Origin of the sequence: Acinetobacter sp. NyZ410, assembly GCF_022828975.1 — a bacterium.
GTDB lineage: Bacteria > Pseudomonadota > Gammaproteobacteria > Pseudomonadales > Moraxellaceae > Acinetobacter > Acinetobacter guillouiae.
The window spans coordinates 2768233-2883575 of sequence record NZ_CP094620.1 but is presented as its reverse complement, the minus strand read 5'-3'; the positions used below and the strand labels follow the sequence as shown (position 1 = coordinate 2883575).

Sequence of the window (115343 nt, the reverse complement as noted above, 5' to 3'; positions counted from 1 at the left end):
TGACCAATTTTGATGTTGATTATATTCAAGCTTGGGTGTGGATGGTGCTGATGGGGATCAGTGTTGAAATCGCGTTATTATCTTCCACAGCAGCTATTATGTCTGCTGTACCTCCACAAAAAGCAACGGCTGCTGGTGCAATCGAAGGCATGGCATATGAGTTAGGTGCAGGTCTTGGGATTGCGATTTTTGGACTATTGCTATCTATATTTTATGCGCATTCGATTATCTTACCTGATCATTTACCGCTGAATATCGCAGCTCAAGCAAGTTCTTCTATTGGTGAGGCATTATTGCTGAGCAAACAATTAGAACCTGCATTGATGCAACAGGTAAAACAAGCTGCTTTTGAAGCGTTTATTCATTCGCATAGTAAAGTCTTGGGTATTTCGGGTCTGATGTTCCTAGTTTTATCTGTATTTGTTTGGCGTGCTTTACCAGCAAAGAAACAGATCGCTGTCTAGAATATTGCACATAATTTAAATTATGCGCTTATTTTTTATATTTGGATTTTACAGTGTGAAAAAATGAGTTTGATGTACCGATTGAAAAACTTTAGCAAGCTCAAATTGTGATTTAATCAACACTGCCACGGCAGTGTTTTTTTTAGTAAATTTGCTAGTGTATATTTTTAAATCTATTTAAGAGATAGATAAACTTTATATTGTACAGGTGTTGTGTTAAAAACAATCAATAATATTTTTGACTTTAATTAAATGATTAAAAAAGAATTATCAATTACAGAGTTATTTGGAGTATTGTCTGTCGTAGCATTAAGTATATCTGTCTTTTCAAATGCTTTTTTCTACTATTCCTTAGATGCAGTGTGGGTAATGTCTATTTTATCGCCTACCTTCTATATTTTTGAAATATTAAAAGTTTTGCTTTTGATGTCTGGAGTTATTGTTTTAGTTATTTTTTTAATGGAAACATTCAAATGGTTAATTAAGAAATCATTCAATTTTAGACAGAAAAAACGCTTTAAACTATCAACAGACCCAGATCAAACGGATAATACTTATCAAGCAATTATTCAACAGGATAATTCATTCCACTTTTGGCAAACCATTTTTGTTATTGCTATTGCTTCAATAATTGTTTTTTTATTAACAACATTTGGCCTTATCAGTATCACTTCAATGTTTTGGAATTGTGTCCTAATTGGGCTTACATTCGGGATATTTACAAATAAAGAAATAAAAAAAGATAATGAAATCAAATTATTTATTCTGATCGTATTTGTTGCTTTAACGACTTGTTTCTCAGCGCAAATAAAGCTGAACAATCTTGAACAATTGCCAATGGCTAAATTAAAAGATGAGAAAAATAGTACGGGTTGGTACATTTTGGATGCAAGCCAAGATAAGCTAATTTTACTTAAACACGATTCAAAAAAGGTGATTAGAATAGCAAAACTCGAAGAAATTGATCGAATTATCTCTAATAAAAAATAACTCTACAGTTCTTCATTCACTAATCAGCAAAAAAACAGTATCCTTAGACCTGTAACTAGGAGCTTCCATGTATCAGGTACTTGCACGTAAATATCGCCCACGTAACTTTAATGAATTGGTCGGACAGAATCACGTTTCACGTGCACTGACCAGTGCTTTAGATCGTGGACGTTTACACCATGCCTATTTATTTACTGGAACACGCGGGGTGGGGAAAACCACGATTGCTCGAATTTTAGCGAAATGTTTAAATTGTGAAACAGGGGTAACTTCTACACCTTGTGAAGTTTGTGCAACCTGTAAGGCGGTAAATGAAGGGCGCTTTATTGACCTTATTGAAATCGATGCGGCATCACGGACAAAAGTTGAAGACACACGTGAGTTGCTGGATAATGTGCCTTATGCACCGACCCAAGGGCGATTTAAGGTATATTTGATCGATGAGGTACATATGCTTTCGACGCATTCATTTAATGCGTTATTGAAAACATTAGAAGAACCGCCTGAACATGTAAAATTTTTATTTGCCACAACAGATCCACAAAAATTACCAATTACGGTGATTTCGCGTTGCTTGCAATTTACATTACGTCCATTGGCTGTAGATGAAATTACCCATCACCTTACAGATATTTTAAATAAAGAAGAAATTTCATCAGAGCAAGATGCGATTTGGCAAATTGCTGAATCTGCCCAAGGTTCATTACGTGATGCATTGTCTTTAACTGACCAAGCAATTGCCTATGGTCAAGGTGCAATTCATCATCAAGATGTCAAAGAAATGCTGGGTTTGATTGATAGAACCATCATTTATGATTTGATCTTGGCAATTCACCAAAACGAAAATGCACGTGTCAGCCAATTATTACTACAATTTAGGCAACAGGCTTTAGATGTTTCATTGGTTTTAGATCAGTTTATTTCGACTTTGCATGAGTTGGCAATGTTGCAATATTTGCCTGATTTAAGTCTAAAATACAGTGCTGAAATTAATCAAAAAATTATGCAGTTATCAAAAATTGTCTCTGCACAAGATTTACAGCTTTATTATCAAATTGCCAGTAAAGGTAGAGCGGAGCTACAACTTGCAGTAACACAAGAGCAAGGCTTTGAAATGACAGTATTGCGTTTACTGGCATTTAGACCGATGCAAAGCAATGAAATTGTAGTCTCTCAAGCTCAACAACCACAAAACAATCAGAATATCGATCAAGTTGTTATTTCACAGCAACCGCAACAAGCACACATTCAGCAAGAGCAAATTCAGCAAGAGCCAGCTCATCAACAGCAGGCTCAGCAAGTGCCTGTTGAAAAAAACAGTGAACAACAAAATGCTACTTTGAATGTGAGTTCACAACCAGAAACTGACGCGCCAGTAGCGGAGACACAGCAAGCGCAGGTTGAGGTCAATTCGCAGCGTGTAGTGAGTGATTTAGATCCAGCTTTTGACCAAGTTGAAGATCAGCAAACTCAACAGCAAAGTGTTGACCATGAACCGAGCAGTGATGACTATTTAGATGACTTTACTGAGGAAGTACAACAAAGCGCTGTGGTTGAAGCAACGGCTCATAATAGTCAAGGTGTTGAAGCGCAGCCGCCAATTGTTCAAGAGAAAATTGACGTAGAAGATGCAGAACCAAGTTTAACCTTGTTTGGTGCTGAGTTGAGTCAACCGAAAAATACCACGTCTCCGTCTAGTCCAAATCAAGATGTATTCTTTTTAGCACCTGAAAATCAGGATCAAAATGTTGAAATTGATTTGGTTGAGCCTATTCATTCTCAAACAGATACTCCAGCTCAAGTTTCTAATATTATCCCTGAAATAGAACGTGGATCTTGTTCTGAGGAACAAACGCCACAACAAATACTTGCCTTAAAATTACAGGTCTTAGAAGGTGAGTGGACAGTTGATAAATGGGAGTATTGGTTTAGAAATAGCTCACTTTCTCCAGCTGTTCAAGAACTTGCACAGCATGGGTTAATGACTGGGGATGTGGATGGTCAATCTATTTTTCAAATTTCACAAAAATATGAAAAATTACTGAACCAAGCACAACATGATCTTGAGGCGAAATTAAAACAGCAATGGCCGAGTACTTTGTTTACGGTGCAATATGGTGAAGTTGAATCGACCACACCTTATATGATGCAAAACGAGCGTAAGCTTCGAGCTTATGATCGTGCCAGTGAAATGCTTCAAAAAGAGCCTTTGGTCAAAAGCTTAATTGAAGCATTGGATGGAAAGTTGGAAAATATTCAGCTTAAAGCCTAATTTTAAAAAACATCTAGATTAAATAACGTTTTAAACAAGCTCAATTTCACTGGAATTGGGCTTGTTTTTATTCCACTGTATTTTGCCGAAATTTAGGCAATATTCACAATCCTTTTCTGCCTGTGCCAAGGTAAATCATTTTAAAATCTCATCAGGTTCTCAATTTATATAAGAATTTTAATTCAAATTATAATGATCAATCTGGCATTTATAGGCGTTGTTATGCTGAAAATCACTTGTTTTAAATATTTTTATGGTTATAATTGCGGCAACTTTAATTAGCGGAGACCCTAAGTGGCAAATTGTTCATCGAGGCGCTGTAGTTTATATACAGCCATTATTCGTATCTGAGCAAGAGTGCACTGCCTTTAGGAGAGCTGTCTTGCAATGAGACAGTTATAATCTGATTTTAAACTACATCCCCATTTTGACGTGAAACAGCTCAATTTTGACTTTAATCAGTTCAATTTTGGCTTGTTTTTGTGCGCACTTAGATTCATACCGCCTCAGCAATGAGGATTACGGATGGTAATCAATCAACTTTGTATGATAGAAACAGTACTGATTACGGGCTGCTTTTTATTACTTATTATTCATAAATCAGCATATGCCGATCCTGTATTAATCACAGATGATGCAAGTGTTGCTGATCTATATACTTGCCATTTTGAAAGTAATATAAACTTTTATAAACATCAGGAGGTTAATTCCAGTTTTTCTCCAGTATGTGGCATTGCCAAAAATTTGGAATTAAGTTTTCAACTGGATGATCATGTTCAAAATAAGAATCGTCATGATGTGATATCAGGTCAATTCAAACGTAATTTGAAAGCAGTGGAGTCAAATAGTTGGGGCGCTGCCGCATCCTTAACAATAAGCCGAAATATGTATGGTGATGACCACACTAGTTGGAAAGTGAATCTCCCCGTAACTTATTTATTACTGGATGATCGGTTATTTTTAAATGGCAATATCTCCTATGAACATCAGGGCAATACTCAGTATGTTTTAGCTGCAATTTCAAGTAATTATTGGATCAATGCTAAAACTTCGCTCAGTGCAGAAATCTTTAATCAAGATCATCAGTCTGTATTTTTTCAAACCGCATTTGGTTATGAGTTGATTCAAGATTTTGTCAGGGTCCAAGTGGCTTATGCAGATCGATTTGACCACCATCATGATCGCTGGTTTGGGCTGGGAGCTGAGTTTCTCACCAATTTTAAGCTCATAAAAAAATCATCTAATTCAATTCCTGTTCAATAGGAAGAAGTCTTTATTGCCAAAAAAGGAGAACATTATGCTTCATAATCTATGGCAACGTTTATTTTCTAATTTCATCAAAAAATATCATATTCAACACTTATTTGAACGTCATCGTTCATTTAAAGAATTACATCAAGCCAGTTATGCCAGTGAAATTAGTAAAAAGCTTTCACAAAGTTTGATCAATGCTTCCTATGTAGCTTCAGACCAATTGCTCAATCATTTAAATACAACAGAGCAAGGCTTGTCAGCAAAGCAGGTTGAACAGCGACAAGAACAATTTGGATTAAATGAGCTTGCGCATGAAAAACCACTGCCGTGGTGGAAGCATCTTTGGTATGCCTATCGTAATCCATTTAATATTTTACTTACCATTTTGGCTTTGGTGGCTTTCTTTACCGACGATATAGAAGGCACAATCATTATTACAACCATGGTTGTACTTTCTACGGTACTGCGCTATTGGCAAGAATTTAAGTCAAATAAAGCAGCCGCTGCATTAAAAGCAATGGTAAGTAATACGGCTACTGTGATTCGTCAAGTTGATTGGGATGATCCAGACCTTGAAACCTTGCAATATGACCTAGATCAAGGATCTCAACAGGTTGAACTTGCGATCCAAGATTTGGTTCCTGGTGACATCATTTTACTATCTGCTGGAGATATGATCCCTGCGGATTGTCGAATTATTTTTGCAAAAGATCTGTTTGTTTCACAAGCGTCGATGACAGGTGAATCTATTCCTGTAGAAAAGTTTGCTGATCAAAAAGATCACACCCTGCAAAATGCATTGGAACTGGAAAATATTGTTTTTATGGGAACCAATATTGTGTCTGGTTCTGCAAAAGCGGTGGTGGTGAATACTGGGACACAAACCTATTTTGGCGCATTGGCACACCGAGTATCCCATGCAGATCGTGCAACGACCTCATTTCAAATGGGGGTAAATAAAGTCAGTTGGTTATTGATTCGATTTATGTTGATCATGGCGCCAGTTGTATTATTTATCAATGGCTTTACCAAAGGCGATTGGAGTGAAGCATTGCTGTTTGCTTTATCTGTAGCTGTGGGTTTAACACCTGAAATGTTACCGATGATCGTGACCTCAACATTGGCCAAAGGTGCAGTATTTTTATCTCGTAAAAAAGTTATCGTTAAACGTTTAGATGCGATTCAAAATTTTGGCGCAATGGATGTTTTATGCACTGATAAAACAGGTACCTTGACTGAAGATAAAATTTGTTTATCACAACATGTCGATGTAAATGGTAAGACATCACAACGTGTACTGGTACAGGCTTACTTAAATAGCTATTACCAAAGAGGGCTGAAAAATTTACTGGATGCTGCAATTTTGGACCATGCAGCACAAGACTTACAGGATCTAAATTTTAAATTTAAAAAGCTTGATGAAGTACCGTTTGATTTTGTGCGTCGACGTATGTCAGTAGTAGTCAGAACCTTACAGGGTAACGCACGTATTATCACTAAAGGTGCGGCAGAGGAAATGCTGAAAGTCTGTTCGCACGTAGAGATAAATGACAAGATTGAGTTATTAACGCCAGCCCATCTTGAGGCGATTCAAGAAAAAATACGTCAATTTAATCTTGAGGGTTTACGTGTTATTGCCATCGCGTATCGAGATTTTAGTGGTAGATCAGATGACTTTTCTGTCGCAGATGAAAGTAATTTGATTTTAACTGGATATCTGACTTTCTTGGATCCTCCTAAAAAATCTGCTGCACCTGCTTTAGCTCAATTGGCAGCGCATGGCGTCAATGTCAAAGTGCTTACCGGTGATAATGAGTTTGTTACGCAAAAGGTCTGCAAAGAACTTGGTCTGGACTGTGAACATGTTCTTTTGGGTGGGCATGTTGAGAACATGACTGATGAAGAACTAAAATTTGCCGTTGAATATACACAGGTATTTGCCAAGTTAAGTCCTGTTCACAAAGAACGTATTGTGATGCAGCTGAAAGAGAATGGACATGTGGTTGGATTCCTAGGCGATGGAATCAATGATGCGGCTGCGATACGCAGTGCTGATATTGGAATTTCGGTTGATACAGCAGTGGATATAGCCAAAGAGTCAGCAGATTTAATTTTACTTGAAAAAAGTTTAATGGTGCTTGAAGAAGGCGTGCTAGAGGGACGACGTACATTTGCCAATATGTTGAAATATATCAAAATGACGGCAAGTTCAAATTTTGGTAATGTTTTTTCGGTATTAGTAGCTAGTGCTTTTATTCCGTTTTTACCAATGCTACCGATTCATTTGCTGGTACAGAACTTACTTTATGATGTATCACAAATCGCCATTCCATTTGACAATGTTGATGATGAGTTGATTGAAAAACCGCAAAGCTGGAAACCAAATGAAATTGGACGTTTTATGATTTTCTTTGGGCCACTCAGTTCGATCTTTGACATTTTGACCTTTGCTCTGATGTGGTTTGTATTTCATGCAAATTCACCAGAACAGCAAACCTTGTTTCAATCCGGTTGGTTTGTCGTAGGATTATTAACACAAACGATTATTGTGCATATGATTCGTACAGAAAAAATACCATTTATTCAAAGTCGTGCGGCAATGCCTTTGATGGTCATGACTTTGGTCATTGTGGCTGCTGGTATTTTCTTACCAATGGGGTCTTTTGCTGAGTACTTAAAATTACAAGCTTTACCATTAACTTATTTCTTATTTTTACCTTTCATCTTGCTTGGCTACATGCTGGTTGTGCAACTGATGAAAAAAATTTACATCCGTCGTTACGGGTGGTAATGGAGAACTCCAATGCAACTCCAATTCATGCAACATCTAGAATTAGCGAATATGCTAGATACCTTGATTAGTTTACTTGGCGCTTTTATTTTAGGGGGGTTGATCGGGTTTGAGCGACAGTATAGGCAGCGTACAGCAGGTTTAAGAACCAATGTATTAGTCGCACTTGGCGCTGCTATATTTGTTGATATTGCCAATAACTTAACAGGTGCTGATGGTTCAGTACGGGTGATTGCTTATGTAGTTTCTGGCATTGGATTTCTTGGCGCAGGGGTAATCATGCGCCAAGAAGGGAATATTCAAGGGCTCAATACTGCTGCAACCTTGTGGTGTTCTGCTGCTGTCGGTGCTGCGGCAGGTTGTGACCGTTTGGTGGAAGCAATATTAGCGACGATATTTATTTTGGCAGCCAATACTTTATTACGTCCTATTGGGCATATTATCGACCGTAAACCTTTAAATGTTGATTCGGAAATGCAACATGAAATTTATGTGGTTTGTCAAAAAGAGCACAGTAAATATGTCATGGATGAGCTGAATAAAGCTTTAAAGCGTTATCATTTTCCAGCCAAAGATTTTGATGTAGAACCGTTTGGTGAACAAGATGTGGAAATTAAGGCGATTTTGATTGCGAATTCCGTTGAGGAAAAAGAAATTCAGCCAATTATTGAAATGTTAAATCAAATGCCTGAAGTGAGTCAGGCTTTTTGGGATCAAAATACCTTGGCTTAAAATGATGTTTATTTTTAGGGTGTCGGAGCTAAATAGTCTTAAGTGTCAATTTTTTAGGCTTAAACTATATAACGTGAGTTCGACTTAACTATATCTTTAACTTATTGAAAAGCAAGGATCTTGACGGAGTCTTGCTGAACTGTCATTCAATTTCAGGATCAGCCTGCGGCTCGCCCTACTTTTGTTTCGGCAAAAGTAGGCAAAACCATTGTCATCCGCAAAACTCGTCGACGACCAGAAACGCATTCAATGAATCGCAGAAACAATACTTTAAGAATGAAGTCCTGCCTCAGACAGTTGCGGATGACGTTTCCGCGTATCATATTTCATCAAAAACTTATATCGAACTCAGGTTGTATAGTCTTGCAAAGCATCTCGCATTTTTTGTGGAATCGGGGTGCTTTTCTTTGTCTCACGTTCGACAAATACATGTACAAATTGACCTTGTGCTGAAGCTTGAGTTTTACCTTGTTTGAAAATAGCCAGATCATAGCTCAGTGATGAATTACCAATTTTTGCAATGGCGACCCCAACCTCAATAATTTCTGGATAGGTGAGTTCTTCGAGAAAATGACATGAAGAATTTACCACCAAGCCAATGATGGGTGAATGGTGTATATCAAAGTCTGTTTTTTGGATCAGGAGCGCATTTGCCGCAGTGTCAAAATAACTATAATAAGTCACATTATTCACATGACCATAAATATCGTTGTCTGCCCAACGTGTTTGGATAGGGAAGATAAAGGAATATTGGGTACGTAATTTTATTTCTGGTTTCATTTGGATTATTCATTCAAATAGATAAAAAATTAACAGCGCTTTTTCGTGATCAATCACCAAGTCAATGCTTTTCAAGATTTTATAAACAAGTAACTTTATAGATGAATTTTGCACTTGTTTACAAGTGTTTTAGTTAAACATTTATAATCAAGTGTATGCAATAAAAAAGCTCATTAAGTCTAACCTAATGAGCTTTTGCAATTTAGAACTGATTCAGTCTAAATTGATTAGAAACGATAACCAAGACCTAAATAAGTCACGATTGGTTTAATCTCAATGCTGCTTTGGCCTGAAATTAAAGTAGTTTGTCCAGCTGGCGTTGTACCATTAACATTTAATTTTGCTTTTGTTGTTAAATGCGCATATGAAACAGAAGCAGTTGCATACCAATTTTTGTTGATATTGAAATCTGCGCCAAGGATTGCAACAGGTGCAAACGCGTCATCAACTTTAACTTTACCTAGTTCTGGATTGTATCGACCAAGTAAAGGATTGGCTTTTAATGCATCATTGATTGCTGAATCAGTCTCAACATTTGAGAAATGAGCATACATCAAGCCTGCACCTACATAAGGACGGATCTTGTTGTTGATTGAACCAAAGTGATAACGACCAGAAAGCGTTGGTGTATAAGCATCTGTTGTTGCAGCTTTATCAAATTTATTTAGATCAACGACAGTAACACCATGAACTTTAATGCTACCTTTACCAGCAAGCTCCATTTCAGGAGGAGCGCCTAAAGTTAATTCAAGCGAAACATTGTCATTGACAAAATAATCAAGCATTAAGCCTGCGGTATCCGCATTTTGTACCTTAAAGCCTGCATCTGGGTTATTGGCTTGTATATTCGCCAATGGACCTAAATAAGGACTATTACCAGTTTTACCATTTACGCCTTGTCCTTTACTTTGAGGCATAACATGTAACCAACCAGCAGAAACACCAAAAGTTTTACCATCTGAAGTTGCTGCGTGAGAAACGTTGCTTAATCCAAATGCTGCTAATGGCAGAATTGCTAATGTAAGTTTTTTCATAGAATCATTTTCCAATACTAGTTGTCTTAATTTTCCGATTAAGATCTGTCGCGATTTTAGAGTAATTATTTTAAAAATTAAATAAAAATTAAATAAAAACTAATTACTAGCTAGTCATAAAATAAACGTTTAATGGGTTAATGGTTTGATAATTAATCATTTTTAAATAAAATCTTTAAAAAAACTTTAAGTTCGATTGATTAAAAAATATAACAAAACGAGGCAATAAGATGGTTTTTTTCATATTTTGAGAATAATCAAGTTTAATTTTAATGCTGTATTTTTACAAGATTATAAATTTTGTTCAAAATTTAGGTCGATTTGATCTGATGCAGGCCGCATATTTCAAACACAAATTATAGGTCATATGATAGATATTTTGATACTTTTAAATAAAACACTCAGCGAGTATGTCTCAATTGTACTCCATGTTTATTCAAGATTATTCATAAATTAAAAAATGATCATGTGGTGTGAGTCATATTGGTATTGAAAGTGCCTTCTCCTACTGGACATAGGTATCTACACAATTAAATCTATTTAAGTTAAATTGGAGAGCATGCTCTCCAATTTAACATTCCACACCTAGATAACCGATTAGTTAAACGCTACGGACGTCTTGTAAAACTTAATATGAATCCACTTGCTTCATTAGCCCCAGCGCTTAAAGATATTGCCTCTACCCAAAAGACTAGCTTTGCTACAACCCAAGCAGTTTGGCGTTTCTTAAATAACGAAAACGTTTCATTTCAACAACTCAATCAGCCTCTTCAAAAACTTGCGTTTGAACAAATCGCTCTATCGAATCACCACTATGCCTTAGTTGCTCATGATTGGTCTCAACTACAATATTTCAAACATAACAACAAGTTAAATAGATTCAAAAGAACACATGCAAGTGACAAAGGCTATGAATTACAAAGCAGTTTATTAATTGATGCTGAAACGGGTTTACCCATTGCACCATTAGATCAAACTTTATGTGATGCTACTGGACGTTATTCAACATTTACTGATGGGCATAAAATAAAAGAAACCCATTTAAACGCACTATGTGAACAAATCGAACATATTGAGTCTTTACCAATAGAAAAGAAACTCGTACATATTATTGATCGTGAAGGAGATTCAATTGCTCATCTTAGATTATTGAATCAACAAGAACATTTATTTCTTATTCGAGGTAAAGAAGGAAATCGTGTTGAATATCAAGGAGAAGATGTTAAGTTAAGGGAAGTGTCAGATCAAATACCAACTACACAAACCCATACAATTCAATATAAAGGGAATTGCGAACAACTCTATGTTGGTGAAACTCAAATCAGTATTACACGTAATGCAAGACCAATGCAGAAAGACGAAACGGGAAAAAGAGTTCCACCACAAAAGGGAAAGTCATTAACCGTTCGACTGATTGTAGTTGAAGTTAAAAATAAGCAAGGAAAATCACTTTCTCGTTGGAGCTTATTAAGTAATGTATCATCAGAAATACCAAGTATAGAATTGGCAACTTGGTATTACTGGCGTTGGAAAATAGAAAACTATTTTAAGTTGTTAAAACAGGCGGGCCATGACATTGAGTCATGGCTACAAACAACTCCGCAAGCGATATTAAGACGACTGTTAATTGCAAGTATGGCATGTGTATTAACTTGGCGAATACAGCGAGAAAATGATGAGAAAAATTCAAGAGTTAGAGTCTTTCTAACACGTCTATCAGGAAGGCAACAAAAAAGAGGAACAAGGGAAAGTGCACCTGCAATTTTGGCTGGTCTGTCAATATTACTGAATACACTACAATTATTATCTGAACATTCGGTGGATGACCTTAAGCTGATTGCTGAAATTGCATTAGAATCTCTACAAAAAGATGTGTAGATACCAATGCCTACTGGAGGAAGGCTAGGATGAGGGCGCTTTTATATTGATTTATGCTTTTAAAAAGGACCTATGAAAGAAGTCTATTTAAAAGTGCATTCAATAAATCAATGCATGATCAATGTTGATAAATTTTAATAAATCGCCTGATAAATTTTTAATGCATCTGCGTGGAGTAGAGGCCTTGGATTATTTTGTAAAAGACGGGTTTGTAGCATTGCATCGGATGCCAATCTATCGAGTTGCTGCTCGTGTACATTTAAATCGCGCAATTTCAAAGTCAAACCACTGTGATCTAAGTGTCTCTGCATATGATCAATAAATAAGTCACATAAGCCTTCTGTACTGCCTTTACTATAAGGATCAAGCCATTGCATTAACTCTGCATAAAGTGCTTTTGCATCAGGCGCATTGAATTTTAACACCTCCAATAAAACTAAAGCATTAGTATGTCCATGTGATAAATGAAAATGACCACCTAAGGGGTATGCTAAAGCGTGTACAGCACCTACAGGAGCGTTGGCAAAAGCCTGCCCTGCAAGCATAGAGCCAACCAGCATATTTTGACGAGCTGCTAAATTTGTACCATCCGCCAAGACCAATTTTAAATTTTTATTTAAAAGTTTAAGGGCTTGTTTAGCAAGCATGTCTGCATAAAAATTCTTTTTAATTTTAGAGGTATAGGCTTCAATGGCATGCACCATCGCATCTATGCCTGTTGCTGCTGTGATATGTGCAGGTAGGCCTGAGGTAAATGTTGCGTCTAGAATTGCCACATCGGCATATAAAATGGGGGAAACGATACCTGTTTTGGTGGTTTCACCTGTAGTGACAATTGAAATGGGGGTGACTTCAGAGCCTGTGCCCGCTGTGGTTGGAATAAGAATTAAAGGAAGGCGAGGGCCTTTGACATTATTGACCCCATAGATTTCCTGAATACTTTGTGATTGCTTTGGATTTGCCAATATCGCGATGAGTTTGGCAACATCCATAGAGCTACCACCACCAAAGCCAATCACCACATCTACTTGATTGTCTTTGGCGAATTGAACTGCCGATAAAACAATCTGCTCTGCTGGGTCTGCCTGTACATCGGCATAAATTTCATAGTCTAAATTGCATTGCGCTAAAATTTTTAATAGCGGCAAATGCAGTGCATGTTGAATCATGCCTGCATCTGTCACGATTAATGCTTTGTGGTATTGATTGCCTAATACTGTGCTGAGTTCTTGGATTGATCCTAAACCTGAAATAATATTGGCTACAGTTTGGAATTGAAAATGACTCATATGTATTATCCTTAATCTATCATCACAAATTAAACATTATTGTTTTAAGGTTCTATAGGATTCGCCTGCTAAATAACTTAACATAAGACTTTATAAAAGAAATGATCATTTGAGGTTGTTATGTCATCCAAAATGCCATACAAAGTTTTATGTGTGTGCTTAGGAAATATTTGTCGTTCACCCACAGCAGAGGTGGTTTTACGACACTATTGTGATGAAAAACGATTAAATGTAGTTGTGGATTCCGCTGGAACGAGCAATTATCATCCAAATAAATCACCCGATAGTCGCAGTCAAAAACATGCAATAAAAAGAGGCTATGATCTTTCTGGATTACGTGCTAGACAATTAAAAATACAAGACTTTTTAGAGTTTGATTTGATTCTTGCCATGGATCATCAGAATTTTGCGGATATCCAGCATGTGTATAACCAAGCCAGCAGCCAATTTGGTCTTGCTCAAATCAAAGCTAAAATTGCTTTAATGAGTGAGCATGATCGTGTTTATCCACAACAGGCGCTTCCAGATCCTTATTATGGTGAAGCTGATGGATTTGAACGTGTACTTGATCAGTGTGAATCAAGCAGTTTGGCTTGGGTACATGTGTTTCAACAACAGTTTTAATGCAAGTGATTGAAATATTTTTAGGAAATAAATTTAAGTTATGAATATTGAATCACAGGTTCAGCTCAAACCCTTTAATACATTGAGTTTGAACTCGATTGCATCACATTATGTCAAAATACAATCTATCGTAGATCTTCAACAAGCGTTGCAGTTTTCTAAAGCACACGATTTAAACGTTTTACTGCTTTCAGGGGGCAGCAATATGATGCTGCCTGAGCATATTCATGCGCTTGTAGTTGCTATAGATATACACGGTATTGAATTTTTAAGTGAAGATGCCGAAAGTAAAACAATCAAAGTGGGTGCAGGGCAAGTTTGGCATGACTTTGTATTATGGACGACAGCGCAACAACTTTATGGTTTACAGAACTTGGCTTTGATTCCGGGCTTAGTCGGCGCATCGCCTGTGCAAAATATTGGCGCGTATGGTGTTGAAGTCGGTGAATTTATTCAATCTGTAGAAGTCTACGATCGTCAATCAGCACAGACACTTTCAATTCAAGCACAAGATTGCCATTTTTCTTATCGACACAGTATTTTTAAAGATGATCCAGATCGTTATGTGATTACCCATGTAATTTTTAAATTACTTAAACATGCTGATTTAAAAGTAAATTATGGGGATTTAAAAGATGCAATGATGGATGATATGAGTGCTGAAAACTTACAAAAGCAAGTGATTCATATTCGTCAAAGTAAACTCCCAGACCCAAAAGAATATCCAAACGTGGGAAGTTTCTTTAAAAATCCGATTATTAAGCAACAAGAGTTTTCACAATTAATTGCAAAATTCCCTAATATTCCACATTATCCTCAAGCAGGGAATCACGTTAAAATTGCAGCGGGTTGGTTGATTGATCAATCAGGTTGGAAAGGTAAACAGCTTAATCAAGTGGGAATGTTTCATAAACAAGCGTTGGTATTGGTGAATTATGCCGATGCAACATTGACAGATGTACGCGCAACATATCAGGCAGTACAAAAAGATGTTTTTGAGAAGTTTGGTGTGCACTTAGAGCCTGAACCTGTGCTTTATAATGAACTAGGGTTAATCGAAAACCATTAAATTGAGTAAATATATGGTCAAACCGCATTGGATGGTCAGATTTCTACGAATAATTGCCATATTATTTGTATTATTCGGCTGTTTGGTCGTTTTTTGGTACACGCCATTTTATTCGACAATGATGGTTAAAATCCTGAATAGCATTGTTCCAGTTGAAGTGAATCAGGTGGCAGCAAAGAGCCAGCAAAATGCTGCACTTTCGGAGGCTGAAAACTTAGAACCTGGTTCTGACTTATGGATTGCTCGACAAGCCTATCTTAAGTTGATGGATGAAGCGATTAAGAGTAAAAATGCTCAGGATTTAATGTTACTTCAGTTACGATATAAAGCCTTGCAGGAAAAAATTGCTGAAGATCAAAAAAATGATGATGAAGAACAAAACAAACCGGTAATTCCATTGGTGTCTGAACATGCTGCATCAGAGGTTGTTGAGAATCAATCGAACGATGTGGTTAAAAACTTATTGGATTTAAATAGTGAAGACAATAAGGCTTTAATGGATGAATATTTAACATTCTTAAAAAAACATAAAATTGATGAAAAATTACTTCAAGAAAATTCACACACATTGGTAAATGAATTGTCAAGTTCACAAGTACAAGAAGATCTTGAAAGTTTGCCTACCAAAACCAGTGAACAACCGAAGCCAATCAGTCAACCTTATGCAATTGTAGTCTTGGGCGGTGGTTTAACTTTAGATAAAAATCAAAAAGACATTATTGTGAATGACTATACCAAACTAAGACTTGAAACAACCTTAGCCTTAGAAGAGAAAGTTAAACTTCCTATTGTGCTGAGTGGTGTAGAAGCACCCTATATGCAAAAATGGTTATCTGAGCGCGGTGTACAAGCAAAACTATTAGAAAATAGAAGCATGAACACCTGTGAAAATACACGCTTCAGCTCATTGCTTTTACAGAAGAAAGGTGGTGCACCTACAGTCTTATTAATTACCGATCGTTACCATATGCCAAGAACGCGTCGTTTATTTGCATTAAATGGGATCGAAACAATTCCTGTCAATGCACCCATGCCAACTCAATTAACAGCATGGCAGCCTAGCAAACAAAATTATGATCATAGTCGTAGAGCCAATTATGAAACTTTAGCAACAATCCGAGATATGTTGTTTGGTTCGAGTGGCTGTAGAGAGGTGCCTTAATGGCAGATATTCCATTTTTAAATCCAACAATTCTAAAGCAACTTGACTTACCTATACCAAGTCGAGATACAACACCACAACTATTAGAAGCCTTAAACTTAAATCGTGAATATATTCCAAATAAAGAAATAAAATCTTATCAACGTCTTTATGGCTTTGATCAACTGGACTGTGTGCAATGGCAAGGTTTTATTGATATGCCGTTGTTTAAACTACACGTGCAAGTATTTAAACCCAATATAGATAAAATAAAAGGCACTGTATGTTTGTTGCATGGCTATTTAGAACATAGTGGTATTTACCAACCAATTGTGAAAGAAATCCTTGAACAAGGGTTTAGTGTGATTACTTATGATTTGCCTGGGCATGGACTGAGTAATGGTTCGCCTGCAAATATTCAAAATTTTGACCATTACCAACAAGTGTTACATGCGGTCTATCAATATGTAAAAAATGCAGAGCAGCTTCCTAAGCCGTGGTTGGGAGTAGGGCAAAGTACAGGTGGTGCAATTTGGATGCATCATTTACTTAAGTATGCACAAAAACGTGAAAATCCAATTGTGGATCGGGTGTTACTGCTTTCACCATTGGTCCGACCTGCAAAAACAGCGTGGTGGCATAATTCTATTGGTCTAGGAATTATTCGCAGAATTAAAAGAGAAGTCCCTCGGCACTTTAAAAGAAATAATCACAATCCTGAGTTTTTAAGATTTGTACGCCTTAAAGACCCGTTACAACCTCGAATGATGGGAATGGATTGGATTTTGGCAATGTCAAAGTGGATGCTGGAAATGGAAGCCTATCCAAAGTGCCGCATTCCGGTTTGGTTGGCACAAGGTGCACAAGACCAAACTGTAGACTGGAAATATAATATTGATTTTGTACGTCGACAATTTAGATTACAGACCTTATTGATTCTTGAAGAAGGCTCGCATCAATTGATTAATGAACGTGCTGATATACGTGCAGCATTAACAGGATTAATTCCTGCGTTTCTACATGCACAATCTTCTGGTGATTATTTTGAATAGATATAGGTTGCTTTTAAGCTGAATTTCTCAAAAATGCCTAAAAAATAGGTGAACTATGCGGTTTTTTGAATATTTAGATTAAAAAATAATCACACGATGCATTTTGTTGAAAATAGGGCTTGCGCTGGTTTAAAATCTGTATAGAATACGCAGCATCCCGACGCGATACAGCAAACGAACTTAGCTTAGAGGGTTAAGTTGTTAAATGTTTATTGCGTCTTATTTATCACTGACGAAGTGATAAATTAATCATTAAGAGAATATGAAGAACAACTTGTGTGGATTTTTACTGATTGATTGATCGAAATATTATCATTGATTGATTGGTTTAAATTACTCGAAGTTTATTTGAGAGAATTTGTCAGTACATTGATGAGCCAGAATTGTGACCTTAAGTCACTAATGATTTTTAACTGAAGAGTTTGATCATGGCTCAGATTGAACGCTGGCGGCAGGCTTAACACATGCAAGTCGAGCGGGGGAGATTGCTTCGGTGATTGACCTAGCGGCGGACGGGTGAGTAATACTTAGGAATCTGCCTATTAATGGGGGACAACATCTCGAAAGGGATGCTAATACCGCATACGCCCTACGGGGGAAAGCAGGGGATCACTTGTGACCTTGCGTTAATAGATGAGCCTAAGTCGGATTAGCTAGTTGGTGGGGTAAAGGCCTACCAAGGCGACGATCTGTAGCGGGTCTGAGAGGATGATCCGCCACACTGGGACTGAGACACGGCCCAGACTCCTACGGGAGGCAGCAGTGGGGAATATTGGACAATGGGGGGAACCCTGATCCAGCCATGCCGCGTGTGTGAAGAAGGCCTTATGGTTGTAAAGCACTTTAAGCGAGGAGGAGGCTCCTGTAGTTAATACCTACAGTGAGTGGACGTTACTCGCAGAATAAGCACCGGCTAACTCTGTGCCAGCAGCCGCGGTAATACAGAGGGTGCGAGCGTTAATCGGATTTACTGGGCGTAAAGCGTGCGTAGGCGGCTTTTTAAGTCGGATGTGAAATCCCCGAGCTTAACTTGGGAATTGCATTCGATACTGGGAAGCTAGAGTATGGGAGAGGATGGTAGAATTCCAGGTGTAGCGGTGAAATGCGTAGAGATCTGGAGGAATACCGATGGCGAAGGCAGCCATCTGGCCTAATACTGACGCTGAGGTACGAAAGCATGGGGAGCAAACAGGATTAGATACCCTGGTAGTCCATGCCGTAAACGATGTCTACTAGCCGTTGGGGCCTTTGAGGCTTTAGTGGCGCAGCTAACGCGATAAGTAGACCGCCTGGGGAGTACGGTCGCAAGACTAAAACTCAAATGAATTGACGGGGGCCCGCACAAGCGGTGGAGCATGTGGTTTAATTCGATGCAACGCGAAGAACCTTACCTGGTCTTGACATAGTAAGAACTTTCCAGAGATGGATTGGTGCCTTCGGGAACTTACATACAGGTGCTGCATGGCTGTCGTCAGCTCGTGTCGTGAGATGTTGGGTTAAGTCCCGCAACGAGCGCAACCCTTTTCCTTATTTGCCAGCACTTCGGGTGGGAACTTTAAGGATACTGCCAGTGACAAACTGGAGGAAGGCGGGGACGACGTCAAGTCATCATGGCCCTTACGACCAGGGCTACACACGTGCTACAATGGTCGGTACAAAGGGTTGCTACCTAGCGATAGGATGCTAATCTCAAAAAGCCGATCGTAGTCCGGATTGGAGTCTGCAACTCGACTCCATGAAGTCGGAATCGCTAGTAATCGCGGATCAGAATGCCGCGGTGAATACGTTCCCGGGCCTTGTACACACCGCCCGTCACACCATGGGAGTTTGTTGCACCAGAAGTAGGTAGTCTAACCGTAAGGAGGACGCTTACCACGGTGTGGCCGATGACTGGGGTGAAGTCGTAACAAGGTAGCCGTAGGGGAACCTGCGGCTGGATCACCTCCTTAACGAAAGATTGACGATTGGTAAGAATCCACAACAAGTTGTTCTTCATTGATGTATCTGAGGGTCTGTAGCTCAGTTGGTTAGAGCACACGCTTGATAAGCGTGGGGTCACAAGTTCAAGTCTTGTCAGACCCACCAAGTCTACTGAACACAGAAGAGCAGATATATTAAGATCTTAAGCTGGGGACTTAGCTTAGTTGGTAGAGCGCCTGCTTTGCACGCAGGAGGTCAACGGTTCGACTCCGTTAGTCTCCACCACTAATTAAAGACTAAGTGATTACAGAACTTAGTAAGCCGATAGCTTATTAAGTTCTGTGATTTATCACAGTTAACTACTCGCTGACGAGGCGGTAGTGAATCATTAACAGAATATATTTGAGTTGAAATAATTGTTTAAACTCGTTTTAGTTGATGTTAGCAAGTAATTGTTAATGTTGAATGAAATGAGCACTAGCGATAAAACTGAATCAAGCGTTTTGGTATATGAATTAAATTGAAGCTGTATGGTGATTAAGTTCACAGGCAACAAATAGAAGTGATTAAGTTCACATTGTTGATCCTCCTTGTAGGGATTAACGACTGTTTGGGGTTGTATAGTCAAGTAATTAAGTGCATGTGGTGGATGCCTTGGCAGTCAGAGGCGATGAAAGACGTAATAGCCTGCGATAAGCTTCGGGGAGGCGGCAAATATCCTGTGATCCGGAGATTTCTGAATGGGGAAACCCACTTACCATAAGGTAGGTATCGCATGATGAATACATAGTCATGCGAGGCGAACGAGGGGAAGTGAAACATCTCAGTACCCTTAGGAAAAGAAATCAATTGAGATTCCCTCAGTAGCGGCGAGCGAACGGGGATCAGCCCATTAAGTTATATGTGTTTTAGCGGAAAGCTCTGGGAAGTGCTACCGTAGAGGGTGATAGTCCCGTACACGAAAGGGCACATATAATGATGACGAGTAGGGCGAGGCACGTGAAACCTTGTCTGAATATGGGGGGACCATCCTCCAAGGCTAAATACTCCTGACTGACCGATAGTGAACCAGTACCGTGAGGGAAAGGCGAAAAGAACCCCTGTGAGGGGAGTGAAATAGATCCTGAAACCGCATGCATACAAGCAGTGGGAGCCAACTTGTTTGGTGACTGCGTACCTTTTGTATAATGGGTCAGCGACTTATATTCAGTAGCAAGGTTAACCGTATAGGGGAGCCGTAGAGAAATCGAGTCTTAATAGGGCGTTTAGTTGCTGGGTATAGACCCGAAACCGGGTGATCTATCCATGAGCAGGTTGAAGGTTGGGTAACACTAACTGGAGGACCGAACCCACTGTCGTTGAAAAGCCAGGGGATGACTTGTGGATAGGGGTGAAAGGCTAATCAAACTCGGTGATAGCTGGTTCTCCCCGAAAGCTATTTAGGTAGCGCCTCGGACGAATACCATAGGGGGTAGAGCACTGTTTCGGCTAGGGGGTCATCCCGACTTACCAAACCGATGCAAACTCCGAATACCTATGAGTACTATCCGGGAGACAGACTGCGGGTGCTAACGTCCGTAGTCAAGAGGAAAACAATCCAGACCGCCAGCTAAGGCCCCCAAATTATAGTTAAGTGGGAAACGATGTGGGAAGGCATAGACAGCTAGGAGGTTGGCTTAGAAGCAGCCACCCTTTAAAGAAAGCGTAATAGCTCACTAGTCGAGTCGGCCTGCGCGGAAGATGTAACGGGGCTAAAACTATATGCCGAAGCTGCGGATGTATACTATGTATACGTGGTAGGGGAGCGTTCTGTAAGCCGATGAAGGTGTATTGAGAAGTATGCTGGAGGTATCAGAAGTGCGAATGCTGACGTGAGTAACGACAAAACGGGTGAAAAACCCGTTCGCTGAAAGACCAAGGGTTCCAGTCCAACGTTAATCGGGGCTGGGTGAGTCGACCCCTAAGGCGAGGCCGAGAGGCGTAGTCGATGGGAAATTGGTTAATATTCCAATACTTCTGTGTAATGCGATGAGAGGACGGAGAAAGTTAAGTCAGCCTGGCGTTGGTTGTCCAGGTGAAAGGCAGTAGGCATGCATCTTAGGCAAATCCGGGGTGCTCTATGCTGAGAGCTGATAGCAAGCTAGTTTACTAGCGAAGTGGCTGATACTATGCTTCCAGGAAAAGTCTCTAAGCTTCAGTTACACAGGAATCGTACCCTAAACCGACACAGGTGGTCAGGTCGAGTAGACCAAAGCGCTTGAGAGAACTCTGCTGAAGGAACTAGGCAAAATGGTACCGTAACTTCGGGAGAAGGTACGCTGCTGACGGTGATAGGACTTGCTCCTTGAGCTATTGGCAGCCACAGAAACCAGGCCCCTGCAACTGTTTATTAAAAACATAGCACTCTGCAAACACGAAAGTGGACGTATAGGGTGTGATGCCTGCCCGGTGCTGGAAGGTTAATTGATGGGGTTAGCGTAAGCGAAGCTCTTGATCGAAGCCCCAGTAAACGGCGGCCGTAACTATAACGGTCCTAAGGTAGCGAAATTCCTTGTCGGGTAAGTTCCGACCTGCACGAATGGCATAATGATGGGGGCGCTGTCTCCAGCAGAGGCTCAGTGAAATCGAAATCGCCGTGAAGATGCGGTGTACCCGCGGCTAGACGGAAAGACCCCGTGAACCTTTACTGCAGCTTGACATTGAACTTTGATCTTACTTGTGTAGGATAGGTGGGAGGCTTTGAAGTAGTGACGCCAGTTGCTATGGAGCCATCCTTGAAATACCACCCTGGTAATATTGAGGTTCTAACTCTGTCCCGTTATCCGGGACGAGGACCATGTCTGGTGGGTAGTTTGACTGGGGCGGTCTCCTCCTAAAGAGTAACGGAGGAGTACGAAGGTGCGCTCAGCGTGGTCGGAAATCACGCGTAGAGTATAAAGGCAAAAGCGCGCTTAACTGCGAGACCCACAAGTCGAGCAGGTACGAAAGTAGGTCTTAGTGATCCGGTGGTTCTGTATGGAAGGGCCATCGCTCAACGGATAAAAGGTACTCTGGGGATAACAGGCTGATACCGCCCAAGAGTTCATATCGACGGCGGTGTTTGGCACCTCGATGTCGGCTCATCTCATCCTGGGGCTGAAGCAGGTCCCAAGGGTATGGCTGTTCGCCATTTAAAGAGGTACGCGAGCTGGGTTTAGAACGTCGTGAGACAGTTCGGTCCCTATCTACCGTGGGCGTTGGAAATTTGAGAGGATCTGCTCCTAGTACGAGAGGACCAGAGTGGACGAACCTCTGGTGTACCGGTTGTGACGCCAGTCGCATCGCCGGGTAGCTATGTTCGGAAGGGATAACCGCTGAAAGCATCTAAGCGGGAAGCCTACCTCAAGATAAGATTTCCCTAGGACTTTATGTCCTCTAAAGAGCCGTTGAAGACTACGACGTTGATAGGTTGGATGTGGAAGTGCGGTGACGCATGAAGCTGACCAATACTAATTGCTCGTGAGGCTTGACTATACAACACCCAAGCAGTTGTATACGAACTTCGAAAGAAGTGAGCATCATTTGATTCATAAAAGATCAAACATACTTGATTTAGTTGTAAAGCTAGTTAAACTATTCAACTCAAATGTTCTGTTAAACTCATTTGGTACGAAGTAAGGCATTTAAATAAGACCCGAACAAGTCCATAACAGTTTGCTGGCGACAATAGCAAGAGTGAACCACCTGATCCCTTCCCGAACTCAGAAGTGAAACCTCTTAGCGCTGATGGTAGTGTGGGGTTACCCATGTGAGAGTAAGTCATCGCCAGCTTTTAAATTTAAAACACCCCGATCTCTAGCGAGAGCGGGGTGTTTTTTTATGCGTGGATAAAAATAATAAATAGTAAGAATAAGATATAAATTTTGCTGTTTCACTTCCTCATCAAAATATAGCAAAGTAGGATAGAGTTAAGACTAACTATAGTTATTGGTTATTTAGGCAGAATAGAAAGAAAAATGACATTTAACGGAAATAGATAAAATGCACTGCTTTAAAACCTATCTATCCTCCAACATATTTCCTTATTTTTATGAAATTTTCTTTCCTTCGTTATAACTTGAAAAATGGAAGCATCAACTGAATAAATTTATGCAATATACAGTGAAATGAATTGAGCTTAAAATCCATTTTTATTTCTGTTAGGTGTTCTTATGCAATGGGTGGTCGCTGAAACATATTCATTCCCTTACGAGGCTCAGATTGCCAAAACGCAATTAGAAGCAGCTGAAATTCCAGCACGTATTGAAAATGAACATACTATTAATATGGATTGGCTCTACTCTAATGCTTTGGGTGGTGTGCGACTGTTAGTTCCTGAAAGCTATGCAGAGGAGGCTAAAGCATTACTTGCCCAAGATTTTAGCCAAGAATTAGAGCAACAGTTTGGAGCAAGTGAAAGTTGCCCTCATTGTGGTAGTCGCGATATACAGCCATATACCGAAGGAAAACGTCCCGCTTATTTGGTTTTTCTATTGCTTGGTTTTCCGCTCTTTTTTTATAAAAATGGAACGAAGTGTAAACAGTGCCAACATTTTTGGCGTTAGTGCTCTATTGGAAAATCGGCAAGATATTTTAAATAAGCAAACTTTAGATCAAATAAATTACTTACTAGAAAATATCGTAAAATTTGATCAATAAAAGCAAAACATCATTCAACAGGATTTTAAAGTTGAAGGGATGGTTAAAGAATATGTGGATTTTCATATTGAAGAATTAGGTGATGATTACTTAGAAAAAATTGGGATTTCTAATCCATCAACTGATTATGGTCAAAATAGATCATCAAGGTCATTTGGACCATCTAAATTGGGAAAGTTGAAATATAGAGCTAAATCTAACATGTTCATATTTTGCTAAAATGAAACAAAGGCTAAGCTTTAAGCTTGATATATTCTGTGTTGAGTTTATATGCTTATTTGTACAAGTATAAGTAATTAATATTTGCTGAAAGCTGAATCGTACAATTTACAAATAATGGATCAACATGGATAGAAATACTCCCATTTATGTTTCTTTAACAGGTACAAATAGCCATCAGATAAAAATTCCTGCTGGGCAAGGAAGCTTCTCAATTGGTCGAATCGGCATGGACAAGAAAAAGTTTGATGTTCTTGTTGAAGAAAATGCTGTAATCAATTGGGATGCTTTTAATACTTTTTATACGCCACATGGTCAACAAAATGTGCATTTGCATCCTTATGGAGATTGGCCAAGATTTTTTTATTATTGGGGAAATGATCAGGGGTTTATTGAATGGTCGAAGAAAAGAGTGATAGAAGATTTTTCTTGGCGACCTACGCAAGCAATTTGTCTAGATTTAAGTCATGCTCAAATTCATAACTTTTCAATCAAAGCAGATCAACATCCAATCACATTAGTTTTAAATCATGCTGATGGTGAGAATAAGAAGGGGTTATATTCGCTTCATTTGGCTGGTCATATTGAGCATTTTGAAATTATTACCACAGCAGCATATCCCCATATGAGAATAGAGCCAACGACATACAAAGATCCAAGGGTATCGGCATACCATCTTCCTGTTATGAAAAATTTAGCGGCAATAACTTCGTTAGATTTAGCTGTTAAACCTTTAGGTCAAGCATTTGATTGTGAAAGCTTATTGCAGTTTCCTAATTTAAAAAATCTAAACTTAACTGGGAATATAACCAATACAGCAAGTCTAAAACAACTTCAGCAACTTGAACGTATTGGAATACGCTATGCTGTAAATTTGGAAGGCTTTCCAGGTTTAAATACATGGGAAAACTTAAGGTCCTTCATTGGATGGAATATTGATGAAAAAACAGGGAAAAGGTTAAATGCTGAATTAAAGCATTTAGTTAAAGAAAAACAATTGGATTATTCTTCGGTGTCTAAACTGAGGAGTTCAATATGGTTTACCACTGAATATGGAATTCCATTTGAAAACTGGGAAAGCAATAATGCAAAAATTGCGATCAAAGCATATAAATCTGCTTTAAAAGAAATCTCCAAGGCGAAGACAAAACAAGATGTGAAAGGGGCAATTATTGAACTTATTGAGATAATTAATACATTGCCCAATATTGAAACTGTTGAAAGAGAAGATACTGGTCTTGCTGTACTGCAACTGGTTGAAGCTTCAACATTCGATATAGATCAACAAACAGTGAATGCTTGGTTTGATGAAATACGAGATTTTTAAAATATTCTGTTGTTAAGTAAAAAACGGCAAGATTTCTTGCCATTTTTTAAATTAGGATTAGAAGCTATATCCCGTAACTTACGATCGCCACGACGATTTTTCTGTCGTTGCAAAATATATTCAGCTTTTAGTTGAATCGATGTGGAAGGAATTGCATATGCAGAGGAATCTATTGAATTATCCGTGCCACACTATTTAATCAATCCACTTCAGTATACCTAAAAAGCGGATTTGGTTGCGCTTGGCGGATAATGCTATGCTAGCAGAGGCTTAAAATCAGGCAGTAAAATAAATGATAAAACAGCAAGAAAGACTGAGTCCATTGCAAGTTGAAAACCTATTTAAAACTTTAGCACAGCGTTTTCAGCAGCATACAGAACGACATGCACAAATGAGCTGGGATTCTGTTCAGAAACAACTTTTGCTTTGTCCTGAAAAGTTATGGGCTTTACAACAAATGGAAATGACTGGCGGTGAGCCTGATGTGGTTGTTTTACCGAACTCAGAAGGTGTGTATTTTTTTGATTGTGCAGTTGAGTCTCCAAAAGGACGGCGTAGTCTGTGTTATGACCGAGAGGCATTACTCAGTCGCAAGGATCATCCTCCTGAAGATACGGTGATCGACTGGGTAAATAAGCATGCCTTAGCACTAATGACTGAACAACAGTATTATGCTCTACAGCAAATATTCAATTTTGACTTAAAAACATCCAGCTGGGTCGAAACTCCAACGATATTACGTCAGCAAGGTGGGGCGATCTTTTGTGATCAGCGTTATGGGCGCACATTTACCTATCATAATGGTGCTGCCTCATATTATGCGAGCCGTGGGTTTCGAACCTATATCAAACTTTAATTGTTAAAAATTGACAGCGTGAAATCCTAAGATTCTGTCGAGCTTGTTTGTATTTTTGGTGTTTATATATAACTGCTGTTATATCCTACATATTGATATTTAAATTAATGATTTTCAGTTTTGGTTTGGGGAGCTGTATGCCTATCCAACCATGACATTCATGTTGCTAAACGAAAGATCTGTCATAGATGATGAAATGATATGTGCGATATTTATAAAGGCGCTAAATTGATATGATGGTTACTCAGCTAATGAATATGTATTTTATAAAATGAGCTTTTGAATTATTGAGTCGAAAAAAAACGGCAAGATCACTTGCCGTTTTTTATTAAAGGGTCGGATTAGAAGTTATATTCCATACCTAAACCAATAACAGTTTTCTTTTTCTCTGGTGTAGATGTAGTTGACCAATCACGCTTTTGTTGACCAACAACACCGTAGAAGCGAGCTTGTTTGTTGATGTTGTAATCAGCGCCAATCCCGTAAAGGTCTTGTTTACGATCATCACGGCCATCTAGTTCTGTCGTTGCAGAAATATATTCAGCTTTTAGCTTAATCGGTGTAGAAGGGATTGCATATGCAGCAGTGATGCCATAAGCATTTTCTTTCAAGCCTTTGAACGATGTTACTGTAGTACCAGAAGTGGTTGCAACAGTATCATCAGACGGTTTAGCAGTTTGCCATAATGCACCAAATACTAAGCCATCAAGACCCGCAGGTTTCAAGTCTACAGAACCTGTAACACGGATTGCGTCAGAGTAGATTGTGTTGCTACCTAATTCAGAGTTATATGCATTATATTTAGATGCAACACCGAAGTTACCTGCAACAGCAGCAGCAAAACCGTAGTCTTTGTTGTCATAAGTAAGTGATGTAGAGATACCATCTCCGAAACTATCACGGCTACCTTTTTGACCTTTAGCATCATTTTTTAAAGCAGATGATTCTTCACCTTGCTGGAACATGATGTTGAAAGCTAAACCAGCCAATAATTTTTTATCAGTTTCAAAACCGATCACGTTTTTTAAACGATCTTCACCAACTAAAATCGCAGTCATATCGAGTTCGTTGTGATCGTTGAAGATATCTTGGTTGTTACCAGCAGCATTTTTGAAATATGAATCAAACTGACCAACTTTTAACGTTGCGATACCGTCTGATTTAATCCCCACGAAACGGTTACGGTTAGTGAAAGCATCGCCATCACCATCAGCACTGATTTGCCATTCTGCCAAGTAAACAGCAGACAATTTATCTGTTAATTTCTCTTCGCCTTTAACACCAATACGAGAAGCGTTAGAGTTTACTTTAGTTACGCTTTCGTCTTTAAAGCCATTCTTATCAATTTGATCTAAAGTTACGTTGAATTTACCATACAATGTTGGCGCTGCTTGAGCTGCGCTTATGCTAAGGGTGGCGATTGCTGCAGCGAGTAGCACTTTTTTCATTGAGATTTCTCCAAAACATGTTCAATGGGTTTGCAGTTACTTTTTTTATTCAGTAAGTGTGGGTTTGTGCACTACTTACTAACTTGCATGCAGTATCTGTAAACTTTGTTACATATCAGTGAAGAAAAAATGACAATTTAATGACGCGAATTTAACATTTGTGTAATTTGAATAAAAAATGAGGCTTGATTAGCCCCATTGATTCTAAAAAGGTTTTTAATTAAGCCAGTGCAGCCTTAATTTTTTCAGCAAACCCTTTAATTTTTTCCTGATCACCCATTTGAATAGCATGACGACCTAATTCATGCACCGAACTCGGAATCAAATGAAAGTGTACATGAGGTACAGTTTGTCCAGCAGCAGCTCCAGAAAGTTGCATCAATACAATACCTTGAGCATCCAAAGCTGTTTCAATTGCTTGTGCTATTTTTTGCACAATCTTGATTGTATAAGCTGCAATTTCAGGATCTAAGTCGAGCAATGTCACAGCTGGCGTCTTCGGAATAATCAGGGTATGCCCATCGGCTTGCGGCATGATATCCATAAATGCAAGCACATGATCATCTTCATAAACTTTAATTGCAGGAAGTTCACCACGTAAAATTCGTGCAAATATATTCTGATCATCATAAGCCATGTTTATTTCCTTGAAGGTGTGAATGTGATTATTTACAGTTCAATTCTTTCTGACGTTCCTTGATAGAGTCAAGTTTTTGCTGCTCTTTTTCAGAAAATTTAGGCTTACTTGTATAACAATTGTCATTATTATATTTTGCTTTTGCTTCAGGATCTTTAAAACAGAACCCTTTTGATGCATAAATGACATTGTAATCATCTTGCAATTTTTTACATTCTTGGGTGTTATCAGCAAAAGCGTGACTAGCGACTAAAATAGATAAACTAGAAAGTGTAGCAATTACATATTTATTCATGATACGACCTCGAAATTGACATATTTACATGTCACTTAATGTGATTATAAGGTTTAGTTGTGATTATTCAATGACGAAAAATTAATCTAATGTAATTTTGCTCCATGATTCATACATTTTTACCGCGGTAGAAAAATCGCTATCAGGCTCTGAAAGACTATTGGCTGCGGTAATTAAGCTTTGTGTTAAACCAAGAATAGGTGCTGATAATCTTGCATCACGAACTAAATCAATGGCAATACCTGTATCTTTTGCCAATAAGGGTAAAGCAAAGGTCAGTGGAAAGCTACGATTGAGGATACGTTGCGGTAGTGCAGTTTCAGTCACACCACTTTTACCACTGGATGCATTGATACAATCAAGCGCTTCATTTAAATCTACCCCATGTGCTTTCAGGGTGGTAAATCCTTCAGCGGCAGCACATAAATGAACCGCCATCATCATATTATTTACAGCTTTTACAGCAAAGCCTGCACCAGAGTCACCAACACGTTTAATTAATTTACCCATCGCTTGCATTGCAGGTAGGGCAATTTGAAACGCTTCTGCCGCACCGCCGACCATAAAGGTCAGTGTTGCATTTTCAGCGCCAATGGTTTGACCACTTACAGGTGCATCCAAGAAGTGAATATTATTTTTGAGAAGATACTCAGACTGTTTACGCGCAGCATCAGGTACACCACTGGTACAATCGACCCAAATCGCGCCATTTTTGATCTTTAAATCTTGGATTAAATCATCGATATCTTGGCTGGTCGGTAAACATGAAAAAATAATATCAGCTTGCACCGCTTGATCGAGTTCGACAGCTTGAGTACCAAACTCAGTTGCATGTTGCTTGGCCTTTGCAAAATTTCGATTCCACACATATACGGTATCAAAATGTTTGGGTAAATGTGCTGCCATACGATAGCCCATTGCGCCTAAACCAATAAATGCAACTGTAGTCTTCATATCTATCTCTTAAATTTTTGTCGATCTTTGTTCTAACCATCTGGACAGTGTAGGCCAAAATTCATCTGCACTTTTTTGACTAGACATTAGCCCTAAATGTCCCCCAGGAATAAGAGTAAACGTGACATCACTACTCTTTGTCAATTCGCTTAAAGGCTTAACTGCATCTGCGGTGACCATTTGATCATTTTTTCCAGCCCCAATCATCAATGAACAGTCGATATTGCGAAGTTCAATTTTGTGGTTACTGAGCTGAATTGCCCCATTTTTCAGTGGATTTTGCAGCCAAACATTAAATAACATGTCTTGATTGACACCACCGGGGTAATCCACCATGTGATTTAAAAAATTTCCAAGGGTAGCGTGTTCATGTAAGAGCTCTTTGTCGTCTAAATTTAGCAACAATTGTTTATGTCCCTCATACCAACCCTTTGGATCTAAAATCTTAAAGCCAATGGCATTGAGTAAACCTGGGGTATGGATCAGTTTTTTCGGTAAACCACCTTTATATAAAGTATCTTTCAGTTTTTGATTCTTTATAATCAGATTATTTATTTTTTGATAAAGTTTACCGATACCGCCCGATGCATAACTGTCAATTGGGCTGGCCAGTATAATTAAGTTTTTAACATAATTGGGTTGACGTAATGCCGTGTAAAGTAATACAAAAATGCCGGCCATGCTCCAGCCATGCAATGAGATTTGCTCACTTTGAGCATGTTCTCGGATTTTATTAATGCATAGCGGCATAGCTTCATCAATAAAATATAAAAAGTTTAAGTTGCGATCTTGATAACTGAGTTTTCCCCAGTCCAATAAATACACATCATAGCCTTGTTCGGTAAAATATTTGATAAGTGAACGATAAGGGTAGAGGTCGTAAATTGCCATATTGATCGACAATGGTGCTGTAAAAACCAAAGGTTCCTTAAATTTTTTTTCAGCAGCTGCGTAGTAACGCACTTTGGTTTGATGATGCTCCGCAATAATTTCATAAGGGGTACTTTGAGATAAAACCAATGACTTACCATTGAAGATACGTGTGGTTAGATTCTTCAATTTGGATTTGCGCTGTTGGAACTTAGCTGATACTTGTGTCATAAGCGGTGATTGTCTCATTTTTATGCAGATTTAAGCGAAGTGTATGTGATAATTTACGATTTTACCTTGACCTTAAATACATAGGGCGCTCAAAATGTTGGCAATATTTTACAAAGGCAGTTTTTGGACTGAGTAGTTGAAATGAGCCAGCACGACGACATTGAATACCAACTTGATACTTTAGCGATTCGTACAGGTCATACACGCAGTTTTGAAGGTGAACATAGTGAGCCAATTTTCCTCACTTCGTCATTTGTGTATGAAAATGCAGCGGAAGCAGCAGCAAAATTCTCTGGTGCTGAACCAGGTAATATTTATTCACGTTTTACCAATCCAACTGTAGCAATGTTTGAAACGCGTTTAGCTGCACTAGAAGGTGGTGAACGCGCTGTGGCAACAAGTTCGGGTATGGCTGCAATCATGGCCGTTGCAATGTCGTTCTTAAAGGCAGGCGATCATGTGATTTGTTCACGTGCTGTTTTTGGTTCTACAGTTTCATTATTTGAAAAATATGTCGCTAAATTTAATGTCGCAGTGACTTTTGTTGATTTAACTGATTTAACTGCTTGGCAAGACGCGGTTCGTCCTGAAACTCGATTACTGTTTGTTGAGTCACCATCAAATCCCTTGGCTGAAGTCGCAGATATTCAAGCATTATCAGATTTAGCACATGCAAATGATGCTTTATTGGCGATTGATAATAGTTTTTGCACACCAATTTTACAGCGTCCATTGCAATTTGGCGCAGATTTAGTGATTTACTCTGCCACCAAATATCTAGATGGACAAGGTCGTGCACTGGGTGGTGCTGTGGTCGGTAGTCACAAATTACTTGAAGAAGTATTTGGTTATGTTCGTACCACTGGCCCATCGATGAGTCCATTCAATGCATGGGTCTTTTTGAAAGGTTTAGAAACCTTAAGACTGCGTATGAAAGCGCATTCTGAAAGTGCACAAAAAATTGCCGAGTGGTTGGTTGCTCATCCAAAAGTGGAAAAGGTTTATTTTGCTGGCTTAACAGATCATGTTGGGCATGAGTTAGCAGCCAAACAACAAACTGGTTTTGGTGGAATCGTTTCTTTTGAAGTAAAAGGTGAGCGAGAAGGTGCTTGGAAAGTTATTGACCATACACAATTTATCTCGATTACAGGTAATTTAGGTGATGCTAAGTCAACAATTACCCATCCAGCAACAACGACTCATGGTAAGCTTTCTCCTGAAGCAAAAGCAGCAGCGGGTATTCGTGAAGGTTTAATCCGTTTGTCTGTTGGCTTAGAAGATGTCGATGATATTATCCGTGACCTTTCTCATGGATTAGATTTAATTTAAGATAAGCAAAATTTGCAAAACAGTTTCTTTCATTTTCTTCTAAGCTTTTAAAAAACTAGTCATGAAAGTGCAAGACAGAGATTTAATTTAGGACTTTTGTTCGGAGTATTTTATGAACATTAATATGCTTATGCAGCAAGCGCAACGTATGCAGAAAGATATGGAAAGCAACGTTAAAAAGGCAAAAGAACAACTTGCCCAAACTGAAGTGAATGCTGAAGCTGGTGGCGGTTTGGTAAAAGTAACAATGACTTGCCGTAATGTTGTTAAGCGTATCGAAATCAGTCCAGATTTGTTACAAGACGATCCAGATATGATTGAAGACTTGATTGCAGCAGCAATGAATGACGCGGCTCGCCAAGCTGAAGTCATTACAGAAGCGAAGATGAAAGAAGCCAATTCAGGTATGGGTTTACCACCAGGTCTTTCAGGTTTGTTCTAAGGAATCATAGGTGTTTAGCGACCGTTTTGATCAACTCGTACAAGCTTTACGAATCTTACCCAGTGTTGGGCCGAAATCGGCTCAACGTATGGCACTCCATCTGATCATGAAAAATAAAGAAGGTGCTATTGGTTTGGCGCATGCGCTAAATGAAGCAACTTCCTATATTCATGAGTGTAGTGTTTGTCATTCTTTAACTGAAAATGAAGTCTGTGATATTTGTTGCTCAAATGATCGGGATGATCAGCTGCTTTGTGTGGTTGAGTCTCCTGCAGATGTAATGGCAATAGAACAGTCTGGTAGCTTTAGAGGCAAATATCATGTATTGGGTGGGCATTTGTCGCCATTAGATGGTATTGGTCCTGAAGAAATAGGTATTCCATATTTAGTGCAGCGTTTAACCGATGGTAAAATTACTGAAGTAATTTTAGCCACCAATGCAACAGTAGAAGGGCAAGCGACTGCGCATTATCTTGTAGAAGCGACAAAACATTTGTCTTTGCAAATGACACGAATCGCACAAGGTGTTCCACAAGGTGGTGAATTGGAATATGTGGATAGTCATACATTGAGTCAGGCTGTTCATAATCGCATGAGAATGAAATAGCGATCTTAGACTTGGTACCATTTAGAGTTTGTTGAACTTGGATGTTTAGCGCAAATGCGATAACGATTAAAAGATCAACAAACTCTGTCTCATTTAAAAATTATTTACATTCAATCTAAATTTTTTAGGTAAACTCAAGCTAAAGCAATGATTAGCCATGTTATTTATTACTTTAAAATATACTTTTATTAAGTTGTAAAACCTATATATAAAATAAATATTCACAAGAAACTTTATTGAAAAATAAGGTGTTTACGGAGAATTAGTTTAAAAATATTATATTTAAATTTTATATATTAAGGTAAAATCATATTTCATTTGAATGTAACATTTTGACTTAAACTGACATGTTTCAATTTATTAATCAACAGACCGATCTCGAACATGTGTTGAATTTGATGCAACATACTTCGACTTATGGTCTAGACACTGAATTTATTAAAGTCGACACACTTTGGCCAAAACTCGGTGTATTCCAAATTAATGTCAATGGTCAAGTATTTTTGCTCGACGGCACAACCTTAAATTTAGATCGCTTTTGGTTTCAACTTTTTCAAGCTCAGCAAAATATTTTTCATGCTTGTGGAGAAGATATTGATCTCATTTATCATTATGCAGATCAGAAAAATCTGAAGAATGTCTTCGATACCCAAGTGGGGTTGTCTTTTTTAGGACATGGTCTACAAGTCAGTTATCAAAATGCATTGAAATTGGTGTTAGAGATTGATATTGATAAAGATCAAACACGTTCAGATTGGCTGGCTCGACCATTAACAGATGAACAAATGAATTATGCAGCCAATGATGTTTTATACATTATGCGTCTGGCTGAAAAAGTAAAAGCAGAATTGGTCGAGAAAAGTTTATACTCACATGTGCTTGAAGATTGTCAAAATTTAACCTTTGAAATTGCTTCAGAAACACCGAAAGAAAAATTATATTGTGATATTGGTAATTATCGTCATTCCAGAAAACAATTGATGCAATTGCAACAATTAAGTGTTTGGCGTGAAGAAATGGTTAAGGCACTCAATCAACCACGTAGCTTTATTCTAAAAAATGCCACGATGATTGATTTGGTTGAAGTTAATCCTAAAAATAATTTTCAATTGTCCTCTGTGAAGGGAATACGTCCAAATATTGTGCGTGAACATGGAAAAACAATTTTAGATTTATTGAAGTTTCTGCCTGAAACCGATGAGTGGCCACTGCGTATTGCACGACCAATCAAGCATTCTTCTCAGGGAATTACCCTTGAGGTGGATGAGTTAATTTCTCAGGTTTCATTTGAAATGCAAGTACCTAAAGAAGTACTTATGCGTAAAAAATGGTTAAATGCCTTGTATCATCATGTGGTATTTCATGGCAATGAACAGGATTTACCCGGTTATTTGTTGGGGTGGCGCTATGAATTACTTACCCAGCCACTTATCCATCTGTTACAAGAAGATATTAAGTTTTTAAGTATGCAGATGAAGGTCAATGAATAGCGGCTGTTGCTGCCCTTGTTTAGATGAATAATCATCAATAGCCAAGCAAGCTTACTGCGTTATTGTTGATCAAAGATTTAGCAATTGGACATAAATAACGACTGATGCGTTAACTTTCGATAATGTATCCGTCGTTTTTTTCATGTATGCTGTCAACTAAGTTTTACTGAAGCTGTTGTTTAAAATGCATTGTGATATTTATAAATCGAGCAAAAAAGATGAAATGTATCTTTATGTGGCTCGCCCAAATCATCCAAATACAGACGAAAGTGCGGATCCCTTAGCAGCTCTTTCTGAGCCACTACGTGTTGCCTTTGGTCGTGCAACGCATGTAATGCATCTTGAACTGAGCGAAGCTCGACCTTTGGCACGTGTAAATGTGTTACATGTAATCGATTCACTCAATACAAAAGGCTTCTTTATTCAAATGCCGCCAGAAGGTTTAATTAACCCAAATGCGGTTGAACCAGAGGGATTACGTGGTGCTTGATCAGTTATCAGGAATATGGGCAAATTTTTTAGATCTATTTGATGCTATCCCAGAAGATAATATCGCAATAACCGTCTATATTCTTGGGACGCTGTTGATTTTATGGTGCTGGTATTCGATTTCAAAACGATTGCCATCGCCACTTGGCGGTATTACATGGATCATTGTATTGGCCGTTCTTGCAACCCCGACCATTTCTGAAGGACCAAACTCAGCGATTGCGCCAGCAATATTTGGACTGTTATTTGGAATTCTGACCAAGGATTCACCATTGATTTGGTCAAATCTTGCCTTAATTACTTTTGTCATGGGTATTGGTTTAGTCATTGGATTTTTTTGGTCTAAATACAAAACCACGAAAAATACCCAAGCAAGAGCTGTAGCAAAAAATATTTCACCACTTTAAATAAAAAATAAAGGTAAGTTATGTCTGTCGATTCTCAACAATTCACAGGTACTGAACAGTATATCGCAACGGATAGTTTAAAACTGGCTGTAAAAGCAGCTCGAGCATTGCAAAAGCCATTATTGGTGAAAGGCGAACCTGGTACAGGTAAAACCTTATTGGCTGAACAAGTTGCTGAGAGTCTAGGTCTTAAATTAATTACTTGGCACATTAAATCTACAACCAAAGCACAGCAAGGTTTGTATGAGTATGATGCAGTTTCTCGTTTACGTGATAGCCAGTTGGGCGATGACCGTGTTTACGATATTAAAAACTACATCAAACCAGGTAAGTTGTGGGATGCATTTACCAGCGAAGAACGCTGTGTATTGTTGATTGATGAAATAGACAAAGCAGATATTGAATTTCCAAATGACTTGCTACATGAATTAGACAAAATGTCATTTTTTGTCTATGAAACAGGCGAAACCATTACTGCAACCCAACGTCCGATCGTAATCATTACTTCAAATAATGAAAAAGAACTGCCAGACGCATTTTTACGTCGTTGTTTTTTCCATTATATTGAATTTCCTGATGAAGCAACGATGCGTGAAATTATCGCAGTTCATTTTCCAAATATCTCTGGAACATTGGTTTCAGAAGCATTACAAGTCTTCTTTAAATTACGTCAAGTGCCTGGCTTAAAAAAACCACCTTCAACATCTGAATTGATTGACTGGTTAAGTTTGTTAATGGCAGATGATATGCCAGAAGACATTTTGCGTAATCATGATAAATCAAAAGCGATTCCACCTTTATATGGTGCATTGATTAAAAATGAGCAAGATGTACAGTTGCTTGAACGCTTAGCCTTTATGTCACGTCGTTAATGAGGAGATCGCAACATGTTTGTGCGATTATTTTATACCCTCAGAAAATATGGTGTTCCAGTTTCAACACGAGAACTCATTGATCTCAACCAAGCAATTAGTGAAGGCTTGGTTTTTGCTGATCAAGATGATTTTTATCAATTAGTAAAGACTGTCATGGTCAAAGATGAACGCTTCTTTGACAAATTTGACCGTGCCATGAAAGATTATTTTGAAGGTATTCATACTTTTGATATTGATGATCTGCTCAGCAAAGTTCAAAAACTTCCCAAAGACTGGTTTGATTTAGAGTTACTTGAAAAACATCTCACACCTGAACAACGTGCTGAATTGCTGAAAGCAGGTTCGCTTGAAGAACTGATGAAGATGTTGGAAGAACGCTTGCGTGAACAACATAAAAAGCATCAAGGTGGCAACCGAATGGTCGGCACAGGTGGAACTTCACCGTTTGGTGCTTTTGGTGACCATCCTGAAGGCGTGAGAATTGGCGGCCCGAGTCGTAAAAATTCAGCAGTAAAAGTTTGGGAACAGCGTAAGTATCAAAATTTGGATGATGAACAAATTTTAGGTACTCGACAAATGCAAATGGCTTTACGTCGTTTACGTAAGTTTGCTCGTCAAGGCGCTGCAGAAGAATTAGACATCAACAGTACCATTTATGAAACTGCCAAACAGGGCATTTTAGATGTACAAATGGTGCCTGAACGGCGTAACCGAATTAAAGTTTTGATGTTGTTTGATGTAGGTGGGTCGATGGATTCACACATTGCTCAATGTGAAAAATTGTTTAGTGCGGCAAAAACTGAATTTAAAACCTTAGAATATTTTTATTTCCATAACTGTCTATATGACTATGTGTGGAAAGATAATCATCGTCGTTCTTCTACCCGAATGAATACATGGGATTTATTCAATACCTATGGTAAAGACTATCGTGTAATTGTGGTGGGTGATGCAAGTATGGCACCTTATGAGCTGAAATCGGTCGGTGGTTCTGTCGAATATATGAATGATGAAGCTGGGGATGTATGGTTACGTCGCTTACGCAATCATTTTGAAAAAACAGCATGGTTAAATCCAGAAGAGCAAGGTTATTGGCATTACACGCAAACTATCGCATTAATTAAACAATTATTTGACGATCATATGTTTCCAATGACCCTGAAAGGTATTGAGGATATGACGAAATATTTATCACGATAGATTATTCGAAAGCAAAGTTGTTATTCATAAATTCAACGGCTGATTTATTAAATAGGGAAAGAAATGGATCATCAAATAAATGGTATTGCATTACCAAATGAACAAGGCTTTTTTGGTGAATATGGTGGTCAATTTATTCCACCTCATTTAAAAGAAGCAATGGATGAAATCAATGTCGCATATGAGGAAATTCGTAAAACGCCTGAATTTCAAAATGAATTGGCTGATTTATTTGCCAATTATGTAGGTCGCCCTAGTCCTTTATTCCATGCAAGACGCCTTTCTGATCAATTGGGTGGCGCACAAATCTATTTAAAGCGTGAAGATTTAAATCATACAGGTGCACATAAAATTAACCATTGTTTGGGCGAAGCTTTGCTTGCCAAATATATGGGAAAAACCAAAGTAATCGCAGAAACAGGTGCTGGTCAACATGGCGTTGCACTTGCAACCGCATGTGCTTTGGTTGGCATTCCATGTGAAATTCATATGGGGCAGGTGGATATTGAAAAAGAGCATCCCAATGTTGTGAAAATGAAGATTTTGGGTGCTAAATTGGTTTCAGTCACTCAAGGTACTGCAACACTGAAAGATGCTGTAGATAGTGCATTTGAAGAATATTTAAAAGACCCTAAAAACTTTATTTATGCGATTGGTTCTGTGGTTGGACCGCATCCTTTCCCAAAAATGGTACGTGATTTCCAATCTATTATCGGCAATGAAATTAAAGTTCAAACCCAAGATCGCTTTGGCGCACAACCCGATTATGTGGTTGCGTGTGTAGGCGGTGGCTCAAATGCAATTGGCGCATTCACGGCATTTTTAAATGATGCAGAGGTTAAACTGGTTGGTGTGGAACCTGCAGGTCATGGTCTGGATACTCAACAGCATTCAGCAACATTGACTTTAGGAAAGCCAAGTCAGATTCATGGTATGGCTTGTTATGTACTAGAAGATGAACAGGGCGCACCATTGCCTGTGCACTCGATTGCATCTGGTTTGGATTATCCGGGTGTAGGCCCTCAACATAGCTTCTTAAAAGATTTAGGCCGTGTGGAATATTCAACAGCAACTGATCAAGAGTGTTTAGATGCGTTTATGACCCTTTCACGCGTAGAAGGGATTGTTCCTGCATTAGAAAGTTCTCATGCTGTGGCGTGGGCAATTCGTGAAGCGCCTAAATTAGCGAAAGAAATCAAAATTGTTGTAAACCTTTCTGGGCGTGGTGATAAAGATGCCGACTATGTTGCTGAAAAGTTAAATCTAAACTGATAAAAAATTGATTTGATTTAAAAACCTAGCTTTGGCTAGGTTTTTTTATTTTATCGTTAAATTTGAAATTCAGTCTTAGCTTTCGTTTAATGAACTCGATTGTTTATCCCCATGATAAATGAAGACATGCAACTTAAAGCTGGTGATTATTTCTATTATCTAGAAATTTAAAAAAAGGTTTTACATGCAAGCTGAGTTGCCAATTTTCTATACACAATAAAAAAACCCTCCACATGGAGGGTTATATTTTTATAATGTCACTTAACCTGAAATATATTGTCTTAACTGTTCAATCAATTTTCGTTGATCTTCCATGGTGGCTTTGACTAAATCACCAATAGAAACAAATCCAACCAACGTTTCACCTTCAATCACAGGTAAATGGCGTAAGTGTCCGTCAGTCATTAAATTTAAACATTCTTCAACCGTATGGCCACGTGTCACAGAAATCACTCTAGACGTCATAATTTCAGCGACCGTTGTATGGTCAGAGGTACGCTGCATAAGGGCAATTTTACGCGTATAGTCGCGTTCTGAGAGGATTCCGACGACCTTTGTATCTTGAGTGACAACCACAGCACCAATACCTTTGTTTGCCATAAGTGTAATGGCTTCTAATACTGTGGCAGAGGGTGAAATCGTATAAATTTCACGACCAATCTTATCTTGGATTACTTGTGCTACTGTCGTCATAATTATTCTTCCTTTTCTAGGGTGCTTACCAATCTGCACACCTTTAACTTAACTGTATTTTTTAACTTTGCAAATACTTTGCAGTCATAAAAATATAAAGTTTATTTTTTACAACAATTTTAAACCACTAAAAATATATCTTCGCCTTTAAGCCGGTTGAAATTGAACATGACTATGGAAAAAGAAATGTTCCATTTGAGAAGTTGAGAGTTTAAATTTTCGAGATGAAGAATTAAACAATGCAGGCATGATATTGAGCCGTGTTAATGTAGGTAACAGCGATTCTCTAAAATCTTTAGGTGTTATTCTGCGAGGGGTGTAGTGAGGCCAATGAATCTTTGCATATTGATGGGCTTGAACAGCGTTTAGCCAAAAAGGAAAATAAACTTCATTTGAACCAGACTTCATTGCCCAGCCATCGTGGTAAAGTCCCCAAAGTACACCACAATACATGAGTGATTTTAAAATAGAAATTTTAATAAACAATTCATTCGAAATGGGTTGAAGATGAGTATACTTTTTCATAATTAACAATCTTATTTAGTACATTGCCTATTGTAGTTGAAATTCTTATAAGAACTGTTGGTGCTTTATGCTCAATCGTAAGCATTTATTAAAACAATAAAAAATGTATTGAAAGCGTAATGATTTATTAAAAATAAAAAGAATAGGGGTTAAAAAAAACGCCACCTAGGTGACGTTTTATTATGCTTGCATGGTTGCCATCTTTTGCCAATATTGGGCTTTTAGAGAATCACGTTCAACGCGGAAACCTTGGTAGTAAAGTTCTGCAAGAAACATTGCTGCTTTACCATGACCCGCTTTCGCCGCATCTTCTAATGCTTTTACCGCTTCTACAAAGTTCATTTCACACTGGATTGTATTTACAGCATCTGCATAAACATGTTCTAAGTCTTGGTGAGAGATTTGATGAATCATATATAACTCCTTATTGTAATTATGATCTTTTAACATAGCTCCCCAACGGAGCTTATACTTAACTAATCTAACTTAACTTTATTAAACTAATATTACAATTAGCCTTGTTTGTCAAGCGATTTGAAATCTATGCTTGACGAAGATAAGATTACATGATTAAACATTAATCAGAAATAATATTTATTAAAATCAATATGAGAATTAAGACAAAGGGAGAGCAAAATGACAAACACTATAGATGGCTTTATTTTTGATGTACCCGCTGCTGAGTCTCAGATCGTAGAATTAGCTCAGTATCACCGTAAACAACTGGATGAGGCAATTTATCATCAAGAAATCCATCTTGGGGATTATTGTTTAGCCCAGCGTAAACGCGTGTACGATTATACCCGAAACTTAAATCCAGTGCAAAAAGCAGGCTTTTATCGAATCTATGATGGTGAATTAAGGCGTCTTGCTGATGATGATGATTTGCATCCTGCACATGCAGAGGGGGGAGTGAGTATCTTTGCTGTCAGTATTGCTTTGGCAATAATCGCGATTATTTTATATTTCGCATTCTTACGTGCAACGATCCTTTAATTGGCACGATATAGAAATGATTCACGCGTTATTTAACTTGGCTCAAGCCCTTTTCTTGAATAAGAGAACAGGGCTTTAAATTTCATATCGACAGGCGATGATATCTGTGGGGAGAATATTTAAGCGCTGTCGTTCTCGCAATTTTGATCTTAAAGATCATCTTACAGCCGATCTTCAGCTGTCTTGAAGAAAGCCCTATATTTTTATGGTCAGGATGATAAACTATCTGTAATTAGAGGTAGTTCATGCAAAAATTCAAAGATTATTTTCAAAAATTATTCTATTCATTTCCTGTGGAAAAAATCTTGAATTCTTTTGTTGTTGTGATCATCGTACTGATGATTTTTCTTGCAACATTGGCTTTAACACGGCCAATTAATCCAGATCAATACAAATATGTGATGCAATTTTCACAACAAGCCGCCAATCCTAAGACGCAAAAAATTGCCAATCAATTGCGCCGCCAAGATCGTATTTATGTGGTTGAGTATTTACGTCTACTACGTGCCTATCATTTTGAAAATCAACAAGTAAAACGATATCCTGCGGTAGATAGTAAAGATCCGCAATAACTGATAATACTCATTTGGTTGATTCCGCTTGCGGACGAATTGTTTTTTGAATGATCAATGTCGGGACATCTGGCATGGCTTGCGTATCCACTTGCTTGTTTTGATTTGTACTGGATTGATCTGGGTTGGCTAAATCAGCACTTAACATGTCTTTTAATTCATTCTGATCCAGTGTTGGTGCAACAACAACCAAGGTGAGACGATCCGCACGAAGATGTTTTTGAATGGCTTTTTGAACTTGTTTGGTGGTGACTTGGCTCAATTGCTTTTGATATTGAGTCAAATAATCCGCAGGAAGTTGATAAAAACCAATCGATGCGATTTGGGCATTGATATTGGCATTGGAACTAAAGGTCATTGGGAAAGAACGTAACATGCCTTCTTTGGTTTCTTCGAGCTGTTTTCTTTGGATTGGATTTTTTACAAAATCACGTAAGGCTTGATGTGCAACTTTGATACTGTCCATTAATTGATTTTGTTCAGTGGAATAACTCAAACTAAAAAACCCCTGAGCCAATGTGGAGGTCAAATTACTATACGCTCCATAGGTATAACCCCGTTTAACCCGAAGTTCTTTCATTAAAATGGAATTAAATCCGCTTCCGCCAAACATTTGATTGGCAACTTCTAATGCAACACGATCAGGATCGCTGCGCTGAATAGCCAAGTGTCCCATCATCACGTTGGCTTGTGTTGAGTTAAATGGAATGTAATGGATATTAAAATCACTTTGATCTTGTGGTTCAGGAAGTGCTTGTGCAGCTTCACCTTGGGTTAGATTTTGACTGATTAAATTGGCCAGTTGGGTTGCATCGGCTGCAGTTAAATTACCAGTAATCGCAATATTCATATTTTGGGCGACAAGCAGTTTTTGTCGATAAGCCTTAAGTAGTTCTGGGGTAATTTTTTTAAGGCTGCCATTGGTCCCTACAGTGGGTTCGGCATAAGGGTGTTGTCCATATAACGCACGATAAAAGCGAATATTCATAATCCGATTTGGATTTTCTTGGATTTGCTTTTGTCCAACCTTGGTATTATTTAGCACAAGATTTAAACCTGATGGATTAAATTGTGCATGATTCAGCACATGCAACATGGTATTGATGGCAGGGTTTAATTTTTCAGGATCTGACAAGACCCGAAGTCGAACCACAAACATATCACGGTACGCGGTAACGCTAAATTGAGCGCCTAATCCTTCAAATGTAAACGCGATTTCTTTTGCTGTATATTGATCTGTACCTTCAGTGATCAGTTTGGCTGCCATATTTGCCATACCATACAAACCTTTTCCTAGTGCTTCATCCTGTGACGAACCTGCATTAAAGGTGAGTTGAATATCCACAATAGGTAGGTCAGTGGCTGAAACAAACAGTGTTCTGACTTTTTGGTTGTTGGAGAGGTCTTGAACAAAGGGCGCTTGGTATTGTTGATGTTTATCTAAATTTTTTAAGCTTTGTAAGGTTGAATTTGCCTTAAGTGCTGAATCATCTATAACCGCATCCGTTTCATCATGATTGTCTAATTCAACCTCTGCATGGTTAAGGGGGGAGTAGAGTAAGCTGATGCACACAAACAGGGGTATTTTTATCGAATAGGTCGAGAATGGATTAAAATTCATGAGAGATCCTTTTTTATTCTTTTGTACTTTCAGGCATTAAATACAAACTACTCAGATTGGCTTTGACAAAATAAATATTGGCAATTCGTTGTAAATCTTGTGGTGTGACTTTGTCATAATGTTTGGGTAATTCATCCATTAAACGAAAACTTAGGCCGTTTACTTCCAAATTCCCAATCATATTGGCTTGTCCACCAATATCATCCTGACTATAGATTAAATTTGAAACGAAGTTGTTTTTGACACGATCAAGTTCAGCTTGATTGACCAATTCTGTTTTAAATAAATTCATCTCTTTTTCAATCGCTTTTTGTGCCTCATCCAGAGAAACATCATCACTTGGGATCGCGGAGATCATAAATAAACTGTCGCCGCGATTATAGGGGTCATAACTGACACTGATTGCAGTCAGCACTTTTTTATCTCGAATCAGACGGTCTTGTAAGCGTGCGGAGATTCCGCCATCCAGTAAGGACTGGATAATGGTTAGTGCGTAAGCATCTTGTGGGTTTTTTGCTGTGGCAATGGATTTGACATTCCAAGCCATAAACAAGTTGGGGACTTGTACTGGCAACTGCACTTCCATGTGCCGATACCCCATTCGATCAAACTCTAAAACATCATTACGGTCAGGAAGTTCCTTTTTGGGAATTGCCGCAAAATATTTTTCAACCTGTTTAAGTGCCTGTTCTGCATTGACATCTCCCACAATGACCAAAGTCGCATTATTGGGGGTGTACCAAGTTTGATACCAATGTTTAAGATCATCCAGACGAATATTCTGTAGGTTTTTCATAAAGCCAATCACCGGTTGACGATGGTGACTGGTTGGATAGGCGATCCATTTAAAACGTTCGTAGGCTAGATTTCGTGGATTATCATCAGTCCGTTGTCGTCTTTCCTCCATCACCACTTTGATTTCAGGATCAAAGTCTTGTTGTTTGAGGACCAGATTTGTCATACGGTCTGCTTCAAGTTCCAAAGCCAATGGAAAATATTTCTTGGGGTAAAGCTGATAATAGTTGGTGTAATTTGTATATGTGGCGGCGTTGGTGCGGCCACCATAAATTCGACTCAAGCGTGCAAACTCATCATCAGGAACTTTTTTGGTTCCTTTAAACATCATATGTTCGAGCACATGAGAAATACCAAGTACATTACCAGACTCATCACTACTTCCCACGCCGTACCAGATTTGGGTCATAACAATTGGTGAACGATGATCTTCACGGATAATCACTTTTAAACCATTTTTCAGTGTGGTTTCAAAGGTGGTCCTAGAAAGTTGGCTTTGAGGCGCTGCCTGAAGTTGCGTATTTACCGTGTTAAAAGATAAAAATAAAAGTGGCGCAAGGATAACTTTGGATTGTCTAAGAAGATTTAAGAATTTAGATTTCAGAATATACACAGATAACCCAAAAATTTATTTTAAATTTAGAACTATTCTTAAAAAATTAATGATTTAAAGCAAGGCTGGAATGTTGCATTTTGGTTTGCTTGTTTTATCGCTGCTTTAACGCTAAAAATGATGCAATCTATGCTAAACTCATTCTTTTTTAACGCTATGCTTTTCAAGGAATCGGCATGCAAGAACAGCAAAATAAATTCTTGATTGATGCGGATATCGGGGATGACGATGTCACATTACCTAGTTTACCAGCCGTCAATGTGCCTATTATTGAAAATAATGTAGAAACACCTAAAACGGAACCTGTTCAAACTGAGAGCCAAGACGCACAGATTGAATCGGCAGACGAAAAGTCTAAAGGTGGCTTTTTTAGCCGCATGAAAGAAGGTTTGACCAAATCACGTAAAAGCCTTGCCGATGGTATGGTCAATATCCTGATTGGTGGTAAAGAAATTGATGATGAGTTGCTCGAAGAAGTAGAAGAGCAACTTTTGGTTGCTGATATCGGGGTAGAGGCGACTAAAACCATTATTGCGAATTTGACTGAGCGTACAGAACGTGGTGATTTGATTTACTCACATTCATTGTATAAAGCGCTACAAGAAGAGCTGGTTGCTTTACTTGCACCTCGGGTAAAACCATTGCATATCGATCCCAATAAAAATCCATTTGTGATTTTGGTGGTGGGTGTAAATGGTGTGGGTAAAACCACCACGATTGGTAAATTAGCCAAACGTTTACAAGGTGAAGGCAAGAAAGTCATGCTTGCGGCAGGAGATACCTTCCGTGCAGCGGCAACTGAGCAACTTCAAATCTGGGGTGAACGTAACAATATTGCTGTCGTGGCTCAAGGCCATGGTGCAGATAGTGCTTCAGTCATTTTTGATGCTTTTGAAAGTGCACGTGCCAAAGGTGTGGACGTTTTAATTGCTGATACAGCAGGGCGTTTGCATAATAAAAGTAACTTGATGTCTGAGTTGACTAAAGTAAAACGTGTGATGCAAAAAATTGATGCAACTGCGCCACATGAAGTGATGTTGGTGGTGGATGCAGGTACTGGTCAAAACGCGATTAACCAAGTTGAAATGTTTGACGAAGCTGTAGGCTTAACAGGTTTAACCATTACCAAATTAGATGGAACAGCAAAGGGTGGTGTGTTGTTTAATATTGCCAGTCGTACTCATGTACCAATTCGATATATTGGTGTGGGTGAGAAGATTGATGATTTACGTCCATTCTCTGCAAAATCATTTGTTGCTGCACTGTTTGAAACAGATAAGTAATTTAGAAAACTATTTATTTTAAATGAGACTCCGCTTTATGCGGAGTTTTTATTTTATTCGTTTCATAAAAGATCTTTCATAAATCAAAAAATGATCATGTTGAGTGAATCAGATTGGTATTGAAAGTCCCTTCTTCCTTTGGGCATAGGTATCTACACAATTAAATCTATTTAAGTTAAATTGGAGAGCATGCTCTCCAATTTAACATTCCACACTTAGATAACCGATTAGTTAAACGCTACGGACGTCTTGTAAAACTTAATATGAATCCACTTGCTTCATTAGCCCCAGCGCTTAAAGATATTGCCTCTACCCAAAAGACTAGCTTTGCTACAACCCAAGCAGTTTGGCGTTTCTTAAATAACGAAAACGTTTCATTTCAACAACTCAATCAGCCTCTTCAAAAACTTGCGTTTGAACAAATCGCTCTATCGAATCACCACTATGCCTTAGTTGCTCATGATTGGTCTCAACTACAATATTTCAAACATAACAACAAGTTAAATAGATTCAAAAGAACACATGCAAGTGACAAAGGCTATGAATTACAAAGCAGTTTATTAATTGATGCTGAAACGGGTTTACCCATTGCACCATTAGATCAAACTTTATGTGATGCTACTGGACGTTATTCAACATTTACTGATGGGCATAAAATAAAAGAAACCCACTTAAATGCACTATGTGAACAAATCGAACATATTGAGTCTTTACCAATAGAAAAGAAACTCGTACATATTATTGATCGTGAAGGAGATTCAATTGCTCATCTTAGATTATTGAATCAACAAGAACATTTATTTCTTATTCGAGGTAAAGAAGGAAATCGTGTTGAATATCAAGGAGAAGATGTTAAGTTAAGAGACGTATCAGACCAAATACCGACCTCACAAACCCATACAATTCAATATAAAGGGAATTGCGAACAACTCTATGTTGGTGAAACTCAAATCAGTATTACGCGTAATGCAAGACCAATGCAAAAAGACGAAACGGGAAAAAGAGTTCCACCACAAAAGGGAAAGTCATTAACCGTTCGACTGATTGTAGTTGAAGTTAAAAATAAGCAAGGAAAATCACTTTCTCGTTGGAGCTTATTAAGTAATGTATCATCAGAAATTCCAAGTATAGAATTGGCAACTTGGTATTATTGGCGTTGGAAAATAGAAAACTATTTTAAGTTGTTAAAACAGGCGGGCCATGACATTGAGTCATGGCTACAAACAACTCCGCAAGCGATATTAAGACGACTCTTAATTGCAAGTATGGCATGTGTGTTAACTTGGAGAATACAGCGAGAAAATGATGAGAAAAATTCAAGAGTTAGAGTCTTTCTAACACGTCTATCAGGAAGGCAACAAAAAAGAGGAACAAGGGAAAGTGCTCCTGCAATTTTGGCTGGTCTGTCAATATTACTGAATACACTACAATTATTATCTGAACATTCGGTGGATGACCTTAAGCTGATTGCTGAAATTGCATTAGAGTCTCTACAAAAAGATGTGTAGATACCAATGCCCTCTGGGAGAAGGCTGAGATGAGGGGGATTTTATGTTGATTTATAGTTTTAAAAAGGACTTATGAAAGAAGTCTATACTTTACGATGTATACGTCTCATGCTCAATTTTAACCTACAACGCCAGCCATTTATGAAATGCCAGCAGCCCCTAAATTTGCGTTTTATATTCATTCAATTTATAACTTTTGATTATTCTTTTTTATGGTAGTATTGTATATACGCCATTGACGTATATCGTGTATGTTATTCATTGAAACTAGTATTTTTACTAAACAAATCAAAGATCTTGTGACTGATGATGAATATCGTCAGCTTCAACAAAATCTATTGGTACAACCTGATAAGGGTGATATTGTTAAAAATGGCGGTGGTATCCGTAAAGTACGCTGTGCTCAAGGTGATAAAGGAAAAAGTGGTGGAATACGCGTGATCTATTATTGGGTTTCAGAGGATGATCATATTTTCTTTTTAGTCGCGTACCCTAAGTCTGTAAAAGATAATTTAACGGATAAAGAAACAGCAATTCTGCGCCAATTAGTGAAGGAGCAACTTCATGGATAACAATTTATTTGATGACCTTGTTTCTTCGATTAAAGAAGCAGGAGAGATTAAACGTCAAGAGATTCAAGCAAGTCGAGTCACTGAACTTGAATTACCTGATATTAAAGCAGTACGTGAGAAAACAGGTTTAAGCCAAAATGAATTTGCTGCACGCTTGCATATTAGTCCTCGCACGCTTCAAAACTGGGAGCAAGGTAGACGTTATCCGACTGGTCCAGCTGCGACTTTAATCCGTATTCTAGATACGCATCCAAGCCTAATTTAAAATTATAGACAATAAAAAGTCCGATATCCTGTCGGACTTTTTCGTCTGAGTTCGATATAAAATTTTTAATGAAATATGATACTCGGATATGTTGGTGGTACGTTATTGGAAGAAGGCATCATAAGAATGTCATCAAGTTGTACTTAATGCGATGTCTAGAATCATCTGTCCAGATTTGCAATATTTTTACCACAAAACAAGCAATGAAAAGTATATAGGATATTTGCCATATTCTTATCGTTGAAAAGCTCAAGGCAATAGGCTGAGTTTAATGGTAAATTTTAATTGAATTGTTTGATTAATAAATACTTTAATTGCAATTTAAAAAGGGGACCACATAAACACAGTAGCATTTAAAAATGCCAGATTTCACATATTGTTCTAAATATAGAACACATTGTTATGTATATAAGCATGACGAAACTAAGAATGATGCAATACACTCAAACCATGTTAAATAACACGACCCATTTGGTCATAGAAGGATTAACACCATGTCATTTTTAAATCAAATCAAACAACGCCGTACAATTTATGCAATTGGTAGAGATTTAAGCTTAGACCAAGCGAAAATTGAAGAAATCATCAAAGATGCAATCAAGCATAGCCCATCTTCATTTAACTCACAGTCTTCTCGTGCTGTGATTTTATTTGGTGATTCACATGTTAAATTCTGGACAATCGTTTTAGAAACTTTACGTAAAATCGTTCCAGCTGAAGCATTTGAAGGAACTTCGGGTAAAATTAACAGCTTTATCGCTGGTGCTGGTTCAGTGTTGTTTTATGAAGATTTAAGCGTGATCAAAGCTCTACAAGAACAATTCCCATTATATGCTGATAATTTCCCAGTATGGTCTGAGCATTCAACAGGTATTGCACAATTTGCAACTTGGACTGCATTGGCTGAAGCGGGTATTGGTGCATCTTTACAACATTATAATCCAATCGTGGATGAAGAAGTGGCAGCAACATTTGATGTACCTGCTGACTGGAAACTTCGCGCACAATTAGTATTTGGTTCAATCGAAGCACCAGCGGGCGAAAAAACATTTATTGATGATGCAACACGTTTTAAAACTTTTAACTAAGTGAAGCATTTAGTTTTAAGCTAAGGTCTATTGCTTATTTAGCTTAGAGCTTGCTATTCAAGAAACCTGTTTAGAATGAAAATTTTAAACAGGTTTTTTATGTGCAGTACGTTATCCCTGCTTGTCGCGAGATAATAGATCGACGCTGTAGGATTAAATAATCTAAAAACGCATAAGTGGTTTAAAAAAAATATGTGATTCCATCTTGTTGCTAAAGATTCTAATCATCTAAATTGAAACAATAAGATGAGATTTGAACAAACAGAAAAAAATATAAGTGAATCGAACAATTCTTTACACAGAATTATGGATTGGTTTTATCGACATTTAGCGCTATTCATGGCTTAATCTTTGCTCAAGGAATAAAAGTGTATAAAAAAATGGGGAAATTAGGGTTGATTCAGCACTTTGGTCTAATTTAGACATTTTAAAAAATTTATACACTGTTAAAAAGCGATTTAAGTTGATGATTTAGTTGATGGTGTTGCTGTATTTTTGATCATTATTTTTTAAGTTAATGTAGCTATTTTTTTTAATTAAAATGATCACTATTTAGCAATGTGATAGTACTATTCAGCATGGTTTAAATCGGTATACTAGAAACTCTTGTTATAAAAAGTAGCAATATCAGGAAAGACAATGACTGCACGTATTCAAAAAGGCAAGTTAGCGATTGCTAAAGAACTTTACGATTTCATCGAAAATGAAGCACTACCAGGTTCTGGTTTAGATAGTGAAACATACTGGAAAAACTTTGAGCAAGTTGTTGTCGATCTTAGCCCTAAGAATAAGGCGCTTTTAGCAAAGCGTGACGAGATTCAGGCTAAAATTGATGAATGGCACCGCAACAATAAATTTGAACTTCAAGCTTATAAAGCTTTCCTAAAAGAAATTGGCTACTTATTACCAGAAGTAGAAGATTTTCAAATCAGTACAGAAAATGTAGATGAAGAAATCGCATTATTGGCTGGTTCGCAGTTGGTAGTACCTGTGCGTAATGCACGTTATTGCTTAAATGCGGCAAATGCACGTTGGGGTTCTTTATACGATGCGCTTTACGGTTTTGACGTGATCTCTGAAGAAGGTGGCGCGGAAAAAGGTAAAGGCTATAACCCTGTTCGTGGCGATAAAGTTATCGCATTTGCTAAGAATTTCTTAAATGAAACATTCCCATTGGCAAATGGTTCACATGCAGATGCAACAAAATATGCTGTTGAAGGCAAAAAACTTGTTGTAAGCCTTAAAGATGGTTCAACCTCGACTTTGGCGAAAGAATCACAATTTGTTGGCTTTAATGGCGAAGAATCTGCACCTGTTGAAATTGTACTTTTAAATAACGGCTTACACGTTGTTATTGAAATTGATGCAAATAGCCCAGTGGGTAAAACTGATGCGGCGGGTGTTAAAGATCTTGTTTTAGAAGCTGCTGTTACTACGATTCAAGATTTGGAAGATTCGATTGCTGCTGTAGATGCAGAAGAGAAAGTAGAAGGCTACCGTAACTGGTTAGGTCTAATGAAAGGTACGCTTGAAGAATCAATTGAGAAGAACGGTAAAACCGTGACGCGTACCTTGAATAAAGATCGTACACATAAGAACTTGATCGGTGGTGAAACAACACTTCATGGTCGTTCATTGATGCTTCTTCGTAACGTTGGTCATTTAATGACGAACCCTGCGATCCTTGTAGATGGTGCTGAAATCTACGAAGGTATTATGGATGCTTTAATTACACCATTATTGACTTTCGCAGACATCAAAGGGCAAAACGAAAACAAAAACTCGCGTAAAGGGTCAATGTATATCGTTAAGCCAAAAATGCATGGTCCTGAAGAAGTTGCATTTGCTGTTGAATTGTTTGAACGTTCTGAACAAGCACTTGGCTTACCAGCGAAAACGTTGAAAATCGGGATCATGGATGAAGAACGCCGTACATCTGTAAACTTGAAAAACTGTATTGCACAAGCGAAAGATCGTACTATTTTCATCAATACTGGTTTCATGGACCGTACAGGTGATGAAATTCATACCTTTATGGAAGCAGGTCCTTTCGTTCGTAAAGGCGAAGTGAAAAGCCAAATTTGGTTCCCAGCTTATGAAAACCGTAATGTGATGGTTGGTCTACAAGCAGGTTTACGTGGTAAAGCGCAGATTGGTAAAGGCATGTGGCCTAAACCTGACATGCTTTTAGACATGTATAAAACCAAAATTGAACATCCAGAAGCAGGTGCAAGCTGTGCATGGGTTCCTTCACCATCAGGTGCTGTGATTCACGCGATTCATTATCATCAATGTAATGTTTCAGCACGCCAACAAGAGTTATTGAAAACTGAAGCGCTTCCGTTAGATGACTTGTTGACACCGCCTTTAGCCACAGATACAAACTGGACTGAAGAAGAGAAGACCAAAGAGCTTGAAAATAACCTTCAAGGTATCTTGGGTTATGTTGTTCGTTGGGTTGATTTAGGTGTGGGGTGTTCTAAAGTGCCAGACATTAACAATGTCGGTTTAATGGAAGATCGCGCGACTTTACGTATTTCTTCTCAGCACGTTGCGAACTGGTTACGTCATGGTATTGTGACTAAAGCGCAAGTTGAAGAAGTTATGCAGCGTATGGCGAAAATTGTTGATGAACAAAATGCCAATGACTCTGAATATAGCAACATGGCACCTGGTTTTGACGGTTATGCATACAAAGCTGCTTATGATTTAGTATTCAAAGGTGGCGAACAGCCGTCTGGTTATACTGAGCCATTATTGCATGCGTATCGCTTAAAGTTAAAAGGCTATACAGGTGATTAATTTTATCGTCTAATTTATCCTATTAACTTATCAATAAAGCCTCTTCGGAGGCTTTATTATTTTTATGGTTTATTTTAAATGTTGCTTTGCTTTCATATATAAAATTTGTAGACGTGACTTTGAGTTTTCAGCCAATAAGATAAAATCTCTGATACAATTTAACGGAATTAATCATTAAGCTGAATTATAAATGACATCAATTCTGAAATTAGATGCGCTGAAAAATGCTGAAGTTGCGAGTACGCCTTATCCGTATTTTGTGGTTGAAAATGCTTTGGCTGATAGTGAAGTCCAGGCCGTAATCCAAGACTTTCCTAAAATTGAACAGGGCGGAAGCTTTAACATCGAAGATGTAGAAATTAAACCTAATTTTGATCGTTTTCTAAAATCGTTGGATACACCAGAATTTCGTCAAATTTTAACAGATAAATTTGATGTCAATGTGATGGAACATCCGATGATGATTACTTTACGTGGTTATTCTCGTCAAAAAGATGGGCGGATTCACAGTGATTCAAAAAGCAAATTGTTGACGGTTTTGATCTATTTAAATGAATCTTGGGATGCGCCGAATGGACGTTTACGCATTCTCAACGATGATAAAGACATCAATAACTATGTCACTGAAATCAATGCAGGTCCGGGCTCACTGGTTGCATTTAAAGTAACTGACAATGGTTGGCATGGCTATATTCCTTATGAAGGGCAACGCCAATCTATTCAAATTAACTTTTTGACCAGCGAAAAAGCCAATGCAAAACATAAGTTTTTCCATGGTTTAAGTGCCAAAGTGAAAAAGATTTTTGGATAAAAGTTAAGTGAAGGGGGTAAACTTCGGTTTATCCTCAATTGAAATCGCGTGCTGTCTCAAGTTTTTATCAATGTCTAATATTCTTATCAATGGATAGCGCGATAGATAAATTCAACAATTATAAATCAATATTTTAAATCTTATTATTATGTGTGCTAATTTTAAACCGATCAGCTTATTACAAGTTCAGCAGCTTGGCTTACCCGCGATCCCTTTCCTCTATGAAGAAGAAATATTCCCAAGCTTTCAAACGCCGTTGTTATTTAAATCTGATCAAGGGATGGAATGGCGTTTAGTTAACTTTGGTTTAGTGCCAAAATGGGCTGAGGACAAAGATGCTGCAAAACATACTTATAACGCAAGAAATGAAACCTTGATGGAAAAACGCAGTTTTGTCGAGGCTTTTAGCAAGTGCCAATTTGGTGTGATCCCCGTGACAGAATTTTATGAATCCAAGTATATCAATGGTCGACCACAACGGTGGGGTGTGCGACGTAAAGATGGTCAGGCTTTTTATATTGCTGCACTGTATGAGATTACCCGATTAAAAACCGGTGAAGTTGTTCGTTCAGCCACCATGATCAGTATGGATGCCCACACCCACCCGATGATGAGTGAATTTCATGAACCTCGAACAGATAAACGTTCGGTGGTGGTTATTCCACAGCATCGACTTGATGAGTGGTTGGGCTTAAAACAGCCCAATATTTCGAGTTTTATTGAGGGTTTCCCTGTGGCGGAGTTTGAGTGTTTTTATTGCCCCAAAGTATCAAATAACAAAAACTCGCCACAGTTGAACATCTTTGATGAAGAATCTTAACAATTAATGTGCAAGATTCTTAAAGATGATTTTTAAATTTTCCATGGTTTTTTTCAATTTGTAGTGGTGTTAAACCGTCAAATGACTGTTCAAGTACAACACTCATTAAATCATTAATTTTATGGGTCATTTGTTGCCCAGATTCTGTTAAATGTACCCGTGTAATACGTGCATCGTTTTCACAAGAGTAGGTATCTACAAAGCCTTCCTCTTTTAAGCGATAAACAATTTTGGTTGTTGTCGACATTTTAGAAACGATCATTTCTGAAAGCTCAGAGACACTTGCATCTGGCTTGGCTTCTAAAGCAACCAATAATCGTCGTCTAGAGTTGTCTACCCCATACTTTTTAAGTACGTGATCTAAATTTAAAACATACTGAGAATGAACTTGAGTGATCCAGTAGTATGGGAAATTTTCGATGTTAAAATTTTCAGCAGCGGGTAAAAATTTTGCATATTTTTTAGTCATTTAGAGGTCCCTGTTTTTTGTAATTATTGCCATATATTAAGCGCTAATCATATTTTACTTTGAATACTTGAATCAATATGTGATAGATCACTTAATGAAAAAAACAAGTAAAATCGACGAAATGTAAATTTTGCTTGAACTAAACTTAAGTTAAAGTATTCAGTAAAGGCATTGTATAACTGTCTTAAATTAGATAAAAAGTAGTAATACCTTGCGTAAATTTAGTCGCTTCTTCATGCAATTTGGAATGAACAGAGTTCATTCTCTAGTTGTTGGTGTGGAATCGAAATTTTCAAAACAACCGCAAAGGTTATTTTTATTGAAAGTCAATGAATGTCCTTGTGTCATAATGGTTCATCCTATGTATTTCAGCTTGCTCAAGTATGAAAATTACCAAGTAGATGTTGTGAAAAGCAAGCTTATTAGTTAAAAAAATTAACATCTGATGTTATTTTAACTGAAAAATAAGAAAAATCAACTTGGCTTTACTGTTAATAATTTCCTTTGATTACGTCATCATGGCGATAAATCTAAATATTTCCTCTCTAAATGCCCATATATCCGATTGAAAATTATTAATTAAATTAAAGCGATTTATACCTTTAAAAGGTAAGTAGCATTTAATAACTATAGTTATACACAATTTATATTGAAAAAAGCTAATGACATTTTTGTAAGATTGAGTGAAAAATAATTTGAATAAGATGAATCGGCATGTGTAATGCATTGAGTTGGGCATACGAGGGCAGGGATGAACTGCAATTCGCCCGTATGGTGAAGTTATCCATAAGAAAAATCTTAAATAAATGTAAAATTTTTGTGAAAAATAATTACAACCGCAAGATATTGTGCATAATTAAGCTAATTTAGTTGAAAAGGTTTCATTCATGGATCCGTCGTCGTGTAGGTCAAATTTATTTTTCTCCACTTTATATATTGATAATAATAAGCAGGAGCTCTAATAATGGAATTTTTATTAGACCCTGGAATTTGGGTTGGTCTTTTAACCCTGATTGTTTTAGAAATTGTACTGGGTATTGATAACCTCGTTTTTATCGCCATTCTTGCAGATAAACTTCCTCCTGAACAACGAGACAAAGCACGTATTATTGGCTTATCTTTAGCCTTAATTATGCGTCTAGGCTTGCTGTCTATCATTTCGTGGCTGGTCACATTAACCAAGCCTTTAATCGCCTTTGGCGGGTTGTCTTTCTCAGGTCGAGACTTAATCTTATTATTCGGTGGACTGTTCCTCGTTTATAAAGCCGTCACTGAATTACATGAAAAAATGGAAGGCAAACCTGAGGTTAAAAGTTCAGGTGCAGTTGTTTATGCAAGCTTCTGGGCAGTAGTGGCGCAAATCATCGTTTTAGACGCTGTATTCTCTCTTGATTCGGTGATTACCGCGATCGGTATGGTCGACAATATCTACGTGATGATGGCCGCTGTAACGATCGCTGTGGTTGTGATGTTGATTGCGTCTAAGCCGTTAACCGCTTTTGTCAATAAGCATCCGACTGTCGTGATTCTATGTTTAAGTTTCTTATTGTTGATTGGTGTGAGCTTAATCGCGGAAGGTTTTGGTTTCCATATTCCGAAAGGCTATATCTATTCAGGTATTGGCGTAGCAATTTTAATTGAAGCCTTTAACCAGTTTTCCAGCCGTAATGTTGAAAAGCATCAGTCGAAAACACCATTGCGTCATCGTACCGCAGATTCAATTTTAAAATTGATGGGAAGCAAGCTGGATGCAGATCTATTACAAAGCCCTGAAGCTTTAGCTGCTCAAAAAGCCTTTGGTGATGAAGAACGCTATATGGTTGGTGGTGTACTGACCCTTGCTGAACGTTCAGTTGCCTCAATTATGACGCCAAGAAATCAAATTTCGTGGATCGATCTTGAAGATGATGCGGAGAGTATTCGTCAGCAAATCTTGGCTGTACCACATAGTTTATTCCCAGTATGTCGTGGACAATTGGATAAAGTAGTTACGGTTGTTCGCGCTAAAGAGTTAATTGATGTACTGGATGAACCAGAGCAATTACAAGCCTTGCTTAAACGTAGTCGTCCAATTTTTATTTTTGAAAAAATGAAAGTGATTGACGCAATCCATACCTTAAGAACGTCTAAAGGTTCTTTGGTCTTGGTGAGTAATGAATTTGGCAATATCCAAGGTTTGATTTCTCCATTGGATGTGTTTGAGGCAATTGCGGGTGAGTTCCCTGATGCAGATGAACAGTTAGAGTTGATCAAACTGAATGATACAACGTGGAAAGCATCAGGTATGCTTGACTTGTATCAGCTTGAGTTGGAACTTGGTATGTTGGATCTGGTCCAAGAAGACTCAGGTTACTTTAGTGTAGCAGGTTTGATTTTAGACAAAACTCAAGGCGAAGCAAAAGTAGGTACTCAGATTGAACAAGAGGGCATTTGGTTTGAAGTCATCGAAATGGATGAAAATCGAATCAAGACGGTAAAAATTACCCGTCCAGAGCAATTTTGATCACTATTTTGCGATTAAATCGCAAGCAGATATAAAAAGCTAAGTAGAAAAATGCCTCATTGATGAGGCATTTTTTTTGAATAAAAAGAGCACTTAGATAGGATTACTTATCTAAGTACTTAAAACTAAAAATTAATTAAAAATATTTTGTGTCATTGTTGGCCATAAATTTTGATGTGATTTCTTAAACATCAACATATGACCAATGGCTTTATGACCTGTATCTTTCGGTTTAAGCTCTATCATTTCTGTGCTGGCTTTTGGATATAGGCGAAGTAAGTCTTTGACATTGGCTTCAGTGGCGATCTCATCATCCGAAGACCAATACACCGTAATTGGGCATTGAATTTCGTTGTGATAGTCCTCGAAAATCGTTTTACCTATTGCGTTCATCACATAACCGGGTTTACTGCAAAATTCAGCCCATTGTTTTGCAACATTTTTGGGTAAATTTTCCCCCATGCCTAAAAACTTGGTTGCACCATAACCTTTGACTAAGCTCGAAACAGGAAAGATCATCTTAAACATGACTGGCGCCATACGTTTGGTTCGCCCTTTAAGTCCTTTTACATGTCCTGTAGAGCCTGAAATTGCAATCACTTGTGCCACTTTCTTATAGTTAGAAACAATGCCTAATAATTGTCCGCCAGCACTATGACCTAAAAGTATAACTTGTTGTTTTCCTGTCTTATTCAACAAAGTTTCAATGGCTGCTGGAATATCCAGTTGACCCCAGTCTTGGATACTTGCTTTGGACTGACGAAGAGGACTATGTAAGGATTCACCTATACCACGGAAATCGAAGACCAGCACATCTGAACCTTGTTGAGCAAGCCACTCTATAAAATGATGATAAAAACCTTGGGTAATCCCTGTTGCAGGGCAAACCAAAATAGGCAATCGATGGGTTGATTGTTTTGCCTGATAAAAACGTGCAGTTAAGCTATAGCTATCTGCACAAGTTATGGTTAAATTTTCAAATGTATTCATAACAATTCAATGAGTATGCTTTGATGATTACTTTACATAAGTTCCAAAAAGAAACTTGATCAAAGTATGACTTATGAGTCAAAGCTAATCTAAATATTTTAAGCTGTTGGAATTAGGGTGTTTTAAATGGATTTTGCGGGTTTAGGTTTGTCAGTAAAGTTAGCTTTAATATTCAGCGGGATTTATCTATGGGTAGGTATGCTGACAGGGGTTTGGAAATACTACCAAATTAGTCGATCAGAAATGGCCCGAGCGCATTATTATGTCGATATCGCACATCGCAGCAGCTTGCTTTATGCTCCAGCCACTTTGATTTTAGCGGTAATGGCCTATTGTTCAAGCTGGACAGAAACCACAAATTTGATATTTGTCTTGATCAATTTATTCTTTTTTAGCTTTTCAATCGCTAGTTATGTTTTGCATGGTTTTTTAAAAGATACGACCAACCAATTTAAGCAACCACACCAATTAGGAACCATGCAATTACCGAAAATATTGTTACGTATAGCAATGCTGTTATTGGTACTCGGGGAGATTGTTGCGACTGGAGGATTATTACTTGGTATGTTGATTACTTTGTTTTAATCAATCACCTTAAATAAAGCCGCTCAACTTTCAATTCAAGATATAGCTGTGTTGCAATTGCATAGGCGATGGGCGACATCCATGTCGCCACGCGATAGCAACACGCTGTATGGTTAAACTCAATTTATTTGAGTAACGAAAAACTTCCTCCTTTTTCAAAGGTGAGAAGTGTTAACTTCGCAAGGGGGAGGATTTAAAACTCTGTGTCGAAACGTCACAAAGGGGAGGATTAAAACCCCTAAGCCGAATCTTCACAAAGGCGAGGATTAAAAAACCCGTTAAAGCAAATGTTAGATTGAGTGATTGTGCTACGAAAAAGAAGAAATATTATACTTTTCAGTATGTTGGTTTAAAAATTAATTTAAAAATATATGACAGATCTTCGGCTAAAAGACGTCATGAGAATACTATTGGAAAGCTGAATGAAATGTTGAGATTGGCGTTATTGCTTATTTTTCTGTATTTTTTGTTCTGATATTTTTCTGCTTTTCTTGTTTAAGATGGATGCATGGCATCCATCTTTTATTCTGTAATCTTCGCGAGTTTACGAGATTTATGGTCGACTACATCCCAAACATAGAAGGCAGCAGAAACGACTAATGCATAGGCAAAAAATTCAGGTTTTAAATTGCCTTGAATGAGTCCATGAATAAACAGAGTCACTAAAAGTGCAAGTGTTGTACTTAGATAGATGACCAGTTTTGTATTTGTCTTCAAAGAATTAATGAAGACTTGCTTATTGAAATGTATTGATAACATCCCCATTCCTCCTGTCTGCTCGACAAAAACCACATTGTTTTAGTCTAGATTGGTTTATTCAGTTGTACCATATCTAATTATTATTTCAAGAGCAAATACCTCTATTATTCAAAATAATTATGACATATTTATTACAAATGATGATTATTTTATAAAAAATGAAAATATGAGTGATTTTTTATATAAATGATGTAATTGTTGTGGAGTTAGTGTGAGCCAGTTATCAAAATAAAATACAATAACTGAATAGGTCTTGGAAGCACTTTCGACTAAAGTTGATAAAAAATTATGCAATATTTATGCAAAAATCGAAAAAAATGACTATTTTTTTCAAAATAATTCGATTTTGACATGGAGAGCGTTTCATTTATTGAAAAAATGCAACAACGCGACTGAATTTATCTGTGTTCAATGAAAATTAAGTTTTAGTATTTTTTAGCCAAAAGTTTTTTATACATAGCGCAAAGCTTGATGCGATCTATTCAGGTGCATTGATCACATGCTTGAAGCACTAAGATGGATCAAACAACGCTTTAAAAATTGTGTCGCAAACAATAACGGCCTGTGGGGTAAACATGACAATTATTGATCACTGTTAAAATAAGATTTGGGTAAAATCAAATTTTAAGGATGATAATTAAAAAGCTTTATTTTTTAATTTTATCAATTACGACACAGATGATTAACACGATCAATGATGGGATCACCCATGCTAGATTCTGTTCATTTAAGGGTAAGTTTTGAATCATAAAAGGTAAGCTGTCTTTAAAGCTTGTGACTTTAATTCCTTCAATAAGACCAAATAGAAATGCAACGCCAGTAACAGGTGCGATAACCGTGGTTGGGTGATTGAATTTACCCCAAAAGAAGCTTAATAGAATGACCACAATTGCCGGTGGGTAAATTGCACTGAGTACAGGGACTGAAAAAGCTATTAGTTTGGTTAAACCTAGATTTGAAATCACCAATGAAAATAACACTAAAATAATCACTAAAACTTTATATGGGATTTTCGTGAGTTCAGAGAAGTATTCAGCACATGCACAGGTTAAGCCAATCGCGGTAACCATACATGCAATAAAAATCAAACCTGTCAGGAATAAAGAACCTAAGTCACCAAAAGCATGTTGAACATAAGCATGCAGGATCACTGCGCCATTTTCAGCATTTGGAGCAGCATCATGACTGCCTAAACCAAGTTTAAATAAGCTGAGATAAACCAGCGTTAAACCTACACCAGAAATCAAACTTGCAATAATTGCATATTTGGTTACGAGCTTTTTATCTGTTACACCACGAGAGTGGATGGCATGAATAATCACAATACCGAAAACCAAAGCGCCTAAAGTGTCCATGGTTAAATAACCATTCACAAAACCTTCAGAAACAGGGCTGGTAGCGTAATTGTTGATCGCAGGAGAAATTGAACCAGTTGGGATCAGAAATGCTGCAATACCTAAAATTGCCAGTGCAATAATTTTTAGCGGTGCAAGAATATGACCCACTGTATCCAATAATTTATTTGGATAAAGAGAAACTAAAGTTACAAATGCAAAATAGATAACACTATAAATAAATAATGCTGTACCACCATTTCCAAAGTATGAGGAAAAACCAATTTCATAAGAAACAGTTGCAGTACGAGGTGTAGCAAATAATGGCCCAACCGAGAGATAACACACAACCGTCAGTATTAAACTTGCGACTTTACCTAAAGGCGAGCTTAAAATCGCAATAGAACCTTCAGTTTTAGAAAGTGCCATAATGGTAATAACAGGTAAGCCTACAGCTGTGACTAGAAAACCTAGCGCTGCGAGCCATACATGTTCACCGGCTTGTTGAGCAACAATGGGTGGAAAAATAATATTGCCTGCCCCAATAAATAAGGCAAAGGTCATAAAGCCTAAAGCAATAATATCCTTTGTACGGAGATTAGTCATAAACTGTGGTTGAAAAAGCAAAACAGCGATTTTAGTAGAAATAGCTTATTTTTTGTATTTTATTTTATGGATAATATTCCCGTTTTTTATAAATTTTAACCAATTAGTCATATTGATTATATTTATGTGGATGATTCACAGTTAATTTTCAAAAATTGAAAAAATCAAAATTTTCAAAAAATATAGAATAGATAAAATCATCATATGGAAAGATTATACTTATTCTAAAATTTATGTGCTTGATTTTGCATTTTTATTGAATAAGATAGGCGGTAAATTGCCCTAAACGTATTGAAAAGGCATATAATATTTTTTCACTTTTGCGGACAGATCCAATGAAAGCTTCTACAGTCACCATTAAAACCGAACAAGACCTTGAAAAATTAAGAGTGTCGGGGCGTTTAGCTGCTCAAGTTTTAGCAATGATTGGTGAATATGTGAAGCCGGGCGTGACGACTGAGTATTTAGACGATATTTGCAATGATTTTATTGTCAATACGCTAAAAGTGATCCCTGCAAATATTGGATATTATGGTTATACCAAAACCACCTGTATTTCTCCAAATGAAGTGGTCTGTCACGGTATCCCATCAAAACATAAGGTTTTAAATGATGGCGATATTATCAATATCGATGTTGCGATTATCAAAGATGGTTATTTTGGTGATACCAGCCGTATGTATTATGTGGGTACAGTTAAACCTGAAGCGAAAAGACTGGTTGAAACGACTTATGAGGCAATGGTGGCTGGGATTCATATGGTCAAACCCGGTGCAACACTTGGGGATATTGGTCATGCGATCCAACAAGTTGGGCAACGTGAAGGTTATACGATCGTTCGTGAATATTGTGGTCATGGGATTGGTAAGATTTATCATGAGCAACCTAACGTATTACATTATGGTCAACCCGGACAGGGCTTAGTGCTTAAAAAGGGTATGGTTTTTACCATTGAACCAATGATTAATGCGGGGAAATCCAGTGTCAAAGAGCTGAAAGATGGCTGGACTGTGGTTACTGCGGATAAGTCATTGTCAGCACAATGGGAACATATGGTTGCTGTCACAGATACAGGATTTGAATTGCTTACACCTTGGCCTGAAGGCACTGGCAACTACCCTGAGATTTAATCTTTAGACTTTGGTCTAATGAATGAATTATGCTCAGCGATTTATTGTTTTTTTATCTTTGAAAATGAGATTTTTCTCACTTTATTTGCTGGAAATGTGGATCTTTTAGGGGATATTTTCGTTTAAGAAATATCCAATAAGTGTTTTTAAGTATTGGTTTAAATATTAACCAATCGCTAAGATAGCTTCCAGATTCTCGCTGTAGTTTCTATTGTTGTTTCAAGCTTTCTAGCTTACCCATCCTAGGGTAAGCTTTTTTTTGTCTATCGCTTCTCGATTTGCTTTGATTCGACGATTGAAAATTTAAAATAAGATGAATGAGCCTCCATTCATCTTATTGATAAAAATGCTATTTTTTAAGTTTAAAGTTTAAAATAAACGAAACAGCGAAGCCAAATAGTAGTCCCCAAAAAGCGGAACCAATCCCAAAAAACTGAACACCTGATGCACTGAATAAGAAGGTGAGCAGTGCGGCTTCACGGTCTTTGACTTCATGAAATGCAATCGCAATATTATGACTAATCGTACCAAACAAGGCGATCCCCGCTAATGCCACAATAAAAAGATGTGGAAAAGACATCAATAGACTTGTCAATGTTGCCGCAAATAGCCCCATCAAAATATAAAAGAAACCACAGCTCATGCCGGCAATATAACGCTTCGCAGGGTCTGGGTGAACTTGGTCATCCAGACTGACAGCAGCACTGATTGCGGCAATATTTACGGTATAACAGCCAAATGGTGCAAGCAAAGTCTGCGCTGTACCAGTCCAACCAATAAGTTGGTTAACATGGGGTTTATAGCCATAACTTTTAATCATCGCAATCCCTGGTAAATACTGAGATGCCATATTGATTACAAATAAAGGCAGTGCCAATCCGAGAATTGCAGACCATGTGAACTCAGGTGTCATCCATACTGGTTTTGCCAATCCCCAATGTAAGGTTGGAACATGAAACTCCATAAAAAATGGACAAATGATGATTCCAGCGATCACGGTAATCACAATACAATAACGAGCCCATAGCCGTTTAGTTATGATATAAACCGCCAAGAGGCTGAGAATAAATGCCCAGTCGTTTTGCATACTGGCAAATAGAGCAATACCAAACTTGAGTAATACGCCTGCCAGCATGGCACTGGTCAAACTCTGAGGAATATACGAAATAATTTTTTCAAATATACCTAAAAAGCCTAGTGTGGCAGTCAGTAAACCACTCACCAAGAAAGCACCAATGGCTTCATAGAGTGAGTAGCCGCTGGCAGTGGCAATGATGAGTGCAAGTGCAGCGGTTGACCATGAGGTGGCAACAGGATATTTGAATTTCCAAGAAAGAATTAATCCTGAAAGACCTATACCTAAACCGAGTGCCCAAAACCAAGAGGTAATTTGTTCAGGGTTTGCGCCAAGTAATTGAGCTGCTTGTATAACGAGTACAGCCGAAACACTGATACCAATTAAGAAGGTAATGAAACCTGCAAATATAGCAGGTATAGAGAAGTCTTGGAGTAACTTTTGCATGATCCTTTGCTTTTAAATTTGATTGAATGGTTGAAAATGCAACCATCATACATGGATCATTTTAAAGCTTATAGGGTTAATTGGAATTAAATAGCAAAAGGAAAAATAAAATTGAATAAATTATCATTTTGGGAGAATTTGGCTTTTTTAATCTAGAACTGTTTTAGTTGAAAACAATGTCTAGATAAGCTATCAAAAACGCTGACTCAAGAATATAATTTCCCTTAATGAGTATTTATAATCAAATCAATTACACGGAAAAATAAATTATTTGATTATAAAAAAGCTTGCAATGCCACACCTTACATTCAAAGTTTAAATAGCTTTGCTTAGGCGATGCCTCACTTTTCAGAGATGAAAAGTGACAAAAATCTTCTATTGAGCGAGGGGTACGTCCTGTACCCCCGCCCAACGGCGACATCCATGTCGCCCCACGATAGGATCACCATCTAGAATTCAAAACTAAAAAATGAATTGATAACCAACATTTTCTCAAAGTTCATACAAAAACATAAACTTCATTTATGCTCAATGACTTGATGCAAATCACTTATATGAATAATGAGGTGGTTTGACTATAGATTACCCATTGATAAAGATTAGATATTGCCTTGAATAGAAAGCGCAGTTTATCCAAAAGAACGATCCAAAAAAGAATGCTTTTAATCGGGAGATTTATTGAGCTAAATCAGCTTACATCGTTGAAACAGCGAGCTTTATTCCAAAAGCACAGAACAGTAAGCCTACACAAGCAACACAACCTGCAGCAATTTTGTAGCGTGTATTGAAAAAAGTGGCGAGTTTAACCCCTGAGAAGATCAAGATCGTCAAATAACTCATACTGATGATTTGCAGAATCACTGAAAGTGCCGCAAAACTTAAAGCAGGGTAAGGGTAATCAGGATCGACAAACTGAACAAAGAACGAGAGATAAAATAAAATTGCTTTTGGGTTAAGTAAGCTAATGGTTAGTGCTGTTCGAAATGGATGAAATTGTTCGTTAGTTGCAGTATTCGATGTATTTGTTTGCAGCGTTTGTGGTTTGCTCTGCCAAGTTTTTATACTTGCGATCAGTAAACGAATACCAAGATATGACAGATAGCTTGCACCTACAACCTTGAGAATGATAAATAACCAAGGAAAGGCGTGTAGTAAAGAGGCAGCACCTAAAACAGTACAGAGAATCAGGATTAAATCTCCTGTAAATACGCCTAAGGCACCGATATAGCCCGTTTTAATCCCAAATCGAGAGGCAATTGACATCACATACAATGAGTTGGGACCGGGTAAAATGACGATAAAAATAGTCCCTAGTATATATGTCACAATATCGGTAATACCAAACACAACATTCTCACTGTATAAGAAAAGCGAAATAAAAAAGCCGAGCGTTTATGATAACAAACTCGGCTTTAGAGTGTGAGCGATTTTAGTGCAATTTTAACCAAAAGCGCATCTACAATTTAGATTTATATAAATCATTCTAAATACATAGATTAGTCAATAAAATCAGCATCTAGGCCAAAAGATTGACGCAATAATAATGCAAGTTGTTCACGCGCTTTGATAAAACCGTCAATCCCGCTTTGCAATAATTGGAATGCCATTAAATCAGCTTCCAATTGTTGTTTAAATTCTGTTTTAGAAATCTCTTGATGTTCTTGAGCAGTCTGGTCCGTGTCTAAGCTGAGTTGAGAAACCACATGACGTTGATCATTTTTCAATTTTTCAAGCAGACCCGGTGCAACGGTTAAAAGGTCACAACCTGCTAAACCTAAAACTTGGTCAATGCTACGGAAGCTTGCGCCCATCACTTCAGTTTTGATTTGATGTTGCTTGTAGTAATGATAAATTTGTTTAACAGACAATACGCCTGGATCTTTCTCAATTGGATAGCTTTCTACATTTTCAGCTTTTTTAAACCAATCTAAAATACGACCGACAAATGGAGAAATCAAAGTAAGATTGGCATCTGCACAGGCTTTGGCTTGGTGTAAACCAAAAAGCAGGGTTAAGTTACAATGAATGCCTTCTGCTTCTAGCACTTTCGCTGCCTGAATACCTTCCCATGTAGAGGCAATCTTGATCAGAATACGGTCTTGGTCGATCCCATATTCTTTATACAATGCAAGTAGCTCTTTAGCCTTGGCAATGGTTTCTTCGGTATTATAGGAAAGGGCTGCATCCACTTCTGTTGAAACACGACCTTCCACAATATTTAAAATTTCGACACCCAGTTTGACGGTGAGAATATCGATGGTGCGTTCGACGAGTGCATCTAATTCATAACCTTCTTTTTTTGCTTGCGCATAGGCATCTTCAATCAGCTCACGACTTTCAGGCTGTTGTGCTGCTGCTGTAATGAGTGAAGGGTTAGTCGTTGCATCCAAAGGGCGAAATTGTTGAATTGCGTTTAAATCACCTGTATCAGCAACGATAGTGGTTAAGCGTTTTAATTGATCTAATGCAGATTGTGTCATTACCGATTATTTCTTAGTTAAAATATTTGTGATTTATTTATAACACAATGCGATTTGAGCAAAAGAGGAAAATGTACTGAAAGGCCTATTATTTTGTATGAATTCTTTGATTTCGAATGTGATTAATCAAAAAACGAGCAGCTGAGCCTAAATTGCTCTCACGACTCCAGACTAAGTCGACAAAATATTCAAATTTTGGTGTGAAATCGAGCAAATCTAAGATTTTTAACTTATGTTTGAGCTCAGGATTTTCATTAAACATTTCTAAGGGAAGTACACCCCAACCCAGTTCTTTTAAAATTAAAGCACATGCTGAATGGTGATTGTCTGTCCGCCAATAGTTTTTAGAATAAAGCAGTTCGGGTTTAATGGTTCGATCACGACTTGCCACGACAATTTGTCTGGATTGTAGAATTTGTTCAAAAGTAACTTGTTTATGTGCTGATAATGGGTGATGAATAGCTGAAACAGGGACCAAGGCTTCTTTTTTAAATTCGACAAATTGCTCACGGCTTTCAAGTATTTCACGTTCAAACATCAATGCCAGTTGAGCCGTCTGATTCATCAGCATTTTCAGCGCATCTTCTTGTGGTGCGGAGAAGATATTAATTTCTAAAGTTGGAAAATGCTCTCCCAACAGTGCAATGTATTCAGCCCAGTCTGTATGCAGTAATTCTGAAACCACCACGATATTTAATGAGGATTCCAAGCCTTCGCTAAGTGCAATCGCTTGTTGTTTCCACTGATTCATTTCTACCAGTAGTTGCTCAGTTTTTTCATATAAGCGCTGAGCTTGAGGTGTGGGGATTGGTTCTCGTCCCACACGATTAAAGAGTTTTAGATTTAAGTCTATTTCCAAGTTGGCGATAGACATACTGACAGCGGAGGGGACTTTGCCAAGCTGTCGGGCTGCTGCTGAAAATGAACCTGTTTCCATCACCGTTTTAAAGATGGTGAGTTGTTCTTGGTTAATATTCATGCGCTTGGCACCATTCTGTTTAGTTTTCCAGTTATTAAATTTACTCCAATTCACGCAACCTTTCAATAAAATTGAAAGAACCTGACTCGATTGATCAATATTATAAAAATATAATGCATCCATCGAATCAAGAAAGAGTAGTTTTAAATGATGATTTCCAAAAGAAGGGTTATTCATGCATTAAGCTATGAAGTCATCCTGTTGGTGATCATAGCGATTGCATTAAGTTTTATTTTTGAAGTGCCAATGGAAGTTACTGGTGTATTAGGTGTTGCAATGGCCGTGACTTCAGTGGTTTGGAATATGGTGTTTAACCATTTCTTTGAACAATTTGAACGTAAGAGAAAACTTAAACGTACCATTGGTGTACGTATTTTACATGCCATTGGTTTTGAGGGTGGTTTGATGTTAGCCACGATTCCAATGGTTGCTTACGCAATGGATATGTCTTTGTGGCAAGCAATTTTATTGGATTTCGGAATGACCACCTGTATTTTGGTGTATACCTTTATTTTCCAATGGTGTTATGACTTGATTGAAGAGCGTATGGGGGCAAAGCCTGTACATTCTTAATTAAGTCTGCAATGTTTTTATTTTAAATTTTAGTGAAAATTTCAAATGTGTTGCGATAGAGATCCCCTTAGTTTTATTGAAAAGTAAGGGGATCTTTTTTTATAAAAATTTAATTGAATCAATTTTCTGGAAAAATTGTTTGATTATAAAAAAACTGCAATGCCACACCTTACATTCAAAGTTTAAATAGCTTTGCGTAGGCAATGCCTCACTTTTCAGAGATGAAAAGTGACAAAAATCTTCTGTTTGGCGAGGGGTACGTCCTTTACCCCCGCCCAACGGCGACATCCCTGTCGCCCCATGATAGGATCACCATCTATGATTCAAAAGTACAAAAATGAATTGATAACCAATTGTTACTCAAAGTTCATATAAAAACATAAGCTTCATTTATGATCAGTTGCTTGATAGAAGTCACTTGTATAAATAATTAGGTGGTTTGACTATAAGGAATAAAAACTAGGTAAAACATAATCAATAAAGATAAAACCCGTTACACGATCACAGCTCAGTTTAAACAAACTTTTGCAAAAGATAATTGGAATTCAATTTGTTTTGTAAAATTGTTCGCCTACAATAACAAATCCAATAATATGTAAGAGATGGATTGAGGCAAATATGGTGCAGACAGTTCAGGAGCAGCTGCCACATAGACACCAGCTTGCTGCTCAAGAATTACTTCAGGTTTCAGCAAATTTAAATAAGATTTATCTTGATCAATTTGACTATTTGTCCGAGATTACTGCGCACAACTTTTTCCAGTTTGATCCACAGCAGCATAAATTCAGTCTGGCAAATCAGTTACTCAATATCTACTTTGATGAAGAAAAGGGTTTAATTTTTGCTTTAAATTTTGAAAAGTTACCGCGTTGTTTAGAAAATAAAATCAATATTAATCGTTTTGTTCAATATTTCTCAGAAAATATTTATTTTTATACAACAAAATATCATGAGATACATCCAACTGATTTAAAGACCAAAGCCCAAATCATCCGCCAAACGCTGATTGAGCAGGTTTTCGAGTGGGTGGATGGTGAAAATCGGGTAGAGCAGTATTTATATAATATTAGTGAAGCAGATGCAGAGCGTATTGATCAAATTTTGCTGCACTATGAATATTTTGATTATCCCTATGTTTCTGATTTTGCCAAATATGGTAAAGCGATTCCTTTAAGTGTTGAAATTAACATTAAGCATTTAGTGCTGATTAATTCTGTATTGGGTCAAGAGTTTTTACCGATTCAGTCATTGCTACCCAAATTTCAACAGGCCATTTTTTCTTTAGATCAGTTTATTCCAGCGCATTATTTGCGTATTTTAAAGATTTTTCACCCAGAATCATTACGCTTACACGAAATCAGTCAGTATTTTGCAAGTTATCAACTACTGGCTGTACATGCTCAAGAACAACCGCAAATGCTTGCTTATGCAAAATATATGAAACGGGGCTTTTGGCAATATCAGGATTTATTGAGCAAGCAGCACTTTTTACAAAAAGATGCTGAATATTGGGAACAGGATCAAGTTCCACAATTTCCAATTTGTAGCCTTAAGCGCACTGCAAATTGGCTATTTAAACAAGATGAACAGGTCAATGATTGGATGAGTCGACATATAAAGGATCCCAATGTCAGGATCACGATCACAGCATTAAGTCTGATTGATACTTCAAAGATTTATCCTGAAGTCACTATAAGTGTTTTAAAGTATTTTAAAAATATTGCAGCGCGGCTATTTTTAATTGAATGTCATTCCTTTGCAATTACAAATGAATGGCAAAATCACCAAAAGAACAATCGTTATAGTTTTTTAAAAACAGAGATTGAAAATAAATCGAATAAGAAAATAATTTCTAATTCTTATTTATATATCGAAGAATGGTTGGATTTCGCTGCGTTGATGTTAGCGGATCAACCACAGATGTATAAAAAAATATACCTTAAGATAAATCGTATCATTCAAGCATTTATGCTGTTTGTACAACACATTGCTCAGGGCTTGCCTAAGCAACTGATTAAATTTATTGATCCGCAACGACAACAACATGCTGAATTTTTTATTCAGTTGCAAAAGCACAATATAACAGTCGATGATTTCCGTAAAAAACTGAAACACATGCAGATCGGTCGTGCATCTAACCATAGTATTTACGACAGCTTTGTTTTGGATTATGTGATGCATTTATTTAATGATCATCACGATATTGAGCGGAATGTCACTTGGTCTGGTCTATATCAGCAAGCACAGCGTTGGCATCAACATCATTATTTTGTTGATACCTTGTCGACACTTAAAGAAAAAATAGATGTAGAGCATTGGGATCGCGTTGCACCAATGCAAAAGATTTATTTTGAAGAGTGGTGCTATGAGGAACTGAATAGCTTAAAACGAATTATTCAAGAGTCGCTAGTGTTTAAACACTGTTTGGCATTGTCCTATTGTGCTCGGATCGTAGATCGTGAATATGTAGCATTTCATGTATCGAAAGTTGATGATGCGACTCAGGAAATGACTTTAGGTTGCTATTATAAATTAGGACGTTTGGTCTTTGATCAATTGCGTTTACCCAATAATCATATTCCTGATGAGTTTTATATATTGAAAGCTCAAGTTTTTATTGATGATGTAAATCAGCATTTAAAATGGAAAAGCAGTATTCAACCCAATGAAGAATTGGGAAACTTATAGTTTGATGCAGATCATTTTTGAGTGAGCGACTTGGCTTTAATTCACTTTTCATGATGCATTTGGCTTAACTTTTTATGCAAAAATCGTTAGGCTATAGCCGTCCCATCCTGTTTAGGTAATTCAAGGCTGTTATGAAACAAGAAACTGCACTCAAACTTATGAAAGCGGGTGAAAATGTCTTTTTGACTGGATCTGCTGGTGCAGGAAAAACCTATACGCTTAATCAGTACATCAATTATTTAAAAGCACGCAAAGTCCCTGTTGCAATTACAGCATCTACGGGGATTGCAGCAACACATATGAATGGCATGACGATTCATACTTGGGCAGGCATTGGGATCAAAGATACGCTGACGGATGATGATTTAAAGCGTATGAAAGAGCGTAAATACTTAAAAGAGCATTTAGAAAATGCCCAAGTCTTGATCATTGATGAAATCTCAATGTTACATGCCAAACAGCTTAATTTAGTCAATCAAGTTTTAAAATATTTTAAAGAATCTGATGATGCTTTCGGTGGTATTCAAGTGATTGCAGCCGGAGATTTTTTTCAGCTGCCGCCTGTAGGAAAAAATAGCGAACTAAATCGAGATAAATTTTGTTTTATGTCAACCGCTTGGGTTGAAGCAAAATTTCGTGTTTGCTACCTGACAGAGCAGCATCGTCAAGATGATTCGGCATTGAATGACGTACTCAATGCGATTCGTGCCCAGAATATTCAGCCACAGCATATTCAAGCGCTACAAGATACCCGTAATCAAGACATTGGTGATACCTACACACGCTTATATACCCACAATATGGACGTGGATAGTATCAACTTTCAGCATCTCAATGCGATTGAAGGCGATGATCATCAATTTGTAGCGGTCACAGATGGTAATGAAAAGCTGATTGAGACATTGAAATCTTCTGTACGTGCACCTGATGAGTTGACGCTTAAAAAGCATGCCAAAGTTATGTTCGTTAAAAATAACTTCGATATGGGCTATATCAACGGTAGTTTAGGTGAAGTTATTGGTTTTGAAGAAGACGATGAACTAGGAATGTTACCTAAAGTCAAAATGACCGATGGTACAACCTTGTTGGTTGCGCCAGAAACATGGTCTGTTGACAATGAAGGTGGTAAAACCATCGCCAGTCTACAACAAGTGCCATTACGGTTAGCTTGGGCGATTACTATTCATAAATCACAAGGGATGACCTTGGAAGCCGCGGAAATCAACTTAAGCCATACCTTTGAAAAAGGTCAGGGTTATGTGGCTTTATCCCGGCTTAAATCGATTCAGGGTTTAAGATTATTGGGTTTTAATGATCAGGCATTGGAACTGGATAGTCTTGCAATTAAAGCAGATCGTCGTTTTCAAGAGTTATCCAGTGAAGCCGAAGTGCATTATGCAGATTCAGATTTAACCACACAGCACAATGCCTTTATTCGTCATTGTGGCGGGACGTTAAATACCACTGAAATTGAACGTAATGAGAAGAAGCTGGCGCGTAATAGTGGTAAAACTAATTATGCTTCAGCAACACTTGATGAAACACGTGAATTGTTTGAAAGTGGCTATGAGATTCAGGATATTGCGGTTGAACGTGGATTAACTCCTGCGACAATTATCAATCATTTGGCTCGTTTACATCGAGAACAAGGTTTGGATATCTCGATTGCAAATCCTGGTGAAGAAGTTGTAGAAAAAATTCGTGTGATTTATAAAAAATTGAAGAAACGCCAAGATCCAAGTCATTTTAATGATGATGGTGCGATTAAATTACGTCCAATCGTTGATTTAACCAGTCCAAAAATGGGCTATGATCAAGTACGTTTGGCATTGTTATTTGTTGAGTGATAGATGTTTTTAGTGATGAATTAATGGCTAAATTTGAGAAAAAATTATTAAGTCCACGTTTAGCTATTTTGTCTAAATGCAAATATTCTAATAGTTATAATCTCAGCTTTCAGTTGTGCCCATTTTATTATGCGTATGAATTGATATAGTTAAACCACCTAATTATTCATACAAGTGATTTGCATCAAGTCATTGGTCAGAAGTGAAGCCTATGTTTTTGAATGAATTTTTGGAAACTATAGGTTATCAATTATTTGTTTTTGTTTAATAGGACCTCCTAAAAATTTGGTAGAGTAGATTATGATATAGTTGTTAGATAAGTCTTTTTAATATTTCTAATATTAAATGGATGAGTTAATGCAGAATAGTCACTTACGAAACTATCTATTTCACGAGGAATAAAGTTACTGTCAATAAATAATGTAATATTTACGTATTTCCCATTATCTAAATAGTCCATTTGAGTTTTACTTGTTGTGAGACTCCCGAAATCAGTGATTTCATCTTCGGGATAGATAATTTTAAATGATCCCATCCTTCCATCATTCATAGGTAAGGAATAGCATTTATTCAAATCAGTAGGAATTTTTATTTTTATTGGTGAGATGGCAATTAAACTTTTAATTATAAAAATCTCATCCATTGTTAAGGGTATCATAATTAATCCTATACTCAATATTATTTAGATTTCATATATTTAAAATGCTAAAATATTTTTATACAAGTAAATTTTTTAAAAATAAAAAATGTTTTAACTGCGATTTATTGAATAATATTATTTTTTTGTATGAGTTTTTCTTTTCAAAGTCACGTTATCACTCTTTTATGAGAGCTAAGCTGTTGTCAGTTTTATTGAACAATATAAAAATTTAAATATCTAATCTTTTTGCACCTATGATTTCACTAAATTAAATATCGAGATAAAATGTTAATTTAGCGTTAATTTTACAGTTTTTTTATATGTTAATGCTATAATTCTTATCAATATCTAGTGCTTTCAAACGGTTAATACCATGCCACAAATGTTTATTGATTATTCTGACAATATTCAAAATTTAGATAAAAAGAAATTGATGTTGGGCTTAAATCATGCACTGTTTGATACAGGTTTAGTGGGGCAAGCACATGATATTAAATCCCGTATTCAATCAGTTTCGGATTATTTGATTGGCTTTGGGGATGAAAGTGGCGAGCAGAGTAATCAAGCATTTATTTTCGTACGTTTACAAGGTCTAAGTGGTCGTACTGAACCACAAAAAGACTTAATGACTGAAAATTTATCGCAATTTTTACAGTCATTTGAAGATTATTCTGCACAGGGTTTAGAAATTCAGCTCTGTGTAGAGTTTGCTGAAATGCCACGAGAAATTTATAAAAAAGTTTTCGTGCAAAAATAATCAGCTTGGGGCTTAAAAGATAAGCCCCAATCTTTTACTTATTCATTTCTAAGCTCGCATATTGCTTTAACCAGTTTTGGATATCGCGCTTGTAACTCAACACCATTGAGTAAATCTCTTTCAATCTCGCCAGCTGCAAAATCATAGTGATGTTCTGGATATTGTAAATATACCGCATCACGAATCTCAGACTCTTCTTCATTTTCATGATGAACGCTATATGCCTCATCAGCAACATAGAGTAGACCCTCAGCCCAAGTATCGCCTATATCAAAACTATATTTTCCGCTAACAAAGTTTTGAATATCTTCTTGTATGTCATCAAAGAATTCCTTACCTTTGAGGATTAACCAACATCTAAAATAAATAAAACCATCATCTGATAGATAAGCATCGAAATTGAAAATACCATCTTTTTCAGTAAAATCAGATTCTAAAATTGTCGAGAGTTCTGCGATTTCAGCACTATAGAGTTGTGAGAGTTTGAGCTGGAGTGTTTTTTCGAAAGTAATCAGTTGTTGTTTATCTAATTGAGATAAATATTGCACAAGATCTTGTAAATGCTGGTCAATATCATAGTCAGACCAGTGAGCATCTTTGTTATGATTCGACTGGTCTATTGCGTCCCAAAACAATTTTTCTTCTTCTCGTAATGACATCAGTGATTCCATAGGTTTAAGCTTAATTTTAATGCTAAAAAGTAAATTTATATGTTTAGTCTAAAGACTTAAAACTTCTATGTCTGCATATTGCCAAATTTTATCTGCACTCATTTGATATATTTCATCTAAAAATGCGACATTAAAGCTTCCAACAGCTTGGGCTTTTTCAAAAGCCAGTTTTCCTGCAATCGCAAAATGGATATGTGCAGAGATTGTTGCATTCGTGGCTGTTGTGACTGCACTATACGCAGCAATTAATGCCCCTAAAGCGCAACCTGTTGCCGTGACTTTAGGCTGTAAATAGCTTCCACCATTGACCTGAATCACGCTATTGAGCTGTTTAGAAAGGATAAAGTCAGATTCACCAGAAATTGCAACACATTCGGTATGGGTTAAAAGTGCTAAAGCCTGTAAATACACTTCATTGCTTGACACAGTACTGTCTACACCTTTGGATTCAACTTGATTACCTGCAAGTGCACTGATCTCTGAGGCATTACCACGAATAACAGTCGGTTTAAGCAAAACCAATTGATCAACCATTTCACTGCGCCATTTGAGAAATGCACCATAACCAACAGGGTCGAGAACCCACGGTGTATTTTTACTTGCTACAGTTTGTGCTGAAATTTGCATGGCCTGCATTTGTTCAGAGGTCGGCGTTCCCACATTGATACTTAATGCCGCAGCAATAGAAGCAAAGCTTTCCGCCTCAAATGGGTTATCAATCATTGCAGGTGAAGCCCCAGCAGCCAATAAGACGTTGGCTGCATAATTTGCTGCAACACTGTTGGTAATACACTGGACCAAGGGCTGTTGAGTTTGCAACTCAGTCCAAGCATCCACAACTTTTTGTAAAATGACATCAGTGTGGGTATGAAGTTGATCCGTTTGAGAATGTGTAATATTTTCAGGATGATTCATAAATGCTCCTTACTGAGTAAAGTAGTGGTCTTGGTGTTTGCAGCTGCGACAAAATAATGTCACATAATTTTGTGCATCATACTCAACCGTTAATTCGTTTGAGCCACAATACATACAGCGCTTTTGCGAATAGAAATTTAAGCGTGGTTCAATCTTTTTCCAAGATTTCCACACTGGTTGAAAGAAGATACCTTCATCGTAGCCTAAAAACCGATAAAACAGGATTTCACTCATTCTACTCAATGGAATATTTGGTGGGCGTGGTAGGGTTGAGGTTTCCCATTTTTCAGCAATTGCACGTTCTCGATATTGTTGCACTGTTTTCTTGAGAATATTGGTATTAATAAAATTTTCGTTACGAACTTGTAGCGCCTTTTTTTGATATAGATATTCAAGCGCAGTCTGAATGAGATAGAAAATTTGCCCAACAGCCAATGTGTCGAGTAGGTGGTAACAGAAGATTTGGAAGTTTTTATTGCCCGAAATCTGGATACCCCATGTGCGGCAATAATGTTGGGTAAACTGTACAATTTCTTGATACAGCACAACATAGAGCGCATTTTTGACTTCTTCGGATGTTTTAAATGGGATACCTTGGCTTAGATTTTCATAGAACCAGTGGCGTAGTTGTGTTGCGATACTAAACATACTCGGTTCGGAATAACCATCCAAACGGACATTGATATAGTATTGATGTGCATCATCACTAAAATCTTTGGCAACAAATACATTGTCTTTAATCAGTTGATTGAGAAGTTGACTTTGGAAATAGTAATTGGGGGTAATTGGGTGATATTTAATCACTTCCCAATCAATAAACTCTTGATGGTTGGTATTTTCATGCACCTGATTGTCTAAAATACTCAGTAAAAATAACTTATGTAAAAAACTGAGTTGGTCTAAACCTAGTTCAAAATTATCTTTTTTCTTTAGCTTACGGGTTTCTTGCAAGCGAGTTTCTTTAATCAGCTTACGTCGTTTGCTTTGGCATGTTTCACAATGACAGTTGCGTTGATTGTTTTGAAAAACTTGATGATTGCAATGGCTACATTGGTGAAAACTAACTTCTTTCTCAAATTCTTCAGCTTCAACATAATACATACTTGCCTGACAAAGCGGGCAAAATGTACTTTCATCCAGCTGTTTTTGCAGAATTTGAAGCATAGAGATAAATATATAAATTATTAAGGACTTTTCATTATACACATCTATATAGATGAAAGCTGATTGCTTAAAATGAATGTATTATAAAATATACATATTCGATGATGATTGAACCCATTGTATGATTATTCAATGATATTCAAAGACTAAATCTCAACGAGCGAATCCAGTTGAGTGCAAGTTTAGATGTTTCGGAATGGGATCATTTTCTAATCTTTCCATCTGGTATGCATGTAGAATGCCGTTATGGTATTTTCTTGCTCAAAGCACTTAAAAATATTCAAATTGATCCGATTGAGAACCGTTATATGGGGCGCCTCGTTGCGTCAAAACATATTGACCATTCAGAATTATTGCAGGATAAAATAGCGCAGTCTGGTTTACATTATTATTTTGAAAAGCAAATATTCGTAATCCCTTTGCAAAAGTAACAATGTGGGGCTTTGGGGAAATGAAGCTTGTATGGTTTATCAGTTTATATGGTTTAAATGCGGTAAATAGAACGTATCTATTGATTCTATTTACCGATAAAAGGTGATTTAAACAATAATTCTAACGCTTAGCTGCCTTAATAAGCAGCAGGGCACGGTAATTCAGAATCCTCAAAATGCTCCATTTTAGCCTGAAGCAGTGCCTTGGCTTTTTTAGCTGGAACTTTGTGCTGTCCTAGCATTTCATATTGTTTTAAAAGCGCAGTCACTTCACTGGTTTTTAAAGGAATGCCTTCACAAGTCATAAACATCGCAATAACCTGATGATCTAACTTCGCTTTATCCAGCATTTGCATCGTTTTAATGTTTTCAACACGGACTATATGGTCTTTAAAAATCATGTTGCACCTCATTTTTTGTTGAGTATTTTTATTGTGCGATATACACAACATTAAACAAGCAAGAACTGTGCTCAAAATGTAGTCGCTTTGAAAAAAGTGTAATGTTGTGCATCGTGGGGTTTAATGCTTTATCGTGCGCCTACAGGTTGGTATAAGCCATTTCCTCTACCAATCTCTGCTTGATAGATGGGTATCCATGGCGCAAAGAATATATTTTGTTTCCATTCATTTAGCACATTGAAACCATTACGTGCAATCGCAATACGATGTTGTACATTGGCCAGATTGGTTGCGGTGAATGGTGCGCGTATAATCAGATAGGGAGTGAAAATTAATTTAAATTTATTGATACCCACAAAAATATCACCACGTAAGCCTAAGTTCTCTAAACTCAGCGAGAGCATAAAATCATTAAGTTTAGCAAAATCACGCATTAATGGCTTATCCCACATCGGTTGTAAAATTTTCTCCTGTTCATGAATGCCAAAGCTAATGGCTGCATTTGTAGCCAGTTTTTTAAATTTTGATGAATAAATACCTGATCTAAGCGCTTCTTCATCCGCGATTTTTTGTAATTGAAATGCTTGTGTCAAGGTAGATCCGTAGCCAGTTAGTTGTTGCGCTAACACCAAAGCATCATAGTGTTGATGCATAATACTGAGTCTACCAATATCTGCCATCACATTGGCTTGCCCATTAATTAATTCATTATTGGCTTGGGCAATAGTGGACTGTAATGTCGGTACATTCATCCCCGCAATAATGACACTTTGACCATTGGTGACATTTAAGGGATCTAAAGCATTGGACAATGAGAAGGTTAATGCATACGTTGAACGGACATCATTGGCTACAAAAATCCCCAGATTTGGCCAGAAAAATTTTGGGTTATTACGACTGAGTGCATCGTAATACATCAAAATAAAGGCATTGGTCGCCAACACTATTTTTTGTTGTGATTGATTACCATAAGTATTTATCGCCAATTGTTTGACCGTTGAAAATTGTTGACGAATTTTGCTACGTATACTTTCATATTGTTGGATAGTGGAGGTAATAGATGGGTCGTATAAAGTGGTTTGATTATTGGCAATGTTGTAAAGTTGCTGGTACAGATTTTTTTCAGATGTGTTGAGGTTACGTTGTGCCATATTGGCGTTCATATTGTAGGCAAGTTTTGACAGTTGTGCAGGACTCGCTTGAGTGGCATAGCTGGTTGCTGCCATTGTTTGTGTGGCATAAGGTACGACAAAAACAGTTGTAATACCGATGATACATCTCGTTAAGATTGCTTTAAATCTGGATATGGTTTTCTTATTCATGGGGAACATCCTGTTAATTTGTTTTTTAGAATTATGCTTATTTTGAATGTGTGCTATTCAAATGCTGTAGTTATAAATAAGAAAAAATAATTTTAAAATGTGCGTTCAGGACAAGCAGATGAATGGTTTTTCCAGTAAATGATAAAATTATGTGATAAGTAAAATGAATATAGTTTCATTATAAAAATCAGAACAAATCGCCATTGTCATAAAACTGTCATCACGACATTGCATAGTGCAATAAATTTTACATATTTTTGACATAAGAGTAGAGCAATATGGCTTTTAAATACGGCGTTGCTGCATTAGCTTTAATGCTAAGCGGATCAGTTTTTGCAGCAGTCACCTTATCTGCGCCAGAAGAAATTGTAGTATTGGCGGTGAACGATCAAGAAGTGAATTCAGGTTTAATCCGTAAAAAGAATGAATATAAAGTCGATGCAGGTCAAGTTGCGGTAAGTGTTCGTTATCAACAGTATTTTGAACATTTAAATGGTGAACATGATATTTTAAAGTCGGGTGTGGTTACAGTGACTGCGCCAGATTTAAAAGATGGTCAAACTTATAAAATTGCTTTAGTGAATCCGCCTCAGCGTTTTGAAGATGCAAAAAAATATGCAGAACAACCAACGATTGCGATTTATGACAATAAAAACCGTCTCGTGGTGCAACAGACTGGTGTAAATACTGAAGCGAAGCCTTGGTTAGGTTCTGGTTTATTTGGCAAAGTGATTGATTTAACTTCAAGTAACAAAGCGCCAGTAAATCAACCAGCAGCTGTATATGCAACAACGACAAGCCAATCACCAGCAGCAACCACAGTTAGCAAGACCACTCAAACTGTGAGTGACGCCAATTCAGCAGATCGCCAATTGATTCAAATCTGGCAAAATGCAACTAAGGCGGAACGTCAGAAGTTTATGACTTGGTTAGCTGAGCAATAATTTTAAGTAAATCTGAAAGACCATTTCGATGGTCTTTTTTGTGTTATAACAACGTGTTTTTTTGAAAAAAAGAATAAAATGTTTGAAAGTTTTTTGATCTCAGATGATTTTCTTTATACAGTAGCGATCATTTTTACCGTTATTTGCTTATTTGCTTTTAGCTGGATTCCATATCGAGCTTATCGTATTACAGCACAACTCATTCAAAATAAATCTAATATTTTCCATTTTATAGCTTTCTTTGCTAGTTTAGGTATTTTATATATCTGGTCAATCTCATTTTATAAGCTGATCTTTAAATGTATTGCGGGAACTGCCCAAATGCATTGTTCGGCTAGTCGAAGTGGGGAATTGCTAATTCTCATTGAGGTTGCCTTATCACTGGTCATTTTTGAATTGGTCTTATTTATATTTAAGTTTTTAAAAAGCAAATTGTATGCAGCTTAATTTTAGAACAGCACGAATATCCGACATTACAAATTTAGTTGATCTGATTAATTCTGCTTATCGACAACAAGAAGGTCGTAGTTGGACCAGTGAATCAGAGATTGTCACGGGAAATCGAATCAATGCCAAGCAATTAGAACAAGCCTTGGCTCAGGATAATTTTCAGTTATTTGTTGCTGAATTGGATGAGCAAATTGTCGCATGTATTGGTTTGACTTTTACCCAATATGATGTGGAAATCGGCACATTTTGTATTGCAGCTACATTACAAAATCAAGGTATTGGCAAATATGTTTTAGATTTTGCTGAACAGTATGTTCATAACAAAGTTCTATCCAACCATTGCCATTTTACGCATTTCGTTATGTGGGTTTTAAGTTTACGTCATGAATTGATTGCTTATTATCAGCGCCGTGGCTATGTACAAACGGGTGTAGTGGAGGATTATCCTTTAAGTGCAAATGTAGGCATACCTGTTGTAGATTTGCATTTAATCGAAATGAGAAAGAGTGTTACGAGTAGCATTTCATCCAATTAAAATAAAACCCTGAATAAATCAGGGTTTTATTGTTTCAAATTTTGGACTTAGCTAAAGAACCAAGTGTAATAGCCCCACAGCATGAGTGGCCATGCGACATAGGGGCTAAATAACCATTTCCATAACCAAAACTGTGGTAGAAATCCGACCCCATGTATAAAGCCACCTGAAATACCAATCATCACCATCATGAGCGCACTATGGTTATAGTGGCCATTGGCATCAAGCATTGCCCCAGGGTGAATTAACAATACCGCAGCAAGAGGCAATGCCATCAAAAACGAAATGGCCATTGCAAACTTATTCGGCTTTCTTTGTTTTGTTGTCATTGCGATCTCTGTCATGGTTTATTCCTCATCCAAATCTTGATGATGTTCAATATAGAGTGCGCTTAAAACACCTGCAAAACACGCCATCAAGATCCCAAGAATCCAAGCGAAATACCACATAAATATTCTCCTATTTGCTTAGACACAGCCTTAGTACAGGCTGTGTGAGTTATCTTGAACATGTTTGTTGGTGATAACGCCCCACATTTTGTAATAACACCATGTGGTATAGATTAAAATAATTGGCACAAATATAGAAGCAACCACAGTCATTACTGTCAATGTATTCTTACTTGAAACCGCATCCCACATGGTTAAACTTACAGTTGGGTTAATACTTGATGGCATTAAGAATGGGAACAGTGCAAAACCAGCAGTTAAAATTGAACCCGTCACCGCTAAGGTAGAACCTGTAAAGCTGACGCCAGCTTTGTTTTTACCAGCACCAAAGATAATCAGGATTGCGCCAAGGATTGCAGAAATAGGTGCAAGCATGGTGATTGGGTAAATTGAATAGTTATTCATCCAACCATGGTTACCCGTTGTTAATACTTCTTTCGCAAGTGGATTGGCAACAGCATTGGTATTAAATGGTTGTACCAAAGTATATCCTTCGATGCCACCAAAATATAACCAAGCACCCACGCCCAAGAAGGTAACTAAGAAGAGAATACCCATCAATTGTGTTGCTTTAGCAGAACGTTGACGTAACACACCATCTGTACGCAGCATTAACCATGCGCCACCATGTGCACAAAGCATCGACAAACTTACAATACCGCAGACCAATGCAAATGGATTAAGCAGGGCAAAGAAGCTACCTGTATAAGTTGAACGTACAGTCTCATCTAAAGTAAACGGGACGCCCAAGAACATATTGCCAAATGCAACTCCAAAAACCAGCGCAGGTACAGCACCACCGATACATAAGCCCCAATCCCAAGAATTACGCCATTGGGTATTTTGCAGTTTAGAGCGATAGTCAAAGCCAACAGGTCTAAGGAAGAGTGCAAATAAGACCAGTAAGAGCGCCCAATACATACCTGAGAAAGCCGTTGCATAAACCATAGGCCAAGCAGCAAATAGTGCGCCACCCGCAGTCACGAACCAAACTTGGTTACCTTCCCAATGCGGTGCAATGGTATTGATTGCTGCACGGCGTTCATCATCAGTTTTACCTACAAATGGCATCAGTGCCATTGAGCCCATATCGAAACCATCAGTGAGGGCAAAGCCAATCAGTAGAACACCGACTAAAACCCACCAGATAATTTTGAGAAGTTCATATTCGATCATGATTGATTCTCCCCAGTTTGAGCTTGCTGAGCTTCAAGTTTCTCGAAGTGATATTTACCTGTATGTAAAGAGCTTGGTCCTAAGCGTGAGAATTTGATCATTAAATACATTTCGATAATCAATAACACCGTATAGAACGCGGCTAATGCAATGATTGATCCCCATACATCGCCAGTACTTAAACTTGAGACAGAGAGATGTGTAGGTAAAACTTCACCAATAGTCCACGGTTGACGACCACCTTCTGCTACATACCAACCTGTTTGTGCTGCAATCCAAGGTAATGGTAGTGCAAACAATGCAAATTTAAGTAACCATGGTTTATTTTCTGCATTACGTTTTGCCACAGCAAATGTTGCAAGGATAAACAGGAGTAGCATCAAGAAACCAGAAGCGACCATTGCACGGAAAGAGAAGAACAATGCGGTTACATTTGGAATGGTATCTTTTGTTGCTGCTTGAATATGTGCTTCAGAAGCATCTGTTACATTTTCAGTATATTTTTTAAGAAGTAAGCCATAACCTAAATCTTTTTGGTTTTCTTTGAACGATGCCATCAGTTCAGGCGAACGGTCACCAGCACGAAGTTTTTCGAGTTTGCTATATGCCACCATACCATTACGGATACGTGCCTCATGTTGAACCATCAAGTCTTTAAGTCCTGTGACTTCTTTATCGAGTGAACGTGTGGCAATAATACCCATTGCATACGGGATTTTTATGGCATAGTCAGTACGTTGTTCTTCCTGATTTGGAATACCAAATAAAGTAAATGGCGCAGGTGCTGGATGTGTTTCCCACTCAGACTCAATTGCAGCCAACTTGGTTTTTTGAACATCACCAAGCTCATAACCAGATTCATCACCCAATAAGATGACTGAAAGTGTAGACGCTAAACCAAAGATTGCAGCGATGGCGAAAGAGCGACGCGCAAATGGTAAATCACGTTTTTTCAATAAGTAATAACTTGAAATGGCGAGAACAAAGATTGCACCAGTGACATAACCAGCAGACACCGTGTGAACAAATTTCACTTGAGCTACTGGGTTAAAAATCAAAGCACCAAAATCGACAAGTTCCATACGCATGGTTTCAAAATTAAATTCTGAACCGACAGGATTTTGCATCCAACCATTGGCAACTAAAATCCATAATGCGGATAAATTCGAACCCAGCGCAACTAACCATGTCACACTTAAATGTTGAACTTTTGAAAGGCGATCCCAGCCAAAGAAGAATAAACCAATAAAAGTTGATTCTAGAAAGAATGCCATCAATCCTTCAATGGCAAGTGGCGCACCAAAAATATCACCCACATAGTGAGAGTAGTACGCCCAGTTTGTACCGAACTGGAATTCCATGGTCAGACCAGTGGTTACACCTAAAGCAAAGTTAATACCGAAAAGTTTGCCCCAGAATTTGGTCATGTCTTTATAAATTTCTTTACCAGAAATCACATAAGTGGTTTCCATAATGGCAAGAATAAAAGCCAGACCTAGAGTAAGTGGTACAAATATAAAGTGATACATCGCGGTCATTGCAAATTGGAACCGCGAAAGATCGACCACGCTTTCAGAAATCATCAACGTGTCTCCTTGATTTGGGAAGGACTGCCAGCAATACGCTCAGCAACTTGGTTATCAAAATCTTTAGGAATAGTCGGCGCATCAAACCAGATATGTTTGATCGTCATTAAAAGGGCAATCTTAATTATTAATATGACTGCAATTTCTCTGACAAGCCGACGGTTTAAATCGTTAGGTTTTAAGCTCATGCGTTAAGCCTATTATTTAAATATGCTTATATTATTAAACAAAACGCAACAAGAAATAAATAGATAAAACAGTTAAAATAAAAATATATTATTAAAATGATATTAAACAATAACTTAAAAATTTGTTATGTTAAAAAATATACTAATTTTTATTCATTTTAAAGTTGATTAAAACACTTGTAATTAATAAAAATAAAACCTAGTAAAATGGTATTGTTTAGATTTTATTAAACCAACTAAATTAGTTTGAATTAAATTTGATGAAAAATTATTCCGATTAAAAAGGTTGGTTTAAATTTTTGTTGAGTTTATTATTTTAGAAAAATTCCAATTGAGTAACAAATATGGGGGGGAACAATTATCGTGATTTATGCTTAAATTTTAGTCATAATTAAAAGTTAAAAGATGTTTCTATTTTGATAGTTGGGTATTTATTTGATTATGTACAACTTCATCTATATTTGGATTTTTGCTGAAGTTCAATGATTTAAATTCTTGTTCATTTTATCTAATAAGTTATAACTGATTGAGCTGAAAGGAAATCACCATGAAATGTTTAATTGTTATTGCTCACCCTGTAACTGATAGCCTTTGTCAAAGCTTGGCGAAGACCGCAATAGCGACTTTAATTGCCAATGGTCATGAAGTTGTGGTTGAAGATCTGTACGCCTCTGGTTTTTCACCCGCACTGACAGATGAGGAACGTCAAAGTTATTACAGTCCTACATTTGATCAAACAGCTGTCAAAGAGAATATAGATGATTTACTTTCCGCAGAAGCTTTAATACTGGTCTTTCCGACTTGGTGGTTTGGTTTTCCTGCAATACTGAAAGGCTGGTTTGATCGTATTTGGGCTCCTGGAGTTGCTTATGATCATGCAAACGATTTGGGTGCAATTCAACCTAAACTCGACAACCTCAAATACACATTGGCGATTACTTCATTGGGTTCAGCTTGGTGGGTAGATCGTTTGGTACTTTGGCAACCAGTAAAACGCATATTGAAAATCGCATTATTGAGTACCTGTGCACCAAAATGCCATTTTCAAATGTTGTCCCTGTATAAAGCTGAATCGCTTACTCAAGTTCAAATTGCGTCATTTTGTGCACGGATTGAAGCTAAAATTGCAACTTGGCCAAAATGAGGGCAAGTTATGATTAGATTCAGCTGGAGACGTAATAAAGGTATTGGACGTGCTCAACCGGGTCAGACTTTTAATACTGATCTGAACTAAATAGATGATTTGAGATCGAAATTTTCTTGGCAATATAATGTGATTTTCTAAAACGTATTAAGATGATTTGCGATTGAAATTCTAATTCACCAAATTCTGGTTCGACTTGGATATAGTGCAGTTGTCCATTTTCATCACGGACCCGTGCTTGAGCTGAAAACCCAGGTCGTGCATTACCACTAGAGACTGTGGCCAACCGTCCAAGCAAGTCAACTTGATTCAACGTAACTTTAGGTTTTATCACCTGATCCAAACAATGAATCATAAACACGGTGAAGAAGATTGCAATTACCAATGCGGGTAAAACTACATAATACCAAGCGGCAAATACTTGTTTGCTTGCAAAGATAGAGAGCTGTAAAAAATAGCCTGCAAAACTAAAATTCAATAATAAAAAAACGAAAATAAGTACTTTGGAAAATTTAACTTGTAACAGAGGCGACTCAATGAGCCAGTCTGGTGAAATTTTTTTCAGAAAGGTACTTGGCCGTAAGCCGATATAGTAGCCAAAAGTTTCTGCCATACTCAGCAGAATTAAAGCCAAGACACTGAGGTGAAAGGGCATTAATTCATGTTCAAATAAGAATCCAAGCATGGCAGTTTCCAACCTTATTCGTCCTCGATGTAGATACCACCATCTGAATGGACTGAAATATTCACTTTTTCAAGTTTATCACCCAGACATGGTCCTGAAATACATTCACCTGTTTCAACTTCAAACAAAGCACCATGCGTCGAGCATTGAATATATTCGCCGTCTTGATCTAAAAACTGATTTTCCAGAAATTCCAGTTCAGTTTGTAGGTGAGGGCAGACATTTTGGTAGGCATAAAATGCGCCATCACGTTGAGTGATAAAAATGGTATCGCCAGTCATTGTGTCAAACGCACGTGCCTTACGCTCTTCAATTTCATCGGTCATTGCAATTTTTTCAGACATTTATGCACATTCCTTTTTGAACGTTTCGAGTAGATTTGCGTAGTCTGCAACATCTAGGCGTGGTCCAAACTTAGACACCACTTCGCTTGAAATAAGAATAGCAAGTTGTGCCGCGGTTTGTAAATTTTCACCATTATTTAAAGCATATAAGAAAGCACCTGAGAATGCATCACCAGCACCATTTGCATCGACTGCATTTACTTTACGACCTTGAACATAAAAATGTTGTTTTTGTTCTGCGACTAATGCACCTTTTTCACTGAGTGTAATCACCACATCAGTGCTTAGTGTTTTTAATTGATTCAGCGCAGCTTCTACAGAGTCAGTTTCTGTATACATCATGGCTTCTTGTTCATTACAGAAAATCAGATCTACACCATCATCGATTAATTCATTTAGACCTTGGCGTGCATATTGCACCATTGCCGGGTCAGATAGGGTTAATGCGATTTTAACCTTGTGATCACGAGCAATTTGACGTGCTTGTTTTACGGCTGCGCGTGCTGAATCACTTGTAGACAAGTAACCTTCGATATATAACCATTGCGCTGTTTTTAAAGGTTCAAAATCCATTTGTAGATCTGAAAGTTCGGCGGTAATGCCAAGATAAGTTTGCATCGTACGTTCTGAGTCTTCACTGACCAGAACCATACATGTACCCGTAACACCTTCACTGATCGATTTTTTCGACGTTTTGATGCCTGCATCATTTAAACCATCGAGATAAGTTGTGCCTAGATCATCATTTCCAACACGGCACGCATAAAATGCTGAAGAACCTAATGCACTGAATGCCACTGTGGTATTGGCAGCTGAACCGCCAGATGCTTGACCTTTATAATTTTGACTGGCTTTTAAATTATTGTATAGCCGAGTTTGAGATTCACCATCTGCGAGTTGCATGGTGCCTTTTTGCAAATTTTGTTCAGCTAAAAAGAGATCTGATACTTTAAATTCTTGGTCAATGAGCGCGTTACCAATTGCAAAAAGGTCAACTGTAGCCATGTTCTTCATCACATCAATGTTAAAAACATAAAGTTTACACGAATGCTCAGCTTTACAGTAGTTTGTTGAAAAAATTTCAATTACATTTGTCAAATATGGTTTGTTGGAATTTTACAACCTGCTTGTGCTGAACAAAACCTGTTTTTGAGACGATTATTGCTTAGTTTAAGCCATTGTATTGATCAGTGTGCGTGATTAAATTAGATTGTTTCCATGTGATTGATTGAGATCGCTGGGTTAGGTTTTGTTGAGAAATAAACATAGGCATCAAGCTAAAACTGTCTACAAACCCTAAAACATATTGGAGGTTGAGTGAATATTTTAATTCAACAGGTAGATCAATTGCCTGCGCAAATTCAAGATTTAGCCGTAGTTGCTGAAAAAGAAGGGTTTCATTTTATTCAACGTTTGGTTGATGAGTTTCAGCAAGGCAGCAATAGATTTAATCGACATGGTGAATTTTTATTGGTTGCGTTTGATGGAGATAAACTGGTTGCATGCGGTGGTTTAAATATTCAAATCAGTGAGGATGGTGATACAAAGCAGAACTCAGAAACTCAGCATAAAATTGGTCGGGTACGCCGTTTCTATGTATTGCCTGAATATCGCAAAACTGGATTGGGTAAAAGTTTATTGCTCGAACTTGAAAAAAGAGCAAAATCTAATTTTTCTGCCTTGTGCCTAAGTAGTGAAAAAGATGCAGCGCCATTTTATCAAAAACAAAATTATGTTTTTGTCTCAAATCACCCAAATTATAATTACTTTAAATATTTAATTTAGTGAATTTGGAAATCCCTTGGTCTATACCTCTAACTCTGAGCAACAGCATCATTTGAAAATGGTGCTGCTGAATTACAACGATAGGCTTTAAGGTTATGTTTATTTTTGGAGATTATTGGTGTTGGTCTGCAAAAATAGTTTTCGTGGTAAAAATACTAAAAAAATAGCCTAAGCAATTCTTTTCTATAAAACTTCTCAAGCTAGATAAGACATATATCCGCTTTGGTGAAATCTTGATAAGCGCTAAATACAAATGATGACTCAGTTTTTAACAGGGTAAAGTGACTTTTATCACGTTTTTAATTCTATTTTAAGTCGAAGCATAGAATATAGCTTTTAACGCATAATTGCTGAATAAATCTAATGAAGCAAAATGATTTAGATGTACTGATTTCTAAAGTTCCACAAGTCACATTACTGTTTTGGATCACCAAAATCTTTGCAACCACTTTTGGTGAAACGGCTGGCGATGCTGTTTCAATGTCACTTAATTTAGGGTATTTGGTCGGTACCTTTATCTTTGCTTTTATCTTTATCGCTTTTGTCTATTTTCAAATTCGTGCTAAAGCTTTTCACCCCTATTTATATTGGTTTACCATTATTGCAAGTACGACAGTGGGCACGACACTAGCAGACTTTGTCGATCGTTCACTGGGTATTGGTTATTTAGGTGGAAGTACGTTATTACTCAGTTTGGTATTGTTGACTTTATATGCTTGGTACAAAGTCGAAGGAACAATTTCACCACATATCAATCAGCCTCGTGCAGAACTGTTCTATTGGTTAACCATTACCTTTTCACAAACTTTAGGTACTGCATTGGGGGATTGGTCATCAGATACAGCAGGACTGGGTTATAGCGGTGGGATTGTGCTGTATGTGGTTTTGATTCTCATCGTCATCGCCTTGTATTTATTTACAAAAACTTCAAGGGTTATTTTGTTCTGGAGCGCATTTGTGCTTACTCGACCATTAGGCGCTGTGGTTGGTGATTTTCTGGATAAACCGATTGATCATGGTGGATTAGCCCTGAGTCGTTTCACTGCATCGGCTGTATTATTGATTGCAATTTTTATCTGTATTTTTATTGCTCAGCGTTGGGATACAGAAAAAACATAGGTATTACTAATTTAAAAATATTGAGTTAAAAAGTTAAGTTTACAGTGATGATCGAATCCTTTGATCATCACTTTTTTTATTTATCGCATTGCGTATTCTTGATATTTCAGCAGCCAGTCACGGTTAATCCTGATTGATTTACTAAGAATTAGTGTTAGGAATGAATCGCATTTATTTAAGTTTCGGTTATACTTGAAGGTATAGATAAACATTTAATATTGGAGATCGCATGACTGTAGATGTCACTGAAACCTTATCTCAAACTGTTCATCCTGCGTTTCAGCTGGTACGTCAACACCATGTAGAAGCTTTAGACATTTTAGTGTCTGAATATAAACATAAAGTGACTGGTGCAATGCACTACCATTTAGCAACTGATCACGACGAAAATGTGTTCCTTGTTGCTTTCCGTACTCAACCGATGGATTCCAAAGGTGAGGCACATATTCTTGAACATACAGCATTGTGTGGTTCAGAGAAATTCCCAGTACGTGATCCATTCTTTTTGATGATTCGTCGTTCATTAAATACTTTTATGAATGCGTTTACAGCAGCTGATTGGACCGCTTATCCATTTGCAACCCAAAATAAAAAGGATTTCCAAAACCTTTTGGAAGTCTATTTGGACGCGGCTTTTGCAGCCAATTTAAATCCATTGGATTTTGCTCAAGAAGGTATTCGTATTGAGTTGGAAAATGGTGAGCCTGTTTATAAAGGCGTGGTATTTAATGAAATGAAAGGGGCAATGAGTTCACCTTCAGATCAGCTTTACCATCAGCTTGCACATCATTTGTTCCCGAAAACGACTTATCATTATAATTCTGGTGGTGATCCGAAGGATATTCCTGACTTAACTTATGATGAGTTAGTGGCGTTCTATAAATCACATTATCATCCAAGTAATGCGGTATTTATGACCTTTGGTGATGAGCCTGCTTATAAACTACAAGAACAATTTGAAAAGTTGGCGTTGTCTAAATTCAGCAAAGGTGAAACGATTTACTCTAAAGAAGAGCAAAGACTAACAGCACCGATTGAAGTACAAGAAACCTATGCTGTTGATGCAGAAGATTTAACAGACAAGACTTATCATATTTTGTCTTGGTTATTGCCAAAAACCAGTGATGTTAAACTTCGTCTGGGTATGCGTTTGGTTGAAGGAATTCTTTTAGAAAACTCTGCTTCGCCGTTGCGCCATTATTTAGAAACATGTGGTTATGCACAGTCTACAGGTCCAATCATGGGTGTAGATGATTCTAACTATGAAATGACGTTCTATTGTGGAGTTCAAGGTTCAAATCCTGAGCATACTGAAGAATTTAAAAATGGCGTGCTTAATATCCTTCAAGACGTTGCTTCAAAGCCTATTGATAAAGACATGGTCGATGCGATTTTGCATCAAATTGAATTACATCAACGTGAAATCAGTGGTGATGGTACGCCGTATGGTTTAACACTGATTCTCAATGGTTTGGGCAATGCAATTCATCATAATGATCCAATCCATGCTTGGGATGTAGATACTGCCATTGCAGAAGTAAAAGAAGAACTCAAAGATCCGATGTGGTTATCCAACTTGATTCAAGTTCATTTATTGGATAATCCGCATCGTGTACAAATGACTTTAGTTCCAGATGCAAATAAATCTGCTCAAGAAGCAGAAGATGAAAAAGCACGTTTAGCGAAAATTGGTGAGGCTTTGTCAGAAGCAGATAAAGCTGAAATTATCGCACAAACTGAAGCTTTAAAAATTCGTCAAGAAACTCCAGATGATTTGAGCTTATTGCCTAAAGTCGGTTTGGAAGACATTCCAGCTGAATTGGCCATTGTTCAAGGTCAATTGCGTGAAGTGATTTGCAATGGGGTAGATACACCATTAAATCTGTACCATGCAGGCACAAATGGAATTTACTACCAACAAGTATTGATTCAAATACCAGATCAAATTGTAAAATCGCCTTATTTTAACTTACTGTCTGTTCTCATGGGAGAAGTAGGTGCGGGCGAATATGATTATCTTGAACTTCAGCAGTTACAGACGGCTGTTAGTGGCGGTTTGGGAATGGGTGCTTCGCTTCGTTCTAAAACCGATGACAAAGGTCAAATCAGTGCATGGTTGACTTTAACAACCAAATCTTTAACGGATAAGTTTGATGCGATTCAGTTGCTTAAACTGGCTTTTGAGCAATTACGTTTTGATGAAAAAGATCGTATTATCGAACTTTTACAACAACGTAAAACACGTTGGGCTTCTCGTTTATCGGGTTCTGGACATAGTTATGCCATGCAAATTGCCTCGCGTCATATGAGTGCGTTGGCAAAACGCGATTATGACAATACAGGCTTAGGCGCATTGAATTGGCTAGGTGATTTGATCGCAAAAATTGAAAAAGATGATGCGGCATATGATGCGTTTATAGATGAGTTAAAATCAATTCATAAGGGCTTAATGCTTGCACCAAAACAATTTTTATTGGTGTGTGAAGAGCATCATTCAGAGCGTTTAGTTGAAGAAGTGCAAACGGTTTGGGATAAACTTGCAGTTGATCAATCTCCTGTATATTTAACGCAAGTGGCTATGGATGAGAGCAATGCAGATCAAGCGTGGTTAATTCAAGCCAATGTTCAATTTTGTGCTTCTGCTTACCAAGCTGTAGATGTTGCCCATCCAGATGCAGCGCCGTTGATGGTGCTTGCAGGCTATTTACGCAATGGTTTCCTACATAGTGCTATTCGTGAAAAGGGTGGTGCATATGGTGGGGGCGCAAGTTATGATGGCAATGCTTGCTCGTTCCGATTCTATAGTTATCGTGATCCACGCCTTGCAGAAACTTTCCAAGACTTTGAAGCAAGTTTAGATTGGTTGTTAAATAAAGAGCAGCACGATTATCAGCTTGAAGAAGCCATTCTTGGTCTGGTTTCTAGTATGGATAAACCTGGTTCACCCGCAGGTGAAGCCATTACTGCATGTTATGCATTGCTTCATGGACGTACACCTGCGTTTAGAAAGCAATTACGCGAGCGCTTATTAAACGTTACTATTGACGATCTTAAGCGTGTCACACAAACTTATTTACTTGAGCAAAAGCCTGTAAGAGCTGTAGTCGCTCCAGTTGCCAAAAAAGAAGTGTTGGAACAATTAGGTTTTGAAATTAAGAAAGTAAATTAACCCTATAAATTCTTTCTGGAGAATTCTATGTCGTTCAAAAATTTTGAACGTACACCATTGAATCTGAGCATCTTAATGATGCTCAGTTTTGGTTTGGTGACCATTGCTCATGCAGATGATACTGCACAAGTGAATCCTGCAAGCACGCAAGCCTGTGTTGCACTCGAATCTAATGCTGACCGTTTGGCTTGTTACGATAAAATATTTAAAACACCTACCGTTGCTCCGCAAGTCTTGGTGTCAGAGCAACGTGCTGCTTTAGATATTCAAAAAGCCAATGTTGAACCTGAAACTCTCAAAGATAAAATCACCCAGAAAGCAGAAAATTTATTTGCCATTCATGGTGATAAAATTGATCCAAATACCTCATTACTTGATCGACGTTGGGAGCTTTCTCAAGACAGTAAATTAGGTACGTGGAATATTCGCGCGAATCAACCTGTTTATTTGCTTCCTGCATTTTGGACCAGCAAGAAAAATGAATTTCCGCAGAGTCCAAATCCTCAAAACACCGTGGATGAAGATCAAAATTTAAAGTCAATGGAAGCTAAATTTCAGATTTCTTTAAAAACCAAAGCTGCCGAAAATATTTTTGGGAACAATGGTGATGTTTGGGTTGGTTATACCCAATCGTCTCGCTGGCAAGTTTATAACAGTGAAGAGTCTCGTCCATTTCGTGAAACAAATTATGAACCTGAAGCAAGTTTGATTTTTAGAACCAATTATAATTTATTGGGTTTAAATGGTCGCTTACTGGGTTTAACTTTGAATCATCAGTCAAACGGGCGTTCTGATCCGCTATCACGTAGTTGGAATCGGGTTATTTTAAATCTTGGTTTTGAAAAAGATAATTTTGCCTTGATGGTACGTCCGTGGTATCGCATCGAAGAAGATTTTAAGGATGACAATAACCCTGACATTAAAAATTATATCGGTCGTGGTGATTTGACTGCATTCTATCGCTGGAATGACAATGATTTTTCTTTGATGCTACGTCACTCTTTAAAAGGTGGGGACGATTCGCACGGCGCAATGCAATTTGATTGGGCGTTTCCAATTAAAGGCAAGTTACGTGGGCATTTTCAATTGTTTGATGGCTATGGCGAAAGCTTGATTGATTATAATCACCGTGCGACTTATGTCGGTCTAGGTGTTTCGTTAATGAATTGGTATTAATCATTTAAAATAGCGTTGATTGGCTAGATTTAAATAACAAGCTGTCTTTATATGAGGCAGCTTTTTTGTTTTTGATTATTGATTTATAAGGAAGAGTTGTTGTTTTATTTGGATAAGTAAGCGGAAAGCGCAAGAGTGCTATTTGCAGTATAAGATGAGGGATAGCCTACGCAATGCGATTAAAATTTTAAAAGTAAAGTGTGGCATTGCTAACTTTTTATAATCAAATAATTTTTACATATTATTGATTTAATTTAAAATATTAATTATGAAAAAATTATATTCTTGAGTCTGAGTTTTTGACTGGTTGACTATATAATAAAAAACCACGCTATTTTTAACGTGGTTTTTTATAATTTGGCTATTTAAACACTTTATTTACGAAGTGCTGACTGTTGAATCTTCATCTTCTGTGGCTTTTGGTTCAGGTTCAACTAAAAAACCACCAGTCTGTCTATGCCATAAATGTGCATAAATACCATTTTGTGCGATCAGTTCCTCGTGAGTACCTTGTTCTGCAATTTGACCTTGATCTAACACAATCAAACGATCCATTTGTGCAATGGTTGAAAGACGGTGAGCAATCGCAATCACAGTTTTATTTTGCATTAACTCATCTAAGCTTGATTGAATTGCAGCTTCAACTTCGGAGTCTAAAGCACTGGTTGCTTCATCCAAGATTAAGATAGGTGCGTCTTTTAAAAATACACGTGCAATGGCAATACGTTGACGTTGACCACCCGAAAGTTTTACTCCACGCTCTCCGACATAAGCATCATAGCCAGTACGGCCTCTTAAATCTGAAAGTTGCGGAATAAACTCATCTGCTTTGGCTTTTCTTACTGCTTCATACATTTCTTCATCAGTCGCATCAGGGCGGCCATATTTGATATTTTCCGCAACTGTACGATGTAATAAAGAGGTATCTTGGGTCACAAGCGCAATATTTTTTCTTAAACTGTCTTGAGTGACTTCTTCAATATTTTGACCATCAATGGTAATTTTTCCATTATTGATGGTGTAAAAATGCAAAAGTAATTGAATTAATGTGGATTTTCCAGCGCCTGAACGTCCCACAATCCCAATTTTTTCACCCGGTTGAATGTTTAAATTAAAGTGATCAATGACTTTTTTGCTGTTATAAGCAAATGTGACATCGCTAAATTTAATATTACCTTGAGTCACAACAAGTGGTTTGGCATCTTCTTTGTCTTGGATATTAATCTGACGACCTAAAGTTTGCATACCATCTTGAATTGTGCCGACATTTTCAAATAGGGCAGAGGTTTGCCACATCATAAACTCAGCCATACTATTGAGTTTAAGAATCATGGCTGTTGTTGCTGCAATCACACCAATCGCTGCTTGACCCTGTAACCATAACCAAACAGCAGTACCTAATACCCCAAAGAATAAAACGGCTGTCAGCAAATTGATGCAAAGTTCATATGCAGTGCCTAAACGCATTTGTTTGAACACTGTACGCATAAACTCTTTCATTGACTCTTTTGCATACTGGCTTTCACGGCCTGCATGTGCAAAAAGTTTTACTGTCTGAATGTTGGTATAGGCATCGGTTACACGTCCAGTCATCACCGCACGCGCATCGGCTTGTTCTTTGGAAATTCGTCCTAATCTTGGAATGTAATATAATGCCGCACTGACAAACAACGCCAACCATAATAAAAGTGGAATCAAGAGAATAGGAGAAATTGATCCCAACACGATACTGATGGTAATGAAATAGATGACAACATAAGTCACCATGTCGCCCAAAATCACCCAAAACTCACGTACTGCTAGCGCAGTCTGCATGACTTTGGCAGATAAACGTCCAGCAAAGTCATTATGGAAGAAGTCTAAGCCTTGGCGTAGCATTAGATTATGAAATCTCCAACGCAAACGCATTGGAAAACTACTGTATAAAATCTGATGTCTGATAATGGATTGCATACTGGCAAAAAAGATATTTGCCAATAAAATACAGCTTAAAAAGATCAAATTTTCACGATGATTTACTAAAAAGTCTTGAGGTTTAGACTGTGTTAACCAATCGACTAAATGTCCGATTTGTGAAAAAAACAAAGCTTCAAAACTTGCTGTTGCAGCAGTGAATAATATTAAAATCAATAAATAACGCTTAACACCAGTCGCAGCTTGCCAAACAAATGGAAAGAACTTGGTGGGTAATGGTTCGTTTAAACCTTTCGACGGATATGGATCTACTAACTTTTCAAACCATTGCAGCAACATAAAATCCTCGTGGAAATTTTATAGATTGATTAAATTGTAAAATATTGAAATGAACTTACAACCTGAACAGCTTAAATTATTTTAAGGCAAATTCAGCAGAAATTGGGAGAATAGTGGGGTAATGTAGATTGTATAGTTTTCGTGGAAATTACACCAGTTATTTATATCGAATAAAAACGATTTATAGTATAGCCAAAGATAATTAAAAAATTATTGTACTTTGACAATCTAATCTTAAATTGCACATTAATCTTCTAACACTTTAACAATCATAAGAAAGTAAAAACACTGCTCGAATGTTTTTTATATGAGTGTTCAATTCTTAAAAGAAACTTTGCCTTTCTATAAGTACTATATTAAAATATAGATTACAGTCTATATTTCTAGGTTTCGCATGTGGACAGTCATTACAACGGATTTGTTTAATGAATGGCTTGAACAGCAAGATGATTCAACACAGGAAAAAGTCTTAGCTGCATTGGTCGTTCTACAACAGCTGGGGCCAAGTTTAGGTCGCCCTTTAGTTGATACCGTAAATGACTCGAAATTCATGAACATGAAAGAATTACGTGTTCAACATAGAGGTAAACCACTAAGAGCCTTTTTTATATTTGATCCATTACGACAGGCTATTGTGCTTTGTATTGGTAATAAGGGCGGTAAAAAGCGTTTTTATAAAGAGATGTTAGATATTGCAGAACAGCAATACGAACTTCATCTTTCAACCCTAGGAGATCAATCTAATGGCTAAAACCTTACAGGAACTATTGGCTAGTCGCTCTCCAGAGAGTCAAGACCGAATTCAAAAAATGGCTGATGAACTACGTTTACAAACGCAGCTGCATCTTATTCGAGAAGAATTAGAGATTTCGCAAAAAGAATTAGCTGAGATACTTGGAATCAAGCAGCCTTCACTTTCAGCAATTGAAAATCGTGGTCATGATCTTAAAATTTCAACGATAAAGAAATATGTTGAAGCAATGGGGGGGAAGCTTCGCATTGATGTAGAGCTTCCAACAGGAAAACATATTGAATTTAATGTTTAACTGTTGAAAATGGAAGCAATAAGCTTCCATTTTTTGATAGGAATGAGCACGATTATGCTGAAAATTATCTAAACTTAAATTTAATTGAGTCTAGAGCTGTGTTCAAACGCTAGATGTCTACTTTTTTATTTTTGGTTTTAAATCATTTACAAAGAGTATCAATCCAAACAGTATTGGGCTACTCAGTATACATAAGGCCACAAAAGAGATGCTATTGCCATAATTTACACTGAATAAAAATAAAGCCGAGATGATCAACGTAAACGCGATAACTTTTACCAATTTCACATGTTGTACTAAAACAGACAATTTACTTTTCTGAGTCTTGGTAATCTGCTTTGAGCTGATCAAATATAAGCTATAACTGGCAATCAGGATCAGGAGAAATGCTAAGGTCAATATCATGACACAGACTCCTGCGCTGGTTTTTGTTCCAGCTTTTTCTTGATCTTCGCCACAGCTTTGTTTTGAATCGGTGTGATTCTTTGATGTAAAAAAATCGCTAAAATGGCAAATAACCAGATCATTAAGTCCACACGTAAAAATAACCAATAATCCTGTAATGAATGAATATATTGATTAGAAATCAGATAATAGAGATTTAAAATAGGCAAGGCTAATGTCATGGCAATTAGCAGCTTGAGCTGAGTTTTCCAGAGATATTGTTGTTTTGTGCAAAGCGCAATAATAAAACTGAATAACCACAAAGTAAAAAATGTATAGACTTCATAATTTGGTGTATCTGCTTGAAGTTGCACAAAACGATTGGCATATAAATAACCCAACATCGCAATGGGTAAACCAATAATCATCGTGGTATTGAGTCGGTTTACCAGATAATGCCCAAAGTGAAAATGCTCATTTTTCTTTTGTAATTGTCGTTTTAAACTCCAGAGCAATAAACCAGAAGCAATCATTGCACAACCTAAGAGGCCAGAGAAAAATAAGCCTAAACGCAATAAAGGTTGGGCAAAATTCGCCATATGCAGCCCGTACATACTGGCATTTAATGTTGCAATTGCACTGTTATTACGGGTATTCCCAATTAAAGTACCAGTAGCGCCATTAAAGCTAAGTTGTGCTTGATTACGTGTAATCGAATGATCTTCTAAGGCAGTAACCGTGAGCTTGGCAAGCTGTGTATTGGGTTGATCTACGGTAATGTTATCAATATTCGTTTTTCCCCATTGCTGTTGGGTTTGTTGCAGGAAATGTTGAATAGATAACATATTCTTCGGCTGTGCTTGTTGAGACTTGTTTGCAGTTGATACATGACGAATTTCATCAAAATACTGATATGGATTATCTGGATAGGCTTTTTTCATCCCTGCGGGGAAAAGCAGATAGAAAAAGATCGCCAATCCGGTAAATGTAATGGTTAAGAAAAAGGGCAATGCAATTACCGAACTTACATTATGAAAATCTAAATATGAACGCTGGCCTTTAAATGCTCTTAAGGTAAAGAAATCGGTAAATATCTTTTTATGGGTAATAATGCCTGAAATCAAGGCTATAAACATAATTAACGCTGCAAAGGTGACAATCAAACGCCCAATAGAATAAGGCATTCCATAAAGTTGGTAATGAAACCCATAGAAGAAATCACCGCCTTGTGTGGCAGAAAGACTCAATTCTTTACCTGTATTGGCATCTAAAGTTTTACTTTCATAACCACCATCGGCTTTTTGCCAATAAACTTTATTTGCAGGGGTATTCTGATTTGCAACGCCGATATACCAACTTTTTGCATCTGGGGCATTTTTTTGCAAATAAGCAAACGCAGACTGTATAGCGGATTCCTGTTTGATTTGCATACTCGCGAATTGTGGTTGCATCCACATACTAATTTCATGGCGATAATATGTTGCAGAACCTGTCAAAAAAATTGCAAATAACAGCCAGCCGAAGGTAAGCCCGATCCAAGAGTGTAACCATGCCATAGATTGACGAACAGATTTATGCATGAGTTAACCTATAAACTTGGAAAATAGGAAAAAAGTAGCGACCAGAGCTAGGCTGATCAGCGTAAGTTTCTTTAAAGAATGAATACAAAAGCTTAGAATCACAAAAATAATGTAAAAAATAAGTGCACTAAATGCCGCCAAATAAATAGATTCAGCTTTGGCAAAATAAGGATAAAACACATCAATTAAAGTTAAAGATACTAAATAACTGCACACATAGCCCATACCAAAAGCCAGTATAAAACGATAGAGCACTGATAAAGGGTAGAGCATAAGCTGCATAACGATCACTTTCTTGCAATTGAAAACGCCTTAATCCTAAAAGATTAAGGCGAATTCAGATTAGTATTTAAATTTCACTGCAACATTATAGTTTGTAGATGGGCCATAAAATGCCTGACCATCTGGAAAGCTATATAAATATTTTTTGTCTGTTACATTGTTTGCATTTGCTTGAAGCGAAATATGCTTATTCAACTCATAGCTGGTCATCAAATTCACTAAAGCATAAGCATCTTGGGTAATTGTACTCTTTACAGTAGAGTCATACAGCTTGGTTGCATCTTGCCATTGTAAGGCTGCGCCAATTTTCAGTTTAGGTATAGCTGGAATGGTATAGGTGGTTAAAAGGTTAATTGTTTGGTTCGGGTTGTAAGTACGTGCTTCTCCACCATTTTTTAAATCTTTTAAGCTAAATTGGCTATAGCCAAATGCCAGATTCAAATGATCTGTTAATTGTCCAGCCAGTCCAACTTCTACCCCTTGAGAGCGTAAGTCACTGGTTTCAACTTTTCGATTGAGAGGGTTTCCATCAGAGTTACGTAAAGGGTAATTACTTTGTTCTGTGCGAAACACCGCCAAAGTTCCAGTGAGTTTGTCATCTAGCCATGAACTTTTAATACCTGCCTCATAGCTTTCACCTTCAACTGGTTTGAGTGCTTTATTATCAGTACCCAATCCAGATTGTGGGCGGAAAATAGAGGTATAGCTTAGATAACCTGTGTATTCAGGGTTAAAGTTATAGGTAATGCCAGCATAAGGAGATACTTTGTTTTCGTCATAGGCCATTGATGAACCGTAACTTTCACCTTCACTTTTAGCTTGAACATAATTTAAACCGAGTAAAAGTTTTAAATCATCGTTTAAGTGTAGTCGTGTTGCCGCATATACAGAATTGAGCTTTTGTGTATAGTTTGCCGCATCACTAAACGCTGACCAAGTGACTGATTGAGGTGTCCAGCTTGCCCAGTCCGTGGTCTTATTATTATTGATATTACTGTCATTAATTGTGCCTGAGGTTTGTTGATCATACTGTTTATTTTGTAGATAACTATAACCTAACGTCGCTTCATGCTCACGGCCAAATAATGAATATGAGCCTTGTAGATTTAAGTCGGCAAAATGACTTTTTAGATTTTCTTTTCCACCCCAAGCGGTAAGCGCTACACCCGCTCCATTTTGATCAGGATAACCATAATAATAGAGTAAGTTACTGTTGTGATCAGTTTGGGTGTAGTTATAACTCAGCTTTGCTGTCCACTTGTCATTAATTTTTTGCTTTAACTCAGCAAAAGCATTTTGTGACTTGTTGTCCCAATAGGCCCAATCTGGATTGGGATTATAATTACGCTCATAGGAAAGTTGTTTCCCATCTGCACCGAGAAGTGGTAAGGCACCCCAATTATTTGCATTAGGTTTGTTCTGTTGTTGGCTATAACCGACAGTCAATAACGTGCTATCACTTAAATCCGCATCAATGATGCCAGAAAATCCATTTTTCTCAGATGAATAACGATCTAGATAAGAATCCCCAGTTTGCTCATAACCCATCAAACGTCCGCGGATGCTACCTTCTTTGTTGAGTGCACCTGAAACATCTGCTTCATAGCGTTGGGTATTCCAAGAGCCATAACTTAGCCCAGCATTCGCTTGAAATTCTTGGGTAGGGCGTTTACGGATATAATCGATTGTTGCGCTTGGATCACCAAAAGCATTGGTTAAAGCATCTGCTCCTTTAATCACGTCAATACGATCATAAAAATATGTATCAGGATTGGTATTATTATAATTCTCTGTACACGACAAATTTCACAGAACCCTTATCCTATCAGGGTTCTGCCTTCTTAAAATTGCCAAAATTTCCTTAAACTCTTCTTTTTTCCCAAAACCAATTAAACGCTGAATCGCCATTTGAACATAGTCTAAACCATAGCGAAATAAACTCATTGAGAGTCGTCCATGCTTCTTTATTTTTATCACTTTTTTTTGATCATGTTGCCATTCACCCGTTAAGTAACACCAACAGAAGCTTATAGCTAACACCGCAATCAATTTTTTCACTCGTCTAGGGTCTGTCAAGCGCGTATTTTCAAGATTAAACCCGCGTCCTTTGAGACAACTGAATAAGGTTTCAATTTCCCAGCGTAATGCATAATCCTGAATAGCATTGGCATTAAACTGAGGAGAAACGACGAGTAAAAGCTCTCCATTTTCTAACTGTAGTGCACTTATATATAGTTTCACCCGACCAACCAAAATCCGTCGTTTACGACATTCAATTTGACCAACTTTAAGATGGCGAAATAAATCACTAATTTTATGATTCTTTCCTAAATGATTGGTGACAATGAAGTTTTTTTAACACGAATGCAGAAGTTGATGTCTTGTTCAATTAACCATGTAAACCACTGCTCACCGATAAACTCTCTGTCTGCGAACACATTCACAATACGGTCTTTACCAAAAATGGCTATAAAGCGTTGAATCAAAGCAATGCGCTCTTTCGTATCTGAATTTCCACGTTTATTAAGCAATGTCCAAAGGATAGGTATCGCTATTCCACGATAAACGATTGCGAGCATCAGGATATTAATATTTCGTTTTCCCCATTTCCAATTGGTTCTATCTAAAGTCAGTTGCACTTGGTCGAATGAAAACATATTGAAAATCAACTGAGAAATTTGACGATAATCAAAATACTGACCTGCAAAGAAGCGCTGCATACGTCGATAAAATGATTGTGGTAAGCACTTGATGGGCAAGGCTTTAGATGCAGAAGAAAGATTACATGTTTGCTTTAAAATAATCACAAGCATGATGAGCGCAAAGCACTTTAAATGTGACTTGTTCCATTTTAGATATTTGTTTAAGATAAGATATAACTCATTGAGATGTGTCATAGTATTCGTCGTTAGAAAACAATTATTATGACATTATTTCAATGAGTTATCTATTTTTGTCGTGTACAGAGATTATAATTGTAGCTGCTAGAAGGGAAGCCGACGCCATCAGTTAAAATATTTGAGATTTCAAAACCACGAGCGGTGTAGGTTGAACGTTCGGTTTCCTGATTGCTGACAGTAATACCGGGAGTATTACTTAAAGCTTCACGTGCACTATTGAGCGCAAAATCATTTAATTGCTGACGTGTCACTACATTCACTGTTTGTGGTGTTTCTTTGATAGGAATATTCAGCTTGGCCGCACTTGCTGATTTTTTAACGATATAAGATTTTGATTGTTCAGAGCTTAATTCAGTTTGATCAGTTGTGGCTTGAACTGAAATTGTGGGTAGATTTTCAATATTTTCAGCAAAACTTTGCTGAGCACTGAATACTGCTAAACTAAGAATAGAGAACTTAAAACTGTGTGGGAGAGAATTCAACATTGCTTATCTTAAATGATAATAATTATCGCTTAGTTTATTATTTGTAAGAAGTGCTTACAAGCATCGTGCAATTGAAAATATAAATAGAAAATAAAATAACGATAGAAAATTAGATGAATTGTTTTATAAATTCACCTATTTGCCATAGCAGTATCCTGTTTTGACTATTCACAATTAAATCTGATGAATATGCTATCATGCAGTTATAGTGCTGATCAGGAAGAATATCTTGCAAAATCGAAAGCTTAAAATTGGAATTGTCGTAGGTGAGGTATCAGGGGATACTTTAGGCGCAAAACTTATTCGTCGTTTTCGTGAACAGGGTATTGATGCTGAATTTGAGGGGATTGGTGGTCCTCAAATGATTGCAGAAGGATTTAACAGTTTTTATTCAATGGATATTTTATCTGTGATGGGAATTGTTGAAGTGCTTAAAGATTTAAAAAAATTATTTGCTGTACGTGATGGTCTAGTCGAAAAATGGACTGCCAATCCTGTAGATGTTTTTATCGGTATTGATGCGCCAGACTTTAACTTACGTCTTTCAAAAAGTATAAAACAGAAAAACTTGCCGATTAAAACGGTGCAATATGTCAGTCCATCTGTATGGGCTTGGCGACAAGGACGGGTCCATGGTATCAAAGCCAGTATAGATTTAGTACTTTGTCTATTTCCTTTTGAAAAAGGCTTTTATCAACGATATGAGGTACCAGCAGCCTTTGTTGGGCATCCACTGGCAAGTCAATTGCCATTACAAAATCCAATTTTGGATGCAAAGCAAGAGCTTGGTTTAGATATCAGTCAAAAGCATATTGCCTTGTTACCAGGAAGTCGGCGTGGTGAGATTGAACGACTTGGACCGTTGGTTTTGGATGCAGCAAAAATTCTTTATCAAAAATATCCAGATTATCAGTTCCTGATTCCTGCCATTAATGATTTACGCAAACAACAAATTCAAGAATTATTAAAGCATTATCCAAGTGACTTGGTCGCAAAAATTCATTTACTGGAAAATACCGATAAAGAATCAAAAATTGGTCGTCAGGTCATGAATGCTGCCAATATTGTAGCTTTGGCATCGGGGACAGCGACACTTGAAGCATTATTGTTGCATCGTCCAATGGTGACTTTTTATAAGTTGAATTGGTTAACCTATGTGATTGCTAAATTTTTAGTGAAAATTCCGTATTATTCATTGCCGAATATTATTGCGGGTAAAAAAGTGATTCAAGAGCTTATCCAACAAGATGCTACAGCAGAAAATTTGGCCAATCAAATTGAAAAATTAATGAATATTGAAACTGCACAAATTCAGGTGATGCAATTGATCACCATGCACAAGCAACTTTTGGCTGGAAATAGTGAAGATCCAGTTCAGGCGATTTTAGCAATTTTAACAGCTTGATTTTCAATGCTAACAACCGATTAAGTAAATATCCGTTTGCTTATCGAGCTGCTGGAATACTTTGTAATCAGTTTAGAAAACCTTTAACCAATAAAAACTCCTCTAAATCTAAGATAAAGAGGAGTGTATATAAATCAATTTCGGGGTTGGGGTGTAAAACTATTCCGCCCGAACTTTAAGCTCATAACCTGTATATTTACGAATATTGATGACACCCGTATCCATAATCAAGTATTGACCTTTGATTCCTTGTAGCTTGCCGCGAATGATTGGGGTTTTGTCTAAATTGTGCGATTTAACTTTTTCAGGATAAATATCGACAGGGTAGATAAATTCACGGGGTAATTCATTTTCTAACAATTCAACCGTTTCATTAAACTCAAGATTTTGCGCAAACTCATCGCGAATGCTTTGAATCTTTGGGGAAAACTCTTGAACCAATTCATTACGAATTTCAATTAGATCAATCGGTTCAGCTTCACCTTTAAGTAGTTTTCGCCAATCCGTTTTATCCGCAACCTGTGTACCAAACATGACTTCAAGTTGACCTGAAAGACGGCGCGAACCGACTTTTAAAATAGGCAATGCTTGGGTCGCCCCTTGGTCTAACCAGCGTGTTGGCATTTGACCTAGACGGGTAATCCCCACTTTTAAAGCACTTGAATTTGCTAGATAGACAATATGCGGTTGAAAGCAAACCTCATGAGCAAAATCATCTTCACGGCAAGTACCTAAATGATAATGGCAAGTTTCAGGCTTCATGATACACATGTCGCAAGATGCCTTGGTTTTCATGCATTTAAAGCAATGGCCTTGCGAATAAGACTTTGGTGTTTTTGCGCCACAAGAAACACAATAAATATTTCCTGTCGCTTCAATCTCAATTTCCTGGCCTAAACTAAATGGTAGCTCGGTTTCTGAGCGATCTAATATAAATTTATATTCAACATTTGCCTTATGTGTTTGTTGATCAGTTACACTAAGGTCTTTAAGACCTGCATGCATTTTATGACAAATGCCTTGTAGTTCCATGTTTAATTACTCGCTTCAAAAAAGGTGCAGTTATGGCTGAGCAAAATGTCATCACTTCAATGCTAGACGATTTATCGCAAGAACAGCCAATTCAAACTGCATTGTGTATTGGGCAAAATTTGGCGCAATACCCTACAAATTATTCAATTCAATGGTCCTATTTTAACGTATCTGAGTTTTTAAGTCTGCCTTTTACGCAACGATATGATTTAGGATTTGTACTTTTAGATACAGATGAAATGTCTGGGATCACCGATTTACAAAAATCCCAGTTATTGGTCAAGTTGCGTGATTTACTGGCAAAACGAATCGTCGTGGCATGTCAGCTAAAAGATGAGCAGTTACTCAGATCGCTTGGTTTTACCCAACTTATTGATAAAACTTTACATCAAAATGATTTTGCACTTTGGCAGTTTAATATTTTGACCTATAAACATGTACCAGATTGGTTTAATTCTAAGTTTTGGGCCAATCCAGAAAACTGGAATAAATTTCGTTGGTAGTGATTTTATTTTGGTTATAAACCAGTCTTAAGCTATTGCAAAATTTAACAATTCCAATTTTGGTGAATAGGATAAAGCCAAGTATGCTGTACTTGTCTCATAAAACTTAAAAAAGGAAAACTCATGACAGATTTAACCAATATTGTGGAAATTCTGGCAAAACAAGCACTTGGCGGACAACAACAATCACAAGGCGGGCTAGGTGGTGGATTGGGCGGGGTACTTGGTTCAGTACTCGGTGGCTTGGGTGGGCAGCAACAACAATCACAAGGTGGATTGGGTGGCGTGCTTGGTTCAGTTTTAGGTGGTTTGACAGGTGGACAACAACAACAAGCACCGCAAGCGGGTGGTTTTAATGCCTCTTCTTTATTGATTGCAGTTGTGCCATTGGTCTTGGGTTGGATTCAACAAAATGGTGGTCTACAAGGTGCTTTAGCTAAATTGCAAGGCGCAGGCTTAGGTGGGCAGGTTCAAAGTTGGGTCGATCCGTCACAAGGAAATGGTGCTGTAAATGTAGAGCAAATCCAGAGTTTATTTGGTGTTCAGCAAGTTGAACAAGTTGCTCAACAAGCCAATGTTCCGACCAATGAAGTATATGGTGCAATCTCTACAGTATTACCGCAAATTATTGATTCACTCACACCACAAGGTGATGCAACAGATCACACTGAAGCCAATGGTGATATTCAAAATGTCATGAATTTGGTATCAGGCTTTTTAAAGTAAAATCGAATATAAAAATGATCAAAGCCAGTCAATAGATGTTGACTGGCTGATTTAAATTAAGGCTGTGGGTCATCGCCAATTGCTTCGCTACTTTTTACGTCGCCATTCTGTTTCTTTTTAATGTATTTAATTTGCCCATATCCTTCAGCATACCATTCATCCAATGTTTCATCTCCGATTTGAGAAATGAAATGACATGCATTATCAAACTTTAAAGTATTGTCATCATTGTCAATTAAAGTCAGATCTTCAAATCCTACAAATACTAAGTCAATCGTCTTATTATTTTCAGACTTATCATTGTTATCCATTTGCGATTCAATGACTGCGTTATAGGTCATTTGGAATTTTTGCTGTGGTTTAAGATTGGATGGGAATGTTGGAAGCGGGGCTTGATAGGTGGTTTTTACCAGCACATCATTTGGATTTGATCCGAGCGCAGCAATACCATAGTCCAAGTTTGCAAGCATGGTGCGGCCAGTTAAATCGTAGATATAATCTGTACGCACACCTGCGCCTTGTCTAACGATTGCTATTGCATTCTGATTGTTGAAGGTTGTAGGAACAATCTGTATTTGTGTTTCTTCATTGTTGTTCAGGGTAAACTGTTTGTTGGGTTCTAACTTAAAACAATCATCTGAATTGGCTGCTTTATGTGCTTTTTTAACCGCTGGGGCTTCTGCTTGATGTTCAGAACTGTCATGCGGTTTATTTTTAGAGCAAGCAACACTAAAAATAGAGAGTAAGCTAATTACAACAACAGTTTTCTTCATTTTTACCCTAGACGATAAAGTTTAAATTTCACGAGGCTATTTTTCACTATGAGCCAATAAAAAACAACCATATTCTTACGAAATATGGTTGGAGTAAACTTTATATTTATGAGTTGCTTATTATTCAGCTAAGACAGTTTTGTCTTCCTCTTCATCATCTTCAGCAGAATCCATACCTAATTCTTTGAGTTTGCGGGTTAAAGTATTACGCCCCCAACCTAAAAGTTCAGCAGCATGACGTTTACGACCACGGGTTTGTTGAAGTGCTGCGATGATCAAAGTACGTTCAAACATTGGGGTGGCAATGTCTAAAATTTTCATTTCACCATTTTTAAGCTTTTGAATTGCCCATTGCGCCAGTAACTCATCCCAATGATGTAATGCAATACGATCAATACCAGCTTGCGCTTGACCCTGATCATCAGATTTGTTGATTGGAATTTGTTTTAATTCAGACGGCAAATCTTCTGGATAAACTTCACGCCCTGTGATCATTACAGTTAACCAGCGGCAGGTATTCTCGAGTTGACGTACATTGCCTGGCCAAGGCAGTTTTTGAATATACTCTTGCGTTTCTGGGCGTAAAATTTTCGGACTAACCCCGAGTTCTTTACCCGCGCGTGCCAAGAAGTGTTGCGCCAACATCGGAATATCTTCAGAACGATGAGCAAGTTTAGGGATGTGAATACGAATGACATTTAGGCGATGATATAAGTCTTCACGGAAACGCCCATCATTGACCAACTTTTCTAAATCTTGATGTGTTGCTGCCACGATACGAACATCAACACGAACTGGAATATGACCACCAACACGGTAGAACTCACCATCTGCCAAAACACGAAGTAGACGTGTTTGGGTTTCAAAGGGCATATCACCAATTTCATCTAAGAATAAGGTTCCGCCATTGGCTTGTTCAAAACGACCTTGGCGTTGAGTATTGGCGCCAGTAAATGCACCTTTTTCATGGCCAAATAATTCAGTTTCAATCAAATCTTTTGGAATAGCGGCCATGTTTAACGCAATAAATGGTTTACTGCTTCTTGGTGAGTGGCGATGTAAAGCGTGTGCAACTAACTCTTTACCTGTTCCAGATTCACCGTTGATCAATACAGTAATATGCGATTGAGATAGACGTCCAATGGCGCGGAAAACTTCCTGCATTGCAGGGGATTCACCAATAATTTCCGTAGATTGAATCGGGGTAACTTTTGCGGATTCTTGTTGTTGCAGTTTGTTGATATGCAAAATCGCACGATTCACCAACGCAAGTGCTTCATCAATATCAAACGGTTTTGGTAGATATTCAAAAGCACCTGTTTGATAACTCGATACTGCAGATTCTAAATCTGAATGTGCTGTCATAATAATCACAGGCAGATCAGGATAGCTTCCTTTGACTTTTCCTAGGAAGGTTAAACCATCAATGCCGGGCATACGAATATCAGTGAGAATGACATCTGGCGCATTGCTTGGAAGTTGATCTAAAGCAGATTGTGCTTCTTCAAAACTGGTGACATCGAAGCCTTCTTCTTTAAATGTTTTTTCCAAGACCCAACGCATAGCACGGTCGTCATCGATCACCCAAATTTTATTATGCGACATGGTTAGACTCCCAAGGTAGATATAAGCTAAATACTGTTTTTCCAGGAACGGATTGGCATTCAATCATTCCGTTGTGTTGATGCATGATATTTTGTGCGATGCTTAAGCCAAGCCCTGTTCCTTTGGCACGGCCAGTCACAAGTGGATAAAACACGGATTCTAAAATTTCTTCAGGAACACCGGGGCCATTGTCTTCAATATCAATACGAATGGCTGATTTATTCAGTACGCCATTAATCGTCACCAAACGTTGGATGCGTGTACGCAACATCAGTTCAGGTTGATGATCAATAAAAAACTCACGATTCTCAGTCATCGCCTGTACTGCATTGACACTGATGTTGAGCATCACTTGAATCAGTTGGTCGCGATCCGCTTTGACATCAGGCAATGAAAGGTCATAGTCTCGTGTGATTTTAATTTTTTTCTTGGTCTGATTTACAATTAATGAACGAACACGTTCAAGCGGTTCATGCACGTTGACCAATTCGTAGCTCGGGAGCTGACGTGAACCCAGCATGGTATCAGCAAGGTTTCTTAAGCGATCGACTTCACTGATAATAATATCGGTGAACTCTGCGTACTGTGGATCATTTAAACTACGAGCAAGCAGTTGAGTTGCACCACGAATTCCACCTAATGGGTTTTTGATTTCATGTGCAACACCTCGAATCAGCTGTCGTGCAACTTGGTGTTGTTGAATCAGGTTTTCTTCTTTAGAAATTTTAAGCATCCGATCAATCGGATTTAATTCAATTAATAGTAATGGGTGATAGGGTCTTCCTGTATTTAACTGCGAAACAGAATAATCAACATGCATGTCTTTAAAGTTAACATTGATAATCGCTTCACGGCGTGTATAGGCTTGACCTGTTTTTATTGAGTTGTTTAATGCTTCCAAGGTATTAAAGCTATCATTTGGTGCATGTAAAATATTAATTACTGGCTGACCTGCCGCACGAAGCAAGCTAATATCAAACAATGCTTCGCATGATGAATTAAGATAAAAAATATTTAAATTACAATCGACCAAAAGAATTGCAGTGGTTAAATTATCCACAAGCAATCTATAATCAATTGTTGGGTATTGATCCATTAGCAGAGCTTTCCTGTCTTTAAATAGCGCAATGGCATCTGCACCTCGTTTTCTATTTTCCCGAACATGGGTGATTGAATCGGTTAAATCGTCCTGATATAAAGCAAGATGCACGCCAACTTTTATATACTGCGCAGTTTTCTTACATGAATGATAAAAATTGCGCATTTACTGCGCTTTATTCACGTGTAAAAACCAGCATTCATATTACGCTATCATTATATTGTTCCAAAATGGTGCATTGTAGTAATTTAATTATTTGATTGGATGTATTTTGGTGCATTATACAAAGAGTGCAGTTTCCACCTGTTTTTATCTCTTGAAAAGTCATACAATACGCGGATTATAGTGGAGCGCAGATTCATGAAGTCCCCCAAAGTCGGTTTTGTATCTTTAGGTTGTCCTAAGGCATTGGTAGATTCTGAACGCATTTTAACGCAGTTAAAGACTGAAGGTTATGATGTTGCATCAGATTATGAAGGTGCTGATTTAGTTGTTGTGAACACCTGTGGTTTTATTGAATCTGCAGTACAAGAGTCTTTAGACGCAATTGGTGAAGCCATGAGCGCCAATGGTCGTGTGATCGTCACAGGCTGTTTGGGTAAAGATGAAGATAAAATTCGCCAGATGCATCCAAATGTCTTAAAAGTGACAGGTGCTGCGGCGTATCAAGATGTGATGGAAGCTGTCCATCAGTATGTTCCAGAACCACCGAAACACAATCCTTTTGTAGATCTTGTACCTGAACAAGGTATTCGTTTAACACCTAAACATTATGCTTATTTAAAAATATCAGAAGGCTGTAACCATCGTTGCACATTCTGCATTATTCCAAGCATGCGTGGTGATCTTGTGTCACGTCCTGTTGGCTCTGTATTAAATGAAGCACAGGCGTTAAAAAAAGCGGGTGTAAAAGAAGTCTTGGTGATTTCTCAAGACACCTCCGCTTATGGTGTAGATACCAAATATAAGCTTGATTTCTGGAATGGTCAGCCTGTTAAAACCAAATTCTATGACATGTGCGAAGCGCTCGGTCAGTTAGGAATTTGGGTGCGATTACATTATGTTTATCCATATCCACATGTGGATGCGGTGATTGACTTAATGGCACAGGGTAAAATTCTTCCGTATTTAGACATTCCTTTTCAACACGCCAGTCCGCGCATCTTAAAATTGATGAAGCGACCAGCTCATAGTGAAAACACCTTGGAACGTCTAAAATTATGGCGTGAAAAATGTCCTGAATTGGTTATTCGTTCAACATTTGTTGTGGGTTTCCCTGGTGAAACTGAAGAAGATTTTCAAATGTTATTGGACTGGTTACAAGAGGCGAAACTTGATCGTGTGGGTTGCTTTACCTACTCACCTGTAGAAGGCGCAACAGCCAACGATTTGCCTGATCATGTTCCTGAAGAAATTAAGCAACAACGCTATGAACGTTTTATGGAAGTTCAACAAGCGATTTCTGCTGAAAAACTGCAAAGTCGTATTGGTCAAACCATGACGGTTTTAGTAGATGATCTTGAAGAAGAATTCCCAGTCGCAGTTGCACGCTCTTATGCAGATGCACCTGAGATTGATGGTAATGTTTTTGTTGAAGATATTGATAAGTCAGTGATTAAAGCTGGTGATTTACTTGAAGTCGAAATTACAGATGCAGATGAATATGATTTGTTTGCCAAGTTGATTCGCGTTAAATCAGCTTAAGTGTTGCCGATTTAGATTTGATTAAATACGAATAAAATTGTAGATATAAGTATTGGAGTTTTGTGATGTTAGATTCTAAAAAGCCACGCTACGAGCGAATTTTGCTGAAACTTTCGGGTGAAGCGCTTGCGGGTAATAAAGACATGGGGATTGATGCCCAAGTCTTAGATCAAATGTCTTTATCTATTGCTCACTTGGTTGGTTTGGGTGTGCAAGTGGGTATTGTGGTTGGTGGTGGTAACTTATACCGTGGTAGTCAATTACAAAAAGATGGTTTGGTTGGCCGTGTAACGGGTGATCAAATGGGTATGCTTGCTACGGTAATGAATGGTTTGGCATTACGTGATGCTTTGGTTCGCCGTAATATCAAAACCCGTTTAATGTCAGCATTGCCAATTGGTGCAGTAGTTGAAGCATATTCAAGCCGTGATGCAATTCGCCACTTAACTCAAGGTGAAGTGTGCGTATTTGTTGCTGGAACAGGTAATCCGTTCTTTACAACGGATACAGCAGCATGCTTACGTGGTATTGAAATTGAAGCAAACCTTATTTTAAAAGCCACTAAAGTTGATGGTGTCTACAATAAAGACCCAAGCAAATATGATGATGCTGTTAAATATGACCATTTAAGCTTTGATGAAGTTTTAGATGAGAAACTTGGTGTCATGGATTTAACTGCAATTTGCTTATGCCGCGATCACAATGTGCCACTTCAAGTATTTGATATGAACAAGTCTGGTGCTTTGCTTTCTGTGGTAATGGGCGAAAAAGAGGGCACTCACGTTACAAACTAATGTACGTGGGTAGTAAAGCTCTTTATACTACTGCAATTTTAGATTAGGGTGTATTGACACTTCGCCTGTTTATGAAATGTCATTAGACCCCATACACATTTAGATAAATAAGTAAGGAAGATCATATGATTAACGATCTTAAAAAAGACGCAGAAGACCGTATGAATAAGTCATTGGAGTCTTTGGAACATGGTTTTGCAAAGGTTCGTACAGGTCGTGCGCATCCATCCATCCTAAATGGAGTTATGGTTCCTTACTATGGTTCTGACGTGCCGTTAAACCAAGTGGCTAACGTGGGTGTTGAAGATTCACGTACTTTGTTAGTTCAACCATTTGAACGTTCAATGGTTTCTGCAATTGATAAAGCAATCCGTGAATCAGATTTGGGCTTAAACCCAGTAACTGCTGATGCGATTCGTGTGCCAATGGCAGCTTTGACAGAAGAAACACGTAAAGATATGCAGAAAGTTGCACGTAACGAAGCAGAAAATGCCAAAGTTGCGATTCGTAACATTCGTCGTGATGTTTTAGGCGATATCAAATCATTATTAAAAGATAAAGAAATTTCTGAAGATGATGAACGTCGTGCAGGCGATGATATCCAAAAAATTACCGATAAATTTGTTGCTGAAGTGGACAAACGTCTTGCTGCGAAAGAAGCTGAATTGATGAAGGTCTAAGATTTAAATGACCACATCTGAAGACAACCATCTTCCAAAACATGTTGCCATCATCATGGATGGCAACAATCGTTTTGCAAAAAAGAAACAACTGCAAAAAGGTGATGGACACCGTGAAGGTAAAAATGTCCTTGATCCGATTGTAGAGCATTGCCGTAAAGTTGGCGTTCAGGCGCTTACTGTGTTTGCTTTCTCAAGTGAAAACTGGAACCGACCGCAGTATGAAGTTGATTTGTTAATGAAATTGTTAGAAGACACAATTCATGAACAAATTCCACGGATGGAAAAATTCGAAATTTCGTTGAGATTTATTGGTGATCGTAGTCGGCTTTCTCCAGAGCTACGTGAATTAATGTTGCATGCTGAACAAAGGACTGCTAAGTTCAGTAACATGACTTTAACAATTGCGATTAGTTATGGTGGTATGTGGGATATCGCAGATACTGCACGTAAACTTGCGCAACAGGTTAAAGATCAACAAATTGATGTGAATCAAATCAATACTGAGTTATTTGCACAACAAATAAGTTTGGGGGATTTGCCACCCGTGGATTTATTGATTCGTACAGGCGGTGATTACCGACTGTCTAATTTCTTACTGTGGCAGGCTGCATACGCTGAGTTATATTTTACTGAGACATTATGGCCAGAATTTACAGTGCAAGAGTTGGATCATGCGTTCAATATTTTTTCAGGGCGTGAAAGACGTTTCGGAAAAACCTCTGAACAAATTCAACAAGAACATATAGAGAATTTATAATGTTAGAGCGGATTATAACCGCATTGGTATTGGTGGCAGTTGTACTGAGTTGTATGTTTGCAACAAAATCTCAATATCCAATGTTAGTGTTAATGATTATCGCAGCTGGGGCAGCAGGTTATGAGTGGTTTAAACTCATGCCACATGAATCTGACCATGTGAAGAAAATTAAAGCTGCTGGATTCGGTGTATTGACCGCTTTTTTTTCAGGGTTAGCATTATATTTTAATGATTTGGCGCTTATTCTTTGGAGTGCCTCTATTCTCACTTGGTTGTGTAGTCTGTATTGGGTAAAACATTATCCTGAATATGATGGCTGGTACAATATCACTTTAAATATTGTTGGCTTGGTTTTAATCAGTGCCGCAGTTACCGCTATTTTTGAAGTTTGGAAAAGCTCTCCTTGGTGGTTGATGTACCTGTTCCTGTTGGTTTGGGGCGCGGACAGTGGTGCATATTTTGTTGGGCGTAAATTTGGTAAGCGTAAACTTGCGCCAGATGTGAGTCCAAACAAATCAATCGAAGGCTTAATTGGTGGGATTGTCACTGTTGCGATTGTGATCATCGTGGTTCAATCGATTTACCTACATTTAACGCTTCCACAACATATTCTTTTCCTAGTTTTGTCTATTGTGACTGTGTTTAGCTCTGTGCTTGGCGACTTGTTTGAATCTATGATCAAACGTCGTGCAGGAATTAAAGACTCAGGTCGTATCCTTCCAGGACATGGTGGGGTGCTTGATCGTATAGATTCATTGCTTGCTGCGGCTCCATTTTTTGCGGCTGGCATGTATGTTTTAAAACTTATTGGTGTAGATTTATAGATGTCACAATCTGTTTGTATATTAGGTGTTACAGGTTCTATTGGGCGCAGTACTTTAAAAATTTTACAACAGCATTCGGACCAGTATTCAGTTTTTGCAGTGACTGGATTTAGTCGAATCAAAGAACTCAGTGAAATATGCAAACAATATCGACCGAAATGTGTTGTTGTACCATCGGATAAAGTAGATGAGTTACAACAGCTACTTGCTATACATCATATTTTTGATATCGAAATCCTTACAGATGAAGCAGGGCTTATCACCGTATCGGAACATCCTGATGTAGATGTGGTGATGGCAGCAATTGTTGGTGCAGCAGGATTGTTGCCGACTTTAGCTGCAGTGAAAGCAGGTAAGCGCGTTTTACTTGCCAACAAAGAAGCCTTGGTGATGTCTGGCGATATTATGCTTCAAGCAGCTAAAGATCATCATGCTTTGTTACTGCCTGTTGACTCTGAACATAATGCTATTTTCCAATGTCTTCCGCAAAATTATTTACAGATTCAACCCAATGGTGAGCCTCAATTGGGGGTCAAGCAAGTTTTGTTGACTGCTTCAGGTGGCCCATTTTTAAACTTTAGCTTAGAACAATTAAAAACCGTAACACCAGCACAAGCCTGTAAACATCCAAATTGGTCGATGGGACAAAAAATTTCGGTAGATTCTGCAACCCTGATGAATAAAGGTTTAGAATTGATCGAAGCATGTCATTTATTTTCAATTAAAGAACAATTTGTTACAGTTGTTGTTCATCCACAAAGTATCATTCATTCAATGGTTCAATATGTGGATGGTTCAACTTTGGCTCAAATGGGTAATCCTGATATGTGTACGCCGATTGCGCATGCACTTGCATGGCCTGAGCGGATTCAAACACATGTCCCGCCTCTAGATTTATTTGTCCATTCACAACTCGACTTTCAAGCACCAGATATTACGCGTTTTCCATCGCTTAAACTGGCTCGACATGCTATGCAGGCGGGCGGATTGGCACCGTCTATTCTCAATGCTGCCAATGAAATTGCTGTAAGTGCTTTTTTACAGCAAAAAATTGCATTTTTACAAATTTCACAAGTGGTTGAACATACCTTAAATCACGTTCAAAATGGTTTG

At 37.6% G+C, this 115343-nt stretch carries 102 protein-coding genes, 2 tRNA genes, 3 rRNA genes and 3 pseudogenes (2 of these 110 only partly in view); 65 read left to right on the top strand and 45 right to left on the bottom strand.

Annotation, left to right across the window (positions count from 1 at the left end):
• The 6 genes from MTO68_RS13595 to MTO68_RS13570 form a co-directional block, all read left to right on the top strand.
• Positions 1–464 carry the 3' end of an MFS transporter gene (locus tag MTO68_RS13595; RefSeq protein ID WP_244012877.1) on the top strand. Its footprint begins 1024 nt before the window's first position, so 464 of the gene's 1488 nt are visible here — the last part of the coding sequence; its start codon lies off the left edge, out of view; the stop codon is at positions 462–464.
• Between the two features lie 252 nt (positions 465–716).
• Positions 717–1454 (top strand): hypothetical protein, encoded by a 738-nt coding sequence (locus MTO68_RS13590; RefSeq protein WP_244012875.1) that lies wholly within the window; start codon positions 717–719, stop codon positions 1452–1454.
• A gap of 67 nt (positions 1455–1521) precedes the next feature.
• Complete coding sequence (gene dnaX / locus MTO68_RS13585) at positions 1522–3726, top strand: DNA polymerase III subunit gamma/tau (RefSeq protein ID WP_244012873.1); 2205 nt, start codon at positions 1522–1524, stop codon at positions 3724–3726.
• 525 nt (positions 3727–4251) lie between these two features.
• Entirely contained in the window at positions 4252–4989 is a 738-nt protein-coding gene (locus MTO68_RS13580; RefSeq protein WP_244012871.1) for a hypothetical protein, read from the top strand.
• A gap of 34 nt (positions 4990–5023) precedes the next feature.
• Positions 5024–7771: a magnesium-translocating P-type ATPase gene (mgtA, locus tag MTO68_RS13575; RefSeq protein ID WP_244012869.1), complete on the top strand. Its 2748-nt coding sequence runs from the start codon at positions 5024–5026 to the stop codon at positions 7769–7771.
• Between the two features lie 12 nt (positions 7772–7783).
• Positions 7784–8503, top strand: coding sequence for an MgtC/SapB family protein (locus MTO68_RS13570; RefSeq protein WP_004719550.1), 720 nt, complete (start codon positions 7784–7786; stop codon positions 8501–8503).
• A 348-nt stretch (positions 8504–8851) separates the two neighbouring features.
• Here the strand turns inward: MTO68_RS13570 and MTO68_RS13565 are convergent, their stop codons facing one another.
• Both MTO68_RS13565 and MTO68_RS13560 read right to left on the bottom strand, forming a co-directional pair.
• Entirely contained in the window at positions 8852–9283 is a 432-nt protein-coding gene (locus MTO68_RS13565) for a thioesterase family protein (protein WP_244012867.1), read from the bottom strand.
• Positions 9284–9510: 227 nt separating this feature from the next.
• The gene (locus MTO68_RS13560) at positions 9511–10317 is read right to left on the bottom strand and encodes an OmpW family outer membrane protein (protein ID WP_244012865.1); all 807 of its coding nucleotides are present in this window, start codon (positions 10315–10317) and stop codon (positions 9511–9513) included.
• A 633-nt stretch (positions 10318–10950) separates the two neighbouring features.
• Here MTO68_RS13560 and MTO68_RS13555 point away from each other — a divergent pair.
• Positions 10951–12195 (top strand): transposase, encoded by a 1245-nt coding sequence (locus MTO68_RS13555; protein ID WP_244012863.1) that lies wholly within the window; start codon positions 10951–10953, stop codon positions 12193–12195.
• 134 nt (positions 12196–12329) lie between these two features.
• Here MTO68_RS13555 and MTO68_RS13550 read toward each other — a convergent pair whose 3' ends face one another.
• The gene (locus MTO68_RS13550; protein WP_004822263.1) at positions 12330–13484 is read right to left on the bottom strand and encodes an iron-containing alcohol dehydrogenase; all 1155 of its coding nucleotides are present in this window, start codon (positions 13482–13484) and stop codon (positions 12330–12332) included.
• A 120-nt stretch (positions 13485–13604) separates the two neighbouring features.
• Between MTO68_RS13550 and MTO68_RS13545 the strand changes: the two genes are divergently transcribed.
• The 12 genes from MTO68_RS13545 (at position 13605) to MTO68_RS13490 (ending at position 26369) form a co-directional block, all read left to right on the top strand.
• Entirely contained in the window at positions 13605–14108 is a 504-nt protein-coding gene (locus MTO68_RS13545; protein WP_004822261.1) for a low molecular weight protein-tyrosine-phosphatase, read from the top strand.
• Between the two features lie 40 nt (positions 14109–14148).
• Entirely contained in the window at positions 14149–15177 is a 1029-nt protein-coding gene (gene murB / locus MTO68_RS13540; RefSeq protein ID WP_239045442.1) for a UDP-N-acetylmuramate dehydrogenase, read from the top strand.
• 13 nt (positions 15178–15190) lie between these two features.
• The gene (locus MTO68_RS13535) at positions 15191–16339 is read left to right on the top strand and encodes a YdcF family protein (protein ID WP_244012861.1); all 1149 of its coding nucleotides are present in this window, start codon (positions 15191–15193) and stop codon (positions 16337–16339) included.
• On the top strand, positions 16339–17370 hold the full coding sequence (locus tag MTO68_RS13530; protein ID WP_244012859.1) for an alpha/beta hydrolase: 1032 nt from the start codon (positions 16339–16341) through the stop codon (positions 17368–17370). Before MTO68_RS13535 ends, MTO68_RS13530 begins: the two co-directional genes overlap by 1 nt.
• A gap of 410 nt (positions 17371–17780) precedes the next feature.
• Positions 17781–19319 (top strand): 16S ribosomal RNA (locus MTO68_RS13525).
• Between the two features lie 59 nt (positions 19320–19378).
• Positions 19379–19455: transfer RNA gene (locus MTO68_RS13520), tRNA-Ile, on the top strand.
• 44 nt (positions 19456–19499) lie between these two features.
• A tRNA-Ala gene (locus tag MTO68_RS13515) sits at positions 19500–19575 on the top strand.
• A gap of 337 nt (positions 19576–19912) precedes the next feature.
• Positions 19913–22803: ribosomal RNA gene (locus tag MTO68_RS13510) — 23S ribosomal RNA — on the top strand.
• A gap of 182 nt (positions 22804–22985) precedes the next feature.
• Positions 22986–23100, top strand: a 5S ribosomal RNA gene (gene rrf / locus MTO68_RS13505).
• Together the 16S, 23S and 5S rRNA genes with 2 tRNA genes alongside form the textbook arrangement of a ribosomal RNA operon.
• A 380-nt stretch (positions 23101–23480) precedes the next feature.
• Positions 23481–23873 carry a DUF2007 domain-containing protein gene (locus MTO68_RS13500; RefSeq protein ID WP_239045443.1) on the top strand — a complete coding sequence of 131 codons (393 nt, stop codon included), beginning with the start codon at positions 23481–23483 and terminating at the stop codon, positions 23871–23873.
• A 440-nt stretch (positions 23874–24313) separates the two neighbouring features.
• Positions 24314–25513 carry a hypothetical protein gene (locus MTO68_RS13495; RefSeq protein ID WP_244012857.1) on the top strand — a complete coding sequence of 400 codons (1200 nt, stop codon included), beginning with the start codon at positions 24314–24316 and terminating at the stop codon, positions 25511–25513.
• A 295-nt stretch (positions 25514–25808) separates the two neighbouring features.
• Positions 25809–26369: a DUF4256 domain-containing protein gene (locus MTO68_RS13490; RefSeq protein WP_244015979.1), complete on the top strand. Its 561-nt coding sequence runs from the start codon at positions 25809–25811 to the stop codon at positions 26367–26369.
• A gap of 341 nt (positions 26370–26710) precedes the next feature.
• Here the strand turns inward: MTO68_RS13490 and MTO68_RS13485 are convergent, their stop codons facing one another.
• The 5 genes from MTO68_RS13485 to MTO68_RS13465 all read right to left on the bottom strand — a co-directional run bounded on the left by MTO68_RS13485 (position 26711) and on the right by MTO68_RS13465 (position 30804).
• Positions 26711–27817 (bottom strand): porin, encoded by a 1107-nt coding sequence (locus MTO68_RS13485; RefSeq protein ID WP_004822251.1) that lies wholly within the window; start codon positions 27815–27817, stop codon positions 26711–26713.
• 220 nt (positions 27818–28037) lie between these two features.
• The gene (locus tag MTO68_RS13480) at positions 28038–28454 is read right to left on the bottom strand and encodes an HIT family protein (RefSeq protein ID WP_004719575.1); all 417 of its coding nucleotides are present in this window, start codon (positions 28452–28454) and stop codon (positions 28038–28040) included.
• A 28-nt stretch (positions 28455–28482) separates the two neighbouring features.
• Entirely contained in the window at positions 28483–28749 is a 267-nt protein-coding gene (locus MTO68_RS13475; protein ID WP_004719576.1) for a YARHG domain-containing protein, read from the bottom strand.
• An 81-nt stretch (positions 28750–28830) separates the two neighbouring features.
• Positions 28831–29703, bottom strand: a complete 873-nt coding sequence (locus MTO68_RS13470; RefSeq protein WP_239045446.1) for an NAD(P)-dependent oxidoreductase — start codon at positions 29701–29703, stop codon at positions 28831–28833.
• Between the two features lie 9 nt (positions 29704–29712).
• On the bottom strand, positions 29713–30804 hold the full coding sequence (locus MTO68_RS13465) for an alpha/beta fold hydrolase (protein ID WP_056511927.1): 1092 nt from the start codon (positions 30802–30804) through the stop codon (positions 29713–29715).
• A gap of 141 nt (positions 30805–30945) precedes the next feature.
• On the opposite strand from MTO68_RS13465, the gene MTO68_RS13460 reads away from it, so the two are divergent.
• The 9 genes from MTO68_RS13460 (at position 30946) to trpB (ending at position 38915) form a co-directional block, all read left to right on the top strand.
• The gene (locus MTO68_RS13460) at positions 30946–32133 is read left to right on the top strand and encodes an O-succinylhomoserine sulfhydrylase (protein WP_244012855.1); all 1188 of its coding nucleotides are present in this window, start codon (positions 30946–30948) and stop codon (positions 32131–32133) included.
• A gap of 112 nt (positions 32134–32245) precedes the next feature.
• On the top strand, positions 32246–32575 hold the full coding sequence (locus tag MTO68_RS13455) for a YbaB/EbfC family nucleoid-associated protein (RefSeq protein WP_004719585.1): 330 nt from the start codon (positions 32246–32248) through the stop codon (positions 32573–32575).
• A gap of 10 nt (positions 32576–32585) precedes the next feature.
• The gene (gene recR / locus MTO68_RS13450; RefSeq protein ID WP_004719588.1) at positions 32586–33182 is read left to right on the top strand and encodes a recombination mediator RecR; all 597 of its coding nucleotides are present in this window, start codon (positions 32586–32588) and stop codon (positions 33180–33182) included.
• Positions 33183–33529: 347 nt separating this feature from the next.
• A complete protein-coding gene (locus MTO68_RS13445) occupies positions 33530–34672 on the top strand; it encodes an HRDC domain-containing protein (protein WP_016539239.1) in 1143 nt (380 codons plus the stop codon).
• A 184-nt stretch (positions 34673–34856) separates the two neighbouring features.
• Positions 34857–35162, top strand: coding sequence for a YcgL domain-containing protein (locus MTO68_RS13440; RefSeq protein ID WP_004822235.1), 306 nt, complete (start codon positions 34857–34859; stop codon positions 35160–35162).
• Positions 35155–35568, top strand: a complete 414-nt coding sequence (locus MTO68_RS13435; protein ID WP_244012853.1) for a hypothetical protein — start codon at positions 35155–35157, stop codon at positions 35566–35568. The genes MTO68_RS13440 and MTO68_RS13435 overlap by 8 nt, the downstream gene beginning before the upstream one ends.
• 20 nt (positions 35569–35588) lie before the next feature.
• On the top strand, positions 35589–36440 hold the full coding sequence (locus MTO68_RS13430; RefSeq protein WP_004719598.1) for a MoxR family ATPase: 852 nt from the start codon (positions 35589–35591) through the stop codon (positions 36438–36440).
• Between the two features lie 15 nt (positions 36441–36455).
• Positions 36456–37643, top strand: a complete 1188-nt coding sequence (locus MTO68_RS13425; protein WP_004822231.1) for a VWA domain-containing protein — start codon at positions 36456–36458, stop codon at positions 37641–37643.
• A gap of 63 nt (positions 37644–37706) precedes the next feature.
• The gene (gene trpB / locus MTO68_RS13420; protein WP_034617271.1) at positions 37707–38915 is read left to right on the top strand and encodes a tryptophan synthase subunit beta; all 1209 of its coding nucleotides are present in this window, start codon (positions 37707–37709) and stop codon (positions 38913–38915) included.
• Positions 38916–39176: 261 nt separating this feature from the next.
• Here trpB and MTO68_RS13415 read toward each other — a convergent pair whose 3' ends face one another.
• The 3 genes from MTO68_RS13415 to MTO68_RS13405 form a co-directional block, all read right to left on the bottom strand.
• Positions 39177–39608, bottom strand: a complete 432-nt coding sequence (locus tag MTO68_RS13415) for a CBS domain-containing protein (protein WP_004822228.1) — start codon at positions 39606–39608, stop codon at positions 39177–39179.
• A 147-nt stretch (positions 39609–39755) separates the two neighbouring features.
• Positions 39756–40133: a DUF2750 domain-containing protein gene (locus MTO68_RS13410; protein WP_244012851.1), complete on the bottom strand. Its 378-nt coding sequence runs from the start codon at positions 40131–40133 to the stop codon at positions 39756–39758.
• Positions 40134–40313: 180 nt separating this feature from the next.
• Positions 40314–40547: a hypothetical protein gene (locus MTO68_RS13405; protein ID WP_004719607.1), complete on the bottom strand. Its 234-nt coding sequence runs from the start codon at positions 40545–40547 to the stop codon at positions 40314–40316.
• A 222-nt stretch (positions 40548–40769) separates the two neighbouring features.
• Between MTO68_RS13405 and MTO68_RS13400 the strand changes: the two genes are divergently transcribed.
• Both MTO68_RS13400 and MTO68_RS13395 read left to right on the top strand, forming a co-directional pair.
• A complete protein-coding gene (locus MTO68_RS13400) occupies positions 40770–41129 on the top strand; it encodes a hypothetical protein (RefSeq protein ID WP_004822225.1) in 360 nt (119 codons plus the stop codon).
• A 245-nt stretch (positions 41130–41374) separates the two neighbouring features.
• Positions 41375–41701 carry a hypothetical protein gene (locus MTO68_RS13395; protein ID WP_244012849.1) on the top strand — a complete coding sequence of 109 codons (327 nt, stop codon included), beginning with the start codon at positions 41375–41377 and terminating at the stop codon, positions 41699–41701.
• A 10-nt stretch (positions 41702–41711) separates the two neighbouring features.
• On the opposite strand, the gene MTO68_RS13390 is transcribed toward MTO68_RS13395, so the two are convergent.
• Together MTO68_RS13390 and MTO68_RS13385 are read right to left on the bottom strand one after the other, a co-directional pair.
• Positions 41712–43322 (bottom strand): pitrilysin family protein, encoded by a 1611-nt coding sequence (locus tag MTO68_RS13390; protein ID WP_244012847.1) that lies wholly within the window; start codon positions 43320–43322, stop codon positions 41712–41714.
• 13 nt (positions 43323–43335) lie between these two features.
• Positions 43336–44730, bottom strand: coding sequence for a pitrilysin family protein (locus MTO68_RS13385; protein WP_056511802.1), 1395 nt, complete (start codon positions 44728–44730; stop codon positions 43336–43338).
• Positions 44731–44906: 176 nt separating this feature from the next.
• Between MTO68_RS13385 and ftsY the strand changes: the two genes are divergently transcribed.
• The 8 genes from ftsY to MTO68_RS13345 all read left to right on the top strand — a co-directional run bounded on the left by ftsY (position 44907) and on the right by MTO68_RS13345 (position 53879).
• The gene (ftsY, locus tag MTO68_RS13380) at positions 44907–46013 is read left to right on the top strand and encodes a signal recognition particle-docking protein FtsY (protein ID WP_004719613.1); all 1107 of its coding nucleotides are present in this window, start codon (positions 44907–44909) and stop codon (positions 46011–46013) included.
• A gap of 263 nt (positions 46014–46276) precedes the next feature.
• Positions 46277–47521: a transposase gene (locus MTO68_RS13375; RefSeq protein ID WP_034611715.1), complete on the top strand. Its 1245-nt coding sequence runs from the start codon at positions 46277–46279 to the stop codon at positions 47519–47521.
• 251 nt (positions 47522–47772) lie between these two features.
• On the top strand, positions 47773–48093 hold the full coding sequence (locus MTO68_RS13370) for a type II toxin-antitoxin system RelE/ParE family toxin (RefSeq protein ID WP_244012845.1): 321 nt from the start codon (positions 47773–47775) through the stop codon (positions 48091–48093).
• Positions 48086–48358: a NadS family protein gene (gene nadS, locus MTO68_RS13365; protein WP_096734348.1), complete on the top strand. Its 273-nt coding sequence runs from the start codon at positions 48086–48088 to the stop codon at positions 48356–48358. The genes MTO68_RS13370 and nadS overlap by 8 nt, the downstream gene beginning before the upstream one ends.
• 494 nt (positions 48359–48852) lie before the next feature.
• Entirely contained in the window at positions 48853–49446 is a 594-nt protein-coding gene (locus MTO68_RS13360) for a nitroreductase family protein (protein ID WP_004719619.1), read from the top strand.
• A gap of 639 nt (positions 49447–50085) precedes the next feature.
• Positions 50086–52248 carry a malate synthase G gene (locus MTO68_RS13355; protein ID WP_004822212.1) on the top strand — a complete coding sequence of 721 codons (2163 nt, stop codon included), beginning with the start codon at positions 50086–50088 and terminating at the stop codon, positions 52246–52248.
• A 190-nt stretch (positions 52249–52438) separates the two neighbouring features.
• Complete coding sequence (locus tag MTO68_RS13350) at positions 52439–53059, top strand: 2OG-Fe(II) oxygenase (RefSeq protein ID WP_004719624.1); 621 nt, start codon at positions 52439–52441, stop codon at positions 53057–53059.
• A gap of 148 nt (positions 53060–53207) precedes the next feature.
• The gene (locus tag MTO68_RS13345) at positions 53208–53879 is read left to right on the top strand and encodes an SOS response-associated peptidase family protein (protein WP_244012843.1); all 672 of its coding nucleotides are present in this window, start codon (positions 53208–53210) and stop codon (positions 53877–53879) included.
• Positions 53880–53882: 3 nt separating this feature from the next.
• Here MTO68_RS13345 and MTO68_RS13340 read toward each other — a convergent pair.
• Positions 53883–54348 (bottom strand): annotated as a pseudogene (locus tag MTO68_RS13340) (MarR family transcriptional regulator).
• Between the two features lie 964 nt (positions 54349–55312).
• Between MTO68_RS13340 and MTO68_RS13335 the strand changes: the two are divergent.
• Positions 55313–56851: a transporter associated domain-containing protein gene (locus MTO68_RS13335; protein WP_004822208.1), complete on the top strand. Its 1539-nt coding sequence runs from the start codon at positions 55313–55315 to the stop codon at positions 56849–56851.
• A 132-nt stretch (positions 56852–56983) separates the two neighbouring features.
• Here MTO68_RS13335 and MTO68_RS13330 read toward each other — a convergent pair whose 3' ends face one another.
• Complete coding sequence (locus tag MTO68_RS13330; RefSeq protein ID WP_244012842.1) at positions 56984–57841, bottom strand: alpha/beta fold hydrolase; 858 nt, start codon at positions 57839–57841, stop codon at positions 56984–56986.
• A gap of 126 nt (positions 57842–57967) precedes the next feature.
• Here MTO68_RS13330 and MTO68_RS13325 point away from each other — a divergent pair, with 126 nt between their 5' ends.
• The gene (locus MTO68_RS13325) at positions 57968–58426 is read left to right on the top strand and encodes a hypothetical protein (RefSeq protein WP_004822205.1); all 459 of its coding nucleotides are present in this window, start codon (positions 57968–57970) and stop codon (positions 58424–58426) included.
• 522 nt (positions 58427–58948) lie between these two features.
• On the opposite strand, the gene MTO68_RS13320 is transcribed toward MTO68_RS13325, so the two are convergent.
• A complete protein-coding gene (locus tag MTO68_RS13320; protein WP_004719635.1) occupies positions 58949–59185 on the bottom strand; it encodes a hypothetical protein in 237 nt (78 codons plus the stop codon).
• 647 nt (positions 59186–59832) lie between these two features.
• The gene (gene brnQ, locus MTO68_RS13315) at positions 59833–61125 is read right to left on the bottom strand and encodes a branched-chain amino acid transport system II carrier protein (protein ID WP_004822203.1); all 1293 of its coding nucleotides are present in this window, start codon (positions 61123–61125) and stop codon (positions 59833–59835) included.
• Positions 61126–61460: 335 nt separating this feature from the next.
• On the opposite strand from brnQ, the gene map reads away from it, so the two are divergent.
• Positions 61461–62255, top strand: coding sequence for a type I methionyl aminopeptidase (gene map / locus MTO68_RS13310; protein WP_004822201.1), 795 nt, complete (start codon positions 61461–61463; stop codon positions 62253–62255).
• A 349-nt stretch (positions 62256–62604) separates the two neighbouring features.
• On the opposite strand, the gene MTO68_RS13305 is transcribed toward map, so the two are convergent.
• The 4 genes from MTO68_RS13305 to MTO68_RS13290 form a co-directional block, all read right to left on the bottom strand.
• A complete protein-coding gene (locus tag MTO68_RS13305; protein ID WP_244012840.1) occupies positions 62605–63777 on the bottom strand; it encodes a benzoate/H(+) symporter BenE family transporter in 1173 nt (390 codons plus the stop codon).
• 693 nt (positions 63778–64470) lie between these two features.
• Positions 64471–65124 (bottom strand): leucine efflux protein LeuE, encoded by a 654-nt coding sequence (gene leuE / locus MTO68_RS13300; protein WP_004822197.1) that lies wholly within the window; start codon positions 65122–65124, stop codon positions 64471–64473.
• A gap of 149 nt (positions 65125–65273) precedes the next feature.
• Entirely contained in the window at positions 65274–66257 is a 984-nt protein-coding gene (tal, locus tag MTO68_RS13295) for a transaldolase (protein ID WP_244012838.1), read from the bottom strand.
• Positions 66258–66345: 88 nt separating this feature from the next.
• The gene (locus MTO68_RS13290; protein WP_034618362.1) at positions 66346–67236 is read right to left on the bottom strand and encodes a LysR family transcriptional regulator; all 891 of its coding nucleotides are present in this window, start codon (positions 67234–67236) and stop codon (positions 66346–66348) included.
• Between the two features lie 147 nt (positions 67237–67383).
• On the opposite strand from MTO68_RS13290, the gene aceI reads away from it, so the two are divergent.
• The 3 genes from aceI to MTO68_RS13275 all read left to right on the top strand — a co-directional run bounded on the left by aceI (position 67384) and on the right by MTO68_RS13275 (position 72344).
• Positions 67384–67809 carry a chlorhexidine efflux PACE transporter AceI gene (gene aceI / locus MTO68_RS13285; protein WP_004822192.1) on the top strand — a complete coding sequence of 142 codons (426 nt, stop codon included), beginning with the start codon at positions 67384–67386 and terminating at the stop codon, positions 67807–67809.
• Positions 67810–68427: 618 nt separating this feature from the next.
• Positions 68428–70497, top strand: coding sequence for a hypothetical protein (locus MTO68_RS13280; protein WP_244012836.1), 2070 nt, complete (start codon positions 68428–68430; stop codon positions 70495–70497).
• A 131-nt stretch (positions 70498–70628) separates the two neighbouring features.
• Positions 70629–72344 (top strand): AAA family ATPase, encoded by a 1716-nt coding sequence (locus MTO68_RS13275; protein ID WP_244012835.1) that lies wholly within the window; start codon positions 70629–70631, stop codon positions 72342–72344.
• Between the two features lie 298 nt (positions 72345–72642).
• Here the strand turns inward: MTO68_RS13275 and MTO68_RS13270 are convergent, their stop codons facing one another.
• Positions 72643–73002 (bottom strand): hypothetical protein, encoded by a 360-nt coding sequence (locus MTO68_RS13270; RefSeq protein ID WP_244012833.1) that lies wholly within the window; start codon positions 73000–73002, stop codon positions 72643–72645.
• A gap of 355 nt (positions 73003–73357) precedes the next feature.
• On the opposite strand from MTO68_RS13270, the gene MTO68_RS13265 reads away from it, so the two are divergent.
• Positions 73358–73741 carry a hypothetical protein gene (locus MTO68_RS13265; protein WP_004719658.1) on the top strand — a complete coding sequence of 128 codons (384 nt, stop codon included), beginning with the start codon at positions 73358–73360 and terminating at the stop codon, positions 73739–73741.
• Positions 73742–73779: 38 nt separating this feature from the next.
• On the opposite strand, the gene MTO68_RS13260 is transcribed toward MTO68_RS13265, so the two are convergent.
• Genes MTO68_RS13260 through MTO68_RS13250 form a run of 3 tightly spaced genes read right to left on the bottom strand, consistent with a single transcriptional unit; the run spans position 73780 to position 76491 of the window.
• On the bottom strand, positions 73780–74400 hold the full coding sequence (locus MTO68_RS13260) for a DUF4240 domain-containing protein (RefSeq protein ID WP_244012831.1): 621 nt from the start codon (positions 74398–74400) through the stop codon (positions 73780–73782).
• A 60-nt stretch (positions 74401–74460) separates the two neighbouring features.
• Positions 74461–75327 carry a hydroxyethylthiazole kinase gene (gene thiM / locus MTO68_RS13255; RefSeq protein WP_244012829.1) on the bottom strand — a complete coding sequence of 289 codons (867 nt, stop codon included), beginning with the start codon at positions 75325–75327 and terminating at the stop codon, positions 74461–74463.
• Positions 75328–75336: 9 nt separating this feature from the next.
• Entirely contained in the window at positions 75337–76491 is a 1155-nt protein-coding gene (locus tag MTO68_RS13250; protein WP_004719663.1) for a hypothetical protein, read from the bottom strand.
• A 170-nt stretch (positions 76492–76661) separates the two neighbouring features.
• On the opposite strand from MTO68_RS13250, the gene MTO68_RS13245 reads away from it, so the two are divergent.
• On the top strand, positions 76662–76922 hold the full coding sequence (locus tag MTO68_RS13245; RefSeq protein WP_244012827.1) for a DUF6678 family protein: 261 nt from the start codon (positions 76662–76664) through the stop codon (positions 76920–76922).
• A gap of 137 nt (positions 76923–77059) precedes the next feature.
• Here MTO68_RS13245 and MTO68_RS13240 read toward each other — a convergent pair whose 3' ends face one another.
• Entirely contained in the window at positions 77060–77323 is a 264-nt protein-coding gene (locus MTO68_RS13240) for a hypothetical protein (RefSeq protein WP_004719666.1), read from the bottom strand.
• Positions 77324–77451: 128 nt separating this feature from the next.
• Positions 77452–78645 carry a hypothetical protein gene (locus tag MTO68_RS13235; protein ID WP_244012825.1) on the bottom strand — a complete coding sequence of 398 codons (1194 nt, stop codon included), beginning with the start codon at positions 78643–78645 and terminating at the stop codon, positions 77452–77454.
• A 278-nt stretch (positions 78646–78923) separates the two neighbouring features.
• On the opposite strand from MTO68_RS13235, the gene MTO68_RS13230 reads away from it, so the two are divergent.
• From MTO68_RS13230 to MTO68_RS13220, 3 genes are all read left to right on the top strand, one after another.
• Positions 78924–79589, top strand: a complete 666-nt coding sequence (locus tag MTO68_RS13230; protein WP_239045467.1) for a DUF2057 domain-containing protein — start codon at positions 78924–78926, stop codon at positions 79587–79589.
• Between the two features lie 78 nt (positions 79590–79667).
• Entirely contained in the window at positions 79668–80036 is a 369-nt protein-coding gene (locus MTO68_RS13225) for a hypothetical protein (protein WP_244012823.1), read from the top strand.
• Positions 80026–80574 carry a GNAT family N-acetyltransferase gene (locus tag MTO68_RS13220; RefSeq protein WP_244012821.1) on the top strand — a complete coding sequence of 183 codons (549 nt, stop codon included), beginning with the start codon at positions 80026–80028 and terminating at the stop codon, positions 80572–80574. Before MTO68_RS13225 ends, MTO68_RS13220 begins: the two co-directional genes overlap by 11 nt.
• A 47-nt stretch (positions 80575–80621) precedes the next feature.
• Here the strand turns inward: MTO68_RS13220 and MTO68_RS13215 are convergent, their stop codons facing one another.
• Genes MTO68_RS13215 through cydP form a run of 5 tightly spaced genes read right to left on the bottom strand, consistent with a single transcriptional unit; the run spans position 80622 to position 83973 of the window.
• A complete protein-coding gene (locus tag MTO68_RS13215; RefSeq protein ID WP_004719673.1) occupies positions 80622–80918 on the bottom strand; it encodes a cyd operon YbgE family protein in 297 nt (98 codons plus the stop codon).
• A 3-nt stretch (positions 80919–80921) separates the two neighbouring features.
• Positions 80922–81023, bottom strand: a complete 102-nt coding sequence (gene cydX / locus MTO68_RS13210; protein ID WP_002120988.1) for a cytochrome bd-I oxidase subunit CydX — start codon at positions 81021–81023, stop codon at positions 80922–80924.
• Positions 81024–81053: 30 nt separating this feature from the next.
• Positions 81054–82199: a cytochrome d ubiquinol oxidase subunit II gene (gene cydB / locus MTO68_RS13205; RefSeq protein WP_004719675.1), complete on the bottom strand. Its 1146-nt coding sequence runs from the start codon at positions 82197–82199 to the stop codon at positions 81054–81056.
• On the bottom strand, positions 82196–83782 hold the full coding sequence (locus MTO68_RS13200) for a cytochrome ubiquinol oxidase subunit I (protein ID WP_244012819.1): 1587 nt from the start codon (positions 83780–83782) through the stop codon (positions 82196–82198). The genes cydB and MTO68_RS13200 overlap by 4 nt, the downstream gene beginning before the upstream one ends.
• Positions 83782–83973, bottom strand: coding sequence for a cytochrome oxidase putative small subunit CydP (cydP, locus tag MTO68_RS13195; RefSeq protein WP_004719678.1), 192 nt, complete (start codon positions 83971–83973; stop codon positions 83782–83784). The genes MTO68_RS13200 and cydP overlap by 1 nt, the downstream gene beginning before the upstream one ends.
• Before the next feature lie 547 nt (positions 83974–84520).
• Here cydP and MTO68_RS13190 point away from each other — a divergent pair.
• Positions 84521–85117, top strand: a complete 597-nt coding sequence (locus tag MTO68_RS13190) for an NAD(P)H-dependent oxidoreductase (RefSeq protein WP_244012817.1) — start codon at positions 84521–84523, stop codon at positions 85115–85117.
• A gap of 70 nt (positions 85118–85187) precedes the next feature.
• On the opposite strand, the gene MTO68_RS13185 is transcribed toward MTO68_RS13190, so the two are convergent.
• Genes MTO68_RS13185 through MTO68_RS13175 form a run of 3 tightly spaced genes read right to left on the bottom strand, consistent with a single transcriptional unit; the run spans position 85188 to position 87151 of the window.
• Positions 85188–85802 (bottom strand): OB-fold-containig protein, encoded by a 615-nt coding sequence (locus tag MTO68_RS13185; RefSeq protein ID WP_004822174.1) that lies wholly within the window; start codon positions 85800–85802, stop codon positions 85188–85190.
• Between the two features lie 14 nt (positions 85803–85816).
• On the bottom strand, positions 85817–86128 hold the full coding sequence (locus MTO68_RS13180; RefSeq protein WP_162242519.1) for a Rieske (2Fe-2S) protein: 312 nt from the start codon (positions 86126–86128) through the stop codon (positions 85817–85819).
• A gap of 18 nt (positions 86129–86146) precedes the next feature.
• Complete coding sequence (locus tag MTO68_RS13175; RefSeq protein WP_244012815.1) at positions 86147–87151, bottom strand: adenosine kinase; 1005 nt, start codon at positions 87149–87151, stop codon at positions 86147–86149.
• Positions 87152–87463: 312 nt separating this feature from the next.
• Here MTO68_RS13175 and MTO68_RS13170 point away from each other — a divergent pair, with 312 nt between their 5' ends.
• The 4 genes from MTO68_RS13170 to MTO68_RS13155 all read left to right on the top strand — a co-directional run bounded on the left by MTO68_RS13170 (position 87464) and on the right by MTO68_RS13155 (position 93395).
• The gene (locus tag MTO68_RS13170; protein WP_004822170.1) at positions 87464–87931 is read left to right on the top strand and encodes a GNAT family N-acetyltransferase; all 468 of its coding nucleotides are present in this window, start codon (positions 87464–87466) and stop codon (positions 87929–87931) included.
• 363 nt (positions 87932–88294) lie between these two features.
• The gene (locus tag MTO68_RS13165) at positions 88295–89050 is read left to right on the top strand and encodes a hypothetical protein (protein WP_004822168.1); all 756 of its coding nucleotides are present in this window, start codon (positions 88295–88297) and stop codon (positions 89048–89050) included.
• A gap of 229 nt (positions 89051–89279) precedes the next feature.
• Positions 89280–92219, top strand: coding sequence for an insulinase family protein (locus tag MTO68_RS13160; protein ID WP_056511732.1), 2940 nt, complete (start codon positions 89280–89282; stop codon positions 92217–92219).
• 27 nt (positions 92220–92246) lie between these two features.
• Positions 92247–93395 carry a phospholipase A gene (locus tag MTO68_RS13155; RefSeq protein WP_004822164.1) on the top strand — a complete coding sequence of 383 codons (1149 nt, stop codon included), beginning with the start codon at positions 92247–92249 and terminating at the stop codon, positions 93393–93395.
• Positions 93396–93773: 378 nt separating this feature from the next.
• On the opposite strand, the gene MTO68_RS13150 is transcribed toward MTO68_RS13155, so the two are convergent.
• Positions 93774–95645, bottom strand: coding sequence for an ABC transporter ATP-binding protein (locus tag MTO68_RS13150; protein ID WP_167321166.1), 1872 nt, complete (start codon positions 95643–95645; stop codon positions 93774–93776).
• 397 nt (positions 95646–96042) lie between these two features.
• Here MTO68_RS13150 and MTO68_RS13145 point away from each other — a divergent pair, with 397 nt between their 5' ends.
• Positions 96043–96399, top strand: coding sequence for a type II toxin-antitoxin system RelE/ParE family toxin (locus tag MTO68_RS13145; RefSeq protein WP_151802360.1), 357 nt, complete (start codon positions 96043–96045; stop codon positions 96397–96399).
• Positions 96392–96694 (top strand): helix-turn-helix domain-containing protein, encoded by a 303-nt coding sequence (locus MTO68_RS13140; protein ID WP_244012813.1) that lies wholly within the window; start codon positions 96392–96394, stop codon positions 96692–96694. Before MTO68_RS13145 ends, MTO68_RS13140 begins: the two co-directional genes overlap by 8 nt.
• Positions 96695–97095: 401 nt before the next feature.
• Here MTO68_RS13140 and MTO68_RS13135 read toward each other — a convergent pair whose 3' ends face one another.
• The 5 genes and pseudogenes from MTO68_RS13135 to MTO68_RS13115 all read right to left on the bottom strand — a co-directional run.
• Positions 97096–98658: a PepSY-associated TM helix domain-containing protein gene (locus MTO68_RS13135; RefSeq protein WP_244012811.1), complete on the bottom strand. Its 1563-nt coding sequence runs from the start codon at positions 98656–98658 to the stop codon at positions 97096–97098.
• Between the two features lie 3 nt (positions 98659–98661).
• A complete protein-coding gene (locus MTO68_RS13130) occupies positions 98662–98940 on the bottom strand; it encodes a hypothetical protein (RefSeq protein ID WP_244012809.1) in 279 nt (92 codons plus the stop codon).
• A gap of 60 nt (positions 98941–99000) precedes the next feature.
• Positions 99001–100728, bottom strand: a pseudogene (locus MTO68_RS13125) (TonB-dependent siderophore receptor); the annotation flags it as partial.
• 18 nt (positions 100729–100746) lie between these two features.
• Positions 100747–101837, bottom strand: a protein-coding gene (locus tag MTO68_RS13120; protein WP_088631513.1) for an IS4-like element ISAba1 family transposase whose coding sequence is annotated in 2 segments (ribosomal slippage) — positions 100747–101297 and positions 101297–101837 — 1092 coding nt in all. Because the reading frame shifts where the segments join, the coding sequence is not laid out codon by codon here.
• A 71-nt stretch (positions 101838–101908) separates the two neighbouring features.
• Positions 101909–102325: pseudogene (locus tag MTO68_RS13115) on the bottom strand (TonB-dependent receptor plug domain-containing protein); the annotation flags it as partial.
• A gap of 229 nt (positions 102326–102554) precedes the next feature.
• Here MTO68_RS13115 and lpxB point away from each other — a divergent pair.
• On the top strand, positions 102555–103730 hold the full coding sequence (lpxB, locus tag MTO68_RS13110; RefSeq protein ID WP_004822153.1) for a lipid-A-disaccharide synthase: 1176 nt from the start codon (positions 102555–102557) through the stop codon (positions 103728–103730).
• A gap of 159 nt (positions 103731–103889) precedes the next feature.
• On the opposite strand, the gene MTO68_RS13105 is transcribed toward lpxB, so the two are convergent.
• Positions 103890–104762, bottom strand: coding sequence for a DUF2797 domain-containing protein (locus MTO68_RS13105; RefSeq protein WP_004719710.1), 873 nt, complete (start codon positions 104760–104762; stop codon positions 103890–103892).
• Positions 104763–104794: 32 nt separating this feature from the next.
• Here MTO68_RS13105 and MTO68_RS13100 point away from each other — a divergent pair, with 32 nt between their 5' ends.
• Together MTO68_RS13100 and MTO68_RS13095 are read left to right on the top strand one after the other, a co-directional pair.
• Positions 104795–105265 carry a DUF6231 family protein gene (locus MTO68_RS13100; protein ID WP_004822152.1) on the top strand — a complete coding sequence of 157 codons (471 nt, stop codon included), beginning with the start codon at positions 104795–104797 and terminating at the stop codon, positions 105263–105265.
• Between the two features lie 123 nt (positions 105266–105388).
• Positions 105389–105991, top strand: coding sequence for a YidB family protein (locus MTO68_RS13095; RefSeq protein ID WP_244012807.1), 603 nt, complete (start codon positions 105389–105391; stop codon positions 105989–105991).
• 56 nt (positions 105992–106047) lie between these two features.
• Here the strand turns inward: MTO68_RS13095 and MTO68_RS13090 are convergent, their stop codons facing one another.
• From MTO68_RS13090 to glnL, 3 genes are all read right to left on the bottom strand, one after another.
• On the bottom strand, positions 106048–106764 hold the full coding sequence (locus MTO68_RS13090; RefSeq protein WP_004822149.1) for a hypothetical protein: 717 nt from the start codon (positions 106762–106764) through the stop codon (positions 106048–106050).
• Positions 106765–106884: 120 nt separating this feature from the next.
• The gene (gene glnG, locus MTO68_RS13085; protein ID WP_004822147.1) at positions 106885–108369 is read right to left on the bottom strand and encodes a nitrogen regulation protein NR(I); all 1485 of its coding nucleotides are present in this window, start codon (positions 108367–108369) and stop codon (positions 106885–106887) included.
• A complete protein-coding gene (gene glnL, locus MTO68_RS13080; RefSeq protein ID WP_034613940.1) occupies positions 108359–109465 on the bottom strand; it encodes a nitrogen regulation protein NR(II) in 1107 nt (368 codons plus the stop codon). Before glnL ends, glnG begins: the two co-directional genes overlap by 11 nt.
• A gap of 363 nt (positions 109466–109828) precedes the next feature.
• Between glnL and rimO the strand changes: the two genes are divergently transcribed.
• The 6 genes from rimO to ispC form a co-directional block, all read left to right on the top strand.
• The gene (rimO, locus tag MTO68_RS13075; protein ID WP_004719723.1) at positions 109829–111172 is read left to right on the top strand and encodes a 30S ribosomal protein S12 methylthiotransferase RimO; all 1344 of its coding nucleotides are present in this window, start codon (positions 109829–109831) and stop codon (positions 111170–111172) included.
• Between the two features lie 65 nt (positions 111173–111237).
• On the top strand, positions 111238–111966 hold the full coding sequence (gene pyrH / locus MTO68_RS13070; protein ID WP_004719725.1) for a UMP kinase: 729 nt from the start codon (positions 111238–111240) through the stop codon (positions 111964–111966).
• Between the two features lie 125 nt (positions 111967–112091).
• Positions 112092–112646, top strand: coding sequence for a ribosome recycling factor (gene frr / locus MTO68_RS13065; RefSeq protein ID WP_004719727.1), 555 nt, complete (start codon positions 112092–112094; stop codon positions 112644–112646).
• Positions 112647–112653: 7 nt separating this feature from the next.
• Complete coding sequence (uppS, locus tag MTO68_RS13060; RefSeq protein WP_004719730.1) at positions 112654–113406, top strand: polyprenyl diphosphate synthase; 753 nt, start codon at positions 112654–112656, stop codon at positions 113404–113406.
• Positions 113406–114230 (top strand): phosphatidate cytidylyltransferase, encoded by an 825-nt coding sequence (locus tag MTO68_RS13055; RefSeq protein ID WP_004719733.1) that lies wholly within the window; start codon positions 113406–113408, stop codon positions 114228–114230. The genes uppS and MTO68_RS13055 overlap by 1 nt, the downstream gene beginning before the upstream one ends.
• On the top strand, positions 114231–115343 hold the 5' portion of the coding sequence (gene ispC / locus MTO68_RS13050; protein ID WP_034613919.1) for a 1-deoxy-D-xylulose-5-phosphate reductoisomerase. Its footprint extends 84 nt past the window's final position; only the first 1113 of its 1197 coding nucleotides appear in the window; its start codon is at positions 114231–114233; its stop codon lies beyond the right edge, outside the window.

Excerpts from the sequence above, each read along its gene's own strand:
- MTO68_RS13590 (WP_244012875.1), top strand. The coding sequence starts at position 717 with ATGATTAAAAAAGAATTATCAATTACAGAGTTATTTGGAGTATTGTCT.
- dnaX (WP_244012873.1), top strand. The coding sequence starts at position 1,522 with ATGTATCAGGTACTTGCACGTAAATATCGCCCACGTAACTTTAATGAA.
- MTO68_RS13580 (WP_244012871.1), top strand. The coding sequence starts at position 4,252 with ATGGTAATCAATCAACTTTGTATGATAGAAACAGTACTGATTACGGGC.
- mgtA (WP_244012869.1), top strand. The coding sequence starts at position 5,024 with ATGCTTCATAATCTATGGCAACGTTTATTTTCTAATTTCATCAAAAAA.
- MTO68_RS13570 (WP_004719550.1), top strand. The coding sequence starts at position 7,784 with ATGCAACTCCAATTCATGCAACATCTAGAATTAGCGAATATGCTAGAT.
- MTO68_RS13565 (WP_244012867.1), bottom strand. The coding sequence starts at position 9,283 with ATGAAACCAGAAATAAAATTACGTACCCAATATTCCTTTATCTTCCCT.
- MTO68_RS13560 (WP_244012865.1), bottom strand. The coding sequence starts at position 10,317 with ATGAAAAAACTTACATTAGCAATTCTGCCATTAGCAGCATTTGGATTA.
- MTO68_RS13555 (WP_244012863.1), top strand. The coding sequence starts at position 10,951 with ATGAATCCACTTGCTTCATTAGCCCCAGCGCTTAAAGATATTGCCTCT.
- MTO68_RS13550 (WP_004822263.1), bottom strand. The coding sequence starts at position 13,484 with ATGAGTCATTTTCAATTCCAAACTGTAGCCAATATTATTTCAGGTTTA.
- MTO68_RS13545 (WP_004822261.1), top strand. The coding sequence starts at position 13,605 with ATGTCATCCAAAATGCCATACAAAGTTTTATGTGTGTGCTTAGGAAAT.
- murB (WP_239045442.1), top strand. The coding sequence starts at position 14,149 with ATGAATATTGAATCACAGGTTCAGCTCAAACCCTTTAATACATTGAGT.
- MTO68_RS13535 (WP_244012861.1), top strand. The coding sequence starts at position 15,191 with ATGGTCAAACCGCATTGGATGGTCAGATTTCTACGAATAATTGCCATA.
- MTO68_RS13530 (WP_244012859.1), top strand. The coding sequence starts at position 16,339 with ATGGCAGATATTCCATTTTTAAATCCAACAATTCTAAAGCAACTTGAC.
- MTO68_RS13500 (WP_239045443.1), top strand. The coding sequence starts at position 23,481 with ATGCAATGGGTGGTCGCTGAAACATATTCATTCCCTTACGAGGCTCAG.
- MTO68_RS13495 (WP_244012857.1), top strand. The coding sequence starts at position 24,314 with ATGGATAGAAATACTCCCATTTATGTTTCTTTAACAGGTACAAATAGC.
- MTO68_RS13485 (WP_004822251.1), bottom strand. The coding sequence starts at position 27,817 with ATGAAAAAAGTGCTACTCGCTGCAGCAATCGCCACCCTTAGCATAAGC.
- MTO68_RS13480 (WP_004719575.1), bottom strand. The coding sequence starts at position 28,454 with ATGGCTTATGATGATCAGAATATATTTGCACGAATTTTACGTGGTGAA.
- MTO68_RS13475 (WP_004719576.1), bottom strand. The coding sequence starts at position 28,749 with ATGAATAAATATGTAATTGCTACACTTTCTAGTTTATCTATTTTAGTC.
- MTO68_RS13470 (WP_239045446.1), bottom strand. The coding sequence starts at position 29,703 with ATGAAGACTACAGTTGCATTTATTGGTTTAGGCGCAATGGGCTATCGT.
- MTO68_RS13465 (WP_056511927.1), bottom strand. The coding sequence starts at position 30,804 with ATGACACAAGTATCAGCTAAGTTCCAACAGCGCAAATCCAAATTGAAG.
- MTO68_RS13460 (WP_244012855.1), top strand. The coding sequence starts at position 30,946 with ATGAGCCAGCACGACGACATTGAATACCAACTTGATACTTTAGCGATT.
- MTO68_RS13455 (WP_004719585.1), top strand. The coding sequence starts at position 32,246 with ATGAACATTAATATGCTTATGCAGCAAGCGCAACGTATGCAGAAAGAT.
- MTO68_RS13445 (WP_016539239.1), top strand. The coding sequence starts at position 33,530 with ATGTTTCAATTTATTAATCAACAGACCGATCTCGAACATGTGTTGAAT.
- MTO68_RS13440 (WP_004822235.1), top strand. The coding sequence starts at position 34,857 with ATGCATTGTGATATTTATAAATCGAGCAAAAAAGATGAAATGTATCTT.
- MTO68_RS13430 (WP_004719598.1), top strand. The coding sequence starts at position 35,589 with ATGTCTGTCGATTCTCAACAATTCACAGGTACTGAACAGTATATCGCA.
- MTO68_RS13425 (WP_004822231.1), top strand. The coding sequence starts at position 36,456 with ATGTTTGTGCGATTATTTTATACCCTCAGAAAATATGGTGTTCCAGTT.
- trpB (WP_034617271.1), top strand. The coding sequence starts at position 37,707 with ATGGATCATCAAATAAATGGTATTGCATTACCAAATGAACAAGGCTTT.
- MTO68_RS13415 (WP_004822228.1), bottom strand. The coding sequence starts at position 39,608 with ATGACGACAGTAGCACAAGTAATCCAAGATAAGATTGGTCGTGAAATT.
- MTO68_RS13410 (WP_244012851.1), bottom strand. The coding sequence starts at position 40,133 with ATGAAAAAGTATACTCATCTTCAACCCATTTCGAATGAATTGTTTATT.
- MTO68_RS13405 (WP_004719607.1), bottom strand. The coding sequence starts at position 40,547 with ATGATTCATCAAATCTCTCACCAAGACTTAGAACATGTTTATGCAGAT.
- MTO68_RS13400 (WP_004822225.1), top strand. The coding sequence starts at position 40,770 with ATGACAAACACTATAGATGGCTTTATTTTTGATGTACCCGCTGCTGAG.
- MTO68_RS13395 (WP_244012849.1), top strand. The coding sequence starts at position 41,375 with ATGCAAAAATTCAAAGATTATTTTCAAAAATTATTCTATTCATTTCCT.
- MTO68_RS13390 (WP_244012847.1), bottom strand. The coding sequence starts at position 43,322 with ATGAATTTTAATCCATTCTCGACCTATTCGATAAAAATACCCCTGTTT.
- ftsY (WP_004719613.1), top strand. The coding sequence starts at position 44,907 with ATGCAAGAACAGCAAAATAAATTCTTGATTGATGCGGATATCGGGGAT.
- MTO68_RS13375 (WP_034611715.1), top strand. The coding sequence starts at position 46,277 with ATGAATCCACTTGCTTCATTAGCCCCAGCGCTTAAAGATATTGCCTCT.
- MTO68_RS13370 (WP_244012845.1), top strand. The coding sequence starts at position 47,773 with ATGTTATTCATTGAAACTAGTATTTTTACTAAACAAATCAAAGATCTT.
- nadS (WP_096734348.1), top strand. The coding sequence starts at position 48,086 with ATGGATAACAATTTATTTGATGACCTTGTTTCTTCGATTAAAGAAGCA.
- MTO68_RS13360 (WP_004719619.1), top strand. The coding sequence starts at position 48,853 with ATGTCATTTTTAAATCAAATCAAACAACGCCGTACAATTTATGCAATT.
- MTO68_RS13355 (WP_004822212.1), top strand. The coding sequence starts at position 50,086 with ATGACTGCACGTATTCAAAAAGGCAAGTTAGCGATTGCTAAAGAACTT.
- MTO68_RS13350 (WP_004719624.1), top strand. The coding sequence starts at position 52,439 with ATGACATCAATTCTGAAATTAGATGCGCTGAAAAATGCTGAAGTTGCG.
- MTO68_RS13345 (WP_244012843.1), top strand. The coding sequence starts at position 53,208 with ATGTGTGCTAATTTTAAACCGATCAGCTTATTACAAGTTCAGCAGCTT.
- MTO68_RS13335 (WP_004822208.1), top strand. The coding sequence starts at position 55,313 with ATGGAATTTTTATTAGACCCTGGAATTTGGGTTGGTCTTTTAACCCTG.
- MTO68_RS13330 (WP_244012842.1), bottom strand. The coding sequence starts at position 57,841 with ATGAATACATTTGAAAATTTAACCATAACTTGTGCAGATAGCTATAGC.
- MTO68_RS13325 (WP_004822205.1), top strand. The coding sequence starts at position 57,968 with ATGGATTTTGCGGGTTTAGGTTTGTCAGTAAAGTTAGCTTTAATATTC.
- MTO68_RS13320 (WP_004719635.1), bottom strand. The coding sequence starts at position 59,185 with ATGTTATCAATACATTTCAATAAGCAAGTCTTCATTAATTCTTTGAAG.
- brnQ (WP_004822203.1), bottom strand. The coding sequence starts at position 61,125 with ATGACTAATCTCCGTACAAAGGATATTATTGCTTTAGGCTTTATGACC.
- map (WP_004822201.1), top strand. The coding sequence starts at position 61,461 with ATGAAAGCTTCTACAGTCACCATTAAAACCGAACAAGACCTTGAAAAA.
- MTO68_RS13305 (WP_244012840.1), bottom strand. The coding sequence starts at position 63,777 with ATGCAAAAGTTACTCCAAGACTTCTCTATACCTGCTATATTTGCAGGT.
- tal (WP_244012838.1), bottom strand. The coding sequence starts at position 66,257 with ATGACACAATCTGCATTAGATCAATTAAAACGCTTAACCACTATCGTT.
- MTO68_RS13290 (WP_034618362.1), bottom strand. The coding sequence starts at position 67,236 with ATGAATATTAACCAAGAACAACTCACCATCTTTAAAACGGTGATGGAA.
- aceI (WP_004822192.1), top strand. The coding sequence starts at position 67,384 with ATGATGATTTCCAAAAGAAGGGTTATTCATGCATTAAGCTATGAAGTC.
- MTO68_RS13280 (WP_244012836.1), top strand. The coding sequence starts at position 68,428 with ATGGTGCAGACAGTTCAGGAGCAGCTGCCACATAGACACCAGCTTGCT.
- MTO68_RS13275 (WP_244012835.1), top strand. The coding sequence starts at position 70,629 with ATGAAACAAGAAACTGCACTCAAACTTATGAAAGCGGGTGAAAATGTC.
- MTO68_RS13270 (WP_244012833.1), bottom strand. The coding sequence starts at position 73,002 with ATGATACCCTTAACAATGGATGAGATTTTTATAATTAAAAGTTTAATT.
- MTO68_RS13265 (WP_004719658.1), top strand. The coding sequence starts at position 73,358 with ATGCCACAAATGTTTATTGATTATTCTGACAATATTCAAAATTTAGAT.
- MTO68_RS13260 (WP_244012831.1), bottom strand. The coding sequence starts at position 74,400 with ATGTCATTACGAGAAGAAGAAAAATTGTTTTGGGACGCAATAGACCAG.
- thiM (WP_244012829.1), bottom strand. The coding sequence starts at position 75,327 with ATGAATCATCCTGAAAATATTACACATTCTCAAACGGATCAACTTCAT.
- MTO68_RS13250 (WP_004719663.1), bottom strand. The coding sequence starts at position 76,491 with ATGCTTCAAATTCTGCAAAAACAGCTGGATGAAAGTACATTTTGCCCG.
- MTO68_RS13240 (WP_004719666.1), bottom strand. The coding sequence starts at position 77,323 with ATGATTTTTAAAGACCATATAGTCCGTGTTGAAAACATTAAAACGATG.
- MTO68_RS13235 (WP_244012825.1), bottom strand. The coding sequence starts at position 78,645 with ATGAATAAGAAAACCATATCCAGATTTAAAGCAATCTTAACGAGATGT.
- MTO68_RS13230 (WP_239045467.1), top strand. The coding sequence starts at position 78,924 with ATGGCTTTTAAATACGGCGTTGCTGCATTAGCTTTAATGCTAAGCGGA.
- MTO68_RS13225 (WP_244012823.1), top strand. The coding sequence starts at position 79,668 with ATGTTTGAAAGTTTTTTGATCTCAGATGATTTTCTTTATACAGTAGCG.
- MTO68_RS13220 (WP_244012821.1), top strand. The coding sequence starts at position 80,026 with ATGCAGCTTAATTTTAGAACAGCACGAATATCCGACATTACAAATTTA.
- MTO68_RS13215 (WP_004719673.1), bottom strand. The coding sequence starts at position 80,918 with ATGACAGAGATCGCAATGACAACAAAACAAAGAAAGCCGAATAAGTTT.
- cydX (WP_002120988.1), bottom strand. The coding sequence starts at position 81,023 with ATGTGGTATTTCGCTTGGATTCTTGGGATCTTGATGGCGTGTTTTGCA.
- cydB (WP_004719675.1), bottom strand. The coding sequence starts at position 82,199 with ATGATCGAATATGAACTTCTCAAAATTATCTGGTGGGTTTTAGTCGGT.
- MTO68_RS13200 (WP_244012819.1), bottom strand. The coding sequence starts at position 83,782 with ATGATTTCTGAAAGCGTGGTCGATCTTTCGCGGTTCCAATTTGCAATG.
- cydP (WP_004719678.1), bottom strand. The coding sequence starts at position 83,973 with ATGAGCTTAAAACCTAACGATTTAAACCGTCGGCTTGTCAGAGAAATT.
- MTO68_RS13190 (WP_244012817.1), top strand. The coding sequence starts at position 84,521 with ATGAAATGTTTAATTGTTATTGCTCACCCTGTAACTGATAGCCTTTGT.
- MTO68_RS13185 (WP_004822174.1), bottom strand. The coding sequence starts at position 85,802 with ATGCTTGGATTCTTATTTGAACATGAATTAATGCCCTTTCACCTCAGT.
- MTO68_RS13180 (WP_162242519.1), bottom strand. The coding sequence starts at position 86,128 with ATGACCGATGAAATTGAAGAGCGTAAGGCACGTGCGTTTGACACAATG.
- MTO68_RS13175 (WP_244012815.1), bottom strand. The coding sequence starts at position 87,151 with ATGGCTACAGTTGACCTTTTTGCAATTGGTAACGCGCTCATTGACCAA.
- MTO68_RS13165 (WP_004822168.1), top strand. The coding sequence starts at position 88,295 with ATGAAGCAAAATGATTTAGATGTACTGATTTCTAAAGTTCCACAAGTC.
- MTO68_RS13160 (WP_056511732.1), top strand. The coding sequence starts at position 89,280 with ATGACTGTAGATGTCACTGAAACCTTATCTCAAACTGTTCATCCTGCG.
- MTO68_RS13155 (WP_004822164.1), top strand. The coding sequence starts at position 92,247 with ATGTCGTTCAAAAATTTTGAACGTACACCATTGAATCTGAGCATCTTA.
- MTO68_RS13145 (WP_151802360.1), top strand. The coding sequence starts at position 96,043 with ATGTGGACAGTCATTACAACGGATTTGTTTAATGAATGGCTTGAACAG.
- MTO68_RS13140 (WP_244012813.1), top strand. The coding sequence starts at position 96,392 with ATGGCTAAAACCTTACAGGAACTATTGGCTAGTCGCTCTCCAGAGAGT.
- MTO68_RS13135 (WP_244012811.1), bottom strand. The coding sequence starts at position 98,658 with ATGCATAAATCTGTTCGTCAATCTATGGCATGGTTACACTCTTGGATC.
- MTO68_RS13130 (WP_244012809.1), bottom strand. The coding sequence starts at position 98,940 with ATGCAGCTTATGCTCTACCCTTTATCAGTGCTCTATCGTTTTATACTG.
- MTO68_RS13105 (WP_004719710.1), bottom strand. The coding sequence starts at position 104,762 with ATGGAACTACAAGGCATTTGTCATAAAATGCATGCAGGTCTTAAAGAC.
- MTO68_RS13100 (WP_004822152.1), top strand. The coding sequence starts at position 104,795 with ATGGCTGAGCAAAATGTCATCACTTCAATGCTAGACGATTTATCGCAA.
- MTO68_RS13095 (WP_244012807.1), top strand. The coding sequence starts at position 105,389 with ATGACAGATTTAACCAATATTGTGGAAATTCTGGCAAAACAAGCACTT.
- MTO68_RS13090 (WP_004822149.1), bottom strand. The coding sequence starts at position 106,764 with ATGAAGAAAACTGTTGTTGTAATTAGCTTACTCTCTATTTTTAGTGTT.
- glnG (WP_004822147.1), bottom strand. The coding sequence starts at position 108,369 with ATGTCGCATAATAAAATTTGGGTGATCGATGACGACCGTGCTATGCGT.
- glnL (WP_034613940.1), bottom strand. The coding sequence starts at position 109,465 with ATGGATCAATACCCAACAATTGATTATAGATTGCTTGTGGATAATTTA.
- rimO (WP_004719723.1), top strand. The coding sequence starts at position 109,829 with ATGAAGTCCCCCAAAGTCGGTTTTGTATCTTTAGGTTGTCCTAAGGCA.
- pyrH (WP_004719725.1), top strand. The coding sequence starts at position 111,238 with ATGTTAGATTCTAAAAAGCCACGCTACGAGCGAATTTTGCTGAAACTT.
- frr (WP_004719727.1), top strand. The coding sequence starts at position 112,092 with ATGATTAACGATCTTAAAAAAGACGCAGAAGACCGTATGAATAAGTCA.
- uppS (WP_004719730.1), top strand. The coding sequence starts at position 112,654 with ATGACCACATCTGAAGACAACCATCTTCCAAAACATGTTGCCATCATC.
- MTO68_RS13055 (WP_004719733.1), top strand. The coding sequence starts at position 113,406 with ATGTTAGAGCGGATTATAACCGCATTGGTATTGGTGGCAGTTGTACTG.